Source organism: Actinopolymorpha sp. B17G11 (assembly GCF_040196095.1).
GTDB lineage: Bacteria > Actinomycetota > Actinomycetes > Propionibacteriales > Actinopolymorphaceae > Thermasporomyces.
Genome location: NZ_JBEFTW010000019.1, coordinates 1 through 106,676 on the forward strand (window position 1 = coordinate 1; position 106,676 = coordinate 106,676).

General features: G+C 68.6%; 142 protein-coding genes, 2 tRNA genes and 1 other RNA gene (1 of these 145 running past the window's edge). 13 read left to right on the top strand and 132 right to left on the bottom strand.

Translation table 11 applies throughout. The features are described from left to right. From ABN028_RS19295 to ABN028_RS19320, 6 genes are all read right to left on the bottom strand, one after another. Positions 1–17,983 (bottom strand): helicase-like domain-containing protein (locus tag ABN028_RS19295; protein WP_349697534.1); only part of this gene is annotated, 17,983 nt, incomplete at its 3' end. A gap of 41 nt (positions 17,984–18,024) precedes the next feature. After that, a complete protein-coding gene (locus ABN028_RS19300) occupies positions 18,025–20,607 on the bottom strand; it encodes a phage portal protein (protein ID WP_349697535.1) in 2,583 nt (860 codons plus the stop codon). Between the two features lie 10 nt (positions 20,608–20,617). Beyond that, positions 20,618–20,800: a hypothetical protein gene (locus tag ABN028_RS19305; RefSeq protein WP_349697536.1), complete on the bottom strand. Its 183-nt coding sequence runs from the start codon at positions 20,798–20,800 to the stop codon at positions 20,618–20,620. A gap of 332 nt (positions 20,801–21,132) precedes the next feature. Further along, positions 21,133–21,477, bottom strand: a complete 345-nt coding sequence (locus tag ABN028_RS19310; RefSeq protein WP_349697537.1) for a hypothetical protein — start codon at positions 21,475–21,477, stop codon at positions 21,133–21,135. Between the two features lie 148 nt (positions 21,478–21,625). After that, entirely contained in the window at positions 21,626–22,210 is a 585-nt protein-coding gene (locus ABN028_RS19315; protein WP_349697538.1) for an HD domain-containing protein, read from the bottom strand. Next, positions 22,207–23,244 (bottom strand): helix-turn-helix domain-containing protein, encoded by a 1,038-nt coding sequence (locus tag ABN028_RS19320; RefSeq protein WP_349697539.1) that lies wholly within the window; start codon positions 23,242–23,244, stop codon positions 22,207–22,209. Before ABN028_RS19320 ends, ABN028_RS19315 begins: the two co-directional genes overlap by 4 nt. Positions 23,245–23,559: 315 nt before the next feature. Between ABN028_RS19320 and ABN028_RS19325 the strand changes: the two genes are divergently transcribed. From ABN028_RS19325 to ABN028_RS19345, 5 genes are all read left to right on the top strand, one after another. After that, positions 23,560–23,832, top strand: a complete 273-nt coding sequence (locus ABN028_RS19325; protein WP_349697540.1) for a hypothetical protein — start codon at positions 23,560–23,562, stop codon at positions 23,830–23,832. Between the two features lie 168 nt (positions 23,833–24,000). After that, entirely contained in the window at positions 24,001–24,687 is a 687-nt protein-coding gene (locus ABN028_RS19330) for a hypothetical protein (protein ID WP_349697541.1), read from the top strand. Next, positions 24,684–24,827, top strand: coding sequence for a hypothetical protein (locus ABN028_RS19335; protein ID WP_349697542.1), 144 nt, complete (start codon positions 24,684–24,686; stop codon positions 24,825–24,827). Before ABN028_RS19330 ends, ABN028_RS19335 begins: the two co-directional genes overlap by 4 nt. 76 nt (positions 24,828–24,903) lie before the next feature. Further along, positions 24,904–25,989 carry a tyrosine-type recombinase/integrase gene (locus ABN028_RS19340; RefSeq protein WP_349697543.1) on the top strand — a complete coding sequence of 362 codons (1,086 nt, stop codon included), beginning with the start codon at positions 24,904–24,906 and terminating at the stop codon, positions 25,987–25,989. After that, a complete protein-coding gene (locus tag ABN028_RS19345; RefSeq protein WP_349697544.1) occupies positions 25,986–26,435 on the top strand; it encodes a zinc finger domain-containing protein in 450 nt (149 codons plus the stop codon). The genes ABN028_RS19340 and ABN028_RS19345 overlap by 4 nt, the downstream gene beginning before the upstream one ends. Before the next feature lie 51 nt (positions 26,436–26,486). Here ABN028_RS19345 and ABN028_RS19350 read toward each other — a convergent pair whose 3' ends face one another. The 8 genes from ABN028_RS19350 to ABN028_RS19385 form a co-directional block, all read right to left on the bottom strand. After that, positions 26,487–28,331 carry a hypothetical protein gene (locus ABN028_RS19350; RefSeq protein ID WP_349697545.1) on the bottom strand — a complete coding sequence of 615 codons (1,845 nt, stop codon included), beginning with the start codon at positions 28,329–28,331 and terminating at the stop codon, positions 26,487–26,489. Beyond that, on the bottom strand, positions 28,319–28,747 hold the full coding sequence (locus tag ABN028_RS19355; RefSeq protein ID WP_349697546.1) for a hypothetical protein: 429 nt from the start codon (positions 28,745–28,747) through the stop codon (positions 28,319–28,321). The genes ABN028_RS19350 and ABN028_RS19355 overlap by 13 nt, the downstream gene beginning before the upstream one ends. A 41-nt stretch (positions 28,748–28,788) precedes the next feature. Next, entirely contained in the window at positions 28,789–29,049 is a 261-nt protein-coding gene (locus tag ABN028_RS19360; RefSeq protein WP_349697547.1) for a hypothetical protein, read from the bottom strand. A gap of 20 nt (positions 29,050–29,069) precedes the next feature. Beyond that, positions 29,070–29,486: a hypothetical protein gene (locus tag ABN028_RS19365; protein WP_349697548.1), complete on the bottom strand. Its 417-nt coding sequence runs from the start codon at positions 29,484–29,486 to the stop codon at positions 29,070–29,072. 10 nt (positions 29,487–29,496) lie between these two features. Continuing rightward, on the bottom strand, positions 29,497–30,138 hold the full coding sequence (locus ABN028_RS19370) for a hypothetical protein (RefSeq protein WP_349697549.1): 642 nt from the start codon (positions 30,136–30,138) through the stop codon (positions 29,497–29,499). A gap of 10 nt (positions 30,139–30,148) precedes the next feature. Further along, entirely contained in the window at positions 30,149–31,057 is a 909-nt protein-coding gene (locus ABN028_RS19375) for a tyrosine-type recombinase/integrase (RefSeq protein WP_349697550.1), read from the bottom strand. Between the two features lie 137 nt (positions 31,058–31,194). Next, positions 31,195–31,515 (bottom strand): hypothetical protein, encoded by a 321-nt coding sequence (locus tag ABN028_RS19380; RefSeq protein ID WP_349697551.1) that lies wholly within the window; start codon positions 31,513–31,515, stop codon positions 31,195–31,197. 345 nt (positions 31,516–31,860) lie between these two features. Beyond that, entirely contained in the window at positions 31,861–33,336 is a 1,476-nt protein-coding gene (locus tag ABN028_RS19385; protein WP_349697552.1) for a DUF2079 domain-containing protein, read from the bottom strand. 179 nt (positions 33,337–33,515) lie between these two features. Here ABN028_RS19385 and ABN028_RS19390 point away from each other — a divergent pair, with 179 nt between their 5' ends. Together ABN028_RS19390 and ABN028_RS19395 are read left to right on the top strand one after the other, a co-directional pair. Continuing rightward, complete coding sequence (locus tag ABN028_RS19390; RefSeq protein WP_349697553.1) at positions 33,516–33,974, top strand: helix-turn-helix domain-containing protein; 459 nt, start codon at positions 33,516–33,518, stop codon at positions 33,972–33,974. A gap of 3 nt (positions 33,975–33,977) precedes the next feature. Continuing rightward, positions 33,978–34,526 carry a VapC50 family PIN domain-containing toxin gene (locus ABN028_RS19395; RefSeq protein ID WP_349697554.1) on the top strand — a complete coding sequence of 183 codons (549 nt, stop codon included), beginning with the start codon at positions 33,978–33,980 and terminating at the stop codon, positions 34,524–34,526. Here the strand turns inward: ABN028_RS19395 and ABN028_RS19400 are convergent. Both ABN028_RS19400 and ABN028_RS19405 read right to left on the bottom strand, forming a co-directional pair. Further along, positions 34,523–35,152 (bottom strand): hypothetical protein, encoded by a 630-nt coding sequence (locus tag ABN028_RS19400; RefSeq protein WP_349697555.1) that lies wholly within the window; start codon positions 35,150–35,152, stop codon positions 34,523–34,525. The genes ABN028_RS19395 and ABN028_RS19400 overlap by 4 nt on opposite strands. Positions 35,153–35,181: 29 nt before the next feature. Then, positions 35,182–36,171 (bottom strand): ATP-dependent DNA ligase, encoded by a 990-nt coding sequence (locus ABN028_RS19405; protein ID WP_349697556.1) that lies wholly within the window; start codon positions 36,169–36,171, stop codon positions 35,182–35,184. A 106-nt stretch (positions 36,172–36,277) separates the two neighbouring features. On the opposite strand from ABN028_RS19405, the gene ABN028_RS19410 reads away from it, so the two are divergent. After that, the gene (locus ABN028_RS19410; RefSeq protein WP_349697557.1) at positions 36,278–36,643 is read left to right on the top strand and encodes a hypothetical protein; all 366 of its coding nucleotides are present in this window, start codon (positions 36,278–36,280) and stop codon (positions 36,641–36,643) included. Positions 36,644–36,655: 12 nt separating this feature from the next. Here ABN028_RS19410 and ABN028_RS19415 read toward each other — a convergent pair whose 3' ends face one another. The 6 genes from ABN028_RS19415 to ABN028_RS19440 all read right to left on the bottom strand — a co-directional run bounded on the left by ABN028_RS19415 (position 36,656) and on the right by ABN028_RS19440 (position 38,900). Beyond that, positions 36,656–36,862 carry a hypothetical protein gene (locus tag ABN028_RS19415; protein ID WP_349697558.1) on the bottom strand — a complete coding sequence of 69 codons (207 nt, stop codon included), beginning with the start codon at positions 36,860–36,862 and terminating at the stop codon, positions 36,656–36,658. Positions 36,863–36,914: 52 nt separating this feature from the next. Continuing rightward, positions 36,915–37,247 (bottom strand): hypothetical protein, encoded by a 333-nt coding sequence (locus tag ABN028_RS19420; protein ID WP_349697559.1) that lies wholly within the window; start codon positions 37,245–37,247, stop codon positions 36,915–36,917. A 23-nt stretch (positions 37,248–37,270) separates the two neighbouring features. Beyond that, positions 37,271–37,459: a hypothetical protein gene (locus ABN028_RS19425; RefSeq protein ID WP_349697560.1), complete on the bottom strand. Its 189-nt coding sequence runs from the start codon at positions 37,457–37,459 to the stop codon at positions 37,271–37,273. 8 nt (positions 37,460–37,467) lie between these two features. Then, positions 37,468–37,764 carry a hypothetical protein gene (locus ABN028_RS19430; RefSeq protein ID WP_349697561.1) on the bottom strand — a complete coding sequence of 99 codons (297 nt, stop codon included), beginning with the start codon at positions 37,762–37,764 and terminating at the stop codon, positions 37,468–37,470. After that, complete coding sequence (locus ABN028_RS19435; RefSeq protein WP_349697562.1) at positions 37,761–38,219, bottom strand: hypothetical protein; 459 nt, start codon at positions 38,217–38,219, stop codon at positions 37,761–37,763. The genes ABN028_RS19430 and ABN028_RS19435 overlap by 4 nt, the downstream gene beginning before the upstream one ends. A gap of 93 nt (positions 38,220–38,312) precedes the next feature. Beyond that, on the bottom strand, positions 38,313–38,900 hold the full coding sequence (locus ABN028_RS19440; protein WP_349697563.1) for a hypothetical protein: 588 nt from the start codon (positions 38,898–38,900) through the stop codon (positions 38,313–38,315). Positions 38,901–39,072: 172 nt separating this feature from the next. Here ABN028_RS19440 and ABN028_RS19445 point away from each other — a divergent pair, with 172 nt between their 5' ends. Further along, complete coding sequence (locus tag ABN028_RS19445; protein WP_349697564.1) at positions 39,073–39,546, top strand: hypothetical protein; 474 nt, start codon at positions 39,073–39,075, stop codon at positions 39,544–39,546. Between the two features lie 87 nt (positions 39,547–39,633). On the opposite strand, the gene ABN028_RS19450 is transcribed toward ABN028_RS19445, so the two are convergent. From ABN028_RS19450 to ABN028_RS19760, 63 genes are all read right to left on the bottom strand, one after another. Next, on the bottom strand, positions 39,634–39,789 hold the full coding sequence (locus tag ABN028_RS19450; RefSeq protein ID WP_349697565.1) for a hypothetical protein: 156 nt from the start codon (positions 39,787–39,789) through the stop codon (positions 39,634–39,636). Positions 39,790–39,999: 210 nt separating this feature from the next. Further along, entirely contained in the window at positions 40,000–40,446 is a 447-nt protein-coding gene (locus ABN028_RS19455; protein ID WP_349697566.1) for a DUF6221 family protein, read from the bottom strand. Continuing rightward, a complete protein-coding gene (locus ABN028_RS19460; RefSeq protein ID WP_349697567.1) occupies positions 40,443–40,946 on the bottom strand; it encodes a hypothetical protein in 504 nt (167 codons plus the stop codon). Before ABN028_RS19460 ends, ABN028_RS19455 begins: the two co-directional genes overlap by 4 nt. After that, on the bottom strand, positions 40,943–41,482 hold the full coding sequence (locus ABN028_RS19465; RefSeq protein WP_349697568.1) for a hypothetical protein: 540 nt from the start codon (positions 41,480–41,482) through the stop codon (positions 40,943–40,945). Before ABN028_RS19465 ends, ABN028_RS19460 begins: the two co-directional genes overlap by 4 nt. A gap of 106 nt (positions 41,483–41,588) precedes the next feature. Continuing rightward, positions 41,589–41,858 (bottom strand): hypothetical protein, encoded by a 270-nt coding sequence (locus ABN028_RS19470; RefSeq protein WP_349697569.1) that lies wholly within the window; start codon positions 41,856–41,858, stop codon positions 41,589–41,591. Positions 41,859–42,245: 387 nt separating this feature from the next. Further along, positions 42,246–42,653: a hypothetical protein gene (locus ABN028_RS19475; protein WP_349697570.1), complete on the bottom strand. Its 408-nt coding sequence runs from the start codon at positions 42,651–42,653 to the stop codon at positions 42,246–42,248. After that, on the bottom strand, positions 42,650–42,949 hold the full coding sequence (locus tag ABN028_RS19480; protein ID WP_349697571.1) for a hypothetical protein: 300 nt from the start codon (positions 42,947–42,949) through the stop codon (positions 42,650–42,652). Before ABN028_RS19480 ends, ABN028_RS19475 begins: the two co-directional genes overlap by 4 nt. Positions 42,950–42,964: 15 nt before the next feature. Continuing rightward, positions 42,965–43,396 (bottom strand): hypothetical protein, encoded by a 432-nt coding sequence (locus tag ABN028_RS19485; protein WP_349697572.1) that lies wholly within the window; start codon positions 43,394–43,396, stop codon positions 42,965–42,967. A 20-nt stretch (positions 43,397–43,416) separates the two neighbouring features. Further along, a complete protein-coding gene (locus tag ABN028_RS19490; protein ID WP_349697573.1) occupies positions 43,417–44,427 on the bottom strand; it encodes a deazapurine DNA modification protein DpdA family protein in 1,011 nt (336 codons plus the stop codon). Next, on the bottom strand, positions 44,424–44,669 hold the full coding sequence (locus ABN028_RS19495) for a hypothetical protein (protein ID WP_349697574.1): 246 nt from the start codon (positions 44,667–44,669) through the stop codon (positions 44,424–44,426). The genes ABN028_RS19490 and ABN028_RS19495 overlap by 4 nt, the downstream gene beginning before the upstream one ends. Before the next feature lie 68 nt (positions 44,670–44,737). Then, on the bottom strand, positions 44,738–45,055 hold the full coding sequence (locus ABN028_RS19500; RefSeq protein ID WP_349697575.1) for a hypothetical protein: 318 nt from the start codon (positions 45,053–45,055) through the stop codon (positions 44,738–44,740). 29 nt (positions 45,056–45,084) lie between these two features. Further along, a complete protein-coding gene (locus ABN028_RS19505; RefSeq protein WP_349697576.1) occupies positions 45,085–45,330 on the bottom strand; it encodes a hypothetical protein in 246 nt (81 codons plus the stop codon). 82 nt (positions 45,331–45,412) lie between these two features. After that, entirely contained in the window at positions 45,413–45,763 is a 351-nt protein-coding gene (locus tag ABN028_RS19510) for a hypothetical protein (protein ID WP_349697577.1), read from the bottom strand. Positions 45,764–45,869: 106 nt separating this feature from the next. Continuing rightward, positions 45,870–46,289 (bottom strand): hypothetical protein, encoded by a 420-nt coding sequence (locus tag ABN028_RS19515; RefSeq protein ID WP_349697578.1) that lies wholly within the window; start codon positions 46,287–46,289, stop codon positions 45,870–45,872. Positions 46,290–46,442: 153 nt separating this feature from the next. After that, entirely contained in the window at positions 46,443–46,697 is a 255-nt protein-coding gene (locus ABN028_RS19520) for a hypothetical protein (protein WP_349697579.1), read from the bottom strand. Continuing rightward, on the bottom strand, positions 46,694–46,969 hold the full coding sequence (locus ABN028_RS19525; RefSeq protein WP_349697580.1) for a hypothetical protein: 276 nt from the start codon (positions 46,967–46,969) through the stop codon (positions 46,694–46,696). Before ABN028_RS19525 ends, ABN028_RS19520 begins: the two co-directional genes overlap by 4 nt. Before the next feature lie 106 nt (positions 46,970–47,075). Continuing rightward, positions 47,076–47,450, bottom strand: coding sequence for a hypothetical protein (locus tag ABN028_RS19530; protein ID WP_349697581.1), 375 nt, complete (start codon positions 47,448–47,450; stop codon positions 47,076–47,078). A 97-nt stretch (positions 47,451–47,547) separates the two neighbouring features. Next, positions 47,548–47,832: a hypothetical protein gene (locus tag ABN028_RS19535; RefSeq protein WP_349697582.1), complete on the bottom strand. Its 285-nt coding sequence runs from the start codon at positions 47,830–47,832 to the stop codon at positions 47,548–47,550. Positions 47,833–48,005: 173 nt separating this feature from the next. Continuing rightward, positions 48,006–48,344, bottom strand: coding sequence for a hypothetical protein (locus ABN028_RS19540; protein WP_349697583.1), 339 nt, complete (start codon positions 48,342–48,344; stop codon positions 48,006–48,008). A 47-nt stretch (positions 48,345–48,391) separates the two neighbouring features. Further along, the gene (locus ABN028_RS19545) at positions 48,392–48,595 is read right to left on the bottom strand and encodes a hypothetical protein (RefSeq protein ID WP_349697584.1); all 204 of its coding nucleotides are present in this window, start codon (positions 48,593–48,595) and stop codon (positions 48,392–48,394) included. Further along, entirely contained in the window at positions 48,592–48,813 is a 222-nt protein-coding gene (locus ABN028_RS19550) for a hypothetical protein (RefSeq protein WP_349697585.1), read from the bottom strand. Before ABN028_RS19550 ends, ABN028_RS19545 begins: the two co-directional genes overlap by 4 nt. Next, a complete protein-coding gene (locus tag ABN028_RS19555) occupies positions 48,810–49,118 on the bottom strand; it encodes a helix-turn-helix domain-containing protein (protein ID WP_349697586.1) in 309 nt (102 codons plus the stop codon). The genes ABN028_RS19550 and ABN028_RS19555 overlap by 4 nt, the downstream gene beginning before the upstream one ends. Continuing rightward, the gene (locus ABN028_RS19560) at positions 49,115–49,834 is read right to left on the bottom strand and encodes a hypothetical protein (protein ID WP_349697587.1); all 720 of its coding nucleotides are present in this window, start codon (positions 49,832–49,834) and stop codon (positions 49,115–49,117) included. The genes ABN028_RS19555 and ABN028_RS19560 overlap by 4 nt, the downstream gene beginning before the upstream one ends. Positions 49,835–49,914: 80 nt before the next feature. Further along, positions 49,915–50,379, bottom strand: a complete 465-nt coding sequence (locus ABN028_RS19565; RefSeq protein ID WP_349697588.1) for a hypothetical protein — start codon at positions 50,377–50,379, stop codon at positions 49,915–49,917. A 143-nt stretch (positions 50,380–50,522) separates the two neighbouring features. Then, on the bottom strand, positions 50,523–51,335 hold the full coding sequence (locus tag ABN028_RS19570) for a hypothetical protein (RefSeq protein WP_349697589.1): 813 nt from the start codon (positions 51,333–51,335) through the stop codon (positions 50,523–50,525). A 150-nt stretch (positions 51,336–51,485) separates the two neighbouring features. Beyond that, positions 51,486–52,013 carry a hypothetical protein gene (locus ABN028_RS19575; RefSeq protein WP_349697590.1) on the bottom strand — a complete coding sequence of 176 codons (528 nt, stop codon included), beginning with the start codon at positions 52,011–52,013 and terminating at the stop codon, positions 51,486–51,488. After that, complete coding sequence (locus ABN028_RS19580; protein WP_349697591.1) at positions 52,010–52,216, bottom strand: hypothetical protein; 207 nt, start codon at positions 52,214–52,216, stop codon at positions 52,010–52,012. Before ABN028_RS19580 ends, ABN028_RS19575 begins: the two co-directional genes overlap by 4 nt. Positions 52,217–52,219: 3 nt before the next feature. Beyond that, entirely contained in the window at positions 52,220–52,414 is a 195-nt protein-coding gene (locus ABN028_RS19585; protein WP_349697592.1) for a hypothetical protein, read from the bottom strand. 85 nt (positions 52,415–52,499) lie between these two features. Then, positions 52,500–53,246, bottom strand: coding sequence for a DUF2786 domain-containing protein (locus tag ABN028_RS19590; protein WP_349697593.1), 747 nt, complete (start codon positions 53,244–53,246; stop codon positions 52,500–52,502). An 88-nt stretch (positions 53,247–53,334) separates the two neighbouring features. Next, positions 53,335–53,775, bottom strand: coding sequence for a hypothetical protein (locus ABN028_RS19595; protein ID WP_349697594.1), 441 nt, complete (start codon positions 53,773–53,775; stop codon positions 53,335–53,337). Continuing rightward, complete coding sequence (locus tag ABN028_RS19600; RefSeq protein WP_349697595.1) at positions 53,772–54,038, bottom strand: hypothetical protein; 267 nt, start codon at positions 54,036–54,038, stop codon at positions 53,772–53,774. The genes ABN028_RS19595 and ABN028_RS19600 overlap by 4 nt, the downstream gene beginning before the upstream one ends. Before the next feature lie 140 nt (positions 54,039–54,178). Beyond that, on the bottom strand, positions 54,179–55,198 hold the full coding sequence (locus ABN028_RS19605) for a DUF3560 domain-containing protein (protein ID WP_349697596.1): 1,020 nt from the start codon (positions 55,196–55,198) through the stop codon (positions 54,179–54,181). A 123-nt stretch (positions 55,199–55,321) separates the two neighbouring features. After that, a complete protein-coding gene (locus tag ABN028_RS19610; protein WP_349697597.1) occupies positions 55,322–55,957 on the bottom strand; it encodes a hypothetical protein in 636 nt (211 codons plus the stop codon). A gap of 101 nt (positions 55,958–56,058) precedes the next feature. Further along, the gene (locus tag ABN028_RS19615; RefSeq protein WP_349697598.1) at positions 56,059–56,802 is read right to left on the bottom strand and encodes a methyltransferase; all 744 of its coding nucleotides are present in this window, start codon (positions 56,800–56,802) and stop codon (positions 56,059–56,061) included. Then, on the bottom strand, positions 56,799–57,005 hold the full coding sequence (locus ABN028_RS19620) for a hypothetical protein (RefSeq protein WP_349697599.1): 207 nt from the start codon (positions 57,003–57,005) through the stop codon (positions 56,799–56,801). The genes ABN028_RS19615 and ABN028_RS19620 overlap by 4 nt, the downstream gene beginning before the upstream one ends. Continuing rightward, positions 57,002–57,853, bottom strand: coding sequence for a Mom family adenine methylcarbamoylation protein (locus ABN028_RS19625; RefSeq protein ID WP_349697600.1), 852 nt, complete (start codon positions 57,851–57,853; stop codon positions 57,002–57,004). The genes ABN028_RS19620 and ABN028_RS19625 overlap by 4 nt, the downstream gene beginning before the upstream one ends. Beyond that, positions 57,850–58,077 carry a hypothetical protein gene (locus tag ABN028_RS19630; RefSeq protein ID WP_349697601.1) on the bottom strand — a complete coding sequence of 76 codons (228 nt, stop codon included), beginning with the start codon at positions 58,075–58,077 and terminating at the stop codon, positions 57,850–57,852. The genes ABN028_RS19625 and ABN028_RS19630 overlap by 4 nt, the downstream gene beginning before the upstream one ends. Before the next feature lie 49 nt (positions 58,078–58,126). After that, a tRNA-Asp gene (locus ABN028_RS19635) sits at positions 58,127–58,199 on the bottom strand. A gap of 89 nt (positions 58,200–58,288) precedes the next feature. Continuing rightward, positions 58,289–58,359, bottom strand: a tRNA-Glu gene (locus ABN028_RS19640). Between the two features lie 32 nt (positions 58,360–58,391). Then, positions 58,392–58,637: a hypothetical protein gene (locus ABN028_RS19645; RefSeq protein WP_349697602.1), complete on the bottom strand. Its 246-nt coding sequence runs from the start codon at positions 58,635–58,637 to the stop codon at positions 58,392–58,394. A gap of 76 nt (positions 58,638–58,713) precedes the next feature. Beyond that, positions 58,714–58,796, bottom strand: a transfer-messenger RNA (tmRNA) gene (gene ssrA, locus ABN028_RS19650). Positions 58,797–58,898: 102 nt separating this feature from the next. Further along, entirely contained in the window at positions 58,899–59,870 is a 972-nt protein-coding gene (locus ABN028_RS19655; RefSeq protein WP_349697603.1) for a hypothetical protein, read from the bottom strand. Positions 59,871–60,025: 155 nt separating this feature from the next. Beyond that, positions 60,026–60,367, bottom strand: coding sequence for a hypothetical protein (locus ABN028_RS19660; RefSeq protein ID WP_349697604.1), 342 nt, complete (start codon positions 60,365–60,367; stop codon positions 60,026–60,028). Then, on the bottom strand, positions 60,354–60,773 hold the full coding sequence (locus tag ABN028_RS19665; protein ID WP_349697605.1) for a DUF4326 domain-containing protein: 420 nt from the start codon (positions 60,771–60,773) through the stop codon (positions 60,354–60,356). Before ABN028_RS19665 ends, ABN028_RS19660 begins: the two co-directional genes overlap by 14 nt. A gap of 77 nt (positions 60,774–60,850) precedes the next feature. Then, a complete protein-coding gene (locus ABN028_RS19670) occupies positions 60,851–61,288 on the bottom strand; it encodes a hypothetical protein (RefSeq protein WP_349697606.1) in 438 nt (145 codons plus the stop codon). Further along, the gene (locus ABN028_RS19675; protein WP_349697607.1) at positions 61,285–61,806 is read right to left on the bottom strand and encodes a hypothetical protein; all 522 of its coding nucleotides are present in this window, start codon (positions 61,804–61,806) and stop codon (positions 61,285–61,287) included. Before ABN028_RS19675 ends, ABN028_RS19670 begins: the two co-directional genes overlap by 4 nt. Beyond that, positions 61,803–62,066, bottom strand: a complete 264-nt coding sequence (locus ABN028_RS19680) for a hypothetical protein (protein ID WP_349697608.1) — start codon at positions 62,064–62,066, stop codon at positions 61,803–61,805. Before ABN028_RS19680 ends, ABN028_RS19675 begins: the two co-directional genes overlap by 4 nt. 11 nt (positions 62,067–62,077) lie before the next feature. Then, positions 62,078–62,962, bottom strand: coding sequence for a hypothetical protein (locus ABN028_RS19685; protein WP_349697609.1), 885 nt, complete (start codon positions 62,960–62,962; stop codon positions 62,078–62,080). A gap of 75 nt (positions 62,963–63,037) precedes the next feature. Beyond that, positions 63,038–63,778: a hypothetical protein gene (locus ABN028_RS19690; RefSeq protein WP_349697610.1), complete on the bottom strand. Its 741-nt coding sequence runs from the start codon at positions 63,776–63,778 to the stop codon at positions 63,038–63,040. Positions 63,779–63,872: 94 nt separating this feature from the next. Continuing rightward, entirely contained in the window at positions 63,873–64,049 is a 177-nt protein-coding gene (locus ABN028_RS19695) for a hypothetical protein (protein ID WP_349697611.1), read from the bottom strand. 2 nt (positions 64,050–64,051) lie between these two features. Then, the gene (locus ABN028_RS19700; protein WP_349697612.1) at positions 64,052–64,282 is read right to left on the bottom strand and encodes a hypothetical protein; all 231 of its coding nucleotides are present in this window, start codon (positions 64,280–64,282) and stop codon (positions 64,052–64,054) included. A 59-nt stretch (positions 64,283–64,341) separates the two neighbouring features. Then, positions 64,342–64,812, bottom strand: a complete 471-nt coding sequence (locus tag ABN028_RS19705; RefSeq protein WP_349697613.1) for a hypothetical protein — start codon at positions 64,810–64,812, stop codon at positions 64,342–64,344. A gap of 81 nt (positions 64,813–64,893) precedes the next feature. After that, positions 64,894–65,292, bottom strand: coding sequence for a hypothetical protein (locus ABN028_RS19710; RefSeq protein ID WP_349697614.1), 399 nt, complete (start codon positions 65,290–65,292; stop codon positions 64,894–64,896). Beyond that, complete coding sequence (locus tag ABN028_RS19715) at positions 65,292–65,528, bottom strand: hypothetical protein (protein WP_349697615.1); 237 nt, start codon at positions 65,526–65,528, stop codon at positions 65,292–65,294. Before ABN028_RS19715 ends, ABN028_RS19710 begins: the two co-directional genes overlap by 1 nt. After that, positions 65,525–65,953 (bottom strand): ASCH domain-containing protein, encoded by a 429-nt coding sequence (locus ABN028_RS19720; protein WP_349697616.1) that lies wholly within the window; start codon positions 65,951–65,953, stop codon positions 65,525–65,527. The genes ABN028_RS19715 and ABN028_RS19720 overlap by 4 nt, the downstream gene beginning before the upstream one ends. Then, complete coding sequence (locus tag ABN028_RS19725; RefSeq protein ID WP_349697617.1) at positions 65,950–66,291, bottom strand: hypothetical protein; 342 nt, start codon at positions 66,289–66,291, stop codon at positions 65,950–65,952. Before ABN028_RS19725 ends, ABN028_RS19720 begins: the two co-directional genes overlap by 4 nt. Next, entirely contained in the window at positions 66,288–67,169 is an 882-nt protein-coding gene (locus tag ABN028_RS19730) for a hypothetical protein (RefSeq protein ID WP_349697618.1), read from the bottom strand. The genes ABN028_RS19725 and ABN028_RS19730 overlap by 4 nt, the downstream gene beginning before the upstream one ends. Then, positions 67,166–67,789, bottom strand: a complete 624-nt coding sequence (locus tag ABN028_RS19735) for a hypothetical protein (RefSeq protein WP_349697619.1) — start codon at positions 67,787–67,789, stop codon at positions 67,166–67,168. Before ABN028_RS19735 ends, ABN028_RS19730 begins: the two co-directional genes overlap by 4 nt. Positions 67,790–67,809: 20 nt before the next feature. Further along, entirely contained in the window at positions 67,810–69,552 is a 1,743-nt protein-coding gene (locus ABN028_RS19740) for a DNA cytosine methyltransferase (RefSeq protein WP_349697620.1), read from the bottom strand. Then, complete coding sequence (locus tag ABN028_RS19745) at positions 69,549–69,998, bottom strand: hypothetical protein (protein WP_349697621.1); 450 nt, start codon at positions 69,996–69,998, stop codon at positions 69,549–69,551. Before ABN028_RS19745 ends, ABN028_RS19740 begins: the two co-directional genes overlap by 4 nt. Positions 69,999–70,040: 42 nt before the next feature. After that, the gene (locus ABN028_RS19750; protein ID WP_349697622.1) at positions 70,041–70,580 is read right to left on the bottom strand and encodes a DUF3263 domain-containing protein; all 540 of its coding nucleotides are present in this window, start codon (positions 70,578–70,580) and stop codon (positions 70,041–70,043) included. A gap of 279 nt (positions 70,581–70,859) precedes the next feature. Further along, entirely contained in the window at positions 70,860–71,162 is a 303-nt protein-coding gene (locus tag ABN028_RS19755) for a hypothetical protein (protein WP_349697623.1), read from the bottom strand. Further along, the gene (locus ABN028_RS19760) at positions 71,159–72,235 is read right to left on the bottom strand and encodes a hypothetical protein (protein WP_349697624.1); all 1,077 of its coding nucleotides are present in this window, start codon (positions 72,233–72,235) and stop codon (positions 71,159–71,161) included. The genes ABN028_RS19755 and ABN028_RS19760 overlap by 4 nt, the downstream gene beginning before the upstream one ends. A gap of 148 nt (positions 72,236–72,383) precedes the next feature. Here ABN028_RS19760 and ABN028_RS19765 point away from each other — a divergent pair, with 148 nt between their 5' ends. From ABN028_RS19765 to ABN028_RS19775, 3 genes are read left to right on the top strand one after another with little or no spacing between them, the layout of a single operon-like run. Next, complete coding sequence (locus ABN028_RS19765; RefSeq protein ID WP_349697625.1) at positions 72,384–73,181, top strand: RNA polymerase sigma factor; 798 nt, start codon at positions 72,384–72,386, stop codon at positions 73,179–73,181. 49 nt (positions 73,182–73,230) lie between these two features. After that, on the top strand, positions 73,231–73,566 hold the full coding sequence (locus ABN028_RS19770) for a hypothetical protein (RefSeq protein ID WP_349697626.1): 336 nt from the start codon (positions 73,231–73,233) through the stop codon (positions 73,564–73,566). Beyond that, a complete protein-coding gene (locus ABN028_RS19775) occupies positions 73,563–74,762 on the top strand; it encodes a hypothetical protein (protein WP_349697627.1) in 1,200 nt (399 codons plus the stop codon). The genes ABN028_RS19770 and ABN028_RS19775 overlap by 4 nt, the downstream gene beginning before the upstream one ends. Positions 74,763–74,816: 54 nt before the next feature. Here ABN028_RS19775 and ABN028_RS19780 read toward each other — a convergent pair whose 3' ends face one another. From ABN028_RS19780 to ABN028_RS19940, 33 genes are all read right to left on the bottom strand, one after another. Continuing rightward, positions 74,817–75,290, bottom strand: coding sequence for a single-stranded DNA-binding protein (locus ABN028_RS19780; protein WP_349697628.1), 474 nt, complete (start codon positions 75,288–75,290; stop codon positions 74,817–74,819). A gap of 58 nt (positions 75,291–75,348) precedes the next feature. Continuing rightward, positions 75,349–75,627, bottom strand: a complete 279-nt coding sequence (locus ABN028_RS19785) for a hypothetical protein (protein ID WP_349697629.1) — start codon at positions 75,625–75,627, stop codon at positions 75,349–75,351. Positions 75,628–75,719: 92 nt separating this feature from the next. Beyond that, positions 75,720–76,325 carry a hypothetical protein gene (locus tag ABN028_RS19790; RefSeq protein WP_349697630.1) on the bottom strand — a complete coding sequence of 202 codons (606 nt, stop codon included), beginning with the start codon at positions 76,323–76,325 and terminating at the stop codon, positions 75,720–75,722. Between the two features lie 34 nt (positions 76,326–76,359). Continuing rightward, a complete protein-coding gene (locus ABN028_RS19795) occupies positions 76,360–76,965 on the bottom strand; it encodes a ParB N-terminal domain-containing protein (RefSeq protein WP_349697631.1) in 606 nt (201 codons plus the stop codon). Between the two features lie 149 nt (positions 76,966–77,114). Next, the gene (locus ABN028_RS19800; RefSeq protein WP_349697632.1) at positions 77,115–77,405 is read right to left on the bottom strand and encodes a hypothetical protein; all 291 of its coding nucleotides are present in this window, start codon (positions 77,403–77,405) and stop codon (positions 77,115–77,117) included. An 81-nt stretch (positions 77,406–77,486) separates the two neighbouring features. Next, entirely contained in the window at positions 77,487–77,699 is a 213-nt protein-coding gene (locus ABN028_RS19805) for a hypothetical protein (protein WP_349697633.1), read from the bottom strand. After that, entirely contained in the window at positions 77,696–78,136 is a 441-nt protein-coding gene (locus tag ABN028_RS19810; RefSeq protein WP_349697634.1) for a hypothetical protein, read from the bottom strand. Before ABN028_RS19810 ends, ABN028_RS19805 begins: the two co-directional genes overlap by 4 nt. Before the next feature lie 19 nt (positions 78,137–78,155). Continuing rightward, positions 78,156–78,509, bottom strand: coding sequence for a hypothetical protein (locus ABN028_RS19815; protein WP_349697635.1), 354 nt, complete (start codon positions 78,507–78,509; stop codon positions 78,156–78,158). A gap of 2 nt (positions 78,510–78,511) precedes the next feature. After that, entirely contained in the window at positions 78,512–78,727 is a 216-nt protein-coding gene (locus tag ABN028_RS19820) for a hypothetical protein (protein ID WP_349697636.1), read from the bottom strand. Next, entirely contained in the window at positions 78,724–79,038 is a 315-nt protein-coding gene (locus tag ABN028_RS19825; protein WP_349697637.1) for a hypothetical protein, read from the bottom strand. The genes ABN028_RS19820 and ABN028_RS19825 overlap by 4 nt, the downstream gene beginning before the upstream one ends. After that, positions 79,035–79,235 (bottom strand): hypothetical protein, encoded by a 201-nt coding sequence (locus ABN028_RS19830; RefSeq protein ID WP_349697638.1) that lies wholly within the window; start codon positions 79,233–79,235, stop codon positions 79,035–79,037. Before ABN028_RS19830 ends, ABN028_RS19825 begins: the two co-directional genes overlap by 4 nt. A gap of 65 nt (positions 79,236–79,300) precedes the next feature. Beyond that, positions 79,301–79,537, bottom strand: a complete 237-nt coding sequence (locus tag ABN028_RS19835; protein WP_349697639.1) for a hypothetical protein — start codon at positions 79,535–79,537, stop codon at positions 79,301–79,303. 273 nt (positions 79,538–79,810) lie between these two features. Continuing rightward, positions 79,811–80,008, bottom strand: a complete 198-nt coding sequence (locus ABN028_RS19840) for a hypothetical protein (RefSeq protein ID WP_349697640.1) — start codon at positions 80,006–80,008, stop codon at positions 79,811–79,813. Further along, positions 80,005–80,433 (bottom strand): hypothetical protein, encoded by a 429-nt coding sequence (locus ABN028_RS19845; protein ID WP_349697641.1) that lies wholly within the window; start codon positions 80,431–80,433, stop codon positions 80,005–80,007. The genes ABN028_RS19840 and ABN028_RS19845 overlap by 4 nt, the downstream gene beginning before the upstream one ends. Further along, on the bottom strand, positions 80,433–80,948 hold the full coding sequence (locus ABN028_RS19850; protein WP_349697642.1) for a hypothetical protein: 516 nt from the start codon (positions 80,946–80,948) through the stop codon (positions 80,433–80,435). The genes ABN028_RS19845 and ABN028_RS19850 overlap by 1 nt, the downstream gene beginning before the upstream one ends. Then, positions 80,945–81,910 carry a DUF5131 family protein gene (locus ABN028_RS19855; protein WP_349697643.1) on the bottom strand — a complete coding sequence of 322 codons (966 nt, stop codon included), beginning with the start codon at positions 81,908–81,910 and terminating at the stop codon, positions 80,945–80,947. Before ABN028_RS19855 ends, ABN028_RS19850 begins: the two co-directional genes overlap by 4 nt. After that, entirely contained in the window at positions 81,907–82,113 is a 207-nt protein-coding gene (locus ABN028_RS19860) for a hypothetical protein (RefSeq protein WP_349697644.1), read from the bottom strand. The genes ABN028_RS19855 and ABN028_RS19860 overlap by 4 nt, the downstream gene beginning before the upstream one ends. 69 nt (positions 82,114–82,182) lie before the next feature. Continuing rightward, on the bottom strand, positions 82,183–82,635 hold the full coding sequence (locus ABN028_RS19865) for a metal-dependent hydrolase (RefSeq protein WP_349697645.1): 453 nt from the start codon (positions 82,633–82,635) through the stop codon (positions 82,183–82,185). After that, the gene (locus tag ABN028_RS19870) at positions 82,632–83,249 is read right to left on the bottom strand and encodes a M48 family metalloprotease (RefSeq protein ID WP_349697646.1); all 618 of its coding nucleotides are present in this window, start codon (positions 83,247–83,249) and stop codon (positions 82,632–82,634) included. Before ABN028_RS19870 ends, ABN028_RS19865 begins: the two co-directional genes overlap by 4 nt. Next, positions 83,249–83,644, bottom strand: coding sequence for a WhiB family transcriptional regulator (locus tag ABN028_RS19875; protein ID WP_349697647.1), 396 nt, complete (start codon positions 83,642–83,644; stop codon positions 83,249–83,251). Before ABN028_RS19875 ends, ABN028_RS19870 begins: the two co-directional genes overlap by 1 nt. A gap of 324 nt (positions 83,645–83,968) precedes the next feature. After that, positions 83,969–84,766 (bottom strand): hypothetical protein, encoded by a 798-nt coding sequence (locus ABN028_RS19880; protein ID WP_349697648.1) that lies wholly within the window; start codon positions 84,764–84,766, stop codon positions 83,969–83,971. Positions 84,767–84,830: 64 nt separating this feature from the next. After that, complete coding sequence (locus ABN028_RS19885; protein ID WP_349697649.1) at positions 84,831–85,082, bottom strand: hypothetical protein; 252 nt, start codon at positions 85,080–85,082, stop codon at positions 84,831–84,833. A 142-nt stretch (positions 85,083–85,224) separates the two neighbouring features. Further along, complete coding sequence (locus tag ABN028_RS19890; RefSeq protein WP_349697650.1) at positions 85,225–85,443, bottom strand: hypothetical protein; 219 nt, start codon at positions 85,441–85,443, stop codon at positions 85,225–85,227. A gap of 64 nt (positions 85,444–85,507) precedes the next feature. Further along, entirely contained in the window at positions 85,508–87,712 is a 2,205-nt protein-coding gene (locus tag ABN028_RS19895; protein ID WP_349697651.1) for a zonular occludens toxin domain-containing protein, read from the bottom strand. Between the two features lie 72 nt (positions 87,713–87,784). Continuing rightward, positions 87,785–88,798, bottom strand: a complete 1,014-nt coding sequence (locus ABN028_RS19900) for a hypothetical protein (RefSeq protein WP_349697652.1) — start codon at positions 88,796–88,798, stop codon at positions 87,785–87,787. Between the two features lie 5 nt (positions 88,799–88,803). Next, positions 88,804–89,226 carry a hypothetical protein gene (locus ABN028_RS19905; protein WP_349697653.1) on the bottom strand — a complete coding sequence of 141 codons (423 nt, stop codon included), beginning with the start codon at positions 89,224–89,226 and terminating at the stop codon, positions 88,804–88,806. 19 nt (positions 89,227–89,245) lie between these two features. After that, positions 89,246–89,575 carry a hypothetical protein gene (locus tag ABN028_RS19910; protein ID WP_349697654.1) on the bottom strand — a complete coding sequence of 110 codons (330 nt, stop codon included), beginning with the start codon at positions 89,573–89,575 and terminating at the stop codon, positions 89,246–89,248. Positions 89,576–89,793: 218 nt separating this feature from the next. Further along, positions 89,794–90,093 carry a hypothetical protein gene (locus ABN028_RS19915; protein WP_349697655.1) on the bottom strand — a complete coding sequence of 100 codons (300 nt, stop codon included), beginning with the start codon at positions 90,091–90,093 and terminating at the stop codon, positions 89,794–89,796. A gap of 3 nt (positions 90,094–90,096) precedes the next feature. After that, positions 90,097–90,339: a hypothetical protein gene (locus tag ABN028_RS19920; RefSeq protein ID WP_349697656.1), complete on the bottom strand. Its 243-nt coding sequence runs from the start codon at positions 90,337–90,339 to the stop codon at positions 90,097–90,099. 281 nt (positions 90,340–90,620) lie between these two features. Then, positions 90,621–91,589 (bottom strand): P-loop NTPase family protein, encoded by a 969-nt coding sequence (locus ABN028_RS19925; RefSeq protein ID WP_349697657.1) that lies wholly within the window; start codon positions 91,587–91,589, stop codon positions 90,621–90,623. 88 nt (positions 91,590–91,677) lie between these two features. After that, on the bottom strand, positions 91,678–92,814 hold the full coding sequence (locus ABN028_RS19930) for a hypothetical protein (RefSeq protein WP_349697658.1): 1,137 nt from the start codon (positions 92,812–92,814) through the stop codon (positions 91,678–91,680). Further along, on the bottom strand, positions 92,811–93,170 hold the full coding sequence (locus ABN028_RS19935) for a hypothetical protein (RefSeq protein ID WP_349697659.1): 360 nt from the start codon (positions 93,168–93,170) through the stop codon (positions 92,811–92,813). The genes ABN028_RS19930 and ABN028_RS19935 overlap by 4 nt, the downstream gene beginning before the upstream one ends. A 191-nt stretch (positions 93,171–93,361) precedes the next feature. After that, complete coding sequence (locus tag ABN028_RS19940) at positions 93,362–93,937, bottom strand: hypothetical protein (protein WP_349697660.1); 576 nt, start codon at positions 93,935–93,937, stop codon at positions 93,362–93,364. Positions 93,938–94,227: 290 nt separating this feature from the next. Here ABN028_RS19940 and ABN028_RS19945 point away from each other — a divergent pair, with 290 nt between their 5' ends. After that, entirely contained in the window at positions 94,228–94,704 is a 477-nt protein-coding gene (locus ABN028_RS19945) for a hypothetical protein (protein ID WP_349697661.1), read from the top strand. 126 nt (positions 94,705–94,830) lie between these two features. Here ABN028_RS19945 and ABN028_RS19950 read toward each other — a convergent pair whose 3' ends face one another. The 14 genes from ABN028_RS19950 to ABN028_RS20015 all read right to left on the bottom strand — a co-directional run. Continuing rightward, a complete protein-coding gene (locus ABN028_RS19950) occupies positions 94,831–95,196 on the bottom strand; it encodes a hypothetical protein (RefSeq protein WP_349697662.1) in 366 nt (121 codons plus the stop codon). A 104-nt stretch (positions 95,197–95,300) separates the two neighbouring features. After that, entirely contained in the window at positions 95,301–96,926 is a 1,626-nt protein-coding gene (locus tag ABN028_RS19955; RefSeq protein WP_349697663.1) for a DEAD/DEAH box helicase family protein, read from the bottom strand. A gap of 129 nt (positions 96,927–97,055) precedes the next feature. After that, the gene (locus tag ABN028_RS19960) at positions 97,056–97,703 is read right to left on the bottom strand and encodes a hypothetical protein (RefSeq protein ID WP_349697664.1); all 648 of its coding nucleotides are present in this window, start codon (positions 97,701–97,703) and stop codon (positions 97,056–97,058) included. A gap of 861 nt (positions 97,704–98,564) precedes the next feature. Further along, positions 98,565–99,104 carry a hypothetical protein gene (locus ABN028_RS19965; protein WP_349697665.1) on the bottom strand — a complete coding sequence of 180 codons (540 nt, stop codon included), beginning with the start codon at positions 99,102–99,104 and terminating at the stop codon, positions 98,565–98,567. Beyond that, on the bottom strand, positions 99,097–99,501 hold the full coding sequence (locus tag ABN028_RS19970; protein WP_349697666.1) for a hypothetical protein: 405 nt from the start codon (positions 99,499–99,501) through the stop codon (positions 99,097–99,099). The genes ABN028_RS19965 and ABN028_RS19970 overlap by 8 nt, the downstream gene beginning before the upstream one ends. 146 nt (positions 99,502–99,647) lie before the next feature. Then, positions 99,648–100,439, bottom strand: coding sequence for a hypothetical protein (locus ABN028_RS19975; RefSeq protein ID WP_349697667.1), 792 nt, complete (start codon positions 100,437–100,439; stop codon positions 99,648–99,650). Then, entirely contained in the window at positions 100,436–101,065 is a 630-nt protein-coding gene (locus ABN028_RS19980; RefSeq protein WP_349697668.1) for an AAA family ATPase, read from the bottom strand. The genes ABN028_RS19975 and ABN028_RS19980 overlap by 4 nt, the downstream gene beginning before the upstream one ends. Before the next feature lie 516 nt (positions 101,066–101,581). Next, positions 101,582–102,574 (bottom strand): peptidoglycan-binding protein, encoded by a 993-nt coding sequence (locus ABN028_RS19985; protein ID WP_349697669.1) that lies wholly within the window; start codon positions 102,572–102,574, stop codon positions 101,582–101,584. Then, on the bottom strand, positions 102,574–102,726 hold the full coding sequence (locus ABN028_RS19990) for a hypothetical protein (protein ID WP_349697670.1): 153 nt from the start codon (positions 102,724–102,726) through the stop codon (positions 102,574–102,576). The genes ABN028_RS19985 and ABN028_RS19990 overlap by 1 nt, the downstream gene beginning before the upstream one ends. Next, positions 102,723–103,610 (bottom strand): hypothetical protein, encoded by an 888-nt coding sequence (locus ABN028_RS19995; protein ID WP_349697671.1) that lies wholly within the window; start codon positions 103,608–103,610, stop codon positions 102,723–102,725. The genes ABN028_RS19990 and ABN028_RS19995 overlap by 4 nt, the downstream gene beginning before the upstream one ends. Beyond that, positions 103,607–104,005, bottom strand: coding sequence for a DUF874 domain-containing protein (locus tag ABN028_RS20000; protein ID WP_349697672.1), 399 nt, complete (start codon positions 104,003–104,005; stop codon positions 103,607–103,609). The genes ABN028_RS19995 and ABN028_RS20000 overlap by 4 nt, the downstream gene beginning before the upstream one ends. Before the next feature lie 8 nt (positions 104,006–104,013). Then, entirely contained in the window at positions 104,014–104,493 is a 480-nt protein-coding gene (locus ABN028_RS20005) for a hypothetical protein (protein ID WP_349697673.1), read from the bottom strand. A 68-nt stretch (positions 104,494–104,561) separates the two neighbouring features. Continuing rightward, complete coding sequence (locus ABN028_RS20010; RefSeq protein ID WP_349697674.1) at positions 104,562–105,113, bottom strand: hypothetical protein; 552 nt, start codon at positions 105,111–105,113, stop codon at positions 104,562–104,564. Positions 105,114–105,123: 10 nt separating this feature from the next. Then, positions 105,124–106,676, bottom strand: partial view of a phage tail protein gene (locus ABN028_RS20015; RefSeq protein ID WP_349697675.1) — the 3' portion only. 1,717 nt of this gene lie beyond the right edge of the window; 1,553 of the gene's 3,270 nt are visible here — the last part of the coding sequence; its start codon lies off the right edge, out of view; the stop codon is at positions 105,124–105,126.

The window sequence follows — 106,676 nt, forward strand, 5'->3', positions numbered from 1 at the left end:
TCGCCTGCCAGTGCTCCACCCTGGCGGGGAAGTCGCGAGGCTCCGCAACGTCCGGAGTGGGCGAGGTGTCGACGCCCCTGCGGCGAAGCAGTGGCCGCCCGTCGCCGTCCATGAACCCGGCCGCGTCCCGCAACGCCGGCTTCATCGCGTTCGCGATACGGCGCAGGAGCCGCTTGAACGCGTGGTAGCCGTTCTTCAACGCCCGCAACGCTGGGGCGAGCTTCGCCATCAGCGCCCGCCTGCGGTCCGCAAGCCACCGCAGCACCCGCCGGATCAGCCCCGGCGACGGCTCCTGACCACCGGCCGCCGCACGCGCCGCGCGGCGCACCTCACGCCGGGACGGGCGGGTCGCCTCCCGCATCGACCTCTCCAACAGCAACTCGAGCACCGACGGCGGACGGCGCCGGCCACGGCGGGACCGGTAGCCGCTGTACCCGACGCCCACCCGGACGGGACGACGCGGCGAGGGTGCAGGCCTGGCCTGCTCCAGCCCTTCTTCCTCGGCGATCGCCTCCAGCTGCTCAACCATCCGGTCGATGTCGGAGTCCGCCGCCTCAGCCACACCCTCAATCGCCAGCTGACGCTGCTCCGGCGCCAACTCCGCCGTCTCGTCTGCGCCGTCGCCGGCCTCGACACGGTCCAGGACATCCTCGGCAGCCTCGTCGACGTCGACGGTCTGCCCAACCTTCTGCAGGTTCCGCCCCACCCGCGCCGCCCGGTCGGCATCGGACTCGCCGTCGATCGGCTCCACGTCCCCGACGGTGGCCATGCCGTTGTCGTGCAACTGCTGGGCGATGCTCTCCGCCGCCTCCTGGGTGGCGTCGAGGATCCCGTCGCGACGGTCACCGCCGCCGGCCGCGTCGATCCGGTCACCGAACCCTTCGGCCGTCTCCTCCAGGGCGTTGCGGACGTCGGCGCCGGTCAGCGCCTCCTCGGCCCGGTCGACAAGGCTCGCGTCGTCCTCGGACTGCGCGACCGCCTCGGCGACGTTCTCCATCACCGCGTCGACTGCCTCACCGATCCGGTCCGCCACCTGCGGCCGCACCGTGGCGCGCCACTTGTTGCGGGCGATCTCGTCGGGGTTGATCGCCGGCAGGTCCGGATCCGCCGCAGTGTCCGGCTCGGGCAGGTCGGGGAGCCGCCACACGTCGCCGGCCGCGTCCGTGGTGTGCACGATGTCGCGGTCCTCGCCGCCGATCCGCAGCTTCCACGTCCTGCCCCGCATCGACGGGTGGATCGCGAGCAGCGGCCCGACCGCTACGGTGCCGTCCGGGTTTGCGACGGCAACCATGTCACCCTCAACCAGGTCCGCTGGTGACGTCCTCTCCGGCTTCGCCTCCTGCGGCACCTCGGCCGGCGGGGCGGTACCTGCGGCGAGAGCCCCGGTGCGCCGCAACGCCTGCGCCCCTCGGCGGAGCCGTCGCCGTTCCGCCTCCGGCAGGTCCGGGTCGTCGGCGTACCCGTCCAGCGTCTCCGCCAGCAGCTCCGCCTGCCGGGCCGTCAACGGCAGCCGTGCACGGACCCTCGCCGCCGCCTGCGACACCTCCACCAGGGAGTAGACGTCGGTGTCCAACCCGAGGTCGTTGATCCGTTCCCGCAGCGTCTGCGGCGCCCGCAGCAGCGCAGTCGGCTCAGACACGGCGTCTATCGGCATCGGGTTCAGGTTCCGCACCGCAGCCGGGTCGGCGACGTCGGGCACATCGGCGGCCGTTATCTCGGCCGGGTTGCCGTCCTCACCAACCGCCAGGCGGATCGTCTCGCCACGGTCGGCGTCAAGGACGTGCGTCTCCCCGGTCGCCGGGTGCTCAACCTCGATCGTCACCCGGTCGCCGTCACGTTCCACCGACAGCACCTTCGACGGCACCATTCCGTCGGGCACGATGACGTCGCCCACGTCGAGCTCGGCGGCCGTCTTCTCGGTCAACTCGGCCGGCGTTGCGGGTGCCGTGTCCGGGGTGTTCGGGTTCACCTTCCCGACGACCGTCAGGTTCCCCGCCGGCAGCTTCCGCAGCCCCTGCGGTGTCTGGATGGTCACGTCGTCACCGTCGACGGTCTCGACGATGCCGCGCACTGCCCCCGATGGGGTCTGAACCATCTGCCCGGCGCGGACCCGTTCACCGCCGACAGTCCAACCGGGCGGGCGGGCCTGGGAGTCGCCGTCGATGGTGAGCAGACCCGGCCGCTCCTCGTCCCGCTCACCACCGTCACCCCAGTTGACGGTGGCGGCCTTCCGGCTGACCCACGTGACGATGCCCTGCTTGCCGCCTCGGGAGACGACACTGCCCGGGTAGAGGCCCTTGCCGGCGGAGTCGACCGGCAGCTTCTCCGGCAGGTTGCCCTGCATGACGTCCGTCTCGGCCAGCGACAGCGCCCCACCCTTCGACGGGTCCTCAGCGTCGGGCCGGTCCGCGCGGGCCGCAACACCGTCGATGGGGACGTACACCTGGTCGCGGGTGCCGTCGCTGCCGTCGCGGTCCTGACCGATGGTCAACGCGAACATGCGTCGCGTTCCGCGGCGGCCGCGTGAGACGGTGACGGGGTTCGGGCCACCGACAACCCAGCCGGCGAGGGTCTTCTCCCGGCCCCGGGTGTCGATGCCGGTGACACGGGCGATGTCGCCGGGCTTCAGGTCGTGCACCGGCACCCACTGCGCGTCGTGCCCAGCAACCGGCTCCGGCGACTCCTTCGGCTGGTTCTCCCGGCCGGTGGCAGGTGTCGGCTGCTCCGGGTCGTGCGGCACGGTCGCGTCGGGCTGGTTCGGACGCATCGCCTCGACTGCGCGCTCGGCTTCCTGTTTTGCCTGGTCAGTGGAGGGTGCCTCGCCGGAGGCCTGCTGCCCTTCGCGGTCGCCGTGGCCGACGACATGCCACTTCGCCGGCTCCGCGTGGCCGACGGCGCCGCTGCCGCCGGGGGTGACGGTGGCTTCCCACTCGCCGTCCGATCCTGCGCCGAGAGTGCCGTCAGGTTTGCGGGTCCACGCCCCGCCCGTGTCGGGTGTCTCCGGGGCCGGGGTCTGCCCGGCGTGGTGCCGGTACACCGGCTCCACCTGCGAACCGGGCGGCAGGGCGTGGTCGACGCTCTGCCCGTCGCGGATGGTGTCGGGGGAGACCAGTGACCCGGTGACCGGCCTGCCGTTCTTGCCGACGCCACGCACGCGGGTGCCGGCCGGCAGTGTTGCCGGGTCGACAGGGTCGCCGGGGATGTCTGCGTGGCCGCCGACGATGTTCACGTCGTCCAGGTCCCGCGCCGGCACCTGCACATCCCCATCCGGGGTCTCCAGCGTGTACGACGGGCCTTCCGGGCTGTCGTCGCCTGTGCGGGAGTCAGGTTTGAACGTGCCGAGGTGCCAGTCCGGTCCGACCTGCGCCGCGACGAGGGCGCCGCTGTCGGCGAGCGGGTCGAGCTGCCGCGGCGTGTACCCCTCTGCTGTCGGGAGGATCCGGTGCGGCTCGTCCGGTGCCAGTGTCCCGTCGGCACCCGGCACTGCCCCGCCAGGAACCCCACCCGGGACGCCAACCAGTGCAGGGGCTTCTGCCGCTTCCTCGCCGCCGGCGGTAGGTACACCCACACCTTCGGCTTCTGTCCCGGCCTGGGGGCGCCCAGCCTGCCCGGGGACGCCTTCTGCGGCGGCGCCGGGTTCGGCTGCGTCGATTTCGCGGCCGCGTCCAACGTCGACCAGGGCCGGCACCGTGTCCGGGTAGAACTCCCGTCGCGGGCCCTGCTCCGGGTCGTCCGTCGACACCCAGACACCGGGCTCCGCGTCCGGCCCGTCGCCATCGGAGCCCGGTTCCACGCCTGTCACGCTGGAGCGGCGCGGAACGTCCGCCTCTCCAGGACCAGTCTCGATCCGGTCACCCGGCCGGAGGAGACCCGCAGGCATCGGCGCCAACTCCTGCCCGGCCGCGTCCGCTGCGTCGAACGCGTCGCCACGTGCATCGAGTGTGCGGGGCGGGACGCCGGTCCGCTGCACCAAAGCCGGCGGGAGCGCATCGAACGAGCCGTCCGGCCACTGCACCACCTGGTTCGGGAACGTCTCCCCGGCGACCGCTCCGCGCGTCACCGCAGGCGTGTTGCCCGGCAGTCCGCGCACCGCCGCCGGCACAACGACCGGTGTGCCGTCCGCGAGGAGGGGCTCCCCACTGCCCGCAATGCGATCCACCTCGACCGGCTGCGTGTCCTCCGGCAGCGCCTCAGAACCACGCAGGGGAGTGGTCGGACGTTCCGCATCGTGCGCGGCCTTCTCCCGACGCATCGCACCGGGAAGGTCGTCGCCGTTGCCGTCACGCCACCCCTGCACTGCATCCGGATCGAACGGCTCGTTCCACGGGAACCGGTTCCCCTCCGGGTCCCGAATGTTGTCCTCGAACCGCTGCGCCAGCTGCGCGGCGGCTGCAGGGCCACCCCACGTCGACGCAGTCTCGGCGGGGTCGCCGATCGGCAGGCCGGACGGGGCGTGCGCGAACTGGAAGCTCTGCCCGGTTCCGTCGGGGCTCCAGAAGGCGACACCGCCGCCGGGGGACTGGTCGAGCGTCGGGTTGTCCGCGACGTTCCGCATCAACGCCTGGTGCGCCTCGCTGGGCTGTGGTGTGGCGTCGAGCTCGCCGTTGCGGTAGCGGCGGGCAAGCTGCCGTGGCTGCCGGCCCCGCGGGTGACGGCCGCGCGGGCTACGCCCCCTGCCGTCGCCGCCACCACCGGGCTCTGACCCGTCGGGGAGCTCGGGCATGCGGGGACGAGGTAGGCCAGGGAAACCGCCGGGGAACCCGCCGCCGCCGCGGCCGCCCCTGCCGCCGCGACGCCTCCGGTACCTGCCGCGTCGACGGCGACGCCGCTCGTCTTCGTCCTCGTCCTCGTCGTCACGCCTCCGGCGTTCCCTCCGGCGGGCCCGTTCCTCCTGTTCGCGACGTTCGCGTTCGCGCCGCTCCCGCTCCTCCCGGTGGCGTTCTACCTGGTCACGTTCGCGCTGCTCCTCGAACTCACGCTGGCCGCGGCCGTCGATGCGGTTCTCCCGCTCACGCCGCTCCCGCTCCTCCCGCTCGTGCCTCTCGATCTCCTCCTGGATCTCGCGTTCCTCGCGTTCTTCACGTTCCCCCGGTTCGCGCTGTTCCCGCTCGCGCTGCTCCCGCTCCTGCCGTTCCCGCTCGCGCTGGGCGATCCGGTCGACTTCCTCCTGCCGCTTCCGCTCCCGCTCCTGCCGGTCACGTTCCAGGCGGTCCCGATCCGGCTCCGGGGCACGCTCGAGCACGTTGACCGGACGGTTGCTGGACAGGTTGATCCACTGCCGCTGCCGGTCGCTCTCCGGACCCCACTCCACCTCGGCCTCGTGGAAGAGGGCGTTCCTGCGCTGCACCGGCCGCACCAGCCGGACGTTGCCCTTCATCTTCCGGCGGCCGATGGTGATGTTCGCCTCGATCAGGTCACCTTCGCGGAGGTTCTCGGGCAGCATCGGCCCGGTCCGGTCGCCCGGCTGGTCGGGCTCCACCTCCCGGTTCCACGCCTTCTCGGCGTTCTCGCGGTCGTCGGCCTCGCGGATCAGCTTCGCCAAGCCCGCGCTGGGGTGGCCGCTGACGGGTAGCCGCACCCAATTGCGGTTGCCGTTCTCGTCCCGGCCGGTGACCTGCACGTGGTTGCCGACAGTCTCAGCGGACTCGACGGTGAGCGGGCCACGGGAGCCGTCGGGACGCTTGCCGTCGATGACGTCGCCGACACGCAGGTCTGCCGGGTCGACGCGGCCGATGATGGCCGACGGCGCCGGGGTCTCGGGCGCCGCCGGGGTCTCGGGTGTGACGTCTGGAACCGCTTCGGGCTCCGGAGTCGGCGTCTCCGGCTCAGGGCGGAGCGGCCGAAGTATGGAGGGCCTCGCCGGCATGTCCAGCAACGCACGGTCGAACAGGATCGCGTCGGCGATCTCCCTGTCGGCCGGGGACATCTCACCCGAGTCACGCGGCAGACCGTGCGGGATACCCCGCGAGTCGGCCTCTGCGCGGGCGTTCTCCCACAGCCACGCATCTGACCGGCGGATCGAATTCTCCCGCCTGCGCGTCGTGCTGAAGTCGGTCGGCGGGAACGGCGTAGTCGTACGCCCGCTCGCGGTCTCCACGCTCTGCCCGGCTGGGATGTCGTGGACCATCACCCCATCGCGGGCCTCGACCCGCCCCGGACGTGCGGGCGCCGCCTCGGGGGTGACGTCAGGTGTCGGTGCTTCCGGTGTGACGTCCGGCGCCTCGGGCGCCTCAACTGGGGTGGGAACCTCGGGTGTGGGTTCGATGTCGGGGGTCGGCTCGGTTGGAGCCTCCGGGGCCTCTGGCGCAGTCTCGGGCTCCGGCGCCTCGTCGGGTGTGACGTCAGGTGTCGGCGTACGAGGTGCCTCCGGGGCCTCTTCGGGTGTCACGTCCGGGGTGACGGCCTCCAGGTCCTGCTGGACCTGCTCCGGCTCCACCGTCACCCGCTCGCGACGGTTAGGGTCGCCGTTCGGGTCGGTGTGGTCGTACACGTAGTCCAGCGACCCCGGGTCAAGCTCCTTCCGCGCCCGGGTCACCGCCACATACGCCAGCCGAAGCTCTTCCGGCGACGGCGTCGACGTGACTTGGCCAGTCTCGTTGTCCCGTGTCGGCGCCTGGAAGTCGTCACCGATGCGGACCCGGTCCCACTCCAGGCCCTTCGCCTTGTGCGCGGTCGATACGACGACGTCGACCTCCGGGCCAGATGCCATCTCCCGGGCACGCGCGAGGGTCGCCTCCCGCTCATCCGGGGTCCCGAGCGCCGTCCACGCCATGACCGGCTTGCCCTTGTTCTTGCCAGTCTTGTAGACGCCGCCGCCGGGTACCTCGCGCCAACGGAACCCGGCGTCCTTGAGGAAGTCCTTGGCGCCGAACGTCTTCCCACCCGCGACCAGGCCGTGTGGCATGTCGGTGAACGTGACGCCGGCCATGCCTTCGTCGCCGAGCTCGATGACCCGCTGCACGATCTCGTCGAGTTCGTCCACCCCGTGGTCGCGGACGATCCGTTCCAGCATCTTCAGTTTCGGGTCATCACCCTTGCTCGCTTCAGCGACAACCTCCGCCCAGGTGCGGAACACCTCCAGGTCCTCATGCATCCGCTCCGGCGCCGGCCCGTCGCCCTTGAGGTACCTGGCAGAGTCGACCAGTGCGGTGAGGTCACGCTTGGTGCCCTTCGGCACGCCGACCGTGCGGCCGGTCTGCTGCTCGCGAAGAATCTCAGCAATCGCGCCACCGTTGGAGCGGACTAAGATCGCATCCGCGCCCTGCATCGTCCCGGACTCGACAACGGTGGAGTCGGCTCCCGCGCCGACGACCCGGCCGCGCGAGTCGTGCATCTGCAGAAACCGGTTCGCGATCTCCGCGACCTGCGGGCCGAACCGGTATGACACGTTCAGTTCTCGGTCGGCGTCCGCGTCCACCGTGGACAGGTAGTCGACGGCCCCGGTGAAGCCGTAGATGGCCTGGTCGGCGTCACCGACGATGACCTTCCGCATGTTCTGGTCTTCGATGACCTTCGCCAGCACCGGCGGCGTGTCCTGCGCCTCGTCCAGGAACAAGGTCGTCGCCGGCCGCTTCAACCCGCTGCCGGACTTGGTGAAGTCGGGCCGGGACAGCGCCCACATCTTCCGGACGTGGTCCAGGGTCAGCTTCAACCGGCCGTCGCGAGCCTTGAGGTCAGCCCACGCCTTGTTCGCCAGCGCGACAAGGGCGTCCTGCGTCTCCGCTGGCATCGACTGGATTCGGTCGGGCAGATGTTCCCGACCGATTGCGTCGTCGGCACTGTTCGCCCACGTGGCAACCGCGCGGGTGACGGCCATCGCCTGCTCGGTCCGACCGAGGGTCATCTCGTCATCGGACGGGAGGTCACGGCTGATTCCCAGATGCCGCGCCACGTCATCGGCTCGGCGCAGAGACTTCGTTGCCCGGGTGCGGTCCTGAACCTCCTTGGACGCCCACTGGAAGGCGATCGAGTGGCCGGTGCGGGGCTCGGTGTTGGCCGGCATTCTGGACTCGGCCTCGGTCTGGACGCTCTTGTTGAACGCTACATAGGCGATCCGCTCGTCCGGGTTGTCCCGGCCGATCCGCCGAGCCAGCATCTCGAGCGTGGTCGTCTTGCCGGCGCCAGCCTTCGCCTCCGCCTTCGTCGTGCCGCGCCCGGCGAGGACCGCGTCGAAGATGGCCTGCTGCTGCGGCGACGGTGGGAACTTCTCGCCCTCCAGCTGCTCCGGCGTCGTCTCCCGCTCGGTCGGTGTCTCCGCTACGAGTTCCTCGACCGCATCCGGGATGTCCGCGTCGCCTGCCGTGTCGGGCGCGGCTGCGGGCGGGGTCGCCCGCTCGGCGTCCTCGATCCGCTCCTCACGCACCTCCGGCGGCTGCCGGATCTCGGCGTCGGCGTCGGCCGCTCCAGGCGTGTTAGCCGGCGGCGGCAACGGCTCGGATGGCACCTCCGGTGTCGGACGCTGCTCCGGCAACTGTTCCTCCCGGGCCCACGGGCGGGGGACCAGTGACCGGCGAGGTGTCGCCGTCGCCCGGCGATAGGCGTCGTCCAGGTCGACCTGCTCACGACCAGCGTCGGTCAGCCACAGCCGGTTCGGCCCGCCCTCCTCGTTGGGGTTTCCGGTGTTCTCGTGCCGGAGGTAGCCCTGCTCGATCGCGTTCCGCAGAGCGATCGGGTTCAGCCCGAGCTGACCAACGCCGCGTGTTTCCGCGTCGTCGAGTCGCGCCATTCGGTTGGCGACGTCGGACAGCACGTTCAGCGTGCCGTTGGGCGCGGTCGGCTTCGGCGGCAGCCCTTCGCGTTCCTCGCGCCGTTCCTCACGTTCCCTGGCTCGCGCCTCGCCGTGCTCCCGCTCGAACCTGGCCCGGAGTGCGTCATACCGCTCGGTGTCGCCGTCCTCGCGGGCCTGGAGCCCGGCGGGCAGAAGGTCGTCGCTGGCTACTTCATCGACGGGCACGTTCCGGAGATGGGTGTAGTCGGGCTCCGGCTCGGACGCTGGTTCAGGCTGGGCCGCCTCCGCTGTCTGTCGGTTCCTCTCGGTCTGAATGTCGTCGATGAGGCTCTGAACGGCGTTCGCGCGGGCGCGCTCCGTGTCCCGAGTGAACGTGTCGTCCGTAGCCTCGGCGCGGGCGTTCAGGCTGTCGCGGTAGCGCCCAAGGGTGTCGATCGCCTGGTCCGGGTCGGTGACGTGGACGCGGATGCCGTCGTAGGTGTAGCCGGGTTCGCGCCCGTCGTCTACGGCTGCACCGCGGGCTCGGCTGGCTCCGAGCATTGACATGTTGCTGCCCCGGAACGCACGCGGCGTCCACGGCGGGGTCTCGGTCGGCGCGGCCGTCGCGGCTTCTGCCCGTTCCTCCCTCTCTGCCTGCTCACGACGGCGTGCCCTGGCGCCTCCACCGAGGCCTGTCCGTCGGCGTGTGTCCTCGGCACGGATCGCGTCCTGGCGTTCCTGGTCGCCATCGCGGCGAGCCTGCTCCAAGGCGAACTCGATGTCGCGACCGGACAGGTCAGCGACGGGAACGTCCCGCAGGTGGCTGTAATCGGCCTCCGTCTCGGCGATCTGCTCGTCGAGACCGGTCTGACCCTCAACCTCCCGAGGACGCTCGGGCCGGGCCTGCTCCTCGTCGAGCACCATCGACAGTTCGGGCTCCACGCCGCCGATCTGCTGCTGACCGGCAAGCTCGCCGGAGGTGGCTGGCGCCTCTTCAACCGGCGTCTCATCGTCGTCGCGGGACTCCAGGGCGGCTGTGTCGGCAGCTTCGTCCGCGCGGGCGGCAAGGTCGTCTATCCGCTCCGCAACGTCTCCGAGCTTCTCGACCGAACCCTGCGCTTCAGCCGCCCGCTGCCGGTCCTCCTCGGCACCTTCCGCGTCGCCAGCGGCATCTGCCGCTTCCGCTGCCTCAGCCCAGTCGTCCGCCCGGTCCTGCTCCTCCCGCGCGCCCTTTCGGACGGCTGCCGCAGCACCCGCAACGGACGTCGCACGCCTGGTGTCGTCCCCGGAAGCCTGACCGGTGTTCAGGGCATCCAACGCGTCAGCGACAGCTTCCCTGGCACCGGGGGAGAGGTCCTCATCCGCGAGCGTTGCCTGCAGCTCGGTCTGGCCTTCCCGGACGACCTTCTCAACCGACGGAGCTGTCTCCTCCTCCAACGTCGACGGCGCGGCCGCTGAGGGCGCGTCCGGGTCCAGCTGCTCAAGGTCCGCCCGCACTCTCTCCGGAGTGAGCGGAGGTGTCGCACCAGCCTCGGGCGCCGCGGCTGGACGGGACGGGGCTTGCTCGGACGGCGGCACAACCTCACCGAACGACGGCCGGCGCCGTTGGCCGGTGGAGAACCGTTCGGCAGCCTCCTCCTTCATCTGCCCGTACCGCTCGCGCATCCGCTGCCGCACCTCGGGTGCAAGCACGGCGCCCTCGCTGTCTGTCGCGTCGTCGGCGAGGATGGCGGAGACCAAACTCATGCGCTGCTGGGCACTCTGTAATTCGTCGGCTTGCCGGAACTCGCGGCCACGCTGGGACTCAGCGACACCGATCTCCCGGAGGGTGTTCTCCCGGCTTGCCGTGAAGCTGTTGCGGCGGTCCTCCAGCCCGCGGATTCGCATTTCCAGCCGGGTGACGACGCCTTTCATGTTCTTCTTAACGTCGTCGCGAGTGACCCGCACGGACTCAACCGGAAGCTGCCGGCCGCCGTACTCGCCGCGGCTGAGCGGGCTCAACGAAAGTCGAAGCTCCGGCTCCCTGCCGCGGACGCGCCACGAGTGCGCGCGGACGTAGAACCCGCCAAGCTCCCCGACAATGCCCTGGTTGGACTCCCCGTCAGGGATATAGCTCTCGTCGCCGAAAATCTGCTCGAAGCGAGTCTTCATCGCCTCCGCGGCGGCGTCGCGTGAGGTGACGTCAGTCCCATACTGGCGGTAGCGATCTGTGCGGACGGACATGGCGAACTTCTCGCCTGAAGTGTCGACCCGTTCTGAGATGGCGTCGTTGAGCTGCCGAATCGCCTCGGCGTACCGCGCCTCGTTTCGCTTCCCCTCGTCGATGATCGACCGTGCCCGAGACTGCTGCCGGTCGTAGTTCCGCTTGGCCGCCTCCAGGTTCTTCAGGTTGGCCTGCAGTTCGCGCATGTCGACGGCGAGTGGGTCCTCTGCCGCCTCGCCCGCGAGGGTGTCGAAGTCCTTCAACGGGTCCGCGTCGTCGGCGAACTCGATCGCCCCCTGGTTGTAGTCCCCGTTCTGCATCGCGTCCAAGCCGGCCTGCTTGTACGCGATCATGTCCCACGTCTTCTCGTCGTGGGTGCCCTTGGTGATGTAGACGTGCGACTCGACCTCGCCGTACTGGTTGCCCTGCCGGAGGCCGCGCCCCTCACGCTGCTCGATGTCCGACGGCCTCCACGACGCCTCGATGTGGTGCATGGCCGCGAGACGGTTCTGCGCGTTGGTGCCGGTGCCGAGCGCCTCGGTGGAGCCGATTAGGACGTCGATGTCGCCTTGCCGCGCCTGCTCCATCATTCGCGCCTTGAGAGCCGGCTTCCCGGCGGCCTCTTGGACGAACCGGATCCGCTTCGGGTCCATGCCCTGCGCGACCAGCCGCTCCTTGAGCGCGTCGTAGGCGTTGAACTTGCCTTCCTTCGGCGCCGACGAGTCGATGAACACCATCTGCAGTGCGCCCGGCTTCTCCGCCAGCGGCGTACCGTCCGGGTCGTTGTGCTTGACCTTGAACCGGCGGTCCTTCTCCCGCCGCCAGACCGCTGCGATCTCGCCCGCGGCCTCGTCCAGCTTCGGCGAATCCAGGGTCGGGTCATCGGGGTCGATGCCGGCCTCGCGCAGCCCACGCTCGGACATGAGGCGGGGGTCGATCGCCATGGCGCGGCCATCGCCGATGACAGCGATCGGTATGTCGTCGCCCTTCCCCGGCTTGCCTCCGCGAGCGGCGATCGCCTCGATTCGCGCCTTGAACGACGCCTTCGCCGCATCCTGGGCTTCGCTGCGCTCGACGACGTGCACCTTGCGTGCACCGCCATGGAGCTTCGGCACCTTGAGGTAGCCCGCGTCCTCCAGGTGCTTCGCCGACACCGTGTCTGCGAACGTGCGCCAGATCCGCAGACCGTCACCGATCGCGTCGGTGAATCCACGGAACCGGACCCTCTCGACGTACCCGTTGGACGAGTTGTCGGATTCGACCTTCTTCTCGATCCGGGCGAACGTCGCCGCCCACGAGTCGAAGTCCTCGATGTTCGCCTCTTCCAGCAGGTCAGGGCGAAGCATCCGCATCATCGTGTACATCTCGGCGAGGCTGTTGCTGATTGGTGTGCCGGTCGCGAACGACACAACCCGCTTGGGGCCACCCCTGCCCGTGGCGCGGTCCCGCAGCAGGTTCAACTTCATGTGCATATCGCGGGCACGGTCGGCCTCGTTCGGGGCCTGCACACCCTGGATCGTCGTGGCGAACGGCAGGTTCTTGAACCGGTGAGCCTCATCGACCATCACGTAGTCGATGCCGAGCTCCTCGAACGTGATCCCACCCTCGTCGTACCGCTTCTTCACCGCCTCAGCGATCTTCGCCTTGAGGGCAGCCTTCGCGGCTTCGAGATGCTTGGTGTTGACCTTCTTCCCGGTTTTGGCTTTCGCCTTCCGGATGCGGGCGTCGAGCGCGTCCAGCTCGACCTGCATGTAGTCGCGGAACGCCTGTTCACTGACAGGGATCGCCTCGAACGCCTCCCCGGTGAAAATGACCGCGTCCCAGTCGTTGTTACGCACCTTCGCCGCGAACCGCTTCCGGGCACCAGGTCCCTTCAACGAGTCGGAGTCGACCGCGAGGACCCGCGCATTCGGGTACAGCTCCCTGAACTCCGACATCCACTGGGAGATCAGCGGGTTCGGCACATTGAAGGCGATCTTGTTCGCGAGCCCGAGGCGGCGCAGCTCCATCGCCCCGGCCGCGAGGGTGAACGTCTTGCCCGAGCCGACGACGTGCTCCAGCAGCACCGCCTCGTCGGACACAATGCGGTTCACACCAGCGTTCTGGTGCGGCCGGAGCGTCTTCTCGGCGTTCATGCCGGGGTAGGCGCGGGTACGGGTGCTCGCGACTCGAGGGACGATCGACCGGAACCGCTGGTTGTACCGCTTGGTGATTAGGTCGCCGACCTTGGAATTCGACCACAGGTAGTCGTTCCACGCGGCTTCGATGTTCGCCGCGGCGGCGGTGGCGAGTTCCCCGGCCTTCGGGTCGACGTAACTGGTGCCGTCGTCGTTCCTCCGCCTGATGGTGATGATCTTGTGCTGCTGCTTGAGGATCGCCTCAAGCAGCTTGTAGAACGACCGGTCCGGGGTACCCCACTCCTCTTCGGCGGCCCGCGAACGACCACGCGACGGGGTGGTGACCTTCCAGCCGTCCTCCTTGTCCCACTCGACCTGGACGTCGGTCCGCATCAGGGACTTGGCGAACGCTCGAATGACATCCGTGCCCATCCACGGGGCACCGAGCTGCTTCGGGACGTCATCCAGAGTCGCGTCGGCCGGCATCGCCGACTCGAGCGCTTCGACGTTCCTCTGCCACTTCGGGTCCTTCTCCGCAGCCTCGCGTGCCACCGCGAGCTTGTTGCGGATGTTCCCAGACAGGTACAGGTCGGCCGGGACGTAACTGCCGTCACCTTCGGGGTCGATGTACGCGAGGCGCTGCCCGACGACCAGGTCCTCGACCTGCTCCGGCTTGACGTCGAGGAGTCGGGCGAGGGTGGCGGCGTCGATGTCCTCGCCACGCTCAGCGGCGAGCGCCAGCGCATCTTCCGGCGTATCCGCGCGTTCCTTGACATCGCGGTTCCGGTCGATCTGCCGCTTGTGGAAGATGTCAGCCTTGTGCGCCTTGCCTGTCCCCGGGTCGAAGCCGTGCTCCAGGCCGAACAGGGACGCGGCGCCCTCGTCGTCCATGACGAACCGCATCACCGGCGGAGTGCGACGGGTAACTGTCTTCTTGCCGGTCGTCTTGTCGGTGGTATCGGTCTCCTCGTAGCGGGAGATCGGCCCCTTGTACTTCGCCACGTAGGCGTCGTAGAGCTTGTTGAGCCGCTTCCGGGCGTCCGCCAGCCCAGGATGGTCGTCGTTATGGGTGGTTTCGGCCTCGATCAGCTCGTCGGCGGCGTCACGGATCTGCAGGAGATCGCGCAGTTCCTCCTGCTGCGTCTTCGGCACGTCCAGCGCGACGACGCGGCCGTGCTCGACGATCTCGAACCGGTGCCCGCGGCCCTTCTTGTTGGGCCCGGTGCCTTCAGCGTCCTCGCCGAGGTAGGCAATCCGCCCTTCCCGGCCGCCGCCGACGTTCCGCTTCACGAGGGGTGGCGCGTCCGGGTCGGTGTCAGGGTTCCAGCCGCGCCCGGCTGCGTTCGCCTTGTCGGTGATGTCCTTCAGCGCGGCACGCAGTTGTGTCTGCACGTCGCCGTTCGCGTTGACGGCCATGGCGTTGTAGCCGCCGTCCTCGATGGTGCCGAGGACCTTGTCGGGGTTGTCTCGGAAGTAGTCGTTGATGTCGTAGCGCCGCGGCTCCTGGTTTGGATCCTTCGGCCTGACGCCGAGGACAGGACGCCCGTCCGGGTGGAGAGCCGGGGACGCACGCAGCCACGTGGTGTCGGCCGGCGCATCGCCCTCTTTGCGGCGCCGGAACACGAGCACGTCGGTAACGACATCGGTGCCGGCGGCTTCAGCATGTGTTTTGCCTGGGAGCCGGACGGCGCCGAGCAGGTCGCCGTACTTGGCGATCCGCTGACGTGCGTCCGGGTCCGCCTTGTCGAGCGTCCACGACGAGGTGACGACCGTGGCGATGCCGCCAGGCTTGGTATTCGCGAGCGCCTTCAGGATGAAGTGATCGTGGATGTTCAGCTTCAGGCCCGGGTTGTAGGTCTTGTCGTTGACCGGGTACCTGCCGAATGGCACGTTGCCGACGACGGCGTCGAACACACCCTCACGGAACGGGGAGCTGCCGAACGACTCGTTGTAGACGTCTGCGTCGGGGTACAGGTGGCGGCTGATCGCGGCGGTGATCGGGTCGAGCTCGACACCGGTCATGTGCGTGTTCTCAGGCGCCAATCCCATGAAGTTCCCGGACCCGGAGCCCGGCTCGAGGACGTCTCCGCCCCGGAAGCCGAGCCCCTGCATGGCGCGCCACACCTCGCCGACGATCTTCGCGTCGGTGTAGTGCGCGTTCAGAACGTTGTGGTTGGCGTCCTCGTACTGCTGCGGGGTGAGCAGCTGCTTGAGTTCGGCACGCTCGGCCGCGAACCTGCCCTTGTCCTCGTTGAAGACGTCGGCCAGAGACCCCCAGCCGGCCCACCGGGCAAGGACTCTCTGCTCAGCCGCGGTGGCCTGCCGGTCCTCGGCCTCCAGCTTCCGCAGCAGACGCAGCGCCGCCATGTTGGCGTCGAGCTTCGCCCGCTCACCCTTCGGCGCAAGGTCGGCCTGGCCCTCCGGCTTGAACCGGTGCGCCCGGCCAGCCGCTACTGGGTGCTGTTCGGCTGCGCTGCCGCGCCGCTTTCGGGTGGCGGTGCCTGCTCGTCCTCGTCCTCCCACCCGAGCAGGACCAGGCCGGCCAGCCGCTTGTTCTCCGTCCCCGGCTCCGGCGGCAGGTACACCAGGTCGTGCAGCGCGATCTCCTCCGCCGACTTCCTCGCCTGCTCGTGCGCCGCCTTCACGTCCAGATACGTCGGGTTCTCCGGCAGGACGGCCTCCGGCCTCGCGTCCACCAGCGCCGCCCTGATCTCGTCCCTCACCTGATTCGCCAGGTCGCTGAAGAACGTCTCCGGGTCGTCCACCTTCGCGTACCGGCTCGGCAGGTACGTCTTCCAGTAGTTCTCCGCGATCTCGCGGTAGTTCGGCACCGGGGGCTCCTTCTGGCGTTTGGGGTTGGCGCTGTGCCTCATTCTCCCGGCTGGCGGCCGCTGCCTGGTCGCGACGCTTCTGAATGCCCTCACGCATCTGGGCGTAGCTGGGGATCAGACCGTCCCGCGCGGCCGGGTCGAGCCGTTCTGCGTCGTTGACGAGCTGCTCGGCTCGGTCGTAGTCGTCGGCCTGGTACGCCTGTCCGGCTTCGGTGGCGATCTCGTTGGCGCGGTCTCGCCGCTCCTGGGCACGCCGCTTCCGCTCGTCCTCTGGCAGGTTGAGGACGTCGGGCCGCTCGTTGATCTCGGCCTCTACCGCGTCCCAGACGTGGTGCCGCTTCTCCCGGTCCCGCTCCCGAAGTTCGGGGTGCCGGTTCTCCAGGATCTCGGAGACGTAGCGGACGGCGTCGCTCTTGCCGAAGTTCATGGGGCCGCCGAAGTATTGGCCGGCCATGTCGTCGACGCCGTTGCGGATCAGGGCACGCTCGACGTCGCTGAACCCTTCGCGCGGGTCCGCAGGCGCTTCGGGAGTCGGCTCCGCCTCGGGGCGCGGAGTGCCGTCGGGGGCGAGCGTGTCGGCGATCCGGCGCATGCGTGCGGCGGCGTTCCGGTACTGCTCGGCCCGTTCCGGCTTGTGGTCTGCGTAGAACTCGGCGCTCTCTTCCAGTTGTTCTGCGCTTTGGCGGGCGTCCTGCGCGGCCTGCCGGATCATGCCGCGACGCTCGGCGTCGGTCATGTCGCGACCGCGGCCGCCTCCCTGCGCCACGCGGAGTTTCCCGAGCACGCCCTGGGTCTCGCGTGGCTCGTTCGCCGGGATGTTCTGCAGCTCGTCGACGATGGAGTCGATGTCGGGCTGGGCCCGACCCTCGTCCCGTCCCTCGCCCCGCCCGGGCGCCTGGGGGAGGAGTTGGTCTGCGACCGCTTTGAGCCGCCGGGACGCGTCCTGGTAGGCGGGGACTTCCTCGTCAGGGACGGGGGCGAAGTTGTCGGTGACGGTCCGGTCGATCTCATCGGCCTGGGTGCGGAGCTTCTGAGCAACGTCGGCGATCGCGGCGTCCCGATCCTCGTCGGAGATGACGCCGCGCTCCATGCGCCGCTTGAGGTTGCCCAACTCCTGCCCGATGTCGGAGGCTTGGACTTCCGGGACGCGGGCGGCGTGGGCGGCGTCGACCTGCTGGATGATCCCCTGAATCGCCGCGTTGACCCGATCCTCGGGCGAGCCTTCCGGCTGGCCAGGAGTCGGCGTCTCGGGTGTGGGCGGTTGCGCGGTCTCGCCGCGGGCGGGAGACTTGCCGGCCGCTACCCGCTTCTCTTCCCTCTCCCGGGTGAGCGTCGCGATGGCATTGTGATGGGCCCGGTTGGTGGCGATGCGGAGCTTGTCGCCGGCCTTCTTGCGCCGGTCCAGAAGGCCAGGGGACTCCCAGTCGAACCTCTCACCGTCGACCTCGATCTTCTCGAACTCGGCCGCAGCGAGGAACGCATGACGCTTGGTCGCGTAGGTACTGCGAAGCGCCCTCCCGCGGGCGGCGGTGAACACCCTCCACTTGCCGTTGTACTTGCCGATGACGAACGCGCCGCCATCGCTCTGCGACGCCGACGTGATCTCTTCGGCGTTATCTCGGGTCTGGTCGTCGTCATCGTCGGCCCCGTTGCGCCAGTGCGCCATGACAGCCTGCAGCGACGAGAACCGCTTCGGCCCGGCCTGCGGCTCTTTCGTGGGTGCGCCCTGCGCGAGGCGACGCACACCGGCCGGCTTCTGGTCACCGTCAGGCGCCCCGCCCAGCCGGTCGTCCCTCTCCCGGGCCGGCTTCCTCCGCCTGGCCGTTCCGCCGGTCTCCCGCCGCTCGTCCTCGGCGAGCACCTTGTCCTTGCTCCGGGTGGGCCTGCCACCGCCAGGCCGCTCCACCATCGCCAGACGGGACCGGTGGACCGGCCGGTCGTAGCCTTCGACGCGGACGTAGCCGTTCCCGGAGACGCCAAGTACCCGGGCGACCCCACCACCCCAGACACGGGCAAGTCCGCCGGTCTCGATGAACCGCCCCAGACGGTCCCGGGGGTGCAGCGCCGAGTTCCACGGCTTGCGGCGAACCTTGTGCTCAAGCGTGGGAGGGAACTGCGGCGGCATGGGCGGCACCATGCCGACCCGAGACGGCTAAGGTCGCGGCCTCAACGCGCCCCCGCGAGCCTGGAACGCTCCGACCTGACCTCACCTGGCGGTGCGGGAACGAACCTGCCCGTCGCGGTCGCTCTATATGCCAGCCAGCAACGACAATGGCGCACGAGGGACGGGGGTCCGAGGGGGTCACCGGGGTAGCGGAGTGGGAAGTCGTCGACGATGAACGGTTCACCGATCGGCCGTATCTGCCCGGCCAGCTCCTGGTGCGCCGGCCGCACATTCTCGTCGCCGCGTGTCCGCCACAACCGGACGATGCCCACCATGTCGTCGACCACGTCGACGTCGCTGCCCAACTCCGGCACCGGGGTCAACGACTCCGCAACCGCATCGCGGGCGCCGTTCACAACGGCCTGCGCGACCGTCGTCGCCACACTCTCGGCGAACCCTCGCGACCGGGCCAGGTAGAACTGCCGCACCACCGCCTGCAACTCGTCCAGACCGATCGGCACCAGCTGCGCCGCGACGATCGCCTTGGCGAGTTCCTCCAGCAGCTCTCTCGTCGCCTCTCCGGCGATGGTCAGCGCCGAAAGGATCGTGCTGGCAGATGTCTGCGCCGCCTGCCCGGCCAGGCCGGCGCCCGCAGCGGCACCGCCGGCTAGGACACCAGCCGCGGCCAGTGCTGCCAGCAGCCCAGCGCCAGCCTCGGCAGCAGCGGGTTCGACGATCGGCTGCAACGCCTCCGAGGTCGCCTGCACCCACCGGTCCTCGTCAACGACCCTTCCCGGGTCGATCGGCTTGTCCCCGCCTCGAGTGTCGGTGGGGGAGTCAGGCTGCCAGTAGCGGGTGCCCTTCCTCGTCTTCGGCGAGTCGAGCTTGGCGGCGACGACACCGGCCTGCCGAGCCAGCAGCGCATCCAACGCCGCGGCGCACGCGATCTCCAGCCGGCGTGCCTCGTCCTCGCCAGGGTCGTACTCGACGAACGGGCTGGCAGCTTTCGTCTCCATCGTCCGGGCCGCGTCGACGGCCGCCGACGCTGCTCCAGGAGCCCCGACCGTGTCGACCCCGGCGCGGGCCGCGTTGACAGCCGACTCGGCGCTGCCCGCTGCCGTCCCGCCACGCGCCGCGAACACGCTGTCGGCAGCCGTGCCGCCGGCGACGTCGCCGCGGGCTTCCTGCACCGCATCCGCCGCTGTGCCGTCCCCGCCGCGCGCCTCATGCACCGCGTCGATGGCCGTACCGGCGTCGGGTTCGGTCGGTGCAGGTGGCTGCCCGCCCGACCCGGGCATCCCACCCTCGGCTGGTGGGCCGCCCTCCCCGGGTCCGCCAGTCGGAAGGATGCCCAGCGCCTCCGCGTCCGACGGTTCCTTCGGTACCGGCGCCTTCGACGGCGAGATCCACAGTGCCCGGGAGTGGGCGTTGTCGTACAGGTCCCGCTTGGCGTCCTTGCGGTACTCGTCGATGGAGATGAGCCCGTCCTTGAACTCCTGCCGGGCCTCCTCCCGCCGCTTCCGCCGGGGAAGCTCCAGCACCTCGATCGACGACGTGTCGATGAACGGGTCCCACACGTCGTCGATGTCCGGGTCGAACGGTGAGGCGATCATCTCCAGGTGCGGGAGCATCGTCTCGGCCCAGAAGTTGAACGCCTCCTGCTCCGCGTTCGCGTAGGTGCGCTCCGAGGCGTTCCCGGCGATCGACTCCGGCACCCCGAACGCGGACAGGATCTCGTTCTTCGCGTTGATCGAGGTGTGTTCGTACGACATGTCACGCGGCTTCGCAGCCGTGTCGACGTAGCTCATGCCCCCCGGGCCGGTACCGATCGCGGCGATCTTCCCCGCGTTCTCCGGGCCCGGCAGCAGCCGAGACTCGATCCGCTTCATCTCGTCGTCGTCGATGCCGTCGGCGTCGATACCGAGGACACCACCGGGCCGGGCGTCGTTGCGGATGAACGACACGTTGAACAGCCGGGACAGGATGTCCATGTCCACGGAGATCCCTGCCGCCTCCAGCGGCGTCACCGACGAGAACGGGTCGGTCGGGTGCGGGTCCCGGATCCACCGGATCCGCTCCGGCGGAATCTCCCGGACCTCTCCGTCCCGCTCGTGGAACTCGAAGAAGGCGATGTAGTCTCCGCCAGGGTCCGGTGTCGGGATGACCCGCTCCGGAGGTAGCAGGTCCAGCCGCGCGATCCGGCCCGCCCTCGACTTGGTGACCTCGACGAACACGCCACGCTTCGAGAGCAGGAACTGCGCCGACAGCCGCTTGCGAAACATGCGGCCGGTCTCGATCGGGTTGGCCCGCTTGTTCATCACCCGCAGCAGCGGATGGTCCTCCAGCGTCTCCTGGTACTCCCCGTCGACCATGTTCCGGCCGATGCCGAACGGCAGCCGTGACGCGTGCCCCGAGATCGCCTGGATGGCGCGGAACACCCACACCTCACGCTCGAACCCCTCGGCGACGGCCTTCTCCAGGTCCCAGCCTGCGGCCCGGTCCTCCCACCCGTACCGCATCCCGGATCCGGCGCCGCCGAGGACGATCGGCTGCATCACCCCCGACGTCGAGAGCAGAGACTTCTGCTCCGTCGCGCCGGCCACCTTCTCCCGAAGGCCCGGGAGGAATCTGCGTCGGCCTGCCACTGGCCGCCCCTTACGCCTTGCCGGTTGCGAGCCAGCCGCCGACACCCACGGCCATCAAAGAGAGCACGGTGCAGCCGAACAACGGATGAACGACGAACGCGACCACACCGAGCCCTATCAACCCGGATAAGGCGAGGACGAGTCCTGCGACGTCACGGAAGATGCGCAGCTGATCCGTGGAGGGAGTGGTCACGCCGCGGGACGCTATGGGTCCCGTGCGTCTAGCGTCGCGGGCTGACCTTGTGGTGTGACGCGACGGTGTGTGCTGCCGTGCACGGCGGGCAGCGGCACTCCCAGTTGGAGTAGGTTCCGGGCTTGCCGTGCTGGACTGGCAGGTCGGGGTTCTCCCGTAGCCGCCGCGCCCGCTTCCGCCGGTATTCCATCCCAGCCTCGGCGTGTGCCCGCTTGCATGGTGTGCACGGGCATCCCCAGTTCACGTACGTCGACTCTTTGCCGTGTGGGGCGAGCGACGGATCTGCTGTGATGCGGGCCCGGCGGATGGCGCGGCGGCTGTTGGAGGGCGGTTCAGTCGATGCCGACATACGCGTCCACGCCGTACCGGCTGATCGGCTGGCCGGCGATGACGATTCCGACCGGGTCGTAGACCTTCCGTTTCGCCCGCTCACCGATCGGGCCGCCCCGCAGGTGTTCGTTGTTGATCAGCGCCGAGCACGGTTCGTCGGCTACGTCGTCCCACGGCCGTTTGCATGCCCGGCAGTACGTCTCCAGGGCGTCGATGCGTTGACCTTCGTTGGTGCGGAAACTGCCTCGCAGGTTCGCGTGCTTCGCGACCTTCCTGTCTACGCGGACCTCGGCGGCCACGATCCAGTCATGGTCAAGGTTGCCGTCCGGCGGGGTTTGCTGCGGCAAGGTGGGGCTCCCTCCCGTGATGTGTGCCAGTGACGTCGCCTCTCAGCGAAATCCCCAGTTCACGGGCCGCCCGCAGGCCGGGTTCTCGTCAAAGTTAACGCCGGCCGGAAGGTATGGGTTACGCGGCTCTAATGTCGCGTGGTGTGTGTTAGACGCCGTTCTGCGCGTTGCGCCACCAGGTGCCCGGGGGAGTGGCCTGCAACTGCTCCGCCAACAGCTGGGCGGTCGGTGACGCACCCTGCAGCGCCTTCACCGACGACTCGATCCACGTGTCGATGTCCTGCGCCCCGCCGATCTGATACTGCCGCGCCTGCGCCAGGCACTCCAGCTTGTCAGCCTCCCGCGCGTACCGGGCCTCCGCCGTCTGCTGCGCCTCGAACTCGACAACGGCATCGCGGATCGGGCCGGCGACGATCTCCGGCAGGTCAACGGTCTGGTCCTTGATGATCCCCTCCGCCTCGGCGGCGGTGAGGTAGCGCCGCCCAAGGTGCGGGATGTCACCCGTCCGCGTCTCGGGAACATCGTGGTACAGGCCGAGCACGGCGGCACGATCAGCGTTGCCGCCCTCAGCCAGCGCGATCACGTGAGCCAGGTGACCCGTGCGGAACGAGTGCTCGGCAACCGACTCAAGGCGCCCCTGAACCCCGCCGACCGCCCATCCCGTACGCGGCACACTTTTCAGGTAGCCGACCTCGTACACGAAGACGGCGAGCGCGCAGTCAGGGTTCGTCATGCAGTTTCCTCCTGGGCAATGCGTGCGGCGAAGACGATGCGGTCCAACGCGCGATGGGTCAACGGGAATTCGGGGCCACTGGACAGCAACCGCTCAGCGCTGCCGGCGAGGCTGCCTGCCAGTTTGCGGTCACCAAGCAGCGCTCTGGGGTAGCGACGCACCAGCGATTCCACCGAGTACGCCGACAGGTCGATGTAGGGGTTGTCGCCGTGCAGCTGCACGGCCAGGTGCTCGAGGAGCGTCTTGACGTGCAACTGGGCTGGCGAAGCCTTCGCCATGAACTCGTCCGACGCGGCCTGTCCACCGGAAGCGACCCAGTAGCACCAGTACACGAGGTTCGCCATCTCCGCCCGGTCGTCCCCGGCGACCTGGGAGCCGATGAACGCCCGCAGCAGGTCCGGGTCACCCTGGCAGGCCCTCGCAACAGCCAACGACCGGTGTGTGACCCACCCGGACGGCCACGGATCACCCGAAACCTGCCTCAGCCCGGCCCGTTCAGTCTGCGCGAGCCAATCCCGGGTCTGGGTGCGCGTGTCACGAGACGACAGGAAGTACGCCTGCCTCCTCAGCAGCACACCACCGGCCGGATTGTCCGCCCCATCGCGCAATGCGTCGTAGAAGTGCGCCTGCTCTGCCGGGCGGAACGTGGGGGAGTGGTCGTCGCCGACCAGATCCTTCAACGCGACCGGTGGGGCGCCCGTCAGCGGCCACGCAACCAGGTCGAACAACTCCCGGGTGCCGACAACACCGGCCAGGAGCCACCGGGCGGGGTCCGAGCCGGCCCACACGTCCGCCAGGAACCCGTCAGCGTCCATCGCTGTCTCCAGCAGCTGCACACCGCCGGTCTCAGCGCCGCCACGGAGCAGTTCCCGCCCGATCATCCGCACCGTGTGTGCCCTGGCGTTGCCCAGCGGCCGTTTTCCGGTCTCCCACGACTTCACCGTGTCCGGATCGACGCCGAGGTTCTCCGCGAACGACTCCCGAGACGCCCCGGTCCCGTCGCGCAGGGCACGCAGGACCCTGCCAGCGACCACCCCGCCACCCGGGGTGGGACTGGCAGTCCCCACTGCGGACCCGTTTGCGCCGTTGAGGCGCTTCCCCGGCCCTGAACGTGGACTCACAGTCACTCCCCGTCGAAAACGTATACCCGTAGCGTTCAGCATAAGTCAGATGTAGCGCCGAAGTGTCAAGGCGAGGACTCGGAGAGCGACGGGTCGTTGGGCTTGACCCCACAGCCACAGCAGCCAATCTTCCTGGCACCCGATGACTGGGTGGGGCCGCGGTCGTAGAGCTGACACCGCGGCTTCACCCGCCCCACAGGACGGCTCGTCGGAGGAGCAGGACATCCCATGGACCTGGACGCACTGACCAGCAAGCCTCAGACCCGCGCCGAGCTCGACCAGGCCCTCCTGGCGCTGACGTCGACGTTCGTGGATCTCGCTGGGGGAGTGGTGGCGTTCGCACGCGACGCGGAAACCCGCCTCGGTGTCGACCCGACGGTTCTGTCACCGATCTACGAGACCGTGAAGGCTCTCGCGGACGTGTCAGACGGATTCCAGCAAGGCCGGCAGATGCTCCGCACCATGCACGACGATGCCGGCGACGCCACCAGAGCCGCGTAGCTCCCGGTCAGCCATCGCCTGGCGGGTGGCTGCGGGTATCGCGTGGGCTCTCATTGGCTTGCTGGCGGTCGTCGCGCTCCGGCTCTACGCCTAGCCGACACGGCGTAATTCGACACGATCAGGCATCCCGCCAGCCCATACTTCGGCATGGACGACATGGGGAAATCAATGGGTGAGCACGAGCCGACCGAGCCAGAAGGGTGGACCCGGCCCGGGAACGCCGACGAGATACGCGCTCGGGAGTACGCGGATAGCGGCGACTGGCCGGCTGCGCAGACGTTCGCGTCGCTCCACCTGGGCGGCCTGTTGCAGCGGGTGCTGTTCGCCATGACGAACCCGCCCGAGGACGAAGACGACCTCGACGAGGGCGACGAGGGCGACCCCGACGTGCGCTACGCCGACTACCTCACCGGAGAGAAAGCGCAGCCCGAGGACGCAGAGGAGGAGCCGCCGCCCAACTTCGTTGACGACCGGCACACGATCATCGTCGTCGACGAGGTCGAGATCGAAGGGCGCGAAGGCAACCCGAACGAGCTTGGCGTCGCGTGCTGGACGGTCAAAGCTCCGGGGGCCGGGTCCGCTACCAGGGGTGGAGGGGATCGGGCTTGGCGTCACGAGAAGAAGGCGCCGAAGCTGCCGAAGCGCCTGTACGTGATCGAGCACCCTGCCGACTGCCCGTTTCCGGTGTGCCCGGTCGAATACTTCGTGGATGCACACGGCGCCCATGACGCGGTGGAAGGCTTGGCCGAACTCCGGCAGGGTCGCTACAGGCTGCTCCACGAGGAGTACCGCGACGACACAGGCGGTTGGGAACGCCTGACGATTCAGCAGGCAGTTGACGGGGGCGAGCGATGACGACCAGGAAGAAGGTCATCCTCGCGGTGGTGTTGCTGGCCATCTGCGCGGCTGTGGTGTCGGCGGCGTGGCCGGAGCGGCATTCGTTCCGGGTCGTGGACTGCGATCCGCCCGCCTGCACCCATCTTCAGGGTGACTGACTCCCCCTAAAGATGATCTTGCAAAACACCACCCCTGATACAACAGAACTTGGATTCTGTTGCATACGTTTGAGCGGTGGAACCGACCTCTGAGAGCGCCCTCGTACCCGTCGTGCAGCACAGCCTGCAGCCGGCTACGCGTCACACCGCCACCTACCTGGACCCGCTCGTAGACCCGTACGCGGACGACCTCAAGCACGTCGTCGGCGAATGGCTCCTGTCACTCCCATCAGACCCCACACGTGAGGTGTACTCGCGCGAGCTGCGCAAGTTCATCGCCTGGCTCAAGGGCGAGGCACCCAACGTGGGCGTCCTCAACGTGCACAGGACCGCGATCGACGCCTACCGCCGGCACTTGATCGTCAGCCCGAAGGTGTCGACCGCCAGCGCCAAGAAGGCGATCACCGTCCTGCGGAGCTTCTACGACTACTGCGCCAGCGCCGACTACATCGACAAGGACCCGGCCGCGAAGGTGAAGCCGCCCACAGTCCAGCCCATCGGGAAGACGCCAGGAGTGTCCCAGGCGGACGGCGGCGCTGTGCTCCAAGCCGCCCGCAAGGACGGGCCCCGCACGTACGCCCTGGTCCTGCTGCTCGCCGCCACCGGAGTTCGGATCAGCGAAGCCCTCAGCATGAGGCTGGAAGGCCTCCAGCAGCACCACAACCACGAGGACGGCCGCACCTACTGGCGGATCATGGTCGAGCGGAAGCGCAACAAGGACGACTGGGTGACCATCCCGGACGGCGTCCGCAACGCGATCCTGGCCATGGCCGAGCACGAGGGCCGCACCGAGGGGTGGATGTTCAGGACCAAGAACGGCACGCCGATGGACCGGGTGTCAGCGTGGAAGAAGCTGAGGGCCATCGGCGTCGACGAAGCCTCCATGGCGAAGCTCTCCCCCCACATGATGCGCGTCGCCGCAATCACCACCGCGGCCGCGAACGGCGTGGCGGAACGGAGAATCCAGCAGATGGCAGCGCACGCCAACTTCGACACGACCGCGCGCTACATCCGGGAGGCGTCGGCCGACGCCAACTCCCCCACCCACGTCCTCGACGTCATCTGGCGCACCGCCGAGGCCAACGCCAGGACGGCAGCCGACGCCCGCCTCGACGGCGGCGCTACCCTCCGCATGCCCCACCCACCCAAGGAGAACGAGTGACCGACACCTCCGACTTGAAGCCTGCCGAACTGTTCCAGCTGGGTCGCGACGTCGACCGCATCATCGAGAGCTCCGAACACCACGCCAGGAACTACTACGACTTCCAGAACGGCGCGGAGTACGCCGCCACACTCGCCGCGCTCCTCCACGAGCTCATCGAGCAGGGCGACGTCAGCACGATGCTCCTGGCCGTCAACAAGTTCGGCGAGGTCTGCCACGACATTCGCGAGACGGACGAGAAGCGCAGGGCGCGGAACGAGGCGGCGTACGCCGAGGCTGTGCGCCGCCACGAGCTCGCCATCAAGGTTGACTGTCCGTACTGCGGGTCAGCGGCCGGAACGGTGTGCCGGACCAAGGGGCCGAACGGCAGCAGCGGGCCCAAGGGTGTCCACGACCACGCCGACCGCTACCGAGCGGCTACCAGCGGCCAATCGCAGCCAAATTAGCCGCCGCTGCTCCCAGTTGTTCGAGCGTTCGACCGTTCGACCGTTCGAGTCTCAGTTGAGGAGTCCCCGGCGGCGCCGCTTCAACGGGATCGGCTCGTACAGCGCCAGCAGCGCCGCCTCCGCCCGGTCCGGCGACGAGACACCACGGGCCCGCATCGACTTCTTCGACTCCACCACCGTGTACCCCTGCGCGTTGTTGCCCAGCTTCGGCAGGGACATCTGCACCTTGCACGTCTGATCCACCCGCAGCCGGAGCCGCCCGAACCCGGTCGAGGGGTCAGGCTGCATCAGGAACCGGCCGGCGAGCCACAGTTCGTCCCGCTTCCGGTACGGCCGCATCACCGCACCCTCGTCCTCGAGCTCGCACGACTCCGACACCATGACGTTGACGATCTCCGCCTTGTGCCGGTCGTTCTTGCCCCACCGCTGCAGGTTCCCGACCACACCCCAGCCGAGACCGTTCCCGTCGACCTTCACCCGGACCTTCGCCTCAGTGCCGAGCGCGTCGGCGAGCTTCTGCGCCCGGTCGATCTGGTCGAGCACCTTCTCCCCCACCACCACCGGATCCGCGTTCTGCGCCCCGGACGAGGAGTGGACCTGGTGCACGACGTCACCGATCGCGCGGTAGACGGCGAACTCGTCCCCGCCGTCTGCGGCGACGTCGACACCGAGGCGGATCCACGCGCCACGCTTCACCGTGAACGTGTCCGTCTCATCGGCCAGGCCGAGATCACACGGCCGGACGTAGCCTTCGCCGGTTGGGTCCTCGGCGAGCTCGGCGGCCTCCACCCACGACGCCGGCATGACCTGGTTCCCGGTGCCCTTCGGGAACTCCGCCATCACCTTCGCGACGATGTACGGGTGGGAGTCCCGCGCCGCCTCGGCGACCTCGTGCAGTGGCGCGTCCGCTGGGACGATCACGCCGTAGTCCCGCAGCGTCCGGTTCAGCCAGTCCCGGTCCGGCAGGTGCGACGGCACACCCCCGGCGATGGTGTGCCCGTCGATGTTCGGCACACACGCCCGGCAGACCGGTGTCGGCTCCCCGGTGATGCCGGGCGAGTCCAGCGCCGAAATGCGAATGGCCCGGGTAGTCGGCTCCTCCCCCGACTCCCCCTCCAGCGTCACCTTCTCGAACCACGACCCTTGCGTGTCCATGGCCGGGTTACCGATCGCCAACAGTTTCGCGTCACCGGTCAGCAGGTTGTTCGTGCCGGCGCCGATGAGCGGTGCGATACCGCCGGCCTCGTCGACGACCAGCAGCAGACGAGGGGTCCCGTGAACCCCTTGCATCGCAGCCTCGTCATGTTCAGGGGCGGTGAAGCCGTACGCAATGCGGACGTCGTTGCCGTACTGGTCCTTGGCCTTCCACTGCACCTGGTCGGTCTCGCCCCCGTGGATGTTCCCCTTCGCCACGGCCGTCTTGATGTGCGGCCACAGCTGGTTGCTGACCTGCCGCATCCGGGTCGCAGTCGTCACGATGACCATGGAACCGACAGGGTTCACCGCGCCCGCCCACGCGACCATCCGGCCGGCGAGATAGGTCTTACCGACGCCGAACGCGGCGGGGACGACAACACGCTTGATGCCGGGGATGGCGATGGCGTCGATGACCTGCTTCTGCAGCCCCCACAGAGTCTCGCCGAGGACGTCTTCGACGAACCCGGACGGTGTGTCATGCCATAGGCCGTAGAGGCTGCCGGTGACGCGCTGCGCCTCCTGCAGGATGAACGCCATCTCCCCCGGCTTGATGGACGTCAGGAAGCTCCGCCGGGCCGGGACGGGAGCTGCCAGTAGGTCGGAGACGATCCGGGCCGCCTCGCGGGACTTCACGCCCTGGCGGCCGGTGACGTCGCGGGCCGCTGCCGCCGGCGCCGTGGGTTGGGCTAGTCCCAGCATCCGTTGTCGCAGCGGGGCGCGGTCGCGTCAGCGAGGAACAGCGGGCCGGGCATCCCGCAGGCCGTGGTGTCCTCACCGCCGGGGCTGCGTCTGTGCTGGTGGGCGTCGTTCGCCGGCCACCAACGCAGCGCGGGATGGTTCGGGGCGAGCTTCGCCGCCGCCTCCAACGGCGAAGCCGCCCTCTCCGGGGAGTGTTCCCCCATCGAACCAATTGGGAAGCGGCGGTCTTGCACCTCGAGCTCGCAGGCGACGAGGGTGAAGCGAACACCGGGCGCGGAGCCGCGGTCGATGCGGACTTCGATCGGGTCGTCGGCGCTGATGGCCCACGGGAGGGGCACGCCGTCAAGGGTGAGGGAAACGTTCTCGTCGGCGTCGCGCTCGAGAACGATCCGGTCAGGCACGGTGGGTTTGGCCATGGCCCCGGTGGTACGCGGAGCCATGGCCTAACGTCGCGCGGTCAGTCTTCGAGCGCGTACTTCCGGTGCTCGGCCTCAGCGATGCGGGCATGGCGCCGCGCGAAGAACCGCTCCCAGCTGTTCTGCGGCGGCCACGTGGGGCGGGTCAGGAAGTTCAAGAACCGGTTCGCGGCCACCGCGAGTACCACGGCCAGGCCGACGAGGATCGCGATGGTTGTGTCCCTCGCGGTCACGTCGGCGTTGCTCAGTAGGACGAACTCGGCCGCGACGACGGCGGCGAGGACTAGCAGTGTTCGGACCATAGCGGGGTCCCCCTCTTTCTCTATCCCGCGTCCGCGACGCGGTGGTCTATCTCGATCGGCGGCAGCCGCTTGCCGTCCTTGGAGTCCAAGTCGACGGCTTGTACTGCCTCGGCGACGATGTCGTAGACGCGGCCAGCGATCGCGCGCATGTCCTCGGGCCAGTTCGCGAGGACACCGCCCCGGCTTCCGTCTCCGAGGGTGACGAGCAGGTCGACGAGGTCTGGCCCGGACACGCGGCCGCGGACCATCGTGGAGTCCTCCTGGTCAACTTGTGCCCCGGCACAGCACCTCGCTCTCTTGGTGATGAAGTGCCAGGTGTCGGTGTCACAGATGATTTCGACGCGGGAGACGCCGGCCGCCTTCTGCAGGATCCGGTCGCGGCTCCTGCCGTACCTCCGGCCCGGACTCCTCCGCTGCAGCTTCGCAAGAACACTCATCTTGGTCTCCTCAGTTCCATCGTCCGAACTGCGTTGAGCCGGCGCGTGCCTCGTCGGAGGCGTACTGCCCGCCGATGTTGTCGATGCGATCCGCCCAGACACCCTGGGCGAGGGTGCCGAGACTCTTGATCTCGGTAGCGGCCTCACCGAGCGCAAGGGACAGGAAGTCGCCGCCGTCGAGCCGCTGCTCCCCCATGCGGACGAACAGGTCCCGCAGGGCAACCGTGTCCGCGTCGGTGGTGTCCTCGCCGTCCGCGGCCATCTCCATGACGATGCCTGCCTCCCACGAGCCGGGGCGGCCGGCCACGAGGTACCACGGATGGTAGAGCCGCTTCGCAGCCATGTGGAGCGCGTCGGCGATGACGTCGCCGACGATCCGATTCTCCCGCGCCACTTTCACGATCTGCGCGGTCATCTCCTTGGCGAGAGCGTCCCGCTCAGCCTGGACCCGCTCCTTCCGGTAGCCGTCCATGAACATCCACAGGAGGCTGAACAGCTGGGAGGGGTTGAGGTCGAGCGCGAAGGGTTCCTGGCCGGCGACCTCCACGACAATCCGGCCAGACGGGTTGCCTTCACCTGCCCGGTCGTCGGGAACCGCACCCGCCCACTTCATGGCGTGTTCGGCGATCGAGTCGCGTAGCCCCTCGGTCATCGTGGGCCTCTCAGTAGTCGATGTGGATGAGGTCGACCGCGGAGTCCATCGCTTCGCGGGTCGGGCGGGAGTAGATCCGGGTCGTGTTGATGTCGGCGTGCCCCATCAGTTCGGCGATGAGGACGACGTCGACTCCGGCGCGGGTCAGGAGCGTTCCGAACGTGTGCCGCAGAACGTGCGGCGCCAGGGCGGGCACGCCAGCCGCGCGGCCGATCTGCTGCACGGCGTGGTGCACCGACCGTGGGGCGAGCCGCTGCCCCTCACGGGCGAGGAACAGGGCCGACTCACTGTCGGCGTTCGTCCAGGACGGACGGTGCGCCAGCCAGCGGCGGGTGGCGTTCTGGGTCTGGGGGTTCATCGGCACCGTGCGCGGCCGGTCCCCCTTCCCCGCCCGGACGTGCACCTCTCCCTTCCGCTCGGTGACCCACACGTCGTCAAGGTCGAGCGCGGCGAGCTCGGAGACGCGCAGTCCGGTGCCGACAAGCGTCGCGGCGATCGCCAGGTCACGCGGCCCGCGACGCTCCGCCGCCCGCATCACATCCCGCGTCTGGTCCTCGGACAGAGCCTTCGGCGCGTGCTGCTCCCTGCTGTTGACAGCCATCGGCACGTCAGGCTTCTCCAGCCCGAGCATCGTGAACAGGTTGGAGATGGCGGTGAGCGCCGAGTTGACCGTCTTTGGGGCGGCGTTCTTTTCGGCGAGGAGGTAGCGCCGGTAGTCCCGGACGGCGTAGTCCCGCACGTGCCGGTCTGTCAGAAGGTCAGCCGGGTCGTGCTTGTCCTGGCCGGCGAGCCAGTCAGCGAATGCGCGCACCTGGCCTTCGTACGCCCGCTTGGAGGAGTCGGCGAGGCCGGTGCGGTGCAGTCGTACGGCCCATCCGTCGACGGCGGCGGAGAGCGGGTCGAGGTCGGTAGCGGTCATCCCTGGGCCTCCTGGCGATCGGTTGCCCGGCACTAACGGCAACGCCGCCACGATGGTAAGCAGGCGCACCGACAGGTCTACCGGCAACACACGGGTAGCTGACCTGCCAAGAGACACAGCTATCGGCAACACGCGGCTCAGGTTCGTGTGAGTGCTCGGTATAGACCGCGGCTCACCTTTTCGATGCGCTCACGCTTCCAGAGGTCGTAGGTCGTGACCTGGACCTCCATCTTGGGATCGTTCCGACCGAGCGCCTGTAGCTCGGACCAGATTTCTATGGGCCGCATCGGCTGCCCATGTCGTTCCAGGACCCATTCGATGGCCCTGGTTCGTTCGAGGCTCGCTACGTCGGCAGTTTCGTCACCAGCCGAACCCATGTCCCCGATCAGTCGTTCGAGGCGGGCAAGGGTTGTCGCAAGTTCTGCCTTGATTGCTTGGAGGTCTTCGAGTTCAGTCACGCATCATAGGGTACAACGTTGATACCACTATTCTCGGCTAGAGCGGTCTGGGGCCTCGGCGGCGGCGCCACCACGACCTGCGCGCCCTCTTCTCGTTCTCCTCGCGAAGCTGCTCCTGAGTGCGTTCCTGCTCACGATCCAGCACGTCCGCACTCCACTTCCACAGCTCGCGCACTCGCCTGGAGCCATGCTCCCCGCAATAGCTGGTACCGGTGACCATCACGAGGGCGGGCTCAAGCTCATCGTGGCCGAGGCACGTGGCGCAGTACAGCGGTTGGCCCGTCCTGATGGGGGTGGGGTTGGCCGTCGTCATCCCGGCAACCTAGGAGGCGTATGGGCGGGATGTCATCTGCCCAGACGGTGGAGAACGACGTAGCTGCCTTCTTCGTGGACGATGCGGTAGCCGGCGTGCTTGAGGTCGAGCACCCGCTTCTGCTGATCCTCGACCGAGCCGAACGGGTACGAGATGTTCCCGGTGTCAGCGACCACCCACGGGGCTCCGTGGGGTCTTGGCTCCCACAGCAGCACCGTCGCCCGGCTGGTCAGGGCCGGACCGAGCCGGTTCGCTACCTCCACGAGCGCGCCGTCCGGCACCACGTCGACCGCTGCCCTCGCCGCCTCGATCGTGGCCTGGTCACCTCGGTAGAAGGACGGCTCGACGAGCTGGCCGAAGTAGTTCTGCGGCGTCAACGCGAGCGACATCCCGCAGACCGCCGCCGCCCACACAAGCCCGACCGTCCGGCCCTCTCCCCCGTTGCGCTTCTGCACCCACCGCTGGAACCGGGCAGCGCCGTCCACGGCCGCGCAGATGACGATGACGATGATGAACGCGTTGTACTGGTAGTCGTCGGTCCACCAGAACGGCCGGTCCGACAGCATCCGCTCCAGGATCAGCGGCACGGCGGGCAGGATCAGCGGCGACAGAAGGCAGGCGACCGCGAGCGGCCCGGCCAGCCCGAGCATGGTGTCGACCTTCACGTCCGGGTCGATGAGGGTGGACAGCACCAGCCCCGGATCCGTGACCATGGTCTTCACCAGGCCGGTGACGCTCGTGCCGAGATGATTGAACGTCCAGTGCGTGGCCGGGTCACCACCCACTGCCGGCGTCAAGATGTAGCGGATCAGTGCGATGGCTCCGACACCTCCGGCGACGAAGCCGGCGCCGTACCGCCACCGCCGGGTCGCGAGCAGGTAGCAGCCGAACCCCGCCACCAGCAGCCCCATGTCTTCCTTGACCAGGAGCAGGGCGGCGGCCGCGAGCGCCCCGTGCCACGCCTTGCCGCGCTCGAACCGCTCGATCGTCACCGCTGTGAGGATGGGCACGAACGCCACCTCGTGGAAGTCGAACCCGGCAGCCTGGGCGACGGCGCCGGAGGACGCGTACGCCACGACGACCAGATACGCCGCCGTCGTGCCGAGCTTCGCGCGGGTGAACAGCCAGAGCGGGGGGATCGCGGCCGCGAGCAGCAGCGATTGGGCGAGGATCAGGGTCACGGGCCCGTCGTGGAGCCAGTACAGCGGCGCGAGCACGGCGAGGATCGGTGAGAAGTGGTCGGCGAGCTGGAGCGCGTCCAGGCCGAGGCCGCGGTAGACGCCGACGGCGGGGACCGTGGGCGGCCCGAAGCCGGCGTAGCCGCGTACGGCCTGGTCGAAGATGACCAGATCGAACGTGGTGGCCCGGAACGTCCGCAGCTTGACCAAGCCGAGTACGGCGTACGCCGCTGCCGCGAGCGCCGCCATGAGTGCGACGTCGATCTTGTGTCGTACGGCCGGTGCGAGTTCGGTCCGCCTGTGTGTCGTGGCGCGCTCTTGGAGCGCCACGTTCCCCCGTGTGTCCATCGTGGGGATAAACGCGCACCGCGCAAGATCGGTTACGCGGGGCTACCTCAGTTGATCACGCCGGATCCAGCCAAACCCCTTGCGGTTAATTCGTTTATTGCGGATACTGCGATTACCCCTGCAGAGGGAAGGCGCGCAAGCGTTGCAAGGGAGGTAACACCATGACCACGACCACCGCCACAGTAGAGCGCGTACTACCAGCGCGAACCGAGATCGAAGCCGCCGACGAGGTACTCCCGCACATTCGTGACTACCTTCACCGGCACAAGTCCGACGAAATGGTCCATATGAAGGTCGAAGATGGGAGCGAGACGCTTGAAGTGCCGCGTGCGGCTGTGCTCTTGCTTGCCCGCATCCTCGCCCACATGGCCGCCGGGCGAGGCGTGTCCGTCATCCCGGTCCACGCCGAGCTCACCACGCAGCAGGCCGCCGACATGCTCAACGTGTCCCGGCCCTTCCTGATCGGCCTCCTTGAGGCCGGCGAGATCGACTACACGAAGGTAGGCAGCCATCGGCGAGTCCGTGCGGAATCCCTCCTGAACTACCGTCGCCAGGATGACGAGGCGCGCAGGAAGGCTGCCGACGAGCTCTCCAAGCTGTCGCGAGAGCTAGGGGTATGACAGATGTCGTTCGTCGTCGTCTACGACGCGGACGTGCTCTATAAGAGCAGCGTCCGCGATCTGCTCATCCGGATAGCCGAGTCTGGCCTGATCCAGGCGAAGTGGACTCATGCGATCCTCGACGAGACGTTCGACAGCATCCGCAAGAACAGGCCCGACCTGAACCCCGACCAGCTTGCCCGAACACGTGAGCTGATGCTCAGAGGGGTCCGGGACTGCCTGGTGCTCGACTACGAACCCTTGATCGAGGCGGTCAGCCTGCCGGATCCAAATGACCGGCACGTGCTGGCCGCCGCGATCAAGGCCCGCGCACAGGTGATCGTCACCTTCAACCTGCGCGACTTCCCGGCCCCGGCTCTCAGCCGCTGGAACGTGGAAGCAATCCATCCCGACAACTTCGTTCTCGACCAGATCGACCTGGAGAAGGGTGTCGTCTACGGCGCCGTCCAGCAGATGGCCGATGCGTGGGCCGATGGCACCACGGTGGACGAGGTTCTCGCCAGCCTGGAGCGAGACGGGCTTGTCGAGTCCGTCGCTGCACTCCGCTTCTAGAGCGCCCACGCGTCCTCGTCGTACTCCGGCGCCGTCGGGCGAGTCGGCATCGCCCCACACATCTCCCGGCCACGCTCGGCAGCCTCATCCGCCGAATCGGTCCACTCCCCCGCCGGCAACCCGAGGTACTCCCGGAGGCCTCGACACTGCGACGCCAGCATCCGCTGATCCAGCCAGCCGTCGGCGATCGCCTGGAGCGCCATCTCAACCGTGTCGTCGACCCGCCCCCTCGGCACCCGCTCGAGGATGCCGGCGCCAATCCCGGCGTACAGCACGTCGGCGATCCGGAACCGGTTCACCATCCGCGGCGAGGCGTAGTGACGCGACCGGTAGAGCCGGTCCTGCACGTCGGCGTACGACTCTCCGGGGCTCGCAGCGAGGATCGTGTCCTTCCCGTCGGCACGTTCCCCCCGTCTCACCCGGTCCGGGCCCTCCAGCAGCGGAGCCAGCAGGTGATCGTTGATCGCGGCGCGCCAGCTGCCGTCGCCGTTGTAGATGCCGGCCTCGCCTGACTCCGCCACGTGGGCGACGATCGCGGCCACAGCGTCGTCCAGGTCGTGACGGCGGGCCCCGGTGGGGATCTCGTAGCCGCCGACCGCCTGGTTGTACCGCTTCTGCCCGCCCACCCCCTCATGATGCACGAACGCGCGTTCGATCAGGTCTCCAAGTCCAAGTCGAGCGGCACCTCTTCCGGGGCTATGTCCCTCACGCGGAGCACCCGGACGGCGTGTCGCCACCTGCGGCCCTGATCGGTTGCGATGTCGGCGCGGATCTCAACCACAACCAGAGGTTGAACCCTCGTGTAGCGGGTCGGCTTCGACCTCCAGTTGACCGTGAGCTGATCCGGCCACGGGTGATCGGCGGCGGCTGCTCGGGTCAGCATCGGGCCGATGAGCTTCGCCTGAGCGTCGGTGAGCTGGGTGGTGCGGCCGGCGTAGTGCAGGCGGCCAGTGTCTGAGGCGTAGCGGCCGAGCAGCAGCGCCGCCGGCCGACGCAGACTCCCCGTGACCCCGCCGACCACAGCCTCGGTCGTCTGCCTTGCCTTCAGCTTCAACCAAGATCGCCCCGGGAGGTAAAGCGAGCCTGCCGGCTTGATGACCAGGCCCTCGACGCCGACCTTCGGCATCTCCTCCAGCCAGACGGCGGCGAGCTCCGAGTCATCGGTCTGCATGCTGAGGGTCAGCGGCGACCCGGCGGGGATCCGGCGGAACAACTCCCTGAGCAACTTCAGGCGAGCCCTGAGCGGGGTCCGGCGCAGATCCCTGCCACCGGTCTCGAGCACGTCGAACACCACGTAGTGAGCGGGGGTGGTCACGGCGAGGTCGGCGGCTCGCCCACGGCCGGCGTACCTCCGCTGAACGGCCGCGAAGTCCAGCCGGCCACGTGACCAACAGACGATCTCCCCATCCAGCCAGGTACCGGCAGGGATGCTCGCATATAAGGGGCCGATGATGTCGGGGAACGCCTCGTCCAGCAGGGTCCCGCGGCGCGAGTACAGGTGCACCCCGCTGGAGTCGTCCACGCGGGCAAGACAGCGGTAACCGTCATATTTCGGCTGGTAGAAGGTCGAGCCGGGGCGTCCCGGCGGGGGCATCCGTTCGATGCTCCTGGCCAGCACAGGTTCGACCGGCGCAGGGATGCGCACCCCCGCATGATGCCTACTCGGCCACCCTCCCCGGCAGGCGGGATCGCACGCGGTTCCCGCGCGGCGACCTCGGGCTTTCCCGCTGGCCGCCGGCATGATCTAGGGCATGACCACATTCGAACCCACCGCAGCCACCACCGTTGAGCTGGTCAGGCTGGCCGTACGCACACTCCGGGCATCGACCGAGCCAGGAGACAAGAACTACGAGAAGGTCGCCAACATGACCCCCCACCAGGCGGTCGCCGAGGCGGCGAAGTTCATCGAGGAGGAGCTCGACCGTCCCGTGACTCGCCAAAACCCTCTTGTCTGGGAGGTCGGCCTCAGCCCCGGCGGGACCCAGCTCGAGATATACCGATCTCAGCCCTTTTCTGACAAGGGACGGGGGATCGTCCTGCCGCTCGACATTCCGCTATCGCGGATAGTCGGTGAGGTCGAGCGCCATCAGGCTGTGGAGGAGTTCCTCAGCTGGTAGCGCGCTTCCTCTTCACTCGCCCACCCGCCCAGGTACACGTGCGGCCTCCATGGCGCGCGTCGCCCGATCCATCAGCGCCTCGAAACCGATCTCACCCGTCACCCAGACGTCGATCTCGACCTCGTCCTGCTCGTACGCCAGCCGCACCGTCGGCTTCGCCAAGGTGAGATCAGGCGTGGTGACGTCGACGCCCGGCATCTTCTCCTGCGCCTCACGCATCAGCCGACGCCGCTCCTCGAAGGAGCCGTCTCCCACTCTCAGTACCAGCCCATCAGTAGCTCCCGAACAGGTCGACGAGTTGGTCACGGACCTTGTCGTCGGACTCTTCGCCCCGGTCCCGAAGCAGGCGTACGAACGCCGCCTCGGACTCCGACCGGCCGGCTGCCGTCGCGAACTGGACGGCCATTCCGCGGGCGACGTCCGGCTCGATCGTGACGGTTTCGCCACCCCATCGGATCACGACTACGGGGTTCCCGCCGGGCAGGTCGACGGCGGACTGGACAACGAGGTTCAGGCTGGACGACGGTTCGCTCATGGCCGAGTCCAGTGCTTTCATGGCGCGGTCCTGCTCCGCGTCAGGTGTGGTGGGTGCGGCATCGGTCATGGGCTGCACAGTGCCGATTTGCCCTACCTACCGTCTACCGCTGCGCAGTGTTTGCACACGTCTTCGTGGACGCCCTGGTCGTCGATGTGGAGGTCGCGGCGGTGGTAGAAGCCGAAGCAGATGCAGCACATGACCTGCCCGTCCGTGAGCCGGGTGAGGTCGACGCGGGTTCCTCCCCCGCGCAGGGGGACCCGGATGAAGTCTGCTGGCATCTGAGCGGTTACACCGCCTCGGCGTGGTCTTCCGTGGGAGTCATGACCAGCTGCCCCGGAATCGGGCCCTCCTGCTGCTTCCGGGCCTCATCGAGCCACCTGCGGATGGACGACTTGCGCGGTGGCGTGTGGGAGTGCCACCAGTCGTCGTCGCTCACCCCGGCGGCTGTCCGTGACTGCGTGATCTGGGAGCGGAGGTAGACGGCCATCGGAACGCCGTGCATGCCCGCGAGGCGGCGCAGCTCCGCCCGTTCCTCCGAGGACAGGCGAACCTTGAACTCGGTGCGCAGCTCGGTCTCGGTCACGGTTCCCTCCTGGTGATGTGCACCTCGAGCTTCGGCGTCTTCACACCCGGCTCAATCCTGTACCGCATGTCCGGCCCCGTGACGTGGGTGTAGTCATCCTCGGCGATCGTCCCCCGCACGAAGTACCGGTGCCGCTTCTTGCCCACCTTGTGGAACCGGTGGCGATCCCGGATGCCGTCGACTACCGCCTTAGCGGTGTTCTGCCAGTTCGCAGGGTCACGCTTGAGCCGGTCCGGGACGATGATGTACGCGGTGATGTGGACGTGGCCCTCGATCCTCGGGACCCTGGCGGCCTTCACCGCCCAAGCCGCGGCCTCCTGCCACTGCTGGACGAGCCGATTCTCGGCAAACCGGTTCCGCCGGTCGTTGGCGTTGAGCCACTCCGCCGGCCCGGTCACCGTGAAGATGTAGACATCGGCGCCATACACGGGCGCTGTCTCAGCGTCGTAGATCATGGCTGCGGGGTCTCCGTTTCGTGGTGGTGACCCGGGTCGCTCTACCCGGGAATCGTGAAGGGGAGCCCGCCTTACCGTCTCGGGCTCCCCACGTCACGCGCTGCGCTGACGCACCCTCTGCGCGATCGCGCCCTCAGTCACGCCCATCAGGTCCGCGACCGCCCGGCGAGTCCAACTGAACTCGCCGATCAGCCGGTTCGCGACCACGTCACGCACCGGCCGCACCGCGTCGATGCGCGCCTCGGCCTGCGCAACCTTCCCCGCAGCCTCGACGAGCTTCTTCGCCGCGCCACGCACAACCTTCGCGCCGCCAGCGGCCAGGGCCTCCTGCCGCATCCGGACGAAGTAGCTCCGGTTGAACCCGGCCACCCCGTAGACGCCGCGTACACCGTCGTTCAGGGCGAGCGACAGGGCCGCCGCGTCCCGCACCGGCCGGTACTCCTCGATCGCGCGGAGCGCTGCCTTCCGGATCCGCCCCAGCTTCTTCGCCGCAGCCTCGAGCTCGGCTTCCCCGGCGTCGGCGGTGACGAGATCCGCGACCTGCCGCTCGACATAGCGGTTCTCGCGGGCCTGGATCTCCTCCCTGTCGAGCGTCGGGGGACGCTCACCCTTCGGGGGACGTCCGGCCAGGGTCGCGCCTGGTCCTGTGCGGCGCTGCGCTGCCGCCAAAGTGTCCGCCATGTCGTCTCATCTCCTTCCGGGAACGGGCACACGACAACCGTTGTGGTGTCAATCCGTAATAGTAGACCGGCTGCGGGCCCAATTGGTGAACGTGTCGCACCTGAGTTGGCATTCCTGGCCGTGCGACGCTTGCCAGGCGACACGATCACACCTATTCCGGAGGAACTCGACCGTGATCCCAGCCCCACCCGGCCGCTACGTGGCCCACTACATGCACCCAGACCAAGACGGCGACCGGACGAAACCGGTCCTCGCGTTCAGCGACGACGGGGACGCCCTCGTGCTCGACGAGATGCAAGGGAGGCTCGTCCCCGCGGCGTCCGCCTTCGTACGGCACGAGTTCAGGTTCGTCCGCGAGGCCACGGGCAGCAGCCGACCCCTGGTGGCGATCGCCCCAGCAGGCGGCTGGATGGTCCAGTACACCGACAAGAGCGACGGCGAGAAGTGGGCGACTCCACTCGCCGGTTGGGGACTCACACCCGCCGGGGATGTTGTCCCACTGGAGACAGACGCGGATGGCGTCACAAGCGAGGCTGGTGACCTCGGCGACGTCACGGCCCACTTCTACCACCCCGACCAGGTCGGCATGGGCGACGTTCCGCAGCCAAAGCCGACGGGGCGGCCGCGCCCGATGCAGCGCCCCTGACATCAGCGGCCGCGAACCCACCGCCGCAGGTCTCTCCTCACGAGGGCCCTGCGGCGGTTCTCATTCCAGCGACCCACGCGAGGGGGATTATGCGGGACCAAGCCACTCGTGGAGGGCTACTCGCACATCCTCCGGGAGGTCATCCGCGCTTGGGGTTTCCATCTCGTCGAACAGCGGGACCCGCGCCACCGTGATCTCGTAGACGGCGTTCCCACTGCCGGAGTCCGACACAACCCGCGTCACCGACGTCACCACGCCACCGCCTTCATAGTCGTCAGAACAGCCCGACCATCGCCAGCAGGCGTTCGCGCCAGGTCACAGGTGGCCAATGGATCTCGTCGAGAGGGTCGGCCCCGCATCGCTGACACCGGGCGCGGCCCGTGTACTCATCCGGCCGTGGCCAGCCGACTCCGGTCGTGGGTGGCGGGGGCGGCATGTGGGGCGGGTGGTGCCTCATGGCTTCCACTCCTCGCGGTAGTCAGGATGGGCGGCGTACGGCAGGGCGAGCAGCTTGAGCACAGGTGTAAGCGCACCCTCCCGGATCACGTCCACGATCTCGTCCGGTGGGTAGGCGTCCCGACCGCCCTTGGTGTCGTCAAGCGCCCACGCGACGATGCCCCGCTTCGACTCGCACTCGGCGAGGACCCGCGCCGGGGCCCAGTTGACGATGTGCCAGCCGTTCCCGTCGGCTTCCTGCTCGACCACTGGACGCCGAATCCGACGGTCGATCTTGTTCGGCTCCGGGTCGTAGTGCATGCCGAGTATCTCGACGGTCTCGTCGCAGACGCGGCCACCGCCAACCCCGTCAACGTCCTGGTACTCCCACCGGCCGTGGGAAGCTGCGTTCGCTTTGGCCTCGTCGTCGTCGATGCGGGCGAGAAGGAAGTCGGCGAGGGTCACCGATGCCGCCTCCCCTCGATGCTGGCACGCACCTCAGCAACCCTCGCCATGTCCGGCGCCTCGTACGGCATACCAGTAGGCTCCATGATCGCCTGATAGACGCCTTCCTCCAGCAGCCCAATCTGGATCCTGCTCCAGTGGGTCGGTCGACCGGTGGCGATGGTCATGCGGACGATCCGCCGCGTCAGGTCGTTGCACTGCAAGGTCCACGTGCCAGGCGACATGGCATACCTGCGGGCATGCTCCAGGTCGTCCCACAGTGAGGCAAGCTCGGCGTCGTAGGCGTCGGCATCTGTCGTGCCGATGCTTTCCTCGACGGCGCCAGCGGCGTACTGGGCGGCGTACTGATCGTGCGGCTTGGCGTCCTCAGCCATCGGGGTGTGCCTCTCGGTGGGGTGGGAGTGGCATCTGCAGGTGAACGTCTCGAACGGGAATCCGGGCGGCACCGGTCGCAGCATCAGGCAGTCTGGCCGATGGGATGTCTTACCGTCGCGGCTCACGCGGTCAGTGTGCCGCGCGACGCGGACGACGCCGTGTAGACCTCGGTCCGGATCCCGGCCTTCTCGGCGAGCTCGACACAGCCCGACGCGCCGCGGGAACCGTCGAGGATGAACGCCAGACACAGGTCCGCACCCTTGGCCACCATCGCCGCGTTGCGCAGAGGGCCCGCCTTCACCCCCAGGTGCCGCCAGTCCGCCGGATACGGCTCGTCCGGGATGTGCGCATGCCGCGTACACCACAAGTGCGCGATCCAGTCCGCTGACACCAGCGGCCGCACCCCCGTCTCACGGTCGATCTCCGGGTAGCAGGCGCCATGCACAACCACGGTCGGGTTCGCGTCCTCCAACGCGGCACCGATCGTCTCCCAGTCCGTCCAGTTGCGGGACCCGGTGACGAGGACCCGCCGCACCGGCACGGCGGGCCCTACCTGGACGGCCTTCTTCTCGGCGAGCGCCTTCCGAATGTCCTCCCGCGCCCGCCGCGCGTACATGCGGGCCGCGTTCCCCTCGCCCGGGTCCCAGTCGTCGCCGCTCACAGCAGCCCCCTGGACGCCGCCATCCCGATCAGGAGACCGAGCAGGGCAGCCAGAATCGCGGAGCCGTACTGCCATCCCGGGGACGGCGGCCGCGCGTTGGGGGCACTCACGCGACCACCTCCGGTTTGTAGTCCGGCAGGGGGGTGACGTTGCCCTGGTGGTCGAGCAGGCACCACCCGTAGACGGCGTGGAAGATCGGCACCGTCGCCGGGTCGACGGTGCTGTTCGTCGGGATCGTCAGTCCGAGGGCCCGTGCATTCGGGTACTTTCCCTCCGTCACAAGCCCGTGGTCGCCAGTCGTCCCGGACCCGCAGATCAGGACGAGGAATGCGCGGGAGTTGATCGCCTTGCCGGCCTCACCTGGGCGACCGCCCATACCCCGGTTCTTCCGGTGGTGCCAGCTGTAACCCAGGTGCCCCGGCAGCTCCGTCACATGTCGCCCGCAGCACACACAGCGGCCCTGGTCACGCTCGAAAACATCCCACCGGGTCATCGCATCCGGACCCGTATCCCTGCGGGCCCTACCCGCCGACGGGGCGGCCGTTGTCGCCTTCCTCTGCATCGGCGCGGCCGGCTGCAGCCGCTTCCTCCGAACCAGCCGCGTCGTCGTCTCGAGCATCGCCGTGCGGCGCAACTGGGAGGCGCCACGGCTCAGGGGGGTACGTCGAAGCATCGTGCTCAGGTCCCTTCTCTGTGGTGTGGCGGTCGCTCTGCCGCCTTTGACGGTGCGCTGCGTGAACGGCTTGTGTCGCGTTGTCAGGGTCTAGACGGCTGCCAGGTGACGCACCCGGGGCTTCGCCTCGCGCACTGCGAGGACGGCGAGGCGCACAACGTCGTGCAGCTCGTCGTAGAAGGCGGGCGTCACCATGTCGCGCGGGTCGTCCGGGTAGCGGATCTCCGCCGCGTGGTCCGGGAACAACGGGCTGATGTCGGGGAACGCCGGCACGGGGTCGTACAGGCCGGGTTCCAGGCAGGCGCCCTGCGCACGCACCTGTATCGCATCCCCCAGGGGGGTGATCGTGACCATCCACTCCCCTCCCTCCGGGTAGCCGGGCGTGGTCTCGAAGTGGGGGAAGATCCGGCCGGGCATGCGTAGCGGCCAGTCGGGGTGGGTGCGGAACAGGACGAGGGTCGTGGCTGCGGCGAGCTCGCTGCGGGTGATGTGGCTCATCGGGCGTCGGCTCCTTCGGGGTCGGTCTGGTGGGCGTAGGTGCGGTAGTCGACGCCGAAGAGGCGCCAGGCGGCGAGCTTCCACAGGACGCGGGCGTGGATGAGGCCGGCGACCGTCCAGAGCTGCCAGTCGTCAGGGCCGGCGTGGATCGCGCGTGCGGCGTTGACGATCGCGAGCACAGCGGCGACCGCGCCGACCATGCGGACGACACGGATGGTGCGGGACGTGCCCCAGAACGGGTTGAGGGTGGACAGGGCCCATGTGAGGGCGCCTGTCCAGAGGATCAGGTGGACCATGGCGGATTCGCTCCTTCAGCGTGCTTCGTATTCGGCGGGGTCGTTCTTGGTGGGGTCGTAGGCGGCTGCCCTGGCGGCGGCCTTGGCCTTCCATGCCGGAACCGGCTGGGTGGGCGTCTCCGGGGTGCGCAGAGGCTCCCCAGGGGGCGTAGCGGCGCCGTCCGGGTCATCTGCATCCCGGTCCGGGTTCACGGCACGCCACACGGCCGGCACGAGCCGCCCAAGGGCGAACACGTGCATGCAGCCGGCGATGGCGAACCAGTGGCCGATGTCGGGGGCCCACCCGAGGCGGATCACCTGCAGGCAGGCGGCGAAGCAGGCGAGCGCGAGCAGCGCCGTGGCGGCTCGTTTCAGGGTCGGGGCTTTCGGTGGCGGGTTGCCGTATCCGATCGCGAGGGTCAGCAGTGCGGCCGTGGTGAGACCGGCGATGGCGGCGGTTTGGAGCATGGGTCGGGTTCTCCTCCCTGTCAGGCGGTTGCGTCGAGTCGTAGGGCGGTCTGGTGGGGGTCCTCTGCGCCTTTGGGGTGCCGTAGGCCGTTGAGGGTGGTCTCGCGCCAGGTGAGGGCGTAGGTGAGGCAGTTGCGGCAGTCCTCGGCGGCGTGGGTGCAGTCGGGGAGCCGGATCTGGCGCCGTCGGGCACCGAATGACCACGCCAACGAGTCGGCGCTCTCCAGGAGGTGGCCGTAGCGGGTGAACCCGGCCCGCTTGACGCCGAATCCGTGCATCCGGATGCCCATGCCGTGCAGCGCGGTCACGATGGCGCCAATCTCGGCGGTTGCCTCCCTGCGGCACACCGACCCGAGGCCGACCAGCGGCTCGTCGGCCAGGTCGATGCCGGCGGCGGCGTACGCCTCGACGTGGCGGGCGTAGTCGGCGAGCTGCCAGCCCTGCAGGACGGGAATCCAGGGCACGTGCGGGAACTCGCGGGTCAGGTAGAGGTAGTTCTCGACCGTCAGCTCTTGGTGGATCTCGACCGAGAGTCCGGTCTTGGCGACGATCCACGGCTCACACATCCAGTCCTGCGGCGCGACGAACCGGGGCGGGCCCATGTCGAGCATGAACCGGGTGATCATGCCGCCGTACTCGTCCTCGCTGAGCGTCCACATGCCGTGCTTGGACAGTTCGGTGAAGCCGCCCGAGTCGATGGCGTACGGGGTGTACGGGCGTGGCATGTCCTCGCCGCGTCGGCGGTAGGCGGCGAGCCTCTGCGCGGCGATGAACAGCGGCACGGGGGCCGTTTCGAGCCAGCGGGGTTGGTGGCATCCGAGGTAGAACGCGACTCGACGCGCGGGGTCGCCGTCGGGTCGCCGGTCGCGGGTCCAGTCGGTCAGGTGGGGTACGCCTGCGGCGCGAGCGGCGGCCTGCTGCGGCCTGTCGTCGACGGGGTCCGGCCGGCGGGGGGCGGGCAGGACGACGTCGACCCTGGGGGCCCGTGCGGGCCGTTCCAGGGGGGCGACGTCGAACAGGGTCCCTGTCATGGGCGGGGCGCCACGTCGAACCGGACGGTGCGGCCAGAGACACGCACCAGGACGGCTGTGACGCCACGTGCGGCAAGCCGGTCGATGCGGCGCGTGGTGAGTCGGTGGTGCCAGAGCGGGGCCGTCCAGCCGTGGCCGGGGCGGCAGATGCCGACGATTCGGAGCGCGGCGCCGGTTGGGGTGCCGTAGAGCGCGGAGAGGTGCGCGAGGGCGGCTCCGGGGACGGGTGCGGTGTTCGCCATGCTGCTGCTCCGTTCTGCGTGGTTGGCCCGGTCGCTCTACCGGGCGTGGGTGGCGCTGTGACGCGGTTTCAGGCGGCTGTGCGGGTGCGGTGGGCGTTGTGGGCCAGTCGGGCGTCGATGGTGGCTGTGATGACTCGTCCAGCGGTTGTCAGGTCGTCACGGGTCAGGACGCGGGCCGCGATGTCGCGCGCTTCGCGTAGGTGGCGGGATCCGGTGTCGACGGTGGCGGGTTCGCCGTCGAAGAAGAGTCGGATGTGCCAGCGGCCGGGGGCGGCCTGCCAGACGTTGGCGGAGACGCGCGGCTCGGCGTGGTTGCGGGCGCACCAGAGGACGACGCGGGTGGCGCTTGTGCGGCGGCGCCATCGGATGGCTGCGGTCGCGGTCATGTCGGCCGACTCCCTTCGGGGCGGTTGGGCTAGGGCTTGCCGGTGGTCTGCACGTTGTAGCGGTGGAGCCATAGCTCGTCCTCGACGGAGCGGCGGGTCGCTCCCCCGGTGCGGGACTCCCAGCCGCATGAGCAGGTGACGTCGTATCCGGGCCATGAGCCGCGCATGCGGGCTTCCTTCCGGATGCGGGTGCGCCGTCCGTCGTTGTCGAACACGTAGACCCACCAGGTGGCGCGGTGCGCCTTCAGCGTGGCCGTCGTGATGCGGCTTGCCATGGCGGGTGCTCCCTTCGGGGCGGTGGGTTGGCGGGGGGCCCGTGTCGGGCCGGTGGGGGCTGCCGGTCCGACACGGGGGCTTTCAGAGGCGGTGGATCGTCAGGTCGTCGCGGGGGCGGGAGTCGTGCGCGACCAGGTGGTCAACCTCGCGGACCGCTTCGGCGTACCCGAAGCAGCCGACCGAGACCAAGCCGCCGCGTCCCGCGTCCCAAACGCCGTACTCGACGTTGGTGTCGGGCTTGGCGAGCGGTTCGGCGGGCCCGCATCCGACGGAACCCTCGAACGGCTCCAAGTACTGCGCGCGGTGTGCTTCGCATGCGTAGTTGGTGGTCGTGAAGCCGCCGGACGTGTCGGTCTGGGAGTGCGTGGCGGGCGTCGGTGTGTCGAGCGGGCACCAGTCGCAAAGGATCGGGGTGAGGGTCGTGACGGCCATGAGTCAGGCTCCGTTCTGCGGTCTGCCGGTCGCTCTACCGGCGGTGTGCTGTGGTTGGTGTCACGCGGGGGGCCCGGAGTCGAGTCGCGGACCCCCCGCGCAAGTATCAGGACGTCATGAGGCAGGCGCGCGACCAGTCGATGCCGTTCGCGGCGAGGACGTCAGCCGGGTCCGGCCGGCCGGGCATCGGCGCGAACCGGCCTGCGGCGGATTGCAAGACGCGCTCCCCGATCCAGCCGGCGTCAGCGGCGGCTGCCTTCAGCGCTTCGACCTTCGCGAAGTGCTCGGCGGCCATACCGCGAGCGGCCTCGGCGAGCGGCGAGAGGACTTCCTCCAGCTCTTCCAGCGCCCAGCGGCCTTCGACGGTGAGCCGGTCGACGTAGCCGTCGGCGATCGCCTTCGCGAGCGGGATGGACACGTTGAAGTGCGCGACCTTGTCGCGGTACATCTCGGGCATCCAGCGCTCGATCAGTCGGACGTCGGCTTCGGTCTGCTCGGCGCGGGCCCGGAGGGTCATCTTCGCCATGGTGACCTGCTTTCTTGCGGTTTCCCCGGTCGCTCTGTCCGGGGTGCTGACTGGTACAACCCCGACAGTAGTCGGTGTACGTTTCCTAGTCCAGGGGAATCGCCGAACTGCCTCGAACCAATTTCGGCCCGAGGCAATCCAACGGCGTGCGAGCTACTGCCGGGCGAGCTGCCGGACGGTCTGCAGGTGCGACAGGCGGCGCGTGCCGGCGGCATCGGTGACGTTCCCGCCGACGAACCGGCCCGACGCAACGCCGACCCGGATCACACCGAACACGGCGGCGTCGCCCTGGCGGCCGTTGTCGAATGCGACCTCGACCGCGGCGCGGTGCGCGGCATGCTCGGTCACGGTGAACCCAGCGGCGCGCAAGCCGTCCAGGACGCGGCACACGGCCGTTGTGGCGGTCACAGGTCGGCGCCCGGGGTGACGTGCTCGCGCTCGGCGCGGACCCGGTCGCCCTCGCGGAACGCGGCGGCGAAGTGGTCGGCCATGCCGGCGAGCTGCTGCAGGTTCGGCGGTACCCGGTTCGGCACGGGCGGCTGCGGCATCGGCGCGTGCCTACCGTCCCGGGCCTTCGGGCAGCGGCTCCCGTCGTACGCGGCCGGGTCGTACCAGCCGCCCGCGAACATGTCGCGCTCGATACCGGCACCGCACGCGGCGCACTCCTCGCTCGGGTTCATCGGGGCTCCTATCTCGTGGTGCCCGGTCGCTCCGCCGGGCGGTCGGTCTGGCTGAACTGCCACGGGCGGAACCCTCCCGGGGGAGAGTCCGCCCGAAGCGGCTCGGTCAGCAGTGGGGGCTGTAGTACTCCATGTCCAGCCAGCCGCCACCAAGCGCGGGAAGGTGGCCATCAGAGATCAGGGCCCGGCCGCAGTGGCGGCACGTGCCGCGACGCTTGGACCGGGCAGACACCGGCTCGTGCGGCACGTCCCGGCGAGGGTCGATCACGTCACGGATCACGGCGAGCCGTGCAAGGTCCTCGTACCGGTAGCGCGGGTCGGTGATGACGAAGTTGAGGATGCGGCACAGGACGTCACGCTCGCGGGCGGTCAGGTCGCGCGTCTGGGGTGCGTTGCTGCCGTCGTAGGCGTCGTCGCCGGGGATGTCGCCGGCCGCGCTCATGAGTTCAGCGAGGGATGTCTCGGTGTCCGTCGTCGCCATGATGGTTCCCTTCTCGGTGGTGCCGGGTCGCTCTCCCCGGCGAGGTTGGCTGAACTTCCACGGTGGGGCCCCGAAGGGCCCGCCCGAAGCGGTTCAGTCAGGCGTACGGGTCGCGCTTGGCGAGCCTCTCGACGTCGGCCAGGCGGCGAAGCTTCAAGTCACGCTTCCTCCGAATGCCGATCTGCGCCCGCCCGCCCACGTACTTGCCGTGCTGTGCACGGACCCGGATGTGCCCGACGATCGAGCCGACCGGGTACTCGCCGTTGTTGTCGAACGAAAACCTGATCTCACCGTTCTGCGGGGCGTGCTCCACCACGCTGTAGCCGGCGCGGCGTAGCGCGTCCAGGGCCTTCTGAACGTCGGGTGTGACTGCTGCAGCCATGGGGGCGTCTCCTTCGCGTGTGGTTGTCGGGTCGCTCTCGCCCAACCAAGACACACAGTAGCAGGTATACGATTCCGCGCAAGACGAACCGCCCAACGCGCGCGCGAATACCGGTCAAACAACTACAACATCCGCCCGATGTCGCTTCGCGGTCTTTCTCCCTCTCTCTCGGGTCAGGGGTGGACGGTGGCGTTGGCTACCTGTCCGCATGTGCGGCATAGGGGGTCGGTGTGCATCCGGTGGCTTTGGTCGCCTGGTTCGTACTCGTGTCGGGTGGTGCGGGCGTTGCGGCCGAGTTGCCGAGCCACGTCCAGGGCTTTCGCGCGCTGCGTCTCCTTGTCTCGGTCGAGCGTGATGTCTTGGTCGAGTCGGTAGACGCGGCGGCGTGGTCGCCCGTCCACCAGGACCTTGACGTTCACCCGGTCGCGGCGGACTCCGACGCGGAGGACGTACGCGCCGTCTGCGAGCCACCTGCCGTCGGTGAGGTTGCGGGCCTTGATGGTGTCTGTCATGCGGGTCTCCCGGTGTGTCGTAGGGGTGGGGTCGACTGCTACGGGTCTCATGCGTCGTCAGGGCGGACCTTGCCGACGACGTGTCGGCAGTCGTCCCAGCGGCAGACTCGGGCGTGGATGTCGGCTACCCAGACCAGTGCGCTGCCGCGTCCACAGCTCGGGCAGCGGCGGGCGTTGGCGGAGTTGATGCGGGCTGTGGTCTGCTCCACTCGCTTCGGGTCGGGCGTGCGTCCAGTCTTGCGCGTGGTCATGCGGTCCTCCGGTCGGTGCGGAACGTGGCTCGGGGTGGGAGGGTGGCGGCCGAGACTGTGATGCCCATGGCTCGGTGGGTGCGGGGCGGGTCGCCTCCTGTGGCGTCGCACAGGTCGCATCCGGTCGGGTGGGGCTCGTGGTAGACGGGCGGGAATAGCTTCGCCAGGTGGCGCATGTAGCGGCGGTGTTGGCGGGCCCGTGCGTTCTTGGTCTTCACGACGCTCCCCCCAGTGCGCGGACCTTGGCGAGCAGCTCGGTGTACGCGCGGGCGATCTCGTCCCGCTGTTCCCGCAGGACTGCCGGGTCGGTGTCGTCGGCGTCCAGGTGGCCGGCGGCGACCATGGCGTCGATGACGGACACTCCGTACGCCTGCGCGAACGCTCGGACTGTCGCGGGCTTCGGGGTGGAGTGGCGCCACCGCATGATCGTGGACGGGGAGCGGCCGACGGTGCGGCCGATCGCGTAGAAGGACGCACCTTCGGTGACGATCTGGACGTAGTTCCACCATGTCCATGTGGTCATCGGGTCACGCTCCCAACCGGGAGGTAGATGCCGGCGCACGGCGGGAAGTACTCCGCGCCTGACTCGTCCTGCTCCTCGTCGTAGTCGACACGGCCGCAGGTGAGGCCAGGGTCGGAGTTGGACTCGTCGCCGCAGGTGTCGCACCGGACAGGGCCGGCGGGCTGGGGTGTGAACCGGGCGATCTCGACACCGGCGGGTGTCGTGAGCCGGTAGATGCCGGCGTCGACGGTGACGGTCAGCGGCACCAGCTCGGCGCCGTCGTTGCGGGCGTAGACGTTGGCCGGCGGCTCCCACTCGTGGTGGGCCGCGTCGGCGTAGGCGGAGGCCAGGTTGTGCGGGAAGCCGGTACGGACCTCGCCGTCCTGGAAGTACGTCCACGCCAGGGTGGGCACGTCGGGGTCGGCGTCGCGGGTGTACGACTCCATCCCGTCCGACTGCGCCGGAGTCTCGGCCGGGGCGGCGGGCGCAGGTTCCGGCCGGTCGACGATGTAGAACGCCTGGCCGGGGTAGCGGTTGCGCCACATGCGCACCTGCTCAACCAGGGCATCCCACGTCGTGGTGTCGCGGGTGTGCGTGGTCGTCAGGCGGGTGACGGGGATCGTCTCGCGGGTGCCGGTCTCGCTCACCAGGACGGTGGCGCCTTCCGCGAACGCTCGGCCCGCGTCGTGGAACGTGGCTCGGCGGGCGTGGCCGGTGATCTCGTTCAGGGCGGTCATGTCGGTACCTCTTTCGGTGTGGTGTGCCCGCTCGCTCTGGCGGGCCCGTGGGATGTCGTACGGGTGGTTCAGTGGGTCGGTCAGTCGCCGTCGGATGCGATGTAGACGACTGCAGCCGAGTCGAACGATGCGGGCTCGTCGGTGTCGCGGTCGGCACCCTCGTGCCAGACCAGGACGTCACCGTCCGGTGCGATCTCGACGCCGTCGACCTCGCACCAGGCGGCCGGGTCGGTCGGGTCGCATCCGCCGGGGGCGTACCTGTCACCGGAGCAAAGGCCGTCGGCGGTGTCCTCGTAGTAGGTCGCGGGCGTGGCAGGCCCGCCGTCGGGGTAGTTCTCGAAGTGCTTCACGACTGCGGCGCGGGCCCGGTCGAGCATGGCCAGCATGGCGTCGCGGTCGCCCTCCAGGGCGATGCCATCACCGTTCTCGGTGGCGATCACGAGAGTGTTGCCGTCGGCGTACTGGCCATCGGGGGCCCGCTCGGTCTGGATGAGCAGCTCGGCGCTGGCGCCGGCGGCGCTTCCCCATTCGATGTGGTTGCTCACGTTGGTGCCTTCCTGCGTGGTGGTTGTGGTCCGGTTCGCACGATCCGGGCGGTACATACGACACAGTAGCCGGTATACGATTCTCGGTCAATCTGAACGCGGAAAGCGGGCCCACCAATCTCGGCGGGCCCGCTTTCGGTGGGTCAGATGTCGATGGTCTGGAAACCCTCGTACTCGTTGTCGGTGTACGCGGCGAGCAACCCGAGAGTCTTGTTCACCCCTTGGGCGAACCGCTCGAACGCGGCGACGTCCTCCCGGGACAGGTACGGGAACCACGTGGCGCTGTGCTTGTCCCACTGCCGGAACGTCACGCCGAGGATCCGACGTGACCCGTCCTTGTCCTCGACTACAGCGTCGGCGGACACCTCAACATCGTCGGTCGCGGGGTTCCGTGCCCCACGGGTGAGCAGCGCCGTCGCGTCCGGGTAGGCGGCGCGCACCTGGTCGAGCACTCGGCGGTGGTACAACTCGGCAAGCCTGAGCGCGGTGTCCTGGTGCGCCTGGTGCGCTGCCATCAGTTCGTCGTCGGTGACGGGCCCGGGGTCCGCCGGCTGCGGCGCGGTGTCGTCGTGGAAGGCGTAGACGGTGTCGTCGTGGGCGAACGACGTTGGGCGGACCTCGACGTTGTTGTGGACCAGGACGTACCCGTCGCGGATCTCCACCGAGCGGGCCGAGCGCCACTGCGCCGGGTCGGACAGGTCGACATCGCTCGGCGCGTAGTCGGTGCCGGGCTTGAGGTAGCGGGCGGGGATCTCGACGATCGTCACGACCGGTGCCGGCGCGTCCAGCGGGGCGGGCTTGGCGTGCGCCTCGCGGAAGGTGCCGATGTGGTCGATCTCGGGGTGGCATTCGATCGCCATGATGGTCGCGACCCCTTCGGCGACGACGGTGGTCGGTGCGTCGATGGTGATGGCGTCGGTGTGCTCGGTGCTGATCTCGACGGTGAAGCGTGGCATGAGTGTGCCTCCTGGCGGCTTGTGGTTCTCCCGGTCGCTCGATCCGGGGCGGTACAGGTGAGACAGTAGCCGGTATACGTTTCTGGTGCAAAGCGAACCGCGAAAGTGGACCCCGCGAATCTCGCAGGGCCCTCCCCCCTCGCGGTCGGTCTACGCCGGCCGGAACACGTCCGGGCGTGCGGCCTTCCACTCGACCCAATGGCGGCTCGGCGCGTCGTCCGGGATGAACGTGCAGACGCGGCGGTCGAGCAGCTCGCCCAGCGTGAACGGGCCCTCGGTGCGCTCGATGTAGCCGGGGAACGGTGGTGTGGGCACGAACAGGGGCCCGTCGCGCCATGAGATGCGGCGGTAGCTCCAATCGCCCTCGGCGTACTTGTGGAACACGACCGTGTTGTGCCTGGCGATGGCGTCGAGCGGCTTCTCCAGCATCTCCGCCTCGGCGGACCCGGTGTAGAGCCAGCCTCCGGACCGCACGTACTCGATGTACGACGCGAGGATCGCGGCCTCGGCGTAGGTCGGGCGTGCCTCGCTGTCCCGGTCCAACGCGGCCAGGTAGTAGAAGCGCGGGTGCGATCCGGTCACGGGGATGCGCAGTGCGGTCAGCGGGTCGTTGCGGTCGGCGTCGTCGGCCTGGCCGTCGTAGTCGGTGAACGGCCAGGCGTGCGTGGTGTCTGTCATTTCGTTCCCCCGGTCTTGAGTCGTGTGGGTCGAATCGGGAACAGCGTCAACGGGTGCATGTGGCCCGGCGCTGCCCATGCCCGGCACCGGTAGCAGGTGGTGCGGTCGTCCGCTTCCAGCCGGCCGAGCTGCTCGTCGGCGTCCTCACGGACAAGGGTGGCGGCGAGCTCGCGGTCGGCGAGGTTGGCGTACCGGTCGCCCATCGGTCAGACCTCCCTGAGCTTCGCGGCGGCGATAGCTGCCGTGGCTTCACGGCTGCCGGTGTCCGGGTCGTGCTCGCACCGGTAGGCGTGGAGTGTGACCGTGGCGCCGTTGCCGGCGGTCTCGGTGATGCACTCCCCACGCAGGAGAGGGCGTAGATCGTCCTCGGAGAGGTTGTAGACGTTCAGCGTCTCGGGCATCGGGTTCGTTCTCCCTCGTGTGGCTCGGCGTCGCTCGGCGCCGGGTGGGGCCCGCGTCGCGCGGGCCCCGGGTCGGTTGTGTGGATCAGTAGCTGATCGCGCGGCGGCCGGAGACCTGACCCCCGCCCATGTTCGCGTTCCGGCCGGCGGCGTGCCCTGCGAAGCCGCCGGAACCGGACCTGCTGACTCCCGTCCGCCGGGTGTTCGGGTAGACCTCGCGCATCGCCCGCTGTGCCAGCGCCTTCCGGTCTGTGAGCACCATGGCTGCCGAACGGCCGTCCCGGGTGGTTGTCGTCGCCCGCGCCGTCGCCTCGCGCTCTGCACCTTCCAGCCGTTCCTTGACGCCCATCGCGAAGCCGGAGAGGAACGACCGCTTGAACGCGGCCTTGCTCTCCCCGCGACGGGGCGTCGCCATCGCCATGGCGTGCTGGGACTGGACCAGCAGCGACGTCCACAGCATGTCGACCTGCTCCAGGTCGGTGGTGTGGCCGAAGAGGTGCACGAAGAGTTGCTTGCCGTCCTCCGTCATCGTCGGCTTCCACAGGTGGCTGCATCGCAGTGCGTCGGCGATGCACACCAGGAGGAGGGCCTTGTCGCTGGCGAACGGGCCGGGGACGTGGACCAGGCGGTTGTCGACGTGGTCGTGGGCGCCGGCCGGGGCGACCGTGGCGGCGTCGATGGAGTACTTCGCCATGAGGATGGCGGCCTTGCGTGTGCATTCCTCCGCTTCGGCGGGGGTCGCTGCCGGATCCTCGGCGAGGGCGAGCATCTTGCGGACTCGCTCCAGCATGGCGGCGCGCTTGTCGGCGATCGGGGCGGTGTTGGTGGTCATGGCGTGCCTTCCTGTTCGTGGTTTGCGGTTGCCGGCTTCGCTCGATGCCGGGTGGTGGGCCCGCTCGGTGCGGGCCCACCGTGGTCTGTCAGTCGATGGTGGCCCATGCGGCGATGCCGCAGGGAAGGCAGTAGCGGGTCCCGCTCTGGTACGCGGCCGCTTCGCCGAGGTACTCGATGTACCGGTCGCCGGGCAGGATGTCGCCGGTGCACTGCATGACGTTGGCGCGGTGGTTCGGGTTGGGAACGGCCTCCGGCTCGGCGGTGGTGTACCAGCCGATCGCCTCGTCGGTGTCGGCGTCGCGGTGTGAGACGGTGCCGACCTTGACCCGTGCCGCCTCTGCGGCATCCGCCTCGGTGCCGTAGCTGTCGCTGTAGCCGGTCCAGTCGTCGATGCCGTCGGCCTGGTTGACCGAGTTCTTGGTGCGGATCCGCCAGTACCGGATCTCGTCGGCGGTGACGCACCGGTACCGGTTGCGGGCGGTGCGGTAGACGGTCGCACCCGGGTACTGGAGGGTTGGCTCGCTCATGCGGCGCTCCTGGCGGTGAGGTCGGCCAGGATGCGGGCGTGGTTGCGGCGCCGCCGGGCGGGCTTGGTGCGGGCGCTGCGGATGTGGTTGCCGCGGGCTGCGAGGCTGCCGGCGTTCCGCAGGACGACGCGGCCGTTGGGCGCGTAGATGGTCGCGCCTCCGACGCCGTAGACCTCTCGCCATGCGTCGATGAGTCGGTACGGGGTGCCGTCGCGGTGCGCGATGTAGTGCATCGGCCCGAGGGTGAAGGTGTATCCGGTCACGGTGACCTCTTCCGGTTGTGGTTGGCGGCTCGCTCGTTGCCGCACTACACGAGACAGTAGCGGGTATACGGTTTCGGCGCAACCGGAACACGGAAACGGGCCCGGAATCCCTCCCCGGGCCCGTCTCACGTCTCGGCGAGCTACGCCGACGCTTCGGCCGTCTCCTTCGCGGCCTCCGCCGCTGCCAGCAGCTTCGCCATCTCCTCAGCAGACTTGCGGCCTGACACGTCGTCGTACTTGATCGTGTCGTTCCACGAGTACTCGCGGTTCGCCTGCGTCACGAGGCGACCCCACCCGGACGGAACCGTCACGCTCTTGGGGTTGACCCGCAGAACCTCCCGCCAGCTACCACGGGACCGAACGAAGTCGCCGACCTTGAAGTCGGCCTTGGACCACACCTTCACGCCCTCCTCTTCGAGGGTGGCGACGTGCTTCCTCCAGTGCGCGATCTGCTCCGTCAGGTGCTCGATCTCGCCGAGGATGCGGCCACGGTCGGCGCCGGTCGCCGGCTTAGACCACGGGCCCGCCGTGCCGTCCAGTGCCCGCTGGAACCTGCCCAGGTCGGCCGTCAGGCGCTCGATCCGGCGGAGGGTGACCGGTACGGAGTCCCGGTGTGCCTGGCTCGCGCGGGACGCCTCTGCACGGTGGGCGGCTTCCCTCGACTCGTTGTCGGCGTCGACGGATGCGCGCATGGCCCGGTTGGACCGGTCGATGGCCCGCAGGTGGCCGGGTGCCGAGTAGTGGTCAGCGAGGACGGGTTGACCGACGGGGATGCCCTTGACGGCATCACGGGATCGGGCGTACGCGGCGTCCGACTCGGCGGCCTTGCGGTCGGCCTTGTCCTCCAGCGCGTCTTGCCGGGACTCGAGCGAGGCTGCGCGGTCGGCCTCAACCTCGGCGGTGGCCCGGTATTCGCGCTCGATCTGGACGTCGACGTCGAAGCCGGCGGCGCGGAGCTTCTCGACTGCGGCGTCGATCGCCCACATGCGGGGGGCCCGGTCGCGGCTGCCCTTGATGTACCAGGCGCCGTTAACGCCGATGCCGCGAGAGAAAGTGAACCGTCCGGCGTCCCGCAGGATCTTGCCGGCATGGTCGCCGCGCTCAGTGCCCAGCGCGAGGGTTCCATCCTCGGGGGTGTGGGTGATGGTGATGGTGTTCACTGCTGCCTTCTCTCGCGGTTGTGGTTGGTGCCGGTCGCTCTGCCGGCTGGTGTGTGGTCCGGGCGGACCCTGCGTCGGGCCGGACTCCGGAGAGGCTGGCCCGCACAGGCATGGCGCCCGGGGTCACTTGGCGGTGATCGCCTCGACGCGCTTCTCCAGCCGGTCGGCTGCCTCGTAGAACGCGTCGCCGTAGCCGATGTCCTCGAACCCCTCATAGCTGTCGGGAGTGTTGTTGCAGCCGTAGCGGCGGCAGACGCGCTCACACTCGTGGTCGGGGTCGTACTCCTGGCGGTCGTACGCGGCCTTGGCTTCGGCGCGCAGGTCGGCGACGAGCTGGGTCAGCATGGCGTGAGCGGAGTCGCCCTCGGGCCACTCGGGCGCGGGAATCGGACCCTCGACCGGAATCAGGTCCGGGTCGCTCCAGCGGTCGCCCGCGGTGAGTCGGTAGACGACACCGTCGATGAGGAACTCATCGCCGGGCTCGGCGTCCCACTCCAGCCCGGCGGCCTTGTTGCGGGCCGACTCGGCGCCCGTGCCGCCGTGGTTGTCGATGACGGAGGCCATCGGGAACGTGTAGACGTACGGGCCCGGCTCCATCGGGCGGCCTGCCTTGCGGCGGCACGTGCCGTTGGCGTCGACGTAGCCGATCGCGAGTCGCACGGTGTGGCCCTGGTAGGCGGAGTAGGTGCGGATGACGTTCGGGGAGTCCCAGCGGCCGACCTTGTTATACCGGTCGGGGACCAGGGTGATGGTGTGCATTGCAACCTCGCTTCTGTGTGGTGCCGGCTCGCTCTGGCCGGACAACTGCGACAGTAGCTGGTATACGGTTGTGGCGCAAGGGAACGCAGCAATTGGGGGTGTCAGACCGCCGACGGGATGACGACGATCACGGTCCTCACACCAGTCCCCGACTCGACGAAAGCACCGTCCGGCAGCGGCACGAACCAGCCGTCCCCCGTCTCGACAAGGGACCGAAACTCGGCTGCCTTGCGGTTCTCCCGGAACGTCGCACCAGACGCCATCACGGACACCAGTAGGCCGCCAGGGCGGAGGAACCTACGCGCGTGGCGAACGTGGTCGATGTCGGCCTGACGCGCGAACGGCGGGTTCATCACTACCCGGTCGTACTCGGCGGCTGGGGGCATCGCCAGGAAGTCGCCAGGGACGACGTTGCGGCAGTAGCCGGCGTTCCAGATCACGTCCGCTCGGGCGGTGTCCAGCTCGACAGCGTCGACGACGCAGCCACGGGCGGCGAGAGGGCCGGCGATCGCGCCAGTGCCGGCGGACGGTTCGAGAACCTCCGCGCCGGGCTGCAGGTCGGCCAGGGCGAGGAGCTGCTCGACGACGGGCGGCGGGGTCGGGAAGTAGCCGAGATCCTGTGCCGTGGTGATCTGGCCGGTGAGGATGATCTGCTCGATGGCGTCGGCGGCGTCTCCTGCGAACAGGTGCGCCTGAGCCTTGCGGTTCCAGGTGCCGCCGGCGGCTTGCAGGACCTTGTTCGTGCTCACGTACAGCTTCCGGTCCAGTTGGCCAGTCAGGCGGAGTGCGGAGCCTTCGGTGGTCGCCTGGTCGAGCACGGCGAGGACATCGGTCGAGACCTTCATGCGGGTTGTTCTCCGTTCGGTGTGGTGGCTACGGGGTAGCCGTCCGGGTGCGGGTTGAGTCCGACATAGACGGTGGCGCCGTCCTCGTCGGTGGTCTCCAGGTCGCCAGCCTCGGCGGTGACCACCGTGAGCCAGCGGCCGTCCAGGTGGAGCCACATGCCGGGCTCGATCTCGTCAACCTGGACGCGGCGTTCCTCGCTCACGCGCCCTCCCCTGCGAAAAGGGAGAGCGTCGCCTTCGGGTAGGTGTGGGACGCCATGCCGATGGCAACTCGGGTCCGCTCTGCGCGGGTGCGGCCGGTGCGGATGGCGTACCGGTGGTTGCCGGGGTGCTGTTGGCGGATGGCGCCGACGGTGCGGAGCGCTGTACGGAGCCAGGCGGCGGGATCCTCACCGTCGCGCGGCTCAGCAGCTCCGCGTGCGACCAGTCCCCGGATCACGCCGTCGCGGCCGCGCTCCCCTCCTGTCACCTTGGCCAGCGCTCGGGCGGGAACGGTTGTCGCGTCTGGCAGCACCACGAGGCTGCGGCGGGTCGCGCGGCCGAGGTAGCTGAAGTTGAGCGCCTGGTACACGATGCCGACGTGGCCCGGCTTGATCTGCTCGGGTGCCTTGCCCGGGGCCCGGCGCCAGCGTGGTTCGGGGTCGGAGAACGCGACGACTCCACGCACGCCACGGTCGGCGGCGAGGCGGAACGCTGACGCGCAGAACCAGGACTCGGCGTTCGCGGGCACTTCGTCGAGGAGGACGAGGCGGGAAAGCTCCAGGCTCTCGACGTACGGCTCCAGCGTCGGGAACGGGTTCGTCAGAACCGCCTTGGACATGGGGACGCCGAGGACGATCGCGCCGACGAGCCGTGGCCCGTCGTGGAGTCCGTAGCGGAGTCGGGCGGATGGCCAGCTCGTGGAGTAGTGGTGGCGACGGACGAACGCGGCGGCTGTGGGCTCGCCGATCTCGCTGACGGTGTACCGGTCGGGGTTGAAGCCGCCTTCGGATGCGGGGCGCCAGCCGTGGCGGCCGTCGCGCCAGCGCTGTGTCACGGCGACCGTGGTCATGGCGTGCATTCCTCGGCGTACTCGGTGAGGTGCTCGACCATGGCCTTGTCGAGCGCGGCCATGCGGGCGCTGTCCTTCGCTGACGCCTCTACGGCCGTCTCGACCTTGTTCCGGCAGCGCGGGCACATCACGTACAGGCCGGTTGAGCTGGTGCGGAAGTGGCCGTATTGGCGGGCGCGGCGCGCGACCTTGCGCGCTTCGGTCTTGGTGATGGCGACAGCCATGGGGAGCCTCCTGGTTGTGTGGTGCCCGGCTCGCTCTTGCCGGGTGGGGCGACTCCGACGGGGCTCGAACCCGCGACCTCCGCCGTGACAGGGCGGTGCGCTTCCAACTGCGCTACGGAGCCAGGGCCGGGATGCGGCGAGGGCTAGAGAACCGCACCCCGGGCGAGTGTTGTTTCATGCGCGCATTGCGTCACCCCTTCCTTGTCTCGCGTACCCGGTACGGGGGTCGAACCCGTATCGCCAGGTTGAGGGCCTGGCATCCTGCCGTTAGACGAACCGGGCTGGGTGCCCGCTCGCGCGGGCGGTGGACGGTCTCAGCGCTTGCGAAGGATCCAGGCGCCGGTCTTCTCGCACTGCGTGTCCCACAGGACGCCGCAGTCCTTGTCGGTGCACGCAAGACCTTCGCGGACGCGCTTCATCGGGGAGCCGCACTCGGTGCAGGGCTCGAGGTTGGGCATCGGCGTGCCTTTCGTCTCGGTGGTCCGGGTCGCTCTGCCCGGGGCTGTGTGGTGGGTGACCGCGCCGTGCCGCGAACGCCCTTCCCCCTCGTCAACGCTCACCGTCTGACCGCCCTGTAGCCGAAGCAGGCGGGCGGCCTGCGGTCCCTTGGTTGACCCGCACACGGCGGGGGTCCTGCGGTGGAGGTGACGGGATTCGAACCCGTCTCCGGAGAGGTCCGGCGTGCGGTTTTCCTCTTCCGTCGAAACCTGTTCACCCCCTGGGTGGAACAAGGCCCACAGTAGTCGGTGTACGTTTCCGGCGCAAGAGGAATCGCGAAAGGCCGCCCCCGTAGGGACGGCCCTTGCTCGCGACTCGGGGTGTCAGCCCATCAGCGCGATGCCGTTGGACTCCTTCTCGCCGTGGATGCCGACCGGGTTGCCGGACACGTGGGTGACCTTGACCGCGGTGGTGATCTTGCCGCCGCACGTGGTCGGCACGCTCGACGCGGTGAGCTGCTGGTGGAAGTGATGCTTCCTGGACGTGATGACCAGACCGGTCTTGGTGACGGTCTTGGTTGCGCACACCTTCCCGGTCGATGTGCGGACGTTGACGGTCAGGGACACGTTGACCTTGGACGAGCCGCCCGGGTAGGACCCGTACTCGCGGGACAGTTCCACGTCCCCGACCACGGTCACGGCCTTGACGCCTGTCGGGCGGGTGATGGTCTTGGGCAGGGCGCTCGTGGAGGTGCGCTTGGTCTTACAGGCGGCCACGTCCGGGGCGGGGTGGTTGACCCGGCCTACACAGTCCTCGGCCGTCTCGCCCCACTGGATGGACTTCTGGCCGACGGTGGATGCCTTGAGGTAGGTCATGGCCGGGTCGATCGTCAGGCGGGTGGTCGCGGTGTTGAGGTAGGTGGTCGCTTCCCCCCGCATGGTGATGGCGTAGGTGCCGTCGACAGGTGCGGTGAGCAGCCAGCGCAGGGCGACGGCCTGGACGCCGTACGCCTTGCCGTCGTGGTTGATGGACTTGACCGGGCTCCGCAGGATCGTGGCCCCGGAGATCGCGTCCAGCCGGACCGCCATGCGCGGGTACATCGTGGCGTTGGACGTGCCGGCCAGGCGGGCGGTCAGCAAAATCCGCTCCCCCTTCGCCATGGTGCGGGCAGGCAGTCGTAGGACGGGGGTGAGTCCGCTGGCTTCGACTGCCTGGAGGGTGGTCACGGCGAGGGCGGTGCTGTAGTTCGCGGTCTCGGCCGCGTTCGCTGGCTTGGGGGTGCAGGCGACTGCGATGGTTGCGGCGGCTGCTGCGGCAGTGAGGGCAGCGAGGGTCCGGCGGAGGGCGTTGTTCATCGGGAGTGCTTTCTGTGTGGGTTGGTGGTCGGGTCGCTCTGCCCGACAAACCAGACAATAGCAGGTATACGATTACCTGTCTGCCTGAGTGCCCCACAAAACACGTACGCCCCGCACCAATCCACAGTGCGGGGCGAACATCCGGTGCTTGCTTGTCACCATCCCTCGTCGTGCACGTCGCACAGCGGGTCGTCGCACGAGCCCCGGTCGATGACGTCGACCAGGTCGCGGACGCTCGACAACCGGTCCCACGCCGGGCCCCGGCAGTCGGGCTCGTACGGGCACGGGACACCGACGAGGAGCATCGGCTCCTCAACCTCGTCATCGCACCGCAGCGTCAGCGTGGTTTGCCCATCGGTGAGGGTGCCGTTCCCGTCCGCGTCCCACTGGATTCGTGCGGCGATTGTCGGGCCGAGTGTGTCGTGCGCGAGCCGCTGCGCAGTCGGGATCGTGAACTGCTCGCCCACTTCGGCGAGCAGCTCGTCACGCAGGCCCATACGGGAACTCCCTCCCGTACGCCAGGACGCTGATCACGATGTCGAGCATCTGCTCGGCGCTGTCCTCCGGTGCGTTGGTCACCGGCAGGAGGACGTCACCGTGGCAGAGGTCGCCCTCAGCGCACCAGCAGGCGAGGTCGTGGCCAGCTAGGTCGCGGCACGCCAAGTAGAGCGCGCCGACGGTCGCTTTCAGGTCGAGCGCGTACCAGAGGACCGCCATCTGACGGTCGGCGATCAGGACCGGCTCATCGAACCGGGCGCTGTACGGCCATGGGAGAGGTTCGCCGACCTTGAACCGGTTGCCGTGGCGGGAGCCGCGTCCGATGTACTTAGCCCCGGGTGGCATTCCCGGCTCGCCTCTCCGGCGGGTGCGTTGGACCCGCCGTGGCGTGGTCGTGCATTCCATCAGGGGTGTGCTCCTTCGGTGTGTGGCGCCTTCCCCGGTCGCTCTCCCGGGGTCATGCAGACTGTGTGGTTGACGGCTTACCAGTCGTCGCCGCCTGCGTCGTAGATGACGACGCCGAACGGGTCGACGTCGACGGGTCTCCCCTCGTCGGGCAGGTCTGCCAACACTCGCCGGTACATCGGCCGCAGCGCGTCGACGACCGTCTGCCGGTGCTTCTCGGTGATCTCCTCCATGGGGACATCCCAGTTGAGTCCAGCGGCAGCCAGGGACGACGCCACGTGCCGCAGATCGGTCGGCTTGGGGACGGCTGTGTGCGTGAGTAGGCGCCCGCTGGGGATATGCACCAGATGCCATAGGCCGGTGAACAGGTGCCCGTCGAACCGTTCCGACTTGACCCCGCGTACCTGCGGCTGCAGGGCAATGCCCGGCAGTAGGCGCTCGGCTTGCACTGCGACTGATCCTGACTGCAGCGGCACCTCGACTGCGAGGAGGCGCTCAGCGGTTGTGGTGGTCATGGGCGGGTGGATCCTTCCGGGGTTGACGGGTCACTGATCGGGCAACGCGACTGCCAGTGGATCGTCGCGTGGGCACGGCCGGCGAGTGCCTCCTCGAGCTCGAAGTCGGTTGCGCAGGTCGTGCAGCGGTCGCCCTCTGGGTGGAACGGCAGTCCGCCGTCGCTGGCCAACCGCCCCCTGTCCACGAAGAACGCGGTCAGCGCGGATGTGGCTGCCTGCCGAGTCTGTGCAGGCACGTCCTCAAACGGCACAGTCCAGTCACCTGCCGACGCGAGCGATGCCGCCAGGTCACGCAGATCCTGCACGTCCTCGACTGGCCACTGTGTGAACGGGCGGCAGCTCTGCTCGTGGATCAGGTCCCACTGGCCGTTGAGTCGGCAGTCGGTGTCGACGTGCGGCACGAGGACGATCCCGCGGGCGACTCTCTCCCCCATCACTGTCACGGGCTCGCCGCGGTTGTCTACGCCGGTCCTGATGAGGACGAACTCGCCGACGGATGCGTCTGTCTTGGTGGTCATTGGCGGGTGGATCCTTCCGGGACACTGACGGGGCTGAGGGTGACCTCGATGTCGGCCACGAAGACGGCGCCGTCGGACCTGCGGCGCAGGAGGACCGTGTCGTCGTCGAAACCGTCGGGCCCCTCGTCGGAGCAGAGGACGTCGAACGGCTCCCCGCCGAGGCGGATGGGGCCCATCTGATCCCAGACGTGCGTACAGAGCATCAGCTCGAGGTCGGCCGCGAGCCGGTCGCGCTGGCGGACGTCGTCTCTGTTGGTCATGGTGGTTGTCATCAGGCTGTCGCCCTCTCCCGCGCGCGCATGCGGTCGAGGTGGGCGCCGATCTCGGCGATCGTGACCTTGCCGTCGAGCACTGCGGTCAGCGATGTGGCGATGTCGTCATCACCTGGGGCGTCGCGATGGAACAGGACCTCGGCGAGTTTGCGGGCTGCGGCGACCTTGCCGAGTAGTTCGATCTCGGCGGCGAGCGCGTCGTCGAGATCGCGCTGCAGCCGGTCGGCCTCGGTGAACTTCTCTGGAGTGCTGGCGGCGGCTTTGGCCTCGTCGTACTTGGCGATGCCCCAGACGATGGCGTGGCACGTCCACAGGAACGCCCAGTGGTAGTCGCGCAGGTTCCACTCCCATGTGTCGTGGAACATGTAGTCGGGTTGCTTGTTGTAGTCGTACCGGTCGTCCTCGTCGACGTAGTAGGCGAAGCCTTCCAGCGCCTCCCGGGCGCCGCCCTCCCATGTGCTGGGGGCTTCGGCGAGGAACTCCTTGATGACACGGCTGATGCCGCGGGGGGCGTTGCCGCATCGGATGTCGTCCGCGACGTACTCCTTGACCTTGCGCTCGAATATCTCGTGGTCGTAGCGCATGGCGCTGTCGTGTCCGCCGCTGAGCTTCTGTGCCCAGTAGCCGGGGTTGATGTCGGCGGTGTAGCCGCGCTGGTGGCGGAAGAACTCGAACATGTCCGGCTCCCGGGAGAACACGTACGCCTCGCCGCTGAACCTTGCGATGAGTGTCCCGGGCAGGGTGATGAGGTCGAAGCCATAGAACATGTTGGCGGGGTCGGCGAACCGCAGGTGGCGGTACAGGCCGTCGTCGTGCAGGACGGTCATCTCATGCTTGGCCGTCTCGCGGGCGAACCGCTCGGCGATCTCTGGGTAGTCGTTCATGGGCGGGATTTCCCCTGTCTCTTGTGGTGGTTCCCCGGCTCGCTCGTGCCGGGGGTGCTGCTCGGGTGGTGCAGGTCAGGCGTCGACGGGTTCGGAGGCGAACCGGCTGCAGTTGTGGCACGGGTCGCCGAGGTCTCCGGCGGGGTCGAACTCGCCAACCGTCTCCCAAGTGTCGGCGCGGTCGACGCCGCAGAGGGACCGGTCGCCGCTGTACGCGAAGGCATGGACCTTTCCGCGTTCGGGGTGGCGGGCAGCGAGTAGCACCGGCTCGTCGGCCGGCGCCGGGTCGGGGGTGGTCGTGGCGGGCAGTTCGAGTGTGGCGAGGATGCCGCCGCCGTCGTGGAGCCATCCGGCTGGCACGTCGGCGAGGTACGGGCGGAGCTGGTCGCCGGGCCAGGCGGGGGCGGGGAGGACGGGGTATCCGGTGTCCTCCCCCGCGAGGTGACCGGCCGCGAACGGGTCCAGGACGCCTTCGGCGCAGTCGCAGGGGCGGACCCAGAAGCGGTTCTCGACCGGGCCGGATGGGACGGCCTGGTCGTCGGAGCCGGGGTGTGCGCGGACCCAGCGGCGGCCGGCGCAGGTGTCGCACGGCTGGTCGACGGGCAGCAGCGACACGAGGGAGTGGTTGCCGTGCTCGACGCTTGGGAGCGCGAGGCTGGCCCCTCCGATGCCGTCCCAGTTCCGTCCGAGTGCCGCGTCGAGTTGGGCTGCGGCGACGTCGGCAGCGTCGGCGCCGTCGGGCACTTCCACTGTGAGTCGGACGCTGCGGGTTTCGATGGTGGCGCGGGTCACTCGGCCGTAAATGGTGTGCAGCACGGGAAACGCTCCTTGTTCTCGTGGTGTCGGGTCGCTCTACCCGGGTCAGAATCAGACGCTAATCGGTGTACGTTTTCCGGTCAAGCGGTGCCGGTCAGTAGCCCAGCCAGTCCAGGACCTTCTGTGCGTCGTAGGTGGCGTGGTTACCGCGCTCCTTCTTGAACAGCTTCCAGTCCGCCTTGGTCATGCCGTGCACGACCATGATGACCCGCTTTGCCTCGGCCTTGGAGATCTTCAGGCCCTTTGCGGTTTCGTAGTACGTCTTCGACATGGCTACTCTCCTGCCTTGACAGCTTCGGCCGGGACGATGACGCGGGCCAGGACGTGGGTCCCGTGCCTGTCCTTGCGGAGGACCATCAGGGTCCGGTTCGGCGGGTCGAAGCGGGGGTCGTGCTCGATGTCGTAGGAGCGTCCGCCCAGCTTGCGGACCAGGGCGTCGATGCTGCGGAAGCGGATCTCTCCGCGCGGTCCGTCGAGGCGGGTCGCGGTGTAGGTGGTGGCCACGGTTGGGCCTTCCTTTCTCGTGGTTGCCGGGTCGCTCTGCCCGGGTCGCTTCTTGGGGTTCAGTTGTCGGCTGTGGCGGGGATGGCTTCGTCGCGGACGAGTCCGACGCGGCGGAAGTTGTCCAGGTCGGTGCCGCCCCACTCGCCTCCGATCCACCAGCGCTGCACGGCGTCGGCGACGGCGAACCGCTGCGCGGGTGTCCAGGCGGCGATGCGCTTGAGGAACGTGTCGCGGTCTGGGACGCCGTGCTTCTTGTCCAGGTCGTCGATGCGGACGGCTTCGGCGATCTCGCTGTGCACGTAGAGGGCGGTGGTGAGGTCGTCGAGGTAGGTGCCGTTGAGTGCGTCGACGATGACGTACGCCTCGGCATCGGTGAGCTTGAGGGTGCGCAGCTCGGCGGCGAGCAGTCCGTAGAAGCGTTCGAGGTCGCGGCGGGCGATCAGGTCGGGCTTCGCGTCAGCGGGGGTGCGTTCGGCGAGTTTGGCGGCGAGGGGGTCGCCTGTGCGGAACTGGATTCGCTCGGGGTTCATGGTTGCCTTTCGTGCGTACGACCTGAACTTGTACGACGATCGTATACGACCGTCGTACGCACGTCTACCGAACCGCCGGATTCACCGGGCACGCCTCTCCCGACGCCGCTCCTGCAGGCTCACCGTCGTCTCCAGGCCCGCGAGATAGTCGTCGAACTCTTCCCTGTGGGCCTCGATCAACGCGGTGATGGCGTACAGCTCGCGCGTGAACTGGTCGTCACCATGGCCACCCCACTTGACCTCTCGGGACAGCCGGCGCGGTGGGTCCTGCTCCCAGGTCGGCCAGCGCCGTGCCGTGTCCCAACAGGTCATGCACGTCGTCATCGCGGACCGCTTCTGCCCCAGGTCCTTCACCTTCGCGATGAACTCGTCGCGGGTGATGGTCTGGAAACTCGCGGGATCCAAGCCGCACTCGGTCAACGACTCTTTCCGCCACGGCAGCGGAGGGCGTAGCACGTGGTCCAACGCCTCGGAAGCCATCAGCCCGTCACCGCCTCGTCTTTGGCGCCGTCCACGGCGACCGGTCGCAGCTCGAGTGTCTGCCTCCGGTGCTTCCTTCGGACGTGCTCGATCGCGCCGACCTTGGCGAGCGGTGCGGCCAGTGCGGTGCCGGACAGATCGCAGTCCAGGCACAGCCAGCCGTCGTCGTTGTACGCGACAGCCGACTCACGGCGTCCGGAGTGCAACGCTTGGTCCAATCCTGCGGGGGCGCTCATGACGCTGCCTCCAATCGTGTGAGTAGTTCGTCGTCAGGTCGCCACAGCCCAAGGCTGCCGGTGCACAGGATCGGCTCGACCGGGCGCGGGTTCTCCAGCACCAGATGCGTGACACCTCCCGCGCCGTCGTACGCCGACATGCCCCACGGCCGACAGCAGTCGGCGTCACGGTGGATGTCGACCAGGTCGACGACGCCGACGATCGCGCCGAGCGCGAGGTCCGAGAGCGGGTCAACTTCGGGTCCGTGTTTACCCGACCATGCCGCGCGGACGTGTTCGTCCCGCATGCCTGCGGCTGACTTCGCGACGCCTGCGTGGATCGCGAGCTGGCCGCGGTAGCGCCACAGGGTGCGCCGGTTCTCGATGCTTTTGCCGCCGTGGATGATCGCCCATGCCCACGGCTGCCGTACGGTGAGGGCTCTCATCTCGTGCCGTGGAACCACTCGACGACGGGGAATGCCCCGCGTGCGTGCGGCTTGGCGTCGTGGATGTGGCTGCGGTGGCCCTCGCCGCACCAGGCAGGGCAGCCGGGAACCATGCGGTACCAGCGGACCCGGTGCCGCTTCGTTGGGTCGATGCCCGCGTACGTGGCCTGGTCGGCGAAGTCGCACTGGTCGCCCTTGCTGAGCATGCAGCACTCGTCCCAGGCGTGCCATCTGTTCAGGAACTCGGCGGCCTTTGCCGGATCCGAGGTGCCGGCGACGCTAACGCCGATGTCGTCGTCCCACGCGCGGAGCTTCGGCGCCTTCTCGGTCGTGGTCATACCGGGGTGTCCTCCTGTCCGATCGTGTCGTCGAGGGCTTCGGCCAGTCGGCCGTTGAGTTCCTGCAGGGTCAGCCGCCATCCGAGATCGCCGTCGTTGGCCTCCTTGGACCATTGGTCGGACAACTCGCGGACGCGGGCGATCGTGGCGCGGGCGTTCTGGCACGCGCCCTCCCACATCGCCGAGTCGTGCCGGAGCCGCTCCAACTCGTCCGCGGGCTCGACGGGCGGGGCTTCTCCGTGGGCGCTCTCGGGTGCGTGTAGGGGGCAATCCGGGTGGTCGAGCGCAGGTCGGTTCCCGTGCTCGTCCTCCGGGCAGCGGCAGGTGCCGTGGTTGGGGCACCATTCGGCCGAGATGCCGGTGCACGCCTCCGCCTGGTGGTCGCCGTCGACGACCTGGCGAAGCTGCGGGATCCACGCCGGGACGGGCAGCGGCTCCGCCCAGCGGAGGGCCCCCATCTCGTGCTCTGCGGCGAATGCACGGACAGCCCGGACCTGCTTCCTCAGATGGTCGGCTTCGGTCTCGACGGCCTCCAACTCGTGCAACCGGCCGGCGTCTGCTGGTATCCAGCCGGGCTCCAGGTCGCCGGCCTGGGTGTACTTGGCCATCGGCCGCCGCAGCAGGGCGTTCTCGGCGAGCAGGCTCTCGTACAGGGCCGCGGTCGTGACGGTCAGGCCGAATGCCTCCAGGACGTCAAGCACCTTCACGGCCTTCGAGCAGGGCCACGGGCCCATGCACTCGGAGCACTCCTCCTCCTCGGAGTGCCCGGCGCATCCTTCGCCGCAGCCGGGACACTCCGGCCGTTCCAGGGTCTTCTCGTGTTCCAGGGCGCGGGCGATGGTCTCGATCGCCGCGAGCCGGGTTTCTTCGACTGTCATCGGTCTTGCTCCTCCGGTCGGATGTGTGGGGTTCGGTTGAGGCAGGCGACGCAGGTCGCCGGCTGGTCGGTCGGCTCGCCCAAGACGACCGGGCGGGCCTTGTTGGGGGTCTCGCACAGCGGCCGGCCGGCGCGGTGGAGGCGCGGCCTCCGTGCGCTTCCTGACAGGGCGTTGGTGACGGGTACGGCGTGGCACAGGGCGCCGACGGCATACCCGGTGCCGTACCGGCGTCCCTTCGTGTTGGGGCGCACTTCGAGGTCGACGGTGCAGCCGGTGCGTGCCTCGGCCCACCGGGCGGCATCGCGCTCGAGGACGGCGTTCCGGCGGGCCTCGACCTCCGCCTCCCACCGCGCGCGCTCCTCGCGGGCCTCCACGATCGCCGCGGGGAGCGGCGGGTCGATGTTGGCCCGATCGGCGGCCAGAAGGAGCAGGGACTCGCGCCACGTCCGGCGGTCGGGCGCCTTGCCAAGGACGGAGCAGCACCAGTCGTAGCCACGCCGCCACACGAGCTGCTCCACGTCGCGCAACCGGGCAGGGTCAACGAACCCAGTGTCTCGGCTGCGCGCTTCGGCGAGCAGCTGCTCGTACTCGGGGTAAGGCGGCGCGCCGTCTGGCTTCATAGTTCCGTCGTCCTTCCGGGTCATGCGGCCAGCTCGTAATCCTGCTGCGTGATCGCTTCGCAAAGGGCGGAGACGATGATCTCCGCGACGGGCGGGGTGACGGCGTTGCCGTACTGCATCGTCTTGATGGCCTTCGACGTGCCGAGAATGATGTAGTCCTCCGCGAACGCCATCGCCGCGCCGATCTCGTGCGGTTCGAGCATTCGGTAAAGGACGTCGTTGATGTCGATGTCGAGCGTCGCGGACGCCAGGGCGTACCGGTCGCGGGTCGACAGGGCGCCGAACGGGTCCGTGGCCGGGTACGCCTGGCCGTTGCTGTAGTACGGCACGAGCAGGTGCTGCCAGACGGCAAGGGACTGGTGTCCCTTGGTCGTCATGGTGCGGAACTCCTCGGTGACCGGGGTGCAGTGCTCCGACCCGTCGCCTTTGGATCCGTTGTTGCGCAGGACCATGGCGCCGATGGGGGGCGAGCACAGGAAGTGGTGGTTGCCCCCGGCGGAGACGGTCGCGACGGGTTCGGTGATGGCGGTTCCGTCGGCGTGGTTGCGGGCGGTGTCGACGAACGGTAGGAACGCGAGTCCGGTCTCCCGCCTGGTCGTCATCGTGCGAGCGGGCAGCGTCGCGGGACGCGCGAGCTTGCCGTCCCGGCCCTCGTTGGGCACCAGGAGCGGTGGGAAGGCGATGGCCTTTGTCCGTGTCGTGGTCTGTGTCGTGATCGGCGAGGTGATCGGCCACGTGCGGACGCCCGGCCGCCGCTCGAACGTGTTGCCGGCGACCTCCGCCGTGATCGGCCCGGCGTACTTCACGATGCCGGCGTTGACCCTGCCGACGGTGTTCGCCGCTAGCGGGTCTCCCCGCTCTGCCCGCGCGCCGATCGTCTCGGCGGGGATGGACCAGTCGATCGCCGCGAGTGCCGCCTCGACGCCCGGCTCGACGACCTGGTGCCGGCACGTCACCCTCGGGCACCGGTAGACGTACTGGGTGCGGTACCGGCCCATGTCGTTCTTGGGGTTCTTGAACACCTGCATCGCGTTGACGGTGTCGTCGCAGGTCGGGCAGTACGCGCGGGGGCGGAGCCACTTGTTCCAGTCGGGCTTGCGCGCGAGCTCTTTCCTCCAGTACGCGACGTACAGCCGGTCGCGGGACTGCGGGGCACGCTTCGACTTCGGCGCGGTGGCGTGCATGGAGTTGAAGGCGATGACGCGGGTCTCGTAGCCCATGGAGTGGAAGTCGTCGATCCACCGTTTCCACTCGTCCCACTGGCGGCACTGGATGACGTTCTCCACGACCCCGGCGAGGACGGGGCGGCCGCGGCCGACCCAGTGCCGCAGGTAGCGCGGGACCTCCTCCATGAGGGCCCGGGACCGCATCGCCCGCTGGTCCTCGGCTGAGACTGGTTCGCCGTCGAAGATGGTCGTCTGGTTCGACTTGTCGAAGGTGCGCTTCTTGCCCTTCGCGTCGGTCCACTCCGGGCAGGCCGGTGACGCCCAGAAGAAGGCGGCGTACGGGAACCGGGTGATGTCGGTGTCCTGGACGTTCTGGTCGAAGTGGTCGACGTCGGGGAAGTTGGCCTGGTGGCTGGCGATGGCCCACTTGTTGTGGTTCGCGGCGAACACCAGGTGAATCCCGGGGACGCGGGCGGCGCCTTGGCTGCTGCCGCCGGCTCCGGCGAACTCGTCGAACATTGTCAGCTCGTCGACCCACTGCATGAGCGAGTGCCGCTTGGTGGCCCGACCTCGGACGGGGGTGGTAATGGTGCTCACCGGTCGTCTCCGTCCGGTGTGGTGGTGCGGGCGGGCCCACGCTCGCTCGACGTGGGCACCGCCCGCAAAATCCACTGTGTGGTGGGTGCGGTGTTCCTGCCCTGACTAACGTCTTTGGGTGGGGGGTTGGTCACGCATTGGATCAGGATGGGTATGCCGGCGGGGGCCGCGACTGCGAAGTGCGGCAGCACAGCGGCGCCGACAGCGGCGGCGGCGGCGCGCATCGTGTCCTCGTCCGTGACATGCACCGTGACCGGTGCCGGGCGGAACCCGAACGCGGCGAACATGACGGCGGCCTCGTCCAGGTCGGAGATGGGGACGTAGCTGGTGCCGAAGCGGACAGCGGTCACGGAGGGTCGGCGGGCGCGGAGGACGTCGGCCAGGTCGTACAGGGCGGCCAGGGCCCGACCAACGTCGGGCGCCTCAGGCAGGGATGCGGCAGTCACGGGGTTCACTCCGGGTGTGGTGGGTGCGGTGGGGTTGCGGGGTCAGGCGGAGCGGGCACCGGCACGGGTGTGCCGGTCGCGGAGGCGGCGGAGCCGCTTCACGAGGAGCGGGTCGAACGCTTCGACGGCGTGGGCGAGCGCGACCTCTTCGGCGTCGTCGGGGTCGGGCTCGTTGATGAGGTACGCCAGGCGGCGGGCGTAGCCGTGCGGGGTGAAGCCGGCCTCGACGATTGCCTGCTGCTTCGCGCCCGGCTGGACGAACCGGGTCCGTTCGATGATGAGGACGGTCTCGTCGCGTCGTGTCAGGCCGGACTCGGTTCGCGCCAGCGCTGGCGAGGTGTCCCGGGTGTTGCGGATCGCGGTGATCGCGGCGTCTGCCGAGTCGTAGCCGGTGGCGGAGCTGACGCGGACACCGTTGCCGGCGTCGGACACGTACCAGCGTTCCGGCATCGGCCCGAACGGGGTGTGGGGGCGGGCGTCCTGCCGGACGATCGAGCCGATGCGGGCTCCGTTGTCGTCGTACACGGCATGGACGGTTCCGCGGGAGTCGCGGTGTAGTTCGTCGCGGAGAATGGTGGTCACCGGGTGCCGCCTTCTGTTGTGGTTTGTGGCTCGCACACTCGCTCGTGTGTGCGTTTTACGTCTCGTTCGCTCTGTCGAGACCTGTCCCGAGAAATGTATACCGCTTGCTGCGGTTCGGCAAGTGGAACAGCCGGGTTCCAGACACAGTGAGGGCGCCCGTCTCGGGGAGTTGAGACGGGCGCCCTCACCTATCAGGCTGCCCACGGGGGATGGGCCGAGCTGCGGGACCCGGGGTGCTTGGGCCCGCGCCGATTCACAACGCTACGGGCGTGGCGTTGGTTACGTCTCGTCGACGGACTTCGCGGCGTCCTCCCCTGCCGGGGTGCGCAGGTAGACGGCGACGTCGCCGCGTCGGCGGACGGTCACCCAGCCGTTGCGGCGGAGTGTGCGGAGCATCGCGCCGACCGGGCGGGGTCCGACGTACGGGACGCCGTCTCGGTCGTCGACCTCCATCCCGGCGCGGTGGGCGAGGATCGCCGCCTTGGCGACGGTGACGGGCTGGTCGGACGGCAGGATGACGAGGAGCCGTGTGACCGGGGTTGGGATGGCTCTGCCCCGTCTACCGTGCAGGGTTGGGGTCACGCTGCCTCCTCGCCGTCGTGGGGCTTCTTCTGCTCGCGCAATTCGGCGTAGTACGCCTCGATCCCGGGGTGGTCCTTCGGCGCCGTGGTGGCGTGGGGGCTCAGCAGGCCGAGCTTCAGCGCGGCGTGCACGATGTCCAGGTGCCCGTCGTCGGCGTCGTGGATGACGTCGAGTACGGCTGCAGTGGCGGCGCGGCGGGGTTTGCCTTCGAGGCCGGCGATGCCGGCCGCCTTCGCCACGCGCTGCACCTCCTTCTCCGTGACGCCTGCGTCCTCGGCTGCCTGGGCGATCGTGCGGAAACCCGTCAGGTACGACCGGAGCGTCTCGAGCTTGCGGGCGGCCTGCTCGTCGAACAGCGACCAGGGGTGGCCGGGGATGGCGCGGAGGATGAGTTCGCCGTCGTCGTCGTAGCAGGCGGGCGGGTGGTACCCGGCCGCGCGGGCTTCGCGGATGGTGCGGTCGATGATCGGCTGTGGGATGCCGTCAGCCGGGGTGGCTGGGCGGTCGCTGATCTCGTCGAACAGGGCGTCCAGGGCCTGCCGGACGCGGGGGGTGATGGTGGGTCGGCGGCCGAGTGCGACTTCGCTGGCGTTGACACCGCTTCGCTGGGAGCACCAGCGCACCGAGTAGCCGAGGACGCCGAGGGCGCGCAGCTTCGTCGCGTACGGCGCGGATGGGGTCAGCCGGACCTCCGCTGCGACGGCTGCTGGAGTGACGGCGAGGATCGCTTCCGATGTGCGGCGCCAGAGCTTCTTCGCGCCGCGATTGCGGATCTGGTTCAGCGTGACGGACGGCAGCCCGGCGGCTCGTGCGATCGCTTCTTCGCTGGCCCCTTTGTAGGTCAGCAGTCTGGCGATGTGGTCTCGGGCTGACTGCGCGTCAACCCTGGACGCGGCGCTGGGTGGGAGGATCCCTGCGGCTCGCCACTTCGCCTTCTTCACGGCGCGGGCGTGTGCGTTCGCGCACGTCGGGGTCGTCGGGCAGGGCGACCCGGCTTTGCAGCCGCGCCAGTAGCCGCGGTCTGTGCCGTGGGGGAAGTCGGGGTGGGACGGGTCTTTCTGTGCACGTGGCATCGCACGGTCCTTTGTGGTGGCCGGGTCGCTCTACCCGGCGGGGCTTTCCAAGTCCCCTAATCGTATACCGACTACTGCCCTGTTTCCACTTCGTTCGGACGAAGCGTCCATGATCGTAGTATCCGATCGTCAAGCAGGCACACCCTGGATGGCCGGCAACGGCCACGGGTTCGCGTTCGCGGGAAACGCCGGCTTGCGGGGGGTAGTCACGCGAGGTGTAGCGGTGATAGGACGGAACGTCACTTATCAGGCAAACCGTACGACTGGGGGGCAAGCCATGACCCTGCCGAACCCTGGGGAACCAGCCGCACCACCATCTGGGAACGCAGACGCGATCGAGCAGCTCGCTGCCGAAGCCGCCGAAGGATCGGGAGAAGCACTCGGACACCTTTACGACATCCACGCCGACAAGGTCTTCCGCCTCGCGTTCTCGAAAACTGGGGACCATGCAGCAGCCGACGACATAGCCGGCGACGTCTGGCTCCGCGTCACACGCAACATCGCCAGCTACGAGCGCATCGGCGCAGGCTTCTCCGCATGGCTCTGCCGGATCGCCTCCCGCATCATCGCCGACCACTGGCGAAGGACGTCCCGACGCCGGGAGAACCTCACCGGCGACATGATGGCCCTCGGCCAGGTCGCGCCAGGAGACGGCCCGGAGGAAGCGGCACGACGGGCGGAGGTAGCCCGCGACGCCGCCAACCTTCTGCGGCACCTCCCAGACCGGCAGAGAGAGGTCCTCGTGCTCCGCTTCTGGGTAGGGCTCAGCGTCGCGGAGACAGCCGCGTACCTCTCGAAGTCACCAGGGGCGGTGAAGCAACTCGCGTTCCGCGGTCTCCGGACGCTCAGGGAAGTCCTCGACGATGAGGTGGACCGGTCGGGTGACCGAACCCGAGTCCGCGACGTTAAGACGGTCGTGGCCAAGCAGTCACGCGCAACGGGGTGAGGTAACCATGCCAAAGCCGAGACGACGATCGGACCGCCTAGACCAAGCGATGAACGATCCCACCACGCCCGTCACCGACCCAACCATCGAAGGGTGCCGGCAGGCAGCGCACGCGCTCGCTCCCGCCGTCCACCAGTCAGAAGAGGCCCGCGCCCGGATCCGCGCCAGGATTCTGCGGGAGCTCCAACACTCCACCACGCCTTCTCCCCCGGCCGCGGGACAGCAGGAGCGTTCCGGTGATCTCGTCCACGAGGTTTCCGTGGACGGGGGGAAGGTCCGTATCGCGAACATCGAAGAGATCAGCGAGGACCAGGCCCTGACAATTGCTGCCCGCGCGGTCGAGATGGTCCGCCGCCGACGGTCCGAGCGGCAGCCTCGCGGGTGACCGAGAGCACGCCGAACGGGGGCGAAGCGCTGCCCCGGGTGATGATCGAGGACCTTGGCGTGGACGCCGTCTGGGTCGACGACGACGAGATCGGCCCCGTCCTGGTCCTGTCACCCAACCAGTCGTACGCCAGCGCCGTCGACGCCGCCCGACGGTTCCTGCCGGAAGTACGGACCGACAGGGTGCGCGCCCTCGTGCGGGCACACCTGCCTGACGCGCCGGACGTCGACCTTGCCGCCGACCTCGAGCCTGTCAGCGAGCCGCCAGGGCAGCTGCCGACCCGTGCGTGGCGACGCCAGGCAGCGGTAGGCGCGGCCGCCGCACTGCTCGCCACGATCGGTCTCGCGCTCGGTCAGATCGGGGCATGGCAGGCGGCCAATCCGATGGAGTCGCCGTACCTCGGGGATCAGTTCGCGGCGTTCGCCCGGCAGGGTGAGATGTCCTGCGAACCGATCGGGGAGCTGCGCGCCCGCTGCACCGACTGGGAAGGTGCGGTGATGCTGTCCGAGGCGTTCATCGGGAGCAGGTGGATGTCGTTCACCTTCACGTACGGCAAGGAGTTTGTGGGTGTGAAGGTGTTCAGGTCGGCGAGCGCGGCCCGGCAGTGGTCCAGTGAGCCCGCGCACCGGGAGTTGACCCCGTCGGCCGTCGTGGAGGGCCGGTTCGTCCTGTGGGGTAACGATCGGTCGAAGCTCGCGACCTACCAGATGGTGCTCAGGTCTGGGTCGAACCGGTCGATGGCTCCTCCACCACCCTCGGGCCGGTACGCATCGCCGGCAGCCACCTGGGACCTGGTGGCGCTCCCCACTGCCATCGGTGGGTTGATGCTCGGGACTCTGGGAGTGGAGGCGGATGATGACCCTTCGTCCGCGTCGCTTCCTCAACGTCAGGGGATGTCCATGATCCTGGAGGACACAGAGGCGGACCCGCCGCCTGGGGAACCCAAGCCGCCACCCGATACGTCCAGCGAGGAGCCGCGGCCGGCGCCCACACCGGAGCGGTCCCCGTCACCGTCGCCCACACCTGACCCGGATCCGACGACGGAGGACCTGCCAGTCCCGGATCCCCGGGTGCCGCGGCTGCCCGATCCGGCTCCGACCGTCGAGGATGGCGGCGGACCCATCGTGGTCGACATCACGCCGCTGCCCGATGTGACGGTGAAAGCGACGGTCGGTCCGACACTTGACTCGAAATGAGAACGAGGGGGCCACAGTTTCCTGTGTCCCCCTCGCTGGTGGCTGGCCGTCGAGTCAGAACGGCGGTGGCTCGCCGGCTCCGGACCGTGCGGGCTGGCGCGCGGGTGTCGCCCACGGGTCGTCCTGCGCCGGGCCGCCCTGGTTGCCGAAGCCGCCTTGGTCGCGGGTGGTCTTGTTGACCTTCACCGTGGCGCTGCGGAGGCTCGGGCCGACCTCGTCGACCTCAAGCTCGTAGACGGTGCGCTTCTCGCCCTCCTTGGTCTCGTACGACCGCTGCTTCAGCCGGCCCTGCACGATGACCCGAGTCCCCTTCTGCAGGGATTCGGCGACGTTCTCCGCGGCCTGCCGCCACACGTTGCAGCGCAGGAACAGCGTCTCGCCGTCCTTCCACTCGTTTGCCTGCTTGTCGAAGCTGCGCGGGGTGGACGCGACGGTGAAGTTGGCGACGCCTGCGCCAGACGGGGTGAATCGAAGTTCGGGATCGTTGGTCAGGTTGCCAACGACTGTGATTACGGTGTCGCCTGCCATGCGAGGCATGTCCCTTCAGACAGTGTGGTTGTTCGCTCGCCGGTAATTGTATACCTGCTCACTGCCGCTTGGGTCTGTTCGGCTCCGTGTCGGGGGGGTTCTCCAGGCCGACCATCATCCGCCATAACGCGCCGAACGTCGCGGCGGCAGCGGCCAGGATGACCGTGAAACCGACCGGCACCAGGATGGAGCGCGCCTGCACGATGCCGAAGGCGGCAGCCACCGTCCACAGCAGCGACCAGACGGCCAAGACGGCGAACGGAATGGCGGCAGCGGCCGTCGACGACACAACCCGGCGTAACCCCGCGTCACTGATTTCTGGCATTCCCTGCTTCATCGTTCGGGCGTCCTTGTGACGCGGGTGGCTTGCCCTCCCGCAACCCTACGGTGTGGCTGTTACACCGCTGCAACGGCTTTCCGGTCACCACCTCAGTCGGCGCGCCCTGACGACAACTCGCCGACAGGCTGGGCGGTTGCAAGGTGTGCCTGCAAACGTTGGGTGAGTGCCTGGACATCGACAGTTGCCTCCACCTGTAGCGGGCCGCCGTTCGCGCCGGTCAACTCCACCTGGTCGACACCTTTGCCGAAGTGGCTGCGCTGCTGCCGCTCGAGCCACCACGCGGCGGCGCGCCAGTCAACCGGTGCCCTCTTCGTCGTCGTCTCAGTGATGATTCGCCCGGTTTCCGGGTCGCGAAACTTTCGGGTCGTCTCCTCCGTCACGTAGCCGCCGGCCGCCGCCTTCTGCAACTGGCCGACGTTACGGATCGTCGCGGCGGCGCGGGCGTCGATGATGCGTTCCCACAGCCGCATGTGCGGCTCGTGGTCCGGGTTAGGGGGCTCCCCGGCGTCGCGTGCCTCGATCTCCTCACGGCCGGCGTTCATCCAGTTGTAGAAGCTCTGCTCACTGATGCCGGCGTGCGCCGAGGCGACGGCCACGGGTGCGCCGAGCCGGACAGCGTCGACGAGTCGCCTCTCCACCTCCGGGTTGAGGAGGGTGGGGCGGCCTGGCTTGCGGGGTCTGCGGCGTCGTCCCATGACATCGAAGGGTACGAATCCGGCGGGGATAGCGTCACACGCGCAGAGGGATGACGGTGCCGCAGCCGGGGCAGGCGACAGCGGTCGGCCCGTCGACGTCGTCCTGGTGGGGCTCCTCCGCGGGCGGCGCGTCCTGTCCCGGCGCCTGCGGTGTCCCGCCGTCCGGGTCGGTGTCGGTGCGGCGGAGCAGCTGGTCGATGTCGTCGGCGGTGAACCCGATCGCGTCGAGCAGCCCGGGGTCCTCGGTGGCGATGTCCTCGACGAGCTCGGCCAGGCCGCGCTGGTACCAGCCGCCAGACTCGGACAAGTGGTTCGACGCCACCGTGTACGCCTCGGCGTCGGTGTCGGTGCGGGATGACCAGCCCCGGATGACGGGGACGAGCCACTCCCCGTCGTCGTCGACGACCACACCTTCGGGCGGGCGCTGCCCTTCTTCCCGCATCGTGACGAGCGCTTCGATTCGGCCGTGGCCGGCGACCAGGCGGCCGGTGCGGTCATCCACGAGGGGAACCTCGCCGAGGGCGAACCGCTCGATCGACGCGAGGATGCCGGCCCGGTTGTGCTGCTTGGGGTTCCGTGCGGCGGGGCGTACGGCGCCGAGGGGCACGTACGCCAGCCTGCGTGGCAGTGGGGTTGTCACGGCGGGGACGGTACGGCCGCCGCCTGGTTTGCGTCCGCGGATGCGAAGGGCGCCCGGTGGCCTTCCGCCTGCTGGCGGTGGCCTCGCTCGGGCGCCCTTGGATGTTGCGCGTCAGGTGAGGGTAGTACGCCTCCCTCAGCTTGTCTGGTCTATGGGGCGATGCCCTCGTCCCACGGTGAGTCGTCCTCGTCGTCCGTGGCGATGAAGTGGCGGTAATCCTCTGACTCGCCCTGGGCCGTGTAGCTGTACTCCTTGCCCTGGTAGTCCCTCGCGGTCTCGGTCACCAGCGGGCAGCCGGTGAGGGCTCGCACCATCTGGTCGATCGTCCACGTCTTGTGGTGGCTGCCGTCGATGTAGGCGTACTCGCCTGCGATCTTGAGGGCCTTCTCGATCTTCGCTTCGGGGGTTGGCGCTTCGAGTGCTTCCGGAGGAGTAGGCATGCTGCCGGGTCTCTCTTTCTGTGGTGGTGGTGGTGGGCGTGTCGCTCGATACGCCGTCGGTTCAGTCGGATGGCCTGGGAATCACCCGGTCCAGCCGTTCTCGCGAGCGTCCCGCAGGTGGGGCTTGCAGTATGTCTCGCCGCGGTTGAGCTTCTTCTTGCAGAACTTGGCCGCTCCGGGGTTGCCGTACTCGGTCATCCACGGACACTTGCCCTTCTTCAGCAGCTCGATCTCGTCCCAGTTCCAGCACTCCGGTTTGAAGTTCTGGATGTCGTTCGGGGGCTTGGTCTTCACCGTTGTCTCACCTCCTCCCTGTTGTTGTCCTGGGCGACCAGCCGGCAGCGGTCGCAGTGGTCGGGGTTCCAACCGAGCGGAATGACGGCGCGGCCCGTCACCGTGTCGTCGTGCTCGGCGTCGGCGACCCAGCGGGCCCGGGCTGCGATCTCCGCGACAGCGGCTGCACGAGCGGCCTCCCTGCGGCGGGCCCGGGCGGCGCGGACGCGGCCGGTGACCTCGGCGGCACCGACCAGGGCGAGCAATGAGCCGAGGACGATGAAGGGCCACCAGCCGAACATGACGGTCGCGATCACGCCGGACCAGCCGAGTACAAGCAGTAGCCGGGCGGGGCCACGGACGGAGCCGCGGAGCAGGTGCCAGAACATGGCTGCCATCAGGGCCAGGACCAAGGCTGCTACGTCGGATCCGGCGAAGGCTGGGAGTAGGTCGATCATCGGTCTTCTCTTCCTGTGATCATCTGTCGGGGGTGAGGATGATGCAGTCGCCGTCGTACCGGACCTCGTACAGGGGCATCGGGTGGCCGCGTCCGGTGTCGATGACGACCTGGGTTCGCTTCGACCGGCCGCGATGGCGCTTCAACTCGTCGTTGAGTTCACCGAGGGTCATGCCCCTGGTGGCGAAGCGGCGCCGGTTGCGGTTCCACCTCTTGTTGCGGTCGCTGTAGCGGGGACGTCGGCCACCTCTCACGTGGTCGGCCACCTTCCGCAGCTTCTCCCCCGTCGGCTCATCCGCGGCCGGCTTGGAGGGGAGCATGTCCGGGTCGGCCTGCAGCACCTTGTCCTGGAACCACTCGCGGACGCGGCCCATAGTCACTTCTCCCTCGTGGCCGGCGGGAGGTACTCGATCTCCCACGTCGGGTGCGCTGAGATGGTTCGCGTCTCGCCGTCGAACCTCAGCCCGAGGTGCGGTCCGGGGAAGCTGACGATCGTGGCGAGCTTCGGCCCGTCCTTGTCGCCGGTGTAGCGGACACGGCCGCCACGGCGGGCCGGAACCTTGTAGGTGTCGCGCACATACTTGGCGCTCATCGCCTGACCATCCTCGCGTCCTGGTGCCGGAGGAACGCCAGACCGCCGCCGAGAGTGAGGCCAATAATTCCAACACCGACCAGGGTCCACCATCCGCCGCCAAGCAGGCAGATGAGGCCGCAGGCGAGGAAGAAGGTGACGGCCTTCAGGGCGAACCGGGCCAGTTCCCTCTCTTGACGCTCGGCACGCGAGGCGCCGTCCCACCGGTCGGAGACCTCGGTGATGACTCCACTCGCACCGGTAATGAAGAGGACCGGCCCCGCGACGAACAGGCCGACGAGGATGAGTGCTCCGAGACTGGCGTCGTTCATGCTGCTTTCACCTCTTGCTGGTCTGGGTTGACGGCGTGGCCGGCGTTGTCGACCTGGCATGCGTTGTCGTCGATGCCGGGGCGGGCGATCCGGTACACGTCGATCGTGTGGAGCCGGATCAGGTTGAGCCTGAAGAGGCGGGCCTCGACGGCTTCGATCGCGCTGTGTGTGAGGCCGGTCAGGTCGATGCGCTCCACCACTTCGCGGGTGGCGCGGTCAACGACTCGGACGGCGACGCGGACCCATGTGGTTGCCATGGTGGTCACGCGGCCTTGAGCTTGGCGGCGCGGTGCTGGCGGGCGAGGTTGCGGCGCCGGAGGCGCTGAGTCGAGACGCGCTCGACGTGGAAGTGGTTGCCCATCGGGCACGCGACCGCCTCGAACCGTCCGCGGCGCATCGTGGAGCGGCGCTGGTTGACGGTGGGTTGGGCGGCGGCGCGGGTCGGGAAGCTGGCCTTGCCTTCGCAGAAGGCGGGGATGAGGACAGACGTGCTGGACATCGGGGGCTCCGATCGTGTGGGTGGTCTCCCCGCTTCGCTCGATGCGGGGTCGTTCTGGAGAAACTGTATACCGAGTGTGGCGCGGTGTGAAGGCCAAATCCCTCAACGGATCGTGGAGTCGAACCACGCGCCCCGTCCGTACGGGGCATGCCACCAGGCCATCGGGACCTGGCCTTCACAGCGTTCGCTTCTGCCGGCCGAACAGAACGCGAACGCCGGGCCAGCGGATGCGCGGCCGCTGACCCGGCGAGGAACGTACCGGATGGATGGTGGTTACTGTCGTGCGCTGATCCCCTCTCGGAGGGGTTGGTCGTCGTTGTCGGGTTGCCAGTCTGGGTCGGCGATGCAGGGTTCCTCCAGGTCACGCCCGGAGTGGTTGCAGGCGCGGCAGTGGTCGGCGCAGACGTTGCCGTCGCAGATGCAGCGTTGACGCTCGGGGACGACCACGCCGGTCGCTCGGTCATGGTTCATGCGGCTTTGCTCCTTCGGACTTTGAGGTGGACGATCTCGCGGCCGGCGGGGGCGACCAGGCCGTTGTTCCCGACGCGGATCCAGCGCTTCATGTATCCGGCGCCCTTGTGGTTCTGGCCGAGGCAGGAGCACTCGCAGTCGTCAAGGCGGGCGTTCTTGCAGCGGACGTCGCACCGCTCCTTCTTGGAGAACTCGAGGTACAGGTCGATCTCCCCGAACCGGTTCGCCATGGCGGTGACGAGGGTGCGCAGATGGGGTCGGGCGACGTCCCAGCACTCCTCGGGCTTGTTCCACTCGGGCTGGACTCGCTTCCCGAGTGTTTCGAGGATCCACTTTCGGTTGGAGCCGCCTTCGTACGGCATCCAGGCAGCGAGGCGGCGCCGGTCGACCGACCGGCGCACCCATGGCCTCGGCGCGTACGCCATCAGTACGGAGCCTCCCCGAACCACTCGGCGGGCTGGCGGTGCATCTCGTACGCTTCGCTGGCATGGCGGCCCTCGTCGATCGCGGACTCGATGTCCTGCTCGGCGCGCGCCTGGTCCTGGTCGTCCTCGTGCACCAGGAACCTGATCGGCTTCCCGGCCTGCTCCGCGTAGGCGACCTCGCGGCGGGTGGATTCCCCGATGTAGCCGCCGACATTCAGCACGAGGACCTCGTCGGCAAGGTCAATCTTCCGCATGTGCAGCTCGTCGAGCGCAACCTTCTCGGCGGAGTCGTGGCCGACTCCCTCGCCGTGCCCGTGCTTGGCCTTCGCATGCGGGTAGAAGCCGACCGACAGGACGATTTTGCCGGCCATCGTGAGGTCGTAGTTCGCCTGCTGGAACTCGTCGTAGAAGCGGGTGGAGCCGCACAGGACGACGATGCGGGGGCGGTCGCCGCCGAAGTCGCGCACCAGCTGGTGGTGTTCGGCGCATTGGGTCCTGTAGTGGGGGTAGCTCATGCTGGTTGGCTCACTTTCTGGTGGTTGGGCATGTCGTTGTGCTCGCGGCCGTCGAGGAGCCGACCGGCTGCCTTCTTGCCGACACGGCGGATCGTGACCTCGGTGCCGTCCTCGGCGCCGTGAGGTTCGGTGATCGGCCAGCAGTAGCCGTCGCGGCGGATCTCCCTGTCGCCATGCCGGAAGCAGCCCTTCTCATCTGGCCCGACCGGCGCCCAGGACCCGTACTGCTTGAAGAAGAACGGCACGTCGGCGGCTTGGCACTGGTCGCGGAGTGAGCGTGCCCAGTCGGGGTGCATCGGCCGTGCCTTGAGACCGGACTCCCCGCCGACAATGACCCAGTCGAGGCGACGGACGGCAGCAGCGCAGCAGCCGCCCGCGTGGACGGCAGAGGCAGTAAGTCCGTGGCCACGCTCATCGCCGCGACATGCCGCGGATGCCAGGTCGACCGGGCCGAGGAGCGGTTCACAGGACAGGAAATGCACCGCTGCGGGGGCGGAGAAGAGGTCTCGGATACGCCGGACGGCTTCCTGCTGGTTCTCGACCGATGTTCCCATCCACACGTTCGACGGCCAGGGCAGCTTGCCCGCGAGCCTGGGTAGGCGACTTGGCCGCTTGGTGAGGATCTGATACGTGTGCTGCGGCGTGGCCTCCATGACGTCAAACACCTGACGGATGAAGTCGAACGGCACTCGGGCATGGAACAGGTCACTCATGGAGTTCACGAAGACCGTTCGTGGCTTCTTCCATGTGTAGGGGTCGTTGAGCGTGTCGGGGTGGATGGTGAGGCCGAAGCCGGGTCCGGATGTGCGCGGGTCACCATCGTTCTGGTACTTCGCGGAGCCCATGCCCTTGAGGCGCTTGGCCAGGGTAAGGGCGTAGCAGTTGTCGCAGCCATCCGAGATGCGATCGCAGCCGGTGGTCGGATTCCACGTGGTGTCGGTCCATTCGATCTTGGTGCTCATGCTGTCAGTGCTCCTATGAAGGCGATGGCGGTGTCGACGTTCGCTCGGACGTCAGGAACGGTGTAGTACAGGGCCCCGGCTGTGAGCAGCAGCAGGCCGGGGAAAATCAGCGCGTTCTCGTACCAGGCGTTGGTTGTGATCGGGCCACCCTTGTAGTCCTCGCCGTCGTCCTGCCCGTCGATCCATGTGAGCGGCTTCGGCACCCCTGACTTGGTTGGGGCGTCGCCGAGGATGTGTGCGAGGACGCCGAGGCCGAACGCGATGGGCAGCCACTACAGCTGGACGGCGTTCTCGGAGACGTACCAGCCGGCGGCGGCCGAGGCGGCGAGGTTGATCGGCCACGACTTCTCGCTGGGGCCGGGGATGACGAACGACAGTGCCCGCAGCGTGGCACCAACGGCGATGGCAACGGCGACACCGGAAGCGGCCGGGTGCAGCGACGCCAGCCACGCCAGTAGCGCGAACAGTGGCGGGGCGATCAGCCAGTCGTGGGTGCCGCCGCGGTGGCCACGGAACACGGTGTTCACCACCAGGTGGACGGCCCGGGAGATCGGCCCCCACATGATGGTCACCGACGACTTGTGGTGGTCCCAGTCCGGGATCAGTGCCGCCCCGCCGCAGGCTGCGACCCACGCGAGTTGGTTGACGGGCCCGTGGATCGGCATGACCAGCAGCAGCCCGGCGCCTGCGGCGAGGCCGGTCGCGGCGTGCGTACGCCACATCATCGGGCGGCCTCCCGCATGGCGTGGAGACGGCGGGACCACTTCGGGTGCGTGGCCCACGGGCCGGTGATGATCGGGTCGGGCCAGTTCTCGGCGATCCAGTCAGCCGCCTCTTCAAACTCGGCGTGGGTGAACAGGGCCACGGCGTAGTTGTCTGCTGCGTACTCGGCGCGACGGTCGGCGGCCCGGAGTGCCGCCAGGGTGGCGGTGGAGCAGACGAGCCCAGCCAGGGTCGCGACCATCACCCACATGGCGAGGCTGTACCGCTCGAACAGAACGAACGCGAAGATGCTGAACGCCCAAAGCATCGGCGACGCCGCGGCCGCCACGACGGACTCGAGTGGCGGTCTCACGTGATCTCGCCGCATGTAGTGAGCCAGTTCGTGGGCGAGGATCCAGCGTTGGACGGCGGGCGGGTCGTCCGTCAGATCGGGGTGGACCTCCAACGTTGCCCTGCCGTTGCGATCCTCGAAGATGCCCGCCTTGTCCGCGCTGGTGAACGTGACGGGCGGCAGCGGATGCACGCCGGCTTTGGCGCACAGGTCCTGCCACATTTCGATGATGTGCGTCCACTGTGCGGGTGTCGGGATGGCCACGTCGGCGAAGGTGTCCGTCATCAGGCGACTGCCTGCAACAACCGGGACGGGCTGGCGCGGCGGCGTCGCTTCGGCGGCGCCTTCTCCTTCAGCACCTTCACCGCTGCTTGAACGTGCGGGATCTTGCCGATGACGCGGCGTTCACGCTCCGATGCCCCACCCCAAACGCCGTGCCTCTCCTCGCCGACGAGGGCGGTGAGCAGGCAGTCGGCGCGGAAGGGGCAGTCGCCGCAGAACCTCTTGGCGACCTTGGTGGACTGGCCCTTCTCGGGAAACCACTCCTCGGGGTCTCCGGCGCACGTCGGTTGCGCTTCGGTTGGGTCGTTCCACGGGTCGCGGGGGTAGGTGGTGAAGTCGACGCCGGCCATGAGCGCGGCGATCTTCGGCTCCTGTGCGGGGAGGGCGAGCTCGGTCATTGGCGAGTCGTCTTTCTCGTTGTGTTTGGTGGCTGGCTGGCGGTCGCTCTACCGCCGTGGTGGTGGGGCCGGCCGGAGCCGACCCCACCAGGGTGCGTCAGTACGTGTCTGCCGAGTCGACGACGTCGACTGCTAGCTGCTCGGCGGTGGGCTGCATCGGGGGAACCTTCCCGTTCGTCTTGTGGTGTGTCCGTCGCTCGTCGGACCCCAAGCGAAATGGTATACCGGCTACGGCACGGCGTCCAGCCACACCACACACTCCGCCGCATAGGACACGACGAAGGCCCCGACCGCAATGGCCGGGGCCTTCGCTGTGCGGTTGTGTCAGGCGGCTGCGGACTCCTCCGAGCGCTCGGCGGAGTGCTTGTCCCAGGCTGCCTGCACCCAACGCCGGCTCGTGGCCCGGTTGCAGGTCAGACCGAGCTCGCGGTGAATGTCCGCCGCAACCGGCTTCTCGCCCGGGTTCGCGGCGAGGATCTCGGCGCAGCGGGCAAGGACACGGGCCTGATCATCGGAGCGCGGGGCCGGCACCTCGGTCTCGTCGGCGGTCTCCGCGTCACCCTTGGGCAGCTCGACGACGGCCGGCTTGACGTCGGCGGTCTTCGTCGCTCGGCTGCGCTTCTTGGCCGTGCTTGCTGGCACCGGCGCTTCCGCAGCCTGGGAGTGCCTCAGCGCGTATGCCCACATGTGCATTCCGAGAACCACGCCGATCGGCGGGAAGCCTGCGATCAGCACAACCAGGGCGTACGACCACCACTCCCCTTCCGCGCGAACGATGATCTGCGAGTACGTCACCGCGTGCACCCCATTGCACACCCACGAGGCGGTAATGAAGACGACCAGCACTACCCAGGCGTAGATCCGGTGGATGCGCGCCTTCCCGTGCAGGGCGACGATCAGAATCGACGCCACGAGTGCAGGCACGTCGATGATGAACGGAAATAGGAACGGCAGCCAGGCAGTTCCCGGTGGCGGTTCCGCCGGGCCAAGCTGCTCAGCTACCCACTTGATGTTCCAGAACGAGTAGATGAAGGATGCCGCGACGATCACGAGCGCGCCGAAGGCGCCGACCTGCGCAACCATCTCCATGCGCAGATCCGAGAGGCTCGTACCCTTCTTCATTGCGGTTCTCCGTTTCTCGTGGTCGAGTGCTGTCGCTCGTCAGCACCTGTAGCAAGAGTTTGGGTCAGTCGGTGCGCGGTGGGGACTGCCGGTCGGCGATCAGGTCGTCGCAGAGTTGGCGGACGCGGGAGAGGGACATTCCGACGGCCTGGGCGAGCTTGGTGATCGGCATGTCGGGGTTCGCCTTGAACGCCTCGCGCACCAGGTTCCGCCGGGCGCGCATCTCAGCCTGGTAGGCGGCGTGCAGCTCCTGGACCTTTCGGGCTGACTGGGCGGCGGCGTTGATCGTCTCCTGCGGCGACTTCTCCTGCGGCATGTGGATCAGCGTAGTGCGCTGCATGCTGCCAGGTGCGGTGTGCGCCTCGCCTGTCGGCAGTGACCTGAGCATCGGCGTTCCCTCCCTCCTGAGACGGGGGCGCGGCCCTGGTGGACCGCGCCCCGTCATGGTCGTGCGGCGGCTACTGCTCCCGGTTGGCGAGGCGCTGCCGGAGCGCGTTCCGGATGTCGGCGCCGGCCATGACGATGCAGGCGCCTGCGACCATGCCGCCGAAGAGGCGTGACATCGCGTCTTCCGCCCCGGCGGCGAGCATCCCGCCGAAGACGATGCCGACGAGCATGGCCACGACGAAGAGGCCCTGGTCGGCCTTGCTGATCTTGGTTTCGGTGATTGCGGTCATGGTGCTGTCGTTCCTTCCTGTGCGGTTTCCGGCCTCGCTCGAAGCCGGTTGGTGGGAGGCGGGTCTATGTGGTGCGGCTCGCTGCCTGCTCGGCCAAGCCTTCGGCGAAGTCGCCGACGGTGATCCCTCCGCCGAGGTCGAGCGCGGCGATTTCGGCGAGGCTCGCCGCGGTGCGGTACTCGCCGTCGTGCTTGACGAGGTGGCCGGCGTCGACGAGCTGGCCGAGCAGGTTGTACGTCTGCCCCTTGGACAGGCCAGCCTTCTTCATGATCGCCGCGCCCTTTGTGGCGCCGATCAGGACAGCCCTGTAGATCGCGGCCTGTGAGTCGGTCAGGCCGTCCGGGACGCGCACCTTGACCGGCCCCGGGAATTTCGGCGGGCCGATGCTGGAGATGGTTGCCGGCTCGAAGTCCTCGTCGTCCTCGTCGAGGTCGTCCCCGTCATCGTCGTCGTAGTCGTCGAAGTCGTGGCTCTCGTCCTGGAGACGCTCCCACTCCTCCGCCGCGATCTTCTTGCGGTCGACGTACTCGCGGCCGATCGCGGCGGCCGCGTGGTCCGGCAGCGAACGGGTTGGGAACTTCAGGAACCACTGGTCGGCGATCGACTCCCCGCCGTCCTCGGGCGGCTCGTCGTCCAGGAAGAACGCGCGGAACGGGGCCTGCCGCGTGCCCGGCTCGCCTGACTCGATGAACCCGTAACCCGGCAGTGCCGGCAGGTCCTTCGGGTTCATCGCGATCCGCAGAATGTTCTTGGCCGGGCCGGACGTCGTGCGCAGAACGAGGGTCGTGTACTGCTGCATCAGCGACCGGATGGTGTCGGAGCCGGCGAACGAGTCCAGGCTGGGGTGCTGGGTCGCGGCGATGAACGTGGCCGCGAGTTTCCGCGCCTTCCGGACGAGGTTCCCCCACTCCTTGATCTCCTTGTCCGACAGGATGTGCCGGTTCCAGATTTCGTGGCACTCGTCGATGACAAGGAGGAGCAGCGGCATCGCCTCGCTCGGCGTGATGCCGGACCGCTTGGACCGCTTGAGGTACCGCTCGCGGCGCCGGAACTCCTTCTTGAGGGCGCGCAGCATCAGCTTGCCCCGGTCCTTGCCGGTCGGCGCCCAGTCGGAGTGCCTGAGCAGCTGCGGCGACGACGCGCCCTCCTGCCCGTCGAGGTACCACCGGATGGTCGGGACCCCAGACGAGATGCTGACGCACAGCTGGTTGAGGATGCCGGACTTCCCGGATCCCTGGCCACCGAACAGGGTGATGTGCCGGGCAGAGTTCGGCGCGAGGACCGGCACCTTGACGGTTCCCAAACCGTCGGCGTACCGAGCCATCGACACCCAGGCGTACTTGCCCTCCTGGATCCAGCCCGCCTCGGTGAAGTCCTGCGTCACCTTGATCGGGGACTTCTTGACCACGGTCAGCTTGATGTTCGACGAGTCCTCGTCGCCGGCAGGCTCGAGGATGATGTCCTGGATAGTGCGGCGCAGGCCGGATGCGATCGACTTGGTCTTGCTGTTGGCGTCCTCCACAGAGTGGACGCCGGGAACGCCGTCGATCAGGTACGACTCCGAGACCGACTCCTCCGTCTCGTTCACTCCGAGCGGGATGAGCTCGGCCTTCGCCATCGGCTGGGACTGGTTGTAGAGGTAGGCGTACCAGTTGCCCATGACGTCCTCCCGGTCCGGGCGGACGGGGCCGGCGGTCTTGATGATCGGCCGCGGCTTTGACGGCGGGCAGATCGGGTAGCCGGTGCGCACGTGCTGCCACCAGCGGGCAGAGCAGGCGACGGTGCCTGCCGCCAGCACGAAGTCCGCGGTGGCATTGCTGCCGCCGTTGGTGATGACGTAGGTGAGCCAGGCGACGGCTGTCACGATTCCGGCCATCACGTGCGTACGCCACGCCCTCACGGTCAGCTTGTACGCGACGAGGAGGGCGACCACGCCGACGGTGCCCGTGGCGACGAACACGCCCGGGTCAGTCATCCAGGCGGTTCCGGCCACCTTCGGCAACGCCCAGGTGAGGAGAAACCCGAGTCCCCAGACACCGGCGCCGACGTAGACCGGGCGGAGCTGGCGACGCATCCGCCAGAGGCTGCTTCCGCCGTCGTCGGCCGGCTCTACCTCGACACGCTCCTTCTGCTGCGCGACCCGGAGCGCGGTAGCGGCAGCTGTCTCGGCCATGACCTGCAGCTCGCGGTCACGACGGCTGCCGGGGAGCAGGCCACCCTTTGGCGGCGCTGACTGCGGCCGGGTCGGGGGCTTCTTCTGCTTCCACATGGCCGGGCGTGTCCTTCCTGTGTCTCGTACGGTGGGCGGGGCACTCCGTTGTGCCCCGCCCGTTGGCTGGGACTATCCGCGGTTGCGGACGAAGTCCCCTTCGCCAGCGTCGGGGCTGGCGTCGTACTGGTCGGCGACCTGGACCGAGTCCTGGAGCTTCTCCCGCGCGTTCTCGAACGTGGCGACGAGGTTTTCGAGCCCTTCCGCCGCCTCCGCGAACGCCTGGATGCAGCCAGGCCCGACCTTCGCCTGCTGCAGGCTGGCGACGGCGGACTCGAGGTTGGTCGTGCCGGTCGCGCACGCTTCCTTCCACTCTTCGACGAGTTGGATGGCGTCGTCGAGAGTGACCACTTCGGATACAGCCACTTTGGCGCTCTCTTTCTGTTCGTTGCGGATGGGGTGGACGGTCGCCATCTGGTCGGCGTCGCCCTCGGAGGCGGCGGGCTTGTCGCCGGTCTCCTTCTCGGGGGCGGGTTCGCTCTCTCCCGCCTTGTCGGATGGGGTGTCGTTGCTGCCCTCCGGCGTTTCGTCGGTGGGCTGCTCAGGCGCCGACTCGGGGGGCGTGGTCTTGGCCCGGTCCTTGTCGTCGTCATCGGTGGTTACGACCGCCGTGCCGGCGGCCGCGGGGACGCGTTCGGCGATGAACTTGTTCCGCTCGAGCCAGTCCTTCGCCTTGGCCTTGTTGTCGGTGAGCCGCTTGCCGAGGCCGACCTTCTCGCCGGCTTCTTTCGCGGCGTGCTGGGCGCGGAGCTTCTCGGCGCGGTCGGCCATCTTCTTGCGGTACCGGTCGGCCTTGACCGGGTCGATCGCATCCCACTTCGTCAGCCGCCTCTGGTGCGCGGTGGTGACGGAGTGGTCGACCAGGGCGCGGAAGTAGTCCCGGACCGGGCGGGGCTTGTCCCGCCTGGCCTGCCGGGCGGCCTCCCGCCGCCCTGCCGCCTGCTCCTTCTGGCGCAACGCCTGCATCCGGTACTCATGCGACGGAGGGGTCTTGCCGCGGAGCATGAACGGGATGTCCGACCATCCCTTCCCGGCTGCGATCGTCGCGACAAGCGCGGCGAAGATGAACGGTTCCAGACCTGTCATTCAGATCACCCGAACGAGGAGAGGAGAGCGCCGACAAAGGTCGCGATCATCGCGAGGCCGGCGATGCCGAAGCTGACCAGCACCGCGAAGAACCCGCCAGTGATCGTGCAGACGGACGGGTAGACCAGGGTCATCCCCTGCGTCAGGTACGACGGATCCCCGTCCCTCATGTCGAAGTAGATGATCACGCCCAGCGCGATCGCGATGACTACGGGCACCCCGACGCCGAGGATCATCGACGTCGCCGACGTGCCCGCGTCCACGACCGCCCCAGCGGCCTGGTTGAGGGCGCTTCCGATGCCCCCGGCCAGGCCGAGACCCGCGATCAGGTCGAGCGGCAGGATCCACTTCTGCCACTTGTTTTTCCAGTTGGCGATGGCGGACAGCACAAGTGCGATGGCCGCGATCGCCGCGACTCCGAGTGTCATGGCTGTGTCGGTTCCTTCCTTAGAGGAGTGAGATGAGCCACTTGATGGGGATTGCGATGACCGCGACGACTACGTCGAGGACGTTTCCGAGGTACGGGGTGCGGTGGGCAAGCCACGCGAGTGCGAAGTGGACGAGGAGTCGAGAGGGGTTCTCGAACACCCAGGTCAGGTAGCGGAGGATCACGCCGTACGGCCAGAGCACCCCGTAGAGGGCGACGCTGACGACCCGCCCGAATCCGGTGACCGGGTTCTGCTCCCCCCAGCGGGCCTTGTTGAGGAGCTGGAGCATCGACGGCTGCGGCTTCCGGATGAAGTCCGGAGGCGTCACGTGCGCCTTGAACCAGGACACGACACGACGCGGGAGAGGCTGATCATCCGCCTCTCCATCGGTCCGATCGCTTACCCTTCGCGCGCGGGCGCGCGTTCCCCGCGTTGGCGAGGCATCGGAGACAGACCCACCATCGGACTGTCCGATCGGACGACCGATCCCGACGGTGCTGCCCGGGACCACAGACAGAACAGGCTGGTCGCTGTCCTGGTCGTCGAGTTCGACGGCCTGTGCCGTGCTCATCGGCTGCTCCTTCTCGTCTGGATGACTGCCTTGCTCAGCTGCTCCCCGACCTGCAGGAGGACGCGTTCGGCTTCGGCGGCCGCGGCGGTGGCCTCGGCTCGGTTGTGTCGGGTTGCCTTGACGATGAGTCCGCGTACGAAGTCCGCGGCGACGGTGACGCGTTCGACCGGTTCTCCGGCGCGGGCGGTGACGAGATCGACGTCGACCGCGGCGCGGCGGCGGTTGGCGCGCCGAACCCAGGTCTCCGGGGGTAGAACCCCGTCCTCATCAGCGCGTTTGCGACGGCGGCCAGCCATGGTCTACTCCGCCGCCTGGAACTTGCGGATGGGCGTCCGGGAGCCGCGGGGGCAGACGTCCATGGTGTGGTTTGCGATCTCTTTGACCGCTTTGTCATGGGTGTACCGGTCGTGTTCCTTGATCATGTCGATCAGGAACGCGCGGAGGGCGACGTCGTTGGTCGGGTCGACGGTCACTCGGACCGGACCGTGCTCGAAGCCTCGCTTGTCGCGGTACCACAGCGTGAGGTCTTGGACCTTGCCCATGCCTTGGGGGTCTCCCATCCCGTCGGATTCCGGGTGGGCGAGCTCGGCAGATGGAGGGCCATCGGGGCTGCTCCGATTTCGGTGGTTCTGCCGGGCTCGCTCGATACCCGGGTGTTGCAGTCAAGGAGAGGTTACGACGGATCCGGCGCGGATGCAACATGCAACATGCTGCTAGCTGTCAGACGATGGCAAAGAAGAAGCCCCACCGCGCGTCGTTGAGCAGTGGGGCTACTTCCTGATACCCGGCCCCGGACGGGGAAGTCGGGCCGGCGTCTACGGAGTCAGATCGGGTTCCACGACCCCATCTGCCTCAACTCCTTGCCCTGGATCTTGACCGGGATCGCGGCGTCCTTGATCCGGGAGAACACCGCCGAGCCGTACCGCTTGGAGAGGAACGCGCCCAGGTCGCCAGTCCCCTCCTGCGCGCGCGTCGGGTCGTTCTCGTCGTAGTTGAGCGTGATGACCGTGCGCCGGCCGCGCGCCTTGTTCGACGCGCGCGCGTCGAGGATCTCGAACAGGACCGCGCGCACCCACTCCGATTCGCGCTCCTTGCCCAGGTCGTCCAGAAGCAGCAGGTCGCACGTCTTCGCCTCGTGGAGTGCGCGGTCGCGCGCCGCCGAGCGCACCTCGTCGTACCGTACGTGCGCGTCCGGCGGTGCGAGCATGCGCAGCAGGTCGACGACCGACCAGACGCGCACGACCACCGGGGGCGTCCCGATGCGCGCGTCCCGGTCCGCGGCCGCGACCTCGTTCGTGATCGCGTGACCTGCGTCGGTCTTCCCGTGACCAGACGGGCCAGCGAGCAGTAGGGTCGCGTACTTTTGCTCATCGGCGCCGTCCTCATCGGCGTCGCCGAGCTCGCCGCGCTCCCACCAGTGCGCGACGATTTCCGGACGCTGCTGCTTGTAGAGGCGCGCGTACGACGAATCCGCGAAGTCGGTTCGCTGCGCGTCCCGCATGCGCGTGTACTGCTCCCAGCGCTTCGCGCGGGCCTCCGCGTCACGGCTCGCCATTGCGCGCGCGTCGAGCGCGTCGATCTCCGCATCGACCGCGTCCGGGTTGTCGAGTGCGCGCTTGATCGCTGCGCGCGCTTCCGGCGTGAGCTGCTGCGCGCGCGTCAGGAAGTCGCGCACATCCAGCATGCGCGGCTCGCGCGCCGGCAGCGGGTCGGCGATCGGCGGGAGTGGCCGTTCGTCGGTGCGAGCATCGGGCGCGCGCTGCTCGGTGGTCTCGGTCTCGGTTGCTGTCACTGTGGTGTCCTCGCGTTCGCTCTTGTCGCGAGCCTCGGGGGCGGGGTCGCCCCCGAGGTCAGGGTTGGGCTGGGCCGGGCCCATCGGGTCACGCCCACTTGATCTTCGTGTCGACCGCCTCGGGCGAATCGACATGCAGGTTCGACGTCCCGCGGCTGCCGCTGCCATAGCGGGGCTGCAGCTTTCCGTCCATCTCCTGGCAGACACGCTCGAAGTGCTTCCACGCCGGCAGCGGCTCCTGGATCCGCTCCAACGCGGCCGCGATCAGCTTCGCGTCGTACCCGGCCCGGAATGCGGGCTTGAGCACGTTGTCCCGGAGAGCGACGAACGGCCTCGACGAGCCACGGACCATGATCTTGATGCCGCGCTTCTTGCACTCGTTGTGCCACCAGGTCGCCCCTTCGGTGGCGCGCTTCTTGACCCACTCCTCAGAGCCGGGCTCCGGCTCAGCCTTGGGCTGGTCCGGGACCGCCTTGAGCCCCGGTCCGAAGAGAGCATCCGACTCGTCCGACTCGTCGCCGGCCGACTCCGAACGAAGTGAGGAGTCGGAACCTTTGGATCTATCTAGGTCTGGGTCTCCTTGGTGTGGATATAGGGTCTCGGAATCCTGAGACGGCCCCTCTCGATTTTCTGAGACCCCCCCGTCCTGGTTTTCCTGAGAGGGCCCCCTGTCAGTTTTCTGATACCCCCCCGTGTCAGGATCCTGAGAGGACCCCCCCTCTCGATTTTCTGAGACGGGTCGCCACGAGGCGGTCCGGACGAGCCTCGGAGTCTTCTTCGGCTCGCCTGCCGGCTCGTCCGTCTTCTGCCCCTCATTCCGCTTCCGCGCGGCCGCCATCTGCTGCTCGAACTTCGTCACGGCGAGCTTGTGCTTCAGGAGTCGCGGGTCGTCCGCCTCCCGGATCGGATGCCATAGGAGCTGGTACGAGTTGGAGGTCTGGCCTTTGCCGCCGTCTCTCCACCGAGGAGTGATCAGCAGCCAGCCGGCTTTGACGAGTCCGTTGAGCCGGGCGTCGACGGTGCCGGGGCCCTTCCCAATCGCCTTGGCCAGGGTCTTCCTCCCTGGCATGGCCCGGTCTTGGCGGCCGCCGAAGTGCGAAATCACGATGTACATGCGGAGCTCGCCGTCGCTGACCGTGGTGTCGAGGTAGAGGCTCTGCGGGATCTGCTCGAAGCCCTCCGGCTTCTCGATGAAAACCTCGTCCTGTTCCTCGAAGGTGCTCATACCGCCACCTCCCATGCGAGGGCGTAGCGGTAGCGGATGCTCGGCTGGCCGTTCTGGTTGCGGACGACCACGTTCCGCTTCCGGAGGAGACCGACCCTGGCTAGCTCACCGACCAGGCGGCGGACCTTGTTGGCCGTCGACCCCACCTCCGTGCCGATCTCGGCAAGGGAGTACCAGCCGTCCGGGGGCATCCGGAGGACCATCGCGGCGTACACGCGGTAGGCCGCAGCGGGGATGTCGTGGCTCAGCGCAGCGTCGAGCGCGCGAGTTGCGTTGAACATCGGTGATTCGGGGAGCGGCAGCGTGTCCGACGCGGTGCGACGGTTCGCTGCCCCCGCCAATGCGGGTACAGTCATCGGTGTCGTCCTCGGGATGGTGAGAAGTCGAGAGGGCGGTTGGCGGCGGTTGAGTCTGTTGAGCGTTCCCAGCGCTCGCAGCGCTCCCGCCGCCGCTTCATTTTGGAGTTGTCTCCGGGAACCGTAGACCCGGTCCGGGCAGGATCCGGCCATGACACGCCGGGCCCGCCGCATGCAGGATGAGTACCGCATCACGCCGCGGCCTCCCGCTCCGAAGCGTCCCGGGTGTCATCGGCGGTCAGATCCACCGGAGCCGGCTGCTCCGTCCGAGCGGCGAGCAACTCCCGGATCCGGTCCTTCGCACCGTCCGCGTACCTCAGCGACGGGGTCTTCGGGTCGCCGCCCTTCTTCACCTCGACACCGGGGATGATCTCCCCGTCCTTGTCGATGGCCATGCCCGACTTCGTGTCCAACGTCGCGCTGGAGATCAGCGCCTTCTCGAACCCTGGCCGGACGATCGTCTTGTACTCGACGCCCGCGTCCTCGTACTTGCGTTCCACCCACGCCTTGAACGCGTCCTCGTCGACGACTCGGGCGGAGTCGTGGGTCTCGTTCACGGTGAGCGTGCCGAGGGAGCCGAGGTCGTCGTCGGTGGCGGCGAACGACTTGCTGCCGAACTGCTTGTACGCCGCCACGGCGGCGCGGTTCACCTGGTCGCGGAGGGCTGCGAACTTCTTCTGCTCGCCCTCGAGCCGGATCTGCTCGATCGCGACGTAGGCCAGCTGTACGCGGATTTCGTTGAGGTCGAGTGCGTTGGGGTCGCTCATGTGCGTTGTGGTCCTTCCTGGCCCCGGATCGCTCGTCCCGGGGGTACTTGTGGTTGCGCGGGGCCCGAGGGCGCACCGTTGCAAGCTGCCAGTCCTAACGTCGTGGGCTGGCCTGCTGGTTACGGTCGCTTCCGGTGTCGCTGCGGGTTCGCTCTACTCCCGCACGTCATAAGATATGTATACCGGCTGGTTTCCGCAAGTTGAACCGCGGAATGGTGGCGCGCCAACATATCCCGCGCCGCCGACATGGCGCCCTTACACTGCAGGCAAACCCCACCCACCGGAGCACCGTGAAGAAGGCAGACCCTGCCGCCCGCGCCGGCCTCGCATTCATCACCGGCCTACGTGAGGTCGCCGACCACGCCCACGGCCTGGTCGTCGACGTCGCGTCCCCTCGGCTGCCCGGCGAGTTGATCCGGAAGGTGCGCCGCGAGCTGCGGATGCCGACGCTCACCGCTCTCGACCGGGCGGTGCTGGTCGAGCTCGCCGAGGGCGCCACCTGGGAGCAGGTTGCCGACGCCCTGGCGCTCACCGTCGAGGAGACCCGTGCCCGGTACGAGAAGACGGCCCGCATGTGGTCCGAGGGTCAGCCGGTCGACCGGATGAACGTCGCGTTGTTTGGTGATCACGCTGTGGGGCTTCTGCACGACCAGGACCCGCGAGGGACCGCCGAGTCGCTGGATGCGTGGTGGCGGCGTCACGCCGAGCCGTGGGACGACGTCGACGACCGGCCGGTCACCCGACTGCTCGACGACACGGGGTCGTAGCCGGCGTGTCCTGCAGCAGTGGGGCGCGTGGCCGCATAGAGTCGCCACATCAGGTTGGTTGCCTGAACTTTCGTCCGAGGGGTCGGACCCGCACAAGCGGGTTCGGCCCCTTCGACATGTCTGACGTCAGCCGACGCGCCGCACCGGCCGGACCGGCTCGTCATCCCAGATCGGCAGGCAGCGGGCGCGGAAGATCGCGGTCGAGTCGAGCACCGACCGAAGTTGACGGTCGGGCAGCGTCACCAGGTCAGACACTTCGATACGGGGGCTGTCCTCGGGGTGGACCAGGCCGGCGGCGTACGCCAGCATCACCCGGTCGTGGGGAGTGAGGTGCGGCAGCTCGAGAAGTTCCCGCCAGCGGATCCGCTCCCCGACGTCCACGAACATCCAGACCTCGGCGTCGCGGCTGAACTGCTCACACAACAGCACCAGCGCGGCGCGCCAGCCCCGGTCGGACATGACGTCGCGCGGCATCTGAATGAGCGTGCGCATACCGCAATCGTAAGCGGCCGCGCGCACACAGTGCGTCACCTTTGCGCGCAGAGAGGGGCGGCCCCGTCTGGGACCGCCCCTCTCCTGCCTGTCGTGCGCGCCGACTATCCGGCGTTCGCGGCCTGCGCCTGCGGCTCGTGCGCGCCTTCCTCCTCCGCGTCGCGCAGCATCGCCGCGACGTTGATCGGCGCCTTGGTGCCCTCTCCGGCGTACCGGTCAGCGACCGTCGCGCGCCCCGCGTCGCGCAGCGCGTCGATCACCAGCGCGCGCTTCTCCCGGATGTACGTCTTGAGCGCCTCAAGCGGGATGTCCCTCGGCGACTCCTTCCGCTCCTGCGCGAGCAGCTCCATCAGCCACGTGTCGCGCGTCTCCTTGAACACCTCGGCCTGGAAGTCCAGCTCCGCGACGAGCAGGGCCAGCTGCTTCTCCTTCGGGCTGTTCGCGGCGTACCGCTCCTGCCGCGCATCCTCGGCGACCTTCGCCGGGTGCGGGTCCGTCGGCGGCTTCGCGACTTCCGGCCACTCAGCCGGCTCACTCTCCGCCGGCGTAGGTTCCTCCGGCTGCGCGTCTGCCGGCTTCGTAGCTTCGGCCTCCAACGCGGCGACAATGGCCAAGAGCTTGTCGACCGCCTCGGACGCGGTCATCTGTGCCCCCTGCGGCGACGTGTAGGGCGTCAGGTCCAGGATGCTGCGCCCGTACCGGTTGGCGACCTCCTTGAGCTTCTGCCGCTTCTCGTCCGGTGCGCCGTTCCACCCGTACGCGGCGTTGATCTCTTGCCCCACGATCGCGGCGTCGGGCAGGTGGCGATTGGCGGGGGCAGCGGGGCGCGGCTCGGCGTTCTCGAAGCTCTCGCGGGCCTCTTCCGCCTCGGCCGCCCGGCGCATCTCCTCGTCGTACTCATCGAGGTAGGCGGCAGCGTTCGGTCGGACGATCGCCCGCGGCTGCGTCTGGCCCTCACCGACCACGTTGAGGAGTCGCATCAGGCCATCGAGGGTGAAGTCGGGGATGTGCTTGTGCTCGCCCGGCTTCATGTCCGGGATCGGCGGAACCGACCTCGCCCCGGTGATGTACGCCATCCGGAACTCCGGCATCTCAACGATGACGTCGCCCTCATACGGGAGGTTCTTCTCGGCCTTGACCTTCCACTGCGTGTCCTTGGTCGGGTTCCCGCCGTCGTCGACGACCATGACCTTCTCGAACCTGGTCGTGGCGACCACCGGACCGTCGTGGCGCTTGAACAGGTCGATGACGTCCTTCCAGCGCTTCTTGGCCGCGTTCCACTGCTCGCTGGTGATCGTGTAGGCCTTGTCGGGGTCGAACTGGCCCCGGCCCTTCGAGGCGCGGAACTTGGCGCGCCGGTTCGACAGTGCCTGCTGCTCGTCGGTCAGCAGGTCCCACAGGATGGTCGCGGAGTCGAAGATGATCAGGTTCGGCTTCCCCGTCTCGCGGGGCTGGGCAACGGCCCAGCGAAGCCCGTCGAGCAAGTCGCGGTAGGACCCGTTGTGTTCGACGATCTCGAAGTCGGCCTCGGGCAACGCCCCGTAGCGGTCTGCCTCGCCGTCCTCGCCGAGCTCGAACCAGAACTTGCGGCCGAGGTACGAGGCGCCGGTGAACTCTGCGAGAAGCCAGGTCTTTCCGGACTTCTCCTTGCCGGCGAGGATCACGAACGGCCATGGCGGCTTGCCGGTGGGCTTGCGGGTGGTGCGCTGCGCGGGGATGGGGTTAGGCATGGGGCCCTTCCTGTCTGCGGTGGTCCGGTCGCTCTGCCGGACTGCATCTTGCCTGCCGCTCTACCTAGCGGCGCGTCGACAGCAAGTATACATATTTAGGGCCCGTGGTGCGACTCGAATCGCGCAGGTTCAACTACTCCGACCAGACCGCTTCATGTCCTTCAAAGCACGCTCAAACTGACTCCAAGTCGGCGGGTTGACCCTGCGACTCTCCATGTCTTCGATCACCGCTGCAACCGTCCCCCGGTCCCAGCTGGACCTCAGCGCTTTGGACCGGTGCCGCTGCAGCTTCTTACGCAGATCGTCTAGTGCCTGCTCCTCGCGCAGCAGCTTCAAGAACTCGACTGGATACTCCGCTGCAAGCCTTCGCATGGCGCGGCCGCGTGGGTTCGGCGCCATGGGCATCTGGCCAGTCTTGGCTCTGAGGCCATTGACTCTTAGCAGCGTCAGGCGCTCCTCGCGCCTAATCGCGTTGCGAAGCAGCTCCATGCCTCGCTTGCGGTCGCTGCCCTCAGCCTCGTGTTCGAGGCTTGTCCTCACGTTGTCGCGCAGGTAGAGGATCGCCCAATGGGTGCGCTGCACGATGGCGTCAGAGCGGAGCGCCGCTGCCTCATCGTCGTCAGGGCGGCGAAGGAAGTCGCGCACTGCCCTAATGAAGTCGTCATCAGGCAAGTCTTTGAGTTGCGTGATCCGCGCTTGGACCGCTGGAGTGTTCTCGCGGTCCACCACCTCGGCCCGCTTGGGCCGGCTGGCTCTTGAGTTGATGCGGGGCTCCACGGCAGTCGCTCCTCTGCCCTCTGAATCAAGTAGCGGGCAGTGTGTGCGCGCTACGTGCTGCTCTCAATGGAGTCTAGAAGGGTAGTGGTATCCAATACGGGATCAAGACTTGGCCGCTTGACTGAGGCTGCGTGGCCGTGGCTCCGCGGGCCAGATCATCGCGGGAGCGAATCCGCTACCCAGCCCCGGCGCACCCGATGAAGTTCGGACCGGCTGACTCGGCTTACCAGGTGCCGCACCCACCACAATGAGGTGCATATCAACCGCCCTGGCCTACCTGCTGGCGGTCACCACGGCCACTACAGCAGCACAGATGATACGTGCTAGCACCTAACTACGTGCACTGCATGCGCGTGTCAAGGCTGGTTAAGATCATCACGTTCGGCCACGTTAGGCCTCGTCTCAGCCGCTTTGGCCCGGTGCCGACCAGACCCTGCGACGCGGCTCGATGCAGACTCGAGCCTTGCAGGCACGCCGGTCGGCTTCCAAATCAGCCCATAGCTAGCTTGCGAAGCAACCAGCACTGCGGCGATTGTCGCAAGCATTGTCCCACCGCGAGTGAAGTCTCCTCCGGCGAGCGTGGTCAGCAGCCCGACGACAAGGGCCGCAGCGACCGACACGACCCGCCGCGCAGTTGGCGACCAACTCGGCCGCTGCACAAGTGACGTGACCAGAGGCAGCGCCACGCCGAGGATCAAACCCCAAGAGGCGGTGTCGTTGAGGATGACGGACACAGGCTGAGCCCCTTCACGGTTGGGTGGGTGAATCGCCGTGAAGGGTGGCCGATCAGCAGGGCTTGCGTCGCGCCGTCGATCCACTCGAACGGCCGAACGATGGCTCGAACGGTCGAACGGTCGAACGCTAGGAACCTCGCCGCGAGGTCCCCGGGATCCCGTGCTTAGTCGACCTGTGCCGGCCCATGCCCTGCGGGTTCTTGATCACCTGACGGCAGACGCTCCCGTCGGCTTCCTTGATCCCGCACTGCTGCGGCCAGGTGTCCCGCAGTGGGGGAGGATCCGCGGCGGACTGCTCCACCGGGGTGGTGGGCCCTATCCCATGATGGTCGCGCTCGTGCTTGCGCCTAGACGACAGGTGGGCGAACGGGCCGTAACCGCAGCCGCTCACCCGGCAGGGGTGGCCATTCGACTGGCCGCCTCGCTTCCGCGATGTAGTAGGGGCTCCGGTCTGGTCGGGCCGGTGGAACTCCTGCCACAGGTCGACCGGCCGCTTCAAGCTGACGCCGCGTTCAGTGGGGCAGAGGTCGACGATAGATCCCGGCGGAACCAGATCGACCCACTTGCCGTCTTGAAGCACCGCCAGACTCATCCGGTAGCTGTCGCCGTCATGCTGCTCGCCCTCGGCCAGGTGAGGGTCGCAGTCGGTCTGCATCCTCTCAGCCATCGTTGGCCGCCTTCTTGGCCCGAGCCTGTTGCGGCTTTGGCTTGCTGCTGCTCGAGCTGGACCTGCGCCGGCGCCTTGCCTTACTGATCGGTGTCGGGGCAGCATCTGGCCCGGCCTCATAGGGCAGCGCTTCGACAGTCTCCAGCAGGGCCGCCTCAGCGAGCTCAGCGCGAGTGTGCTCGTCGACGCGGCCGCCAATGCCACTGAACCCATACGTCTTGTCGCCGCCGTACTTGTGCTGCCGCTCGGCGCCGAAGTAGGTGGTCCGCTCCCTGCCGCAGTCACACTGCAGACGCATGACGGTCCGGCCGGTGAGACGGTCTACCCATGTCGTCTTGGGCTTGAACGGGTGGCGGCCATTCATCACAAGCAGGCAGAACTTCTGCGCAGGCGTCATCTCCTGCGCCCGAGCGACCGCATCAGCAGGGTCTGCGTACTTGGTTCTAGGTCCGCGTCGCCTCGCTGCCATTCCTAACCGCCTCCGTCAGTCCGAGTGGATCATGTTTCCTTTGGTTCGGACTAACGCCGGCAGCGGCGTTTTGGCTACACGTCGCTTTCAGACTCTTCAGGCGCCGCCTCTTGCCCGGCGCCGACCTCCGCTGCGTCAGCCGCGTCCAGGGCGTCGAGTAGTTGCTCAATGGCGCGGCACTGTACGTGCACGAGCAGGCCATGCCGCCCGGACTCTGCCGCCCTCAGCGCGTTAGGCAGGTCGCCCATCTTCTCTGCGACGTCGCGGTGCAGTCTTGTGCCCGACCCGACTGGCTTGAGTGCGGTGGCGTTCGCGCGGAGCGACTTGATGTGATCTTGCGCCATGGCCAGGACGGCGTCGACGTCGTCCGGGACGTGGAGGAACGCCGCGTTGTAGTAGTGCGCTAGCGCGAGCTTCCGGTCACGGTGCGCCTTCTGGTCGGCTGCGAGCCTGCGGTCGAGCCGCCGCTTGAGGTCTGGGCGGAGGCGTATCGGCGCGTTCTCCCACTCCTGCGGGGAGTCCGACGCAGAGTCGCTGGAGTCGAGGACAGCTTGGAGGGCGGCCTTCGGGGTGAGTTTCTTGCCGGCCCGCGGCCGCCGCTTCGCTGGCTCCGATCTCGCCGGCTTCACCTCGGGCTCGGGCTCGGCGGGGCGGTCTGGGACGGCCTGCAGTGTGGCGGCCGGCTCGACTCGCGGCTCAGGCTCAGCCGGTGCTTCCTTAACGACCTCAGTGGACGGCTCCGGCGCCTCTACAGCGGCGGGCTCGTCCTCCGTGATCGGCGCGGGAACCACAGCCGCAGCCCTCGGCGCCCCCGACAGGCCCATCCGCAGCATCGACGATGGGCTCGCCTTCCGCTTCGGTGTCATGCCGGCACCTCCGCCTCATCCTGGGCGAGGAGCTCGTCCAAAGCCGCGCGGTATTCGCCGATGTTCGGCGGGACAGTCCCGAACGCCTGGCTGTACCGCTCCCTCAGCGGGATCTCGGCCTCCATGATCGGGAAGCCTTCGGACTCGAGCAGCTGCCGCGCATCCGCCGAAGAACGGGTCCCGGCCCGGACCTTGGTCAGCAGGATCCGTGCCGACAGCGGCGTCTGCTTCATCAGTTCGATGTTCGCGGCAAGCTGGAACGTCGCAGGCAGCCGCCGGATCTCGGCGAGCGTCGTGCCTGACGGGATGACGAGCTCGTCGGTGACCAGCAGCGCTTGGGCGAGGAGCGTGTCGGACTCCCCTCCGGTGTCGATGATGATGCTGTCGAAGTCGCCCGCGATCGCGCTGACCTTCTTCGCGAGGTCGGAGACCGGCCACGGCACTACGACGATCGCGTCGGGCCATGAGTCACCGGCAGACGTCGACCAGTCCAGAACGGTCGCGGCTTGCGGGTCGGCGTCGACCAGGAGCACCCGCTCTCCCCGGGCGGCCAGCCCGATCGCTATGTGTACGGCGGACGTGGACTTGGAGATCCCGCCCTTCAACCCTCCGAATGTGATGCGCACCCCTACTCCCCTCGAACGCGTTCCCCAGACGTTGTGCCGGCGACTGTCCCACGGTTTGTGCGTCAGTTCGAGCCGACACGGCGAATAACGTACACGCGCTCCGCCGATCGAGGGAGCGCATGGTGTAGGGGCCGGCCGTGCCTGCCGCCGGCTGGGTGGGTGAGGGAGTGGTCCGGGGTCCGGTTGTTTGTTCGACCGGGCGAGCGTTCGAGTGTGCGACCGTTCGATCGTTCGAGCGTTCGGACCGGCGAGCCGCCGGGTGGAGGTTCGACCGGGCACACGGGCGGGTGAGGCACCGGCTGTGGCCGCTGGTGTGCGGACGGCTGGCCGACCGGTCGCGCGAGTGGTCGGGTGTGAAGGTGAACCGATGAGCCATGCAGGGTCCGGGCCGCCGACTCATCGGTTCACCGCATGTGGGCGCCGCCGGCTGTCAGACCGTTCGACCGGCTGGACGGCCGATTGGGCGCTGTGGTGTCCGTCCGTGCGTTCGGGTGGCCGCACGGACGGGCCGGTGGATCAGCGGTCGCGGCCCGCAAGCAGCGCGTCGAGTTCCGCCTGGCTGACCGCGATCTGCTCGCCAGAGAGCATCCCCTGAGCGATGAGCCGGTTCCTGATCTCTGGGTTCGGGATCCAGACCGCGCCCGTCCAGAGGACGACGTAGCGGGCCGGGTCGCCCTCGACGTAGTACTGGGGGAGGGGTCCGAACCCCATGGCGTCTCCTGGCACCGGCACCGGATCAGGCTCCGGTTCGGGGTCTGGCTTCGGCTCAGGTTTGGGTGCCGGATTGGGGTCCGGCTTGGGTTTGGATGGCGCCGTGTACTTCGGGTTCGGCACCTTCAACCGCTCCCATGACGCCTCACCCGGCCAGCCGTTCGCGTCTCCTCCGGTGTATCCGAGCTTGCGCTGCCACGCCGCGTACGAAGCCTTGTCGACGTCCGTCCACTGCGGTCCAGGCCCGGACTTGTACCGTCCGCAGCCCTCCGCGACGAGTCGTTTGCCCATCGCCGTGACCACCGAGTTGCTCGGCTCGGACCGGAACCACGACGCGCCAGGGAACGGCACATGCCGCTCGCTGGCCGGAAGCGACAGCTTCGGCGCCTTGGCTGGTGGCTTGTATGCGGGCGGGCTGGCCTTGAACGAGATGTGCACGTGGTTGGCGTGCGAAACCCCCGGGTACGCCGTCCACTTGCCGTAGGCGTAGCCGGACGGGTTGATCGACTGGATGAGCTGGTCGTAGATCACGTACTCGACGCCGAGGCGCTCCCGGTTCGCCCACACGTACAGTGCGACGTTCTTGCACCAGCCCTTCCGGATCGCGCCAGGGTTGTTGACGCCTCCGCCGAGGGAGTACGACATGACGTCCAGGGCGCGGCCGGCGGCGTGGTGCCCAGTCGGGCCGTTGCCCCAGGCGAAGTGGATCTCGTACTTGGCGGCCAGTTCCTCGAACACCTGCTTTGTGTGGTTGCGGGTGTCGCCGAGGCTGGTCTGCAGCTTCACTCTGCGCGCCATCACGGCTCCCCGTGGTCGTGGGCGTCGTCGCCGTCGTCGCCCGGGTGGGGGAGGATGCCGCCGGGTTCGCTGCCCGGGTCGAGCTCGTACTCCTCCTCGTCCGGCTCGACACCGGACAGGTCGTCCGGCTGGGTTGTGGGTTCGTCGGTCATTGCGCGGTGGTTCCTCTCATAAGGAGGCAGGCGGCCTCGCCCGCATCGGATTCGTAGGTGGTGCCGTCGGTGTAGGTGGTGCGTGCGACGCAGTTGCCGGACTCGTCGCGCACGAAGTCGGGGCCGCTCTGGATGCCGCGTCCATCCCGACCGTCCCGACCGTCCGCGCCGTCCGCGCCGTCCGCGCCGTCTTCGCCGGCAGGGCCGGGCGGACCCTGGCAGCCGCCGCGCTCGGCGCAGTACGCCGCCAGCCGGGCGTCGATCTGCTCATCCGTGGGACCCGGGCCCGGCGGACCGGTGTCCCCGGGCTCACCCGGCCGGCCCGGCTCACCCGGCTCACCCGCCTCACCACGGTCTCCCTGGTCGCCCTTCGCCCCGCGGCACGCATCGCCGGAGCAGACCGCCGCGACCACATCCCGGACCACTGGCCGGATGTCCGCCGCAGTCGGCGTCGACCCGTCCCTTGGCCTCGGCACCTGGGAAGCGGCGACCCGCGCCACACTCGCGATCTGCGCGGGCGTCAGTTCCAGCCGCCGATCGTCGAGCTCGTCGGCGACAATCGAACGAACCTCCGCCGCACTCACCCCTCCGGAGCGCGGCGGAGGTGGGGCAGGGGCAGGAGTGACAACCGGCTCCGCACCGAGCGCGCGGACCTGCTCGGACAGCTGCTCCGCCGCCACCGCCTGCTTGTCGCGGGCCGCGTCGGCACGGTCGGCCCGGTCCTCGAGTCGCACGTTCGCGGACTGCAAGTCCTCGACCTGCGTGTAGATCCGGGCCACGCCATAGCCGAGGGATGCGACAGCGACCGCCACAGCGGCGACCGCGGTCGCAGTGATCTTCCAGGTGGCAGGCCGCAGCCGCTCACGGATCCGACGGGGACTCATGGCGCCGCCTTCTTCTCATCAGGGTCGATCCCGTGCGCTGCCAGAAGCTCCCGAAGCCGGTAGTTCTCGCGAAGGTCGGACTCGCGGCGGACGCGGAGTTGGTTGAGGTCTGCGTCACGCTGCTCCCGAAGCTGTTGAACCTCCTGCCGCACACGCTCCAGCTCGGAGCGGAGCGTGGCGATCTCGTTGGCTTTCTCCTTCTCCGCCGCTTCGGCCCGCTTCTCCGCGTCCTCGCGGCGACGCTTCTCGCCCTCCAGGTCGATCTGCCGGCCCTCCTTCCAAGTGCGGACGGCGTACAGCGCGATGCCTGCAGCTGTGACGAGTCCGGCAGAGGGGGCGAGCAGCGCATCCGTGGTGGGCACTGTGGGGGCGACCGCAGCAGTCAGGGCGGTCATCAGCCCGATCACTCCTGCCGCCGCGGGATGGGCCGGAGCAGCAGCACCCGCAGCAGATGCAGAGCCGAGAGAGTCAGGAACGTGCCCGTGCCGCGCCACCCGTCCCCGAGGCTCGCGGCGGCCTGGCCGAGTGCGATGGCCAGGGTCAGATAGACGATGCCGAGGAGGCCGTGACCGATCCAGACGGCGATGTGGCGCTGCAGCGAGAGACCGGCGCCGAGGAGTGTCCCGGCGACGAGGAAGGCGAGCCCCCACATATCCAGGGGCGCCAGTGCCACGACGTAGCGCAGCGCCGGACCGCCAACAGGATCGCCGAGAACATAGTCCAGGCCCCTGGTTGCGGCGACCAAAGCCAGCAGCCAAGCAAGGAAGCGGGTCGCCCACGAGGGCATGCCCGGGTCGGACAGCTTGGTTGCAAGGAGCACCCGCCAGCCCCGGGTGGGGATGGAGGGTCGACGCGCCCACCCACTAATGCCATGCGTGGCCAAGCCGACCCTCCTCCGCGAACCCCACCGCGGAAGGCACGGTGTCCGACTTGGACGGCTTACGTCGCGGGCTAGACGTCCTGAGCCGCGGCGCGTTCACGGTGCAGCCTGGCTTCCTTCGCTGCCGCTAGCGCGCCTCCGGCGTCATCCATCGGCGCGGACGAAGCGGCCGCCGCACGCATCGCCTTCGCCTTCGCCTGCCGCGCCGTCGTGACCGCCCGAACTTTCACCACCTCGTCACGCAGGACATCCACGTTCTCGGCATCGACCCGCATCTTGGACCGCAGGAACGCCTGCATGTCGCCCTTGGACTTGTGCACGTCAAACGACACCTCGTGGCGTCGCCGGACCGCAGCGATCCTGCCGCGCTTCTTCTGCCTCGCGGCGGGCTCGACCTCCGAGTACGGGTCGATCGGCTCGGCCTCGTCGTCTGTGTCGAGCCACTCGAGCAGCACCATCTCCAGCAGCTCGTCCTGGTCGTCGATGCCGTACTCGGCTGCGCGGGCCTCGAACGTGTACGCCGGGAACAGGTAGGTGAACACGCCCCGGTCGGTGTCGAGCAGGAGCCGCCAGCAGTTCACCCCAGCGACAACGACCTGCTCAGCATCCAGCACCTTGACCACTGTCGACCTCCTACGTGAACGGCCGGAAGGCGAGCCACGAGAACGTGTAGTTGACGCTGACGATCGACCCGTCCGTGTTGGTGACAGAGCAGGTGAAGCTAGTCGAGGACCGGGCGGTGATCAGCCAGTTCACGTGGTCGATTTGGCCGCGGAACGGCATCGTGAGGACCGCCGGGACCGGCGCGGCCATGGTTCGCCCATAGCCGACGACGAACCCGGTCGTGTTCACCTGGTGGGGCTCCAGCCCGCCCCACATCATCTGGTTCGACCAGTGCGGCCAGCGGGCGATATCTCCCACCAAATGGAACTCGTCGCGGTAGCCGCGCATGAACGACCCGGCGGGTTCGAGGCTCGTACGGTTCACCCGGCCGATCTGCCACCGGTCGTCCGCGAGCAGAACGGTCATGCCGTCGCCGTCGCCGAGGACCGACCCATTCAAACCGAGCGCCGGTGCCCCCAGCACACCGTCGTAGGAGTTGATGAACGCATACCTTGTGTTCTCGTCGGTCGGGTAGAACCGCATCTCTGCGAAACCGGTGTTTCCCGGGTTCATCACCAGCCGACGGGCGGGGTAGATGCCGGTGCTCATCTCGCCGACGACGGAAACCGCACCGGTCGGGGCGTCCATCCGCACCGTCTGCCGGCCGGTCGCGTCCCACATGAACACTCCGAGCGGTGACGCCTCCACCCGGGACACCCCACCGGTTGTCGTGGTGCCGACGACGGGTCGGATCTCCACCAGGTCCCAGTACCAGTTGCCGGTGGATGCGCCGTTGGACATGTCGACCCGCACGGACATCTGGCCGGCGCCTGCCGGTGCGACGACGTTCCCCTCAATCTTGGTCCAGTTGTTGCCTACGGAGAACTGTGCGGTCGCGGCGATCGAGGATGAGAGGGCGCTGCCGTCGGGGTCGTTCCAGACCGCGAGAAGCTGGGACCGGCCGTTGGTGCCCGTCGTCTTCACGAAGACCGACAGGTAGTACCGCTCGCCCCTGGTCACGGGGACCTCGGCGAGGATGAACCCAGCAGTCGACCCGGTGGGGGTGCCCTTCAGCCGCCACGAGCCGTCGTAGGAGCCGGTGCTGGTCTCCCACAGCCACGGGCCACTGGCCGGGAACCGTGCACGGTAGCCGGCCCCTTCAAACGAAGGCTCAGGATGCAGGTTCAGCGTCGTACCGAACCGCAGCCGGTCGGCTGTGATCGTGCCCGCTTCGATCTTGTCAGCGCTGACGGCGCTGGCCGCCAGCTTCTCCGTGGTGATGGAACCGGCCTGGATTTTGTCGGCCGTGACGGCATTCGCAGCAAGGTGACCTGTCTGGATCGACAGTGCCTGGATGAGACCGCCGGTGATCGTGTTGGCGACGATCGCGTCCGACGCGACGATCGTGCCGGGGACGATGTTCGCACCAGTGATGATCTCGCCGATGATGTCGGTGTCGACCAGGGGGACGATGACGGCGGAGGCCTCCGCCGACGGCAGGGACCTGTTGCCGACGTTGTCGACCGCGATCAGCCGCACGTAGTAGGTGGTGTTGTAGTCGAGCTCGGTCAGCACCGCCGATC

What these genes read in the sequence shown, in the direction of transcription:
- ABN028_RS19315 (WP_349697538.1), bottom strand. Translation starts at nt 22,210, where the DNA reads ATGACGAACCCTGACTGCGCGCTCGCCGTCTTCGTGTACGAGGTCGGC.
- ABN028_RS19325 (WP_349697540.1), top strand. Translation starts at nt 23,560, where the DNA reads ATGGACCTGGACGCACTGACCAGCAAGCCTCAGACCCGCGCCGAGCTC.
- ABN028_RS19330 (WP_349697541.1), top strand. Translation starts at nt 24,001, where the DNA reads ATGGGTGAGCACGAGCCGACCGAGCCAGAAGGGTGGACCCGGCCCGGG.
- ABN028_RS19335 (WP_349697542.1), top strand. Translation starts at nt 24,684, where the DNA reads ATGACGACCAGGAAGAAGGTCATCCTCGCGGTGGTGTTGCTGGCCATC.
- ABN028_RS19350 (WP_349697545.1), bottom strand. Translation starts at nt 28,331, where the DNA reads ATGCTGGGACTAGCCCAACCCACGGCGCCGGCGGCAGCGGCCCGCGAC.
- ABN028_RS19355 (WP_349697546.1), bottom strand. Translation starts at nt 28,747, where the DNA reads ATGGCCAAACCCACCGTGCCTGACCGGATCGTTCTCGAGCGCGACGCC.
- ABN028_RS19360 (WP_349697547.1), bottom strand. Translation starts at nt 29,049, where the DNA reads ATGGTCCGAACACTGCTAGTCCTCGCCGCCGTCGTCGCGGCCGAGTTC.
- ABN028_RS19365 (WP_349697548.1), bottom strand. Translation starts at nt 29,486, where the DNA reads ATGAGTGTTCTTGCGAAGCTGCAGCGGAGGAGTCCGGGCCGGAGGTAC.
- ABN028_RS19370 (WP_349697549.1), bottom strand. Translation starts at nt 30,138, where the DNA reads ATGACCGAGGGGCTACGCGACTCGATCGCCGAACACGCCATGAAGTGG.
- ABN028_RS19375 (WP_349697550.1), bottom strand. Translation starts at nt 31,057, where the DNA reads ATGACCGCTACCGACCTCGACCCGCTCTCCGCCGCCGTCGACGGATGG.
- ABN028_RS19390 (WP_349697553.1), top strand. Translation starts at nt 33,516, where the DNA reads ATGACCACGACCACCGCCACAGTAGAGCGCGTACTACCAGCGCGAACC.
- ABN028_RS19395 (WP_349697554.1), top strand. Translation starts at nt 33,978, where the DNA reads ATGTCGTTCGTCGTCGTCTACGACGCGGACGTGCTCTATAAGAGCAGC.
- ABN028_RS19410 (WP_349697557.1), top strand. Translation starts at nt 36,278, where the DNA reads ATGACCACATTCGAACCCACCGCAGCCACCACCGTTGAGCTGGTCAGG.
- ABN028_RS19415 (WP_349697558.1), bottom strand. Translation starts at nt 36,862, where the DNA reads ATGCGTGAGGCGCAGGAGAAGATGCCGGGCGTCGACGTCACCACGCCT.
- ABN028_RS19420 (WP_349697559.1), bottom strand. Translation starts at nt 37,247, where the DNA reads ATGACCGATGCCGCACCCACCACACCTGACGCGGAGCAGGACCGCGCC.
- ABN028_RS19425 (WP_349697560.1), bottom strand. Translation starts at nt 37,459, where the DNA reads ATGCCAGCAGACTTCATCCGGGTCCCCCTGCGCGGGGGAGGAACCCGC.
- ABN028_RS19435 (WP_349697562.1), bottom strand. Translation starts at nt 38,219, where the DNA reads ATGATCTACGACGCTGAGACAGCGCCCGTGTATGGCGCCGATGTCTAC.
- ABN028_RS19440 (WP_349697563.1), bottom strand. Translation starts at nt 38,900, where the DNA reads ATGGCGGACACTTTGGCGGCAGCGCAGCGCCGCACAGGACCAGGCGCG.
- ABN028_RS19470 (WP_349697569.1), bottom strand. Translation starts at nt 41,858, where the DNA reads ATGGGCGGTCGCCCAGGTGAGGCCGGCAAGGCGATCAACTCCCGCGCA.
- ABN028_RS19475 (WP_349697570.1), bottom strand. Translation starts at nt 42,653, where the DNA reads ATGAGCCACATCACCCGCAGCGAGCTCGCCGCAGCCACGACCCTCGTC.
- ABN028_RS19480 (WP_349697571.1), bottom strand. Translation starts at nt 42,949, where the DNA reads ATGGTCCACCTGATCCTCTGGACAGGCGCCCTCACATGGGCCCTGTCC.
- ABN028_RS19485 (WP_349697572.1), bottom strand. Translation starts at nt 43,396, where the DNA reads ATGCTCCAAACCGCCGCCATCGCCGGTCTCACCACGGCCGCACTGCTG.
- ABN028_RS19490 (WP_349697573.1), bottom strand. Translation starts at nt 44,427, where the DNA reads ATGACAGGGACCCTGTTCGACGTCGCCCCCCTGGAACGGCCCGCACGG.
- ABN028_RS19495 (WP_349697574.1), bottom strand. Translation starts at nt 44,669, where the DNA reads ATGGCGAACACCGCACCCGTCCCCGGAGCCGCCCTCGCGCACCTCTCC.
- ABN028_RS19500 (WP_349697575.1), bottom strand. Translation starts at nt 45,055, where the DNA reads ATGACCGCGACCGCAGCCATCCGATGGCGCCGCCGCACAAGCGCCACC.
- ABN028_RS19505 (WP_349697576.1), bottom strand. Translation starts at nt 45,330, where the DNA reads ATGGCAAGCCGCATCACGACGGCCACGCTGAAGGCGCACCGCGCCACC.
- ABN028_RS19510 (WP_349697577.1), bottom strand. Translation starts at nt 45,763, where the DNA reads ATGGCCGTCACGACCCTCACCCCGATCCTTTGCGACTGGTGCCCGCTC.
- ABN028_RS19515 (WP_349697578.1), bottom strand. Translation starts at nt 46,289, where the DNA reads ATGGCGAAGATGACCCTCCGGGCCCGCGCCGAGCAGACCGAAGCCGAC.
- ABN028_RS19525 (WP_349697580.1), bottom strand. Translation starts at nt 46,969, where the DNA reads ATGAACCCGAGCGAGGAGTGCGCCGCGTGCGGTGCCGGTATCGAGCGC.
- ABN028_RS19530 (WP_349697581.1), bottom strand. Translation starts at nt 47,450, where the DNA reads ATGGCGACGACGGACACCGAGACATCCCTCGCTGAACTCATGAGCGCG.
- ABN028_RS19535 (WP_349697582.1), bottom strand. Translation starts at nt 47,832, where the DNA reads ATGGCTGCAGCAGTCACACCCGACGTTCAGAAGGCCCTGGACGCGCTA.
- ABN028_RS19540 (WP_349697583.1), bottom strand. Translation starts at nt 48,344, where the DNA reads ATGACAGACACCATCAAGGCCCGCAACCTCACCGACGGCAGGTGGCTC.
- ABN028_RS19545 (WP_349697584.1), bottom strand. Translation starts at nt 48,595, where the DNA reads ATGACCACGCGCAAGACTGGACGCACGCCCGACCCGAAGCGAGTGGAG.
- ABN028_RS19555 (WP_349697586.1), bottom strand. Translation starts at nt 49,118, where the DNA reads ATGACCACATGGACATGGTGGAACTACGTCCAGATCGTCACCGAAGGT.
- ABN028_RS19560 (WP_349697587.1), bottom strand. Translation starts at nt 49,834, where the DNA reads ATGACCGCCCTGAACGAGATCACCGGCCACGCCCGCCGAGCCACGTTC.
- ABN028_RS19570 (WP_349697589.1), bottom strand. Translation starts at nt 51,335, where the DNA reads ATGCCACGCTTCACCGTCGAGATCAGCACCGAGCACACCGACGCCATC.
- ABN028_RS19575 (WP_349697590.1), bottom strand. Translation starts at nt 52,013, where the DNA reads ATGACAGACACCACGCACGCCTGGCCGTTCACCGACTACGACGGCCAG.
- ABN028_RS19580 (WP_349697591.1), bottom strand. Translation starts at nt 52,216, where the DNA reads ATGGGCGACCGGTACGCCAACCTCGCCGACCGCGAGCTCGCCGCCACC.
- ABN028_RS19585 (WP_349697592.1), bottom strand. Translation starts at nt 52,414, where the DNA reads ATGCCCGAGACGCTGAACGTCTACAACCTCTCCGAGGACGATCTACGC.
- ABN028_RS19590 (WP_349697593.1), bottom strand. Translation starts at nt 53,246, where the DNA reads ATGACCACCAACACCGCCCCGATCGCCGACAAGCGCGCCGCCATGCTG.
- ABN028_RS19595 (WP_349697594.1), bottom strand. Translation starts at nt 53,775, where the DNA reads ATGAGCGAGCCAACCCTCCAGTACCCGGGTGCGACCGTCTACCGCACC.
- ABN028_RS19610 (WP_349697597.1), bottom strand. Translation starts at nt 55,957, where the DNA reads ATGCACACCATCACCCTGGTCCCCGACCGGTATAACAAGGTCGGCCGC.
- ABN028_RS19615 (WP_349697598.1), bottom strand. Translation starts at nt 56,802, where the DNA reads ATGAAGGTCTCGACCGATGTCCTCGCCGTGCTCGACCAGGCGACCACC.
- ABN028_RS19625 (WP_349697600.1), bottom strand. Translation starts at nt 57,853, where the DNA reads ATGACCACGGTCGCCGTGACACAGCGCTGGCGCGACGGCCGCCACGGC.
- ABN028_RS19630 (WP_349697601.1), bottom strand. Translation starts at nt 58,077, where the DNA reads ATGGCTGTCGCCATCACCAAGACCGAAGCGCGCAAGGTCGCGCGCCGC.
- ABN028_RS19655 (WP_349697603.1), bottom strand. Translation starts at nt 59,870, where the DNA reads ATGAACAACGCCCTCCGCCGGACCCTCGCTGCCCTCACTGCCGCAGCA.
- ABN028_RS19660 (WP_349697604.1), bottom strand. Translation starts at nt 60,367, where the DNA reads ATGGGCCTGCGTGACGAGCTGCTCGCCGAAGTGGGCGAGCAGTTCACG.
- ABN028_RS19665 (WP_349697605.1), bottom strand. Translation starts at nt 60,773, where the DNA reads ATGGAATGCACGACCACGCCACGGCGGGTCCAACGCACCCGCCGGAGA.
- ABN028_RS19670 (WP_349697606.1), bottom strand. Translation starts at nt 61,288, where the DNA reads ATGACCACCACAACCGCTGAGCGCCTCCTCGCAGTCGAGGTGCCGCTG.
- ABN028_RS19675 (WP_349697607.1), bottom strand. Translation starts at nt 61,806, where the DNA reads ATGACCACCAAGACAGACGCATCCGTCGGCGAGTTCGTCCTCATCAGG.
- ABN028_RS19680 (WP_349697608.1), bottom strand. Translation starts at nt 62,066, where the DNA reads ATGACCAACAGAGACGACGTCCGCCAGCGCGACCGGCTCGCGGCCGAC.
- ABN028_RS19685 (WP_349697609.1), bottom strand. Translation starts at nt 62,962, where the DNA reads ATGAACGACTACCCAGAGATCGCCGAGCGGTTCGCCCGCGAGACGGCC.
- ABN028_RS19695 (WP_349697611.1), bottom strand. Translation starts at nt 64,049, where the DNA reads ATGTCGAAGACGTACTACGAAACCGCAAAGGGCCTGAAGATCTCCAAG.
- ABN028_RS19705 (WP_349697613.1), bottom strand. Translation starts at nt 64,812, where the DNA reads ATGAACCCCGAGCGAATCCAGTTCCGCACAGGCGACCCCCTCGCCGCC.
- ABN028_RS19710 (WP_349697614.1), bottom strand. Translation starts at nt 65,292, where the DNA reads ATGGCTTCCGAGGCGTTGGACCACGTGCTACGCCCTCCGCTGCCGTGG.
- ABN028_RS19715 (WP_349697615.1), bottom strand. Translation starts at nt 65,528, where the DNA reads ATGAGCGCCCCCGCAGGATTGGACCAAGCGTTGCACTCCGGACGCCGT.
- ABN028_RS19720 (WP_349697616.1), bottom strand. Translation starts at nt 65,953, where the DNA reads ATGAGAGCCCTCACCGTACGGCAGCCGTGGGCATGGGCGATCATCCAC.
- ABN028_RS19725 (WP_349697617.1), bottom strand. Translation starts at nt 66,291, where the DNA reads ATGACCACGACCGAGAAGGCGCCGAAGCTCCGCGCGTGGGACGACGAC.
- ABN028_RS19730 (WP_349697618.1), bottom strand. Translation starts at nt 67,169, where the DNA reads ATGACAGTCGAAGAAACCCGGCTCGCGGCGATCGAGACCATCGCCCGC.
- ABN028_RS19735 (WP_349697619.1), bottom strand. Translation starts at nt 67,789, where the DNA reads ATGAAGCCAGACGGCGCGCCGCCTTACCCCGAGTACGAGCAGCTGCTC.
- ABN028_RS19760 (WP_349697624.1), bottom strand. Translation starts at nt 72,235, where the DNA reads ATGCCACGTGCACAGAAAGACCCGTCCCACCCCGACTTCCCCCACGGC.
- ABN028_RS19765 (WP_349697625.1), top strand. Translation starts at nt 72,384, where the DNA reads ATGGCCGGCAACGGCCACGGGTTCGCGTTCGCGGGAAACGCCGGCTTG.
- ABN028_RS19770 (WP_349697626.1), top strand. Translation starts at nt 73,231, where the DNA reads ATGAACGATCCCACCACGCCCGTCACCGACCCAACCATCGAAGGGTGC.
- ABN028_RS19780 (WP_349697628.1), bottom strand. Translation starts at nt 75,290, where the DNA reads ATGGCAGGCGACACCGTAATCACAGTCGTTGGCAACCTGACCAACGAT.
- ABN028_RS19785 (WP_349697629.1), bottom strand. Translation starts at nt 75,627, where the DNA reads ATGAAGCAGGGAATGCCAGAAATCAGTGACGCGGGGTTACGCCGGGTT.
- ABN028_RS19790 (WP_349697630.1), bottom strand. Translation starts at nt 76,325, where the DNA reads ATGGGACGACGCCGCAGACCCCGCAAGCCAGGCCGCCCCACCCTCCTC.
- ABN028_RS19800 (WP_349697632.1), bottom strand. Translation starts at nt 77,405, where the DNA reads ATGCCTACTCCTCCGGAAGCACTCGAAGCGCCAACCCCCGAAGCGAAG.
- ABN028_RS19810 (WP_349697634.1), bottom strand. Translation starts at nt 78,136, where the DNA reads ATGATCGACCTACTCCCAGCCTTCGCCGGATCCGACGTAGCAGCCTTG.
- ABN028_RS19815 (WP_349697635.1), bottom strand. Translation starts at nt 78,509, where the DNA reads ATGGGCCGCGTCCGCGAGTGGTTCCAGGACAAGGTGCTGCAGGCCGAC.
- ABN028_RS19820 (WP_349697636.1), bottom strand. Translation starts at nt 78,727, where the DNA reads ATGAGCGCCAAGTATGTGCGCGACACCTACAAGGTTCCGGCCCGCCGT.
- ABN028_RS19825 (WP_349697637.1), bottom strand. Translation starts at nt 79,038, where the DNA reads ATGAACGACGCCAGTCTCGGAGCACTCATCCTCGTCGGCCTGTTCGTC.
- ABN028_RS19835 (WP_349697639.1), bottom strand. Translation starts at nt 79,537, where the DNA reads ATGTCCAGCACGTCTGTCCTCATCCCCGCCTTCTGCGAAGGCAAGGCC.
- ABN028_RS19840 (WP_349697640.1), bottom strand. Translation starts at nt 80,008, where the DNA reads ATGAACCATGACCGAGCGACCGGCGTGGTCGTCCCCGAGCGTCAACGC.
- ABN028_RS19845 (WP_349697641.1), bottom strand. Translation starts at nt 80,433, where the DNA reads ATGGCGTACGCGCCGAGGCCATGGGTGCGCCGGTCGGTCGACCGGCGC.
- ABN028_RS19850 (WP_349697642.1), bottom strand. Translation starts at nt 80,948, where the DNA reads ATGAGCTACCCCCACTACAGGACCCAATGCGCCGAACACCACCAGCTG.
- ABN028_RS19855 (WP_349697643.1), bottom strand. Translation starts at nt 81,910, where the DNA reads ATGAGCACCAAGATCGAATGGACCGACACCACGTGGAATCCGACCACC.
- ABN028_RS19865 (WP_349697645.1), bottom strand. Translation starts at nt 82,635, where the DNA reads ATGATGTGGCGTACGCACGCCGCGACCGGCCTCGCCGCAGGCGCCGGG.
- ABN028_RS19870 (WP_349697646.1), bottom strand. Translation starts at nt 83,249, where the DNA reads ATGACGGACACCTTCGCCGACGTGGCCATCCCGACACCCGCACAGTGG.
- ABN028_RS19875 (WP_349697647.1), bottom strand. Translation starts at nt 83,644, where the DNA reads ATGACCGAGCTCGCCCTCCCCGCACAGGAGCCGAAGATCGCCGCGCTC.
- ABN028_RS19880 (WP_349697648.1), bottom strand. Translation starts at nt 84,766, where the DNA reads ATGAAGAAGGGTACGAGCCTCTCGGATCTGCGCATGGAGATGGTTGCG.
- ABN028_RS19885 (WP_349697649.1), bottom strand. Translation starts at nt 85,082, where the DNA reads ATGCCGCAGGAGAAGTCGCCGCAGGAGACGATCAACGCCGCCGCCCAG.
- ABN028_RS19890 (WP_349697650.1), bottom strand. Translation starts at nt 85,443, where the DNA reads ATGACCGCAATCACCGAAACCAAGATCAGCAAGGCCGACCAGGGCCTC.
- ABN028_RS19895 (WP_349697651.1), bottom strand. Translation starts at nt 87,712, where the DNA reads ATGTGGAAGCAGAAGAAGCCCCCGACCCGGCCGCAGTCAGCGCCGCCA.
- ABN028_RS19900 (WP_349697652.1), bottom strand. Translation starts at nt 88,798, where the DNA reads ATGACAGGTCTGGAACCGTTCATCTTCGCCGCGCTTGTCGCGACGATC.
- ABN028_RS19905 (WP_349697653.1), bottom strand. Translation starts at nt 89,226, where the DNA reads ATGACACTCGGAGTCGCGGCGATCGCGGCCATCGCACTTGTGCTGTCC.
- ABN028_RS19915 (WP_349697655.1), bottom strand. Translation starts at nt 90,093, where the DNA reads ATGGCTGGCCGCCGTCGCAAACGCGCTGATGAGGACGGGGTTCTACCC.
- ABN028_RS19920 (WP_349697656.1), bottom strand. Translation starts at nt 90,339, where the DNA reads ATGGGCAAGGTCCAAGACCTCACGCTGTGGTACCGCGACAAGCGAGGC.
- ABN028_RS19930 (WP_349697658.1), bottom strand. Translation starts at nt 92,814, where the DNA reads ATGAGCACCTTCGAGGAACAGGACGAGGTTTTCATCGAGAAGCCGGAG.
- ABN028_RS19935 (WP_349697659.1), bottom strand. Translation starts at nt 93,170, where the DNA reads ATGACTGTACCCGCATTGGCGGGGGCAGCGAACCGTCGCACCGCGTCG.
- ABN028_RS19940 (WP_349697660.1), bottom strand. Translation starts at nt 93,937, where the DNA reads ATGAGCGACCCCAACGCACTCGACCTCAACGAAATCCGCGTACAGCTG.
- ABN028_RS19950 (WP_349697662.1), bottom strand. Translation starts at nt 95,196, where the DNA reads ATGCGCACGCTCATTCAGATGCCGCGCGACGTCATGTCCGACCGGGGC.
- ABN028_RS19955 (WP_349697663.1), bottom strand. Translation starts at nt 96,926, where the DNA reads ATGCCTAACCCCATCCCCGCGCAGCGCACCACCCGCAAGCCCACCGGC.
- ABN028_RS19965 (WP_349697665.1), bottom strand. Translation starts at nt 99,104, where the DNA reads ATGGCTGAGAGGATGCAGACCGACTGCGACCCTCACCTGGCCGAGGGC.
- ABN028_RS19970 (WP_349697666.1), bottom strand. Translation starts at nt 99,501, where the DNA reads ATGACGCCTGCGCAGAAGTTCTGCCTGCTTGTGATGAATGGCCGCCAC.
- ABN028_RS19975 (WP_349697667.1), bottom strand. Translation starts at nt 100,439, where the DNA reads ATGACACCGAAGCGGAAGGCGAGCCCATCGTCGATGCTGCGGATGGGC.
- ABN028_RS19985 (WP_349697669.1), bottom strand. Translation starts at nt 102,574, where the DNA reads ATGGCGCGCAGAGTGAAGCTGCAGACCAGCCTCGGCGACACCCGCAAC.
- ABN028_RS19990 (WP_349697670.1), bottom strand. Translation starts at nt 102,726, where the DNA reads ATGACCGACGAACCCACAACCCAGCCGGACGACCTGTCCGGTGTCGAG.
- ABN028_RS19995 (WP_349697671.1), bottom strand. Translation starts at nt 103,610, where the DNA reads ATGAGTCCCCGTCGGATCCGTGAGCGGCTGCGGCCTGCCACCTGGAAG.
- ABN028_RS20000 (WP_349697672.1), bottom strand. Translation starts at nt 104,005, where the DNA reads ATGACCGCCCTGACTGCTGCGGTCGCCCCCACAGTGCCCACCACGGAT.